The sequence below is a fragment of the Nitratidesulfovibrio termitidis HI1 genome, from assembly GCF_000504305.1.
Lineage (GTDB): Bacteria > Desulfobacterota > Desulfovibrionia > Desulfovibrionales > Desulfovibrionaceae > Cupidesulfovibrio > Cupidesulfovibrio termitidis.
Genome location: NZ_KI632512.1, coordinates 688,417 through 803,759 on the forward strand (window position 1 = coordinate 688,417; position 115,343 = coordinate 803,759).

91 protein-coding genes and 1 pseudogene (2 of these 92 only partly in view) are annotated in these 115,343 nt (G+C 66.9%); 44 read left to right on the forward strand and 48 right to left on the reverse strand.

All coding sequences use genetic code 11. The features are described from left to right. The 16 genes and pseudogenes from DESTE_RS03035 to DESTE_RS03110 form a co-directional block, all read left to right on the forward strand. Positions 1-67 carry the final stretch of an amidohydrolase family protein gene (locus DESTE_RS03035; RefSeq protein ID WP_035064868.1) on the forward strand. The gene continues 1,256 nt to the left of window position 1, outside the view, so only the last 67 of its 1,323 coding nucleotides appear in the window; its start codon lies off the left edge, out of view; it ends in the stop codon at positions 65-67. Between the two features lie 161 nt (positions 68-228). After that, a complete protein-coding gene (locus DESTE_RS03040) occupies positions 229-504 on the forward strand; it encodes a PxxKW family cysteine-rich protein (RefSeq protein ID WP_035064871.1) in 276 nt (91 codons plus the stop codon). A gap of 174 nt (positions 505-678) precedes the next feature. Beyond that, positions 679-1,908, forward strand: coding sequence for a M20 family metallo-hydrolase (locus DESTE_RS03045; protein WP_035064874.1), 1,230 nt, complete (start codon positions 679-681; stop codon positions 1,906-1,908). Positions 1,909-1,975: 67 nt separating this feature from the next. Then, positions 1,976-3,877: a tRNA uridine-5-carboxymethylaminomethyl(34) synthesis enzyme MnmG gene (gene mnmG / locus DESTE_RS03050; protein WP_156925408.1), complete on the forward strand. Its 1,902-nt coding sequence runs from the start codon at positions 1,976-1,978 to the stop codon at positions 3,875-3,877. Positions 3,878-4,190: 313 nt separating this feature from the next. Continuing rightward, on the forward strand, positions 4,191-5,585 hold the full coding sequence (locus DESTE_RS03055; protein ID WP_035064881.1) for a hypothetical protein: 1,395 nt from the start codon (positions 4,191-4,193) through the stop codon (positions 5,583-5,585). Between the two features lie 252 nt (positions 5,586-5,837). After that, on the forward strand, positions 5,838-6,659 hold the full coding sequence (locus DESTE_RS03060; protein ID WP_035064885.1) for a hemolysin family protein: 822 nt from the start codon (positions 5,838-5,840) through the stop codon (positions 6,657-6,659). A 244-nt stretch (positions 6,660-6,903) separates the two neighbouring features. Further along, positions 6,904-8,469, forward strand: a complete 1,566-nt coding sequence (gene lnt, locus DESTE_RS03065) for an apolipoprotein N-acyltransferase (protein ID WP_035064887.1) — start codon at positions 6,904-6,906, stop codon at positions 8,467-8,469. A gap of 45 nt (positions 8,470-8,514) precedes the next feature. After that, a protein-coding gene (prfB, locus tag DESTE_RS03070; RefSeq protein WP_156925246.1) for a peptide chain release factor 2 occupies positions 8,515-9,646 on the forward strand; the annotation gives its coding sequence in 2 pieces (ribosomal slippage) (positions 8,515-8,589 and positions 8,591-9,646; 1,131 coding nt in all). 7 nt (positions 9,647-9,653) lie between these two features. Continuing rightward, on the forward strand, positions 9,654-10,607 hold the full coding sequence (locus DESTE_RS03075) for a GGDEF domain-containing protein (protein ID WP_245590710.1): 954 nt from the start codon (positions 9,654-9,656) through the stop codon (positions 10,605-10,607). A gap of 90 nt (positions 10,608-10,697) precedes the next feature. After that, on the forward strand, positions 10,698-11,516 hold the full coding sequence (locus tag DESTE_RS03080) for a MinD/ParA family protein (protein WP_035064890.1): 819 nt from the start codon (positions 10,698-10,700) through the stop codon (positions 11,514-11,516). A gap of 80 nt (positions 11,517-11,596) precedes the next feature. Beyond that, on the forward strand, positions 11,597-12,040 hold the full coding sequence (locus tag DESTE_RS18525) for an HU family DNA-binding protein (RefSeq protein WP_281172041.1): 444 nt from the start codon (positions 11,597-11,599) through the stop codon (positions 12,038-12,040). 240 nt (positions 12,041-12,280) lie between these two features. Next, positions 12,281-12,661 (forward strand): hypothetical protein, encoded by a 381-nt coding sequence (locus DESTE_RS03090; protein ID WP_156925248.1) that lies wholly within the window; start codon positions 12,281-12,283, stop codon positions 12,659-12,661. A 12-nt stretch (positions 12,662-12,673) separates the two neighbouring features. Further along, positions 12,674-13,420, forward strand: a pseudogene (locus DESTE_RS03095) (UshA-like (seleno)protein family 2); the annotation flags it as partial. Positions 13,421-13,472: 52 nt separating this feature from the next. Beyond that, positions 13,473-14,321, forward strand: a complete 849-nt coding sequence (gene dapF / locus DESTE_RS03100; protein ID WP_035064902.1) for a diaminopimelate epimerase — start codon at positions 13,473-13,475, stop codon at positions 14,319-14,321. 141 nt (positions 14,322-14,462) lie between these two features. Further along, positions 14,463-15,341: a 4-hydroxy-tetrahydrodipicolinate synthase gene (gene dapA, locus DESTE_RS03105; RefSeq protein WP_035064904.1), complete on the forward strand. Its 879-nt coding sequence runs from the start codon at positions 14,463-14,465 to the stop codon at positions 15,339-15,341. Between the two features lie 507 nt (positions 15,342-15,848). Further along, entirely contained in the window at positions 15,849-18,158 is a 2,310-nt protein-coding gene (locus DESTE_RS03110) for a methyl-accepting chemotaxis protein (protein ID WP_035064905.1), read from the forward strand. Positions 18,159-18,627: 469 nt separating this feature from the next. Here DESTE_RS03110 and DESTE_RS03115 read toward each other — a convergent pair whose 3' ends face one another. From DESTE_RS03115 to DESTE_RS03140, 6 genes are all read right to left on the reverse strand, one after another. Next, positions 18,628-19,362: a cyclase family protein gene (locus DESTE_RS03115; RefSeq protein WP_035064907.1), complete on the reverse strand. Its 735-nt coding sequence runs from the start codon at positions 19,360-19,362 to the stop codon at positions 18,628-18,630. Next, positions 19,347-20,855, reverse strand: a complete 1,509-nt coding sequence (locus tag DESTE_RS03120) for an aspartate ammonia-lyase (protein WP_084559324.1) — start codon at positions 20,853-20,855, stop codon at positions 19,347-19,349. Before DESTE_RS03120 ends, DESTE_RS03115 begins: the two co-directional genes overlap by 16 nt. Positions 20,856-21,048: 193 nt before the next feature. Beyond that, a complete protein-coding gene (locus DESTE_RS03125; RefSeq protein ID WP_035064909.1) occupies positions 21,049-21,648 on the reverse strand; it encodes a peptidylprolyl isomerase in 600 nt (199 codons plus the stop codon). A 207-nt stretch (positions 21,649-21,855) separates the two neighbouring features. Continuing rightward, complete coding sequence (gene clpB, locus DESTE_RS03130; RefSeq protein ID WP_035064911.1) at positions 21,856-24,444, reverse strand: ATP-dependent chaperone ClpB; 2,589 nt, start codon at positions 24,442-24,444, stop codon at positions 21,856-21,858. Positions 24,445-24,614: 170 nt separating this feature from the next. Further along, a complete protein-coding gene (locus tag DESTE_RS03135) occupies positions 24,615-24,965 on the reverse strand; it encodes a chaperone modulator CbpM (protein ID WP_156925249.1) in 351 nt (116 codons plus the stop codon). A gap of 66 nt (positions 24,966-25,031) precedes the next feature. After that, positions 25,032-26,006, reverse strand: a complete 975-nt coding sequence (locus DESTE_RS03140) for a DnaJ C-terminal domain-containing protein (protein ID WP_035064914.1) — start codon at positions 26,004-26,006, stop codon at positions 25,032-25,034. 300 nt (positions 26,007-26,306) lie between these two features. Here DESTE_RS03140 and DESTE_RS03145 point away from each other — a divergent pair, with 300 nt between their 5' ends. Next, on the forward strand, positions 26,307-27,440 hold the full coding sequence (locus tag DESTE_RS03145; protein WP_051384274.1) for a polysaccharide deacetylase family protein: 1,134 nt from the start codon (positions 26,307-26,309) through the stop codon (positions 27,438-27,440). A gap of 193 nt (positions 27,441-27,633) precedes the next feature. On the opposite strand, the gene DESTE_RS03150 is transcribed toward DESTE_RS03145, so the two are convergent. From DESTE_RS03150 to DESTE_RS03160, 3 genes are all read right to left on the reverse strand, one after another. Continuing rightward, a complete protein-coding gene (locus DESTE_RS03150; protein ID WP_035064917.1) occupies positions 27,634-28,659 on the reverse strand; it encodes a threonine aldolase family protein in 1,026 nt (341 codons plus the stop codon). A gap of 123 nt (positions 28,660-28,782) precedes the next feature. Next, complete coding sequence (locus DESTE_RS03155) at positions 28,783-29,976, reverse strand: glycosyltransferase family 4 protein (RefSeq protein ID WP_051384563.1); 1,194 nt, start codon at positions 29,974-29,976, stop codon at positions 28,783-28,785. Positions 29,977-30,305: 329 nt separating this feature from the next. Continuing rightward, positions 30,306-30,923 carry a hypothetical protein gene (locus tag DESTE_RS03160; protein ID WP_035064920.1) on the reverse strand — a complete coding sequence of 206 codons (618 nt, stop codon included), beginning with the start codon at positions 30,921-30,923 and terminating at the stop codon, positions 30,306-30,308. Between the two features lie 578 nt (positions 30,924-31,501). Here DESTE_RS03160 and DESTE_RS03165 point away from each other — a divergent pair. Genes DESTE_RS03165 through ybeY form a run of 3 tightly spaced genes read left to right on the forward strand, consistent with a single transcriptional unit; the run spans position 31,502 to position 35,657 of the window. Further along, a complete protein-coding gene (locus DESTE_RS03165; RefSeq protein ID WP_035064923.1) occupies positions 31,502-32,497 on the forward strand; it encodes a PhoH family protein in 996 nt (331 codons plus the stop codon). Then, on the forward strand, positions 32,466-35,084 hold the full coding sequence (locus DESTE_RS03170) for an HD family phosphohydrolase (protein WP_245590711.1): 2,619 nt from the start codon (positions 32,466-32,468) through the stop codon (positions 35,082-35,084). Before DESTE_RS03165 ends, DESTE_RS03170 begins: the two co-directional genes overlap by 32 nt. 6 nt (positions 35,085-35,090) lie before the next feature. Next, entirely contained in the window at positions 35,091-35,657 is a 567-nt protein-coding gene (ybeY, locus tag DESTE_RS03175; RefSeq protein ID WP_035064928.1) for an rRNA maturation RNase YbeY, read from the forward strand. Between the two features lie 213 nt (positions 35,658-35,870). Here the strand turns inward: ybeY and gatB are convergent, their stop codons facing one another. The 4 genes from gatB to DESTE_RS03195 all read right to left on the reverse strand — a co-directional run bounded on the left by gatB (position 35,871) and on the right by DESTE_RS03195 (position 40,989). Then, positions 35,871-37,301 (reverse strand): Asp-tRNA(Asn)/Glu-tRNA(Gln) amidotransferase subunit GatB, encoded by a 1,431-nt coding sequence (gatB, locus tag DESTE_RS03180; protein ID WP_035064932.1) that lies wholly within the window; start codon positions 37,299-37,301, stop codon positions 35,871-35,873. A 245-nt stretch (positions 37,302-37,546) separates the two neighbouring features. Next, on the reverse strand, positions 37,547-38,224 hold the full coding sequence (locus tag DESTE_RS03185; protein WP_035064935.1) for a DUF4254 domain-containing protein: 678 nt from the start codon (positions 38,222-38,224) through the stop codon (positions 37,547-37,549). A gap of 20 nt (positions 38,225-38,244) precedes the next feature. Continuing rightward, positions 38,245-39,990 carry an ARMT1-like domain-containing protein gene (locus tag DESTE_RS03190; RefSeq protein ID WP_035064937.1) on the reverse strand — a complete coding sequence of 582 codons (1,746 nt, stop codon included), beginning with the start codon at positions 39,988-39,990 and terminating at the stop codon, positions 38,245-38,247. 147 nt (positions 39,991-40,137) lie between these two features. Then, positions 40,138-40,989: an NAD(+)/NADH kinase gene (locus tag DESTE_RS03195; protein ID WP_035064940.1), complete on the reverse strand. Its 852-nt coding sequence runs from the start codon at positions 40,987-40,989 to the stop codon at positions 40,138-40,140. A gap of 246 nt (positions 40,990-41,235) precedes the next feature. On the opposite strand from DESTE_RS03195, the gene DESTE_RS03200 reads away from it, so the two are divergent. From DESTE_RS03200 to hemC, 3 genes are all read left to right on the forward strand, one after another. After that, the gene (locus tag DESTE_RS03200; RefSeq protein WP_035064942.1) at positions 41,236-41,862 is read left to right on the forward strand and encodes a D-sedoheptulose 7-phosphate isomerase; all 627 of its coding nucleotides are present in this window, start codon (positions 41,236-41,238) and stop codon (positions 41,860-41,862) included. A gap of 153 nt (positions 41,863-42,015) precedes the next feature. Beyond that, positions 42,016-42,252, forward strand: coding sequence for an FmdB family zinc ribbon protein (locus tag DESTE_RS03205; RefSeq protein ID WP_035064944.1), 237 nt, complete (start codon positions 42,016-42,018; stop codon positions 42,250-42,252). A 43-nt stretch (positions 42,253-42,295) separates the two neighbouring features. Next, positions 42,296-43,249, forward strand: a complete 954-nt coding sequence (gene hemC / locus DESTE_RS03210) for a hydroxymethylbilane synthase (protein WP_035064947.1) — start codon at positions 42,296-42,298, stop codon at positions 43,247-43,249. A 125-nt stretch (positions 43,250-43,374) separates the two neighbouring features. On the opposite strand, the gene DESTE_RS03215 is transcribed toward hemC, so the two are convergent. From DESTE_RS03215 to DESTE_RS03235, 5 genes are all read right to left on the reverse strand, one after another. Continuing rightward, positions 43,375-45,153 (reverse strand): methyl-accepting chemotaxis protein, encoded by a 1,779-nt coding sequence (locus DESTE_RS03215; protein WP_035064950.1) that lies wholly within the window; start codon positions 45,151-45,153, stop codon positions 43,375-43,377. A 118-nt stretch (positions 45,154-45,271) separates the two neighbouring features. After that, positions 45,272-46,267, reverse strand: coding sequence for a helix-turn-helix domain-containing protein (locus DESTE_RS03220; protein ID WP_198015309.1), 996 nt, complete (start codon positions 46,265-46,267; stop codon positions 45,272-45,274). A 923-nt stretch (positions 46,268-47,190) separates the two neighbouring features. Next, entirely contained in the window at positions 47,191-48,372 is a 1,182-nt protein-coding gene (locus DESTE_RS03225) for a lipid A deacylase LpxR family protein (RefSeq protein ID WP_035064957.1), read from the reverse strand. Then, entirely contained in the window at positions 48,369-49,169 is an 801-nt protein-coding gene (locus tag DESTE_RS03230) for a TIGR04282 family arsenosugar biosynthesis glycosyltransferase (protein ID WP_035064962.1), read from the reverse strand. The genes DESTE_RS03225 and DESTE_RS03230 overlap by 4 nt, the downstream gene beginning before the upstream one ends. Next, on the reverse strand, positions 49,166-50,251 hold the full coding sequence (locus DESTE_RS03235; RefSeq protein ID WP_051384275.1) for a TIGR04283 family arsenosugar biosynthesis glycosyltransferase: 1,086 nt from the start codon (positions 50,249-50,251) through the stop codon (positions 49,166-49,168). Before DESTE_RS03235 ends, DESTE_RS03230 begins: the two co-directional genes overlap by 4 nt. A 397-nt stretch (positions 50,252-50,648) precedes the next feature. On the opposite strand from DESTE_RS03235, the gene DESTE_RS03240 reads away from it, so the two are divergent. Further along, positions 50,649-53,084 (forward strand): Lon protease family protein, encoded by a 2,436-nt coding sequence (locus DESTE_RS03240; protein ID WP_035064965.1) that lies wholly within the window; start codon positions 50,649-50,651, stop codon positions 53,082-53,084. A gap of 209 nt (positions 53,085-53,293) precedes the next feature. On the opposite strand, the gene DESTE_RS03245 is transcribed toward DESTE_RS03240, so the two are convergent. Further along, positions 53,294-53,482, reverse strand: a complete 189-nt coding sequence (locus DESTE_RS03245) for a hypothetical protein (RefSeq protein ID WP_035064968.1) — start codon at positions 53,480-53,482, stop codon at positions 53,294-53,296. Positions 53,483-53,721: 239 nt separating this feature from the next. Between DESTE_RS03245 and DESTE_RS03250 the strand changes: the two genes are divergently transcribed. Further along, on the forward strand, positions 53,722-54,873 hold the full coding sequence (locus DESTE_RS03250; protein ID WP_035064972.1) for an MFS transporter: 1,152 nt from the start codon (positions 53,722-53,724) through the stop codon (positions 54,871-54,873). A 452-nt stretch (positions 54,874-55,325) separates the two neighbouring features. Continuing rightward, on the forward strand, positions 55,326-56,540 hold the full coding sequence (locus DESTE_RS03255; protein ID WP_035064975.1) for a DUF362 domain-containing protein: 1,215 nt from the start codon (positions 55,326-55,328) through the stop codon (positions 56,538-56,540). Positions 56,541-56,685: 145 nt separating this feature from the next. Here the strand turns inward: DESTE_RS03255 and DESTE_RS03260 are convergent, their stop codons facing one another. From DESTE_RS03260 to DESTE_RS03285, 6 genes are all read right to left on the reverse strand, one after another. Continuing rightward, entirely contained in the window at positions 56,686-57,210 is a 525-nt protein-coding gene (locus DESTE_RS03260) for a type 1 glutamine amidotransferase domain-containing protein (RefSeq protein WP_035064978.1), read from the reverse strand. A gap of 241 nt (positions 57,211-57,451) precedes the next feature. Then, complete coding sequence (gene phnE, locus DESTE_RS03265; protein WP_035064980.1) at positions 57,452-58,246, reverse strand: phosphonate ABC transporter, permease protein PhnE; 795 nt, start codon at positions 58,244-58,246, stop codon at positions 57,452-57,454. Further along, the gene (gene phnE / locus DESTE_RS03270) at positions 58,243-59,031 is read right to left on the reverse strand and encodes a phosphonate ABC transporter, permease protein PhnE (RefSeq protein WP_035064982.1); all 789 of its coding nucleotides are present in this window, start codon (positions 59,029-59,031) and stop codon (positions 58,243-58,245) included. Before phnE (DESTE_RS03270) ends, phnE (DESTE_RS03265) begins: the two co-directional genes overlap by 4 nt. Next, on the reverse strand, positions 59,028-59,840 hold the full coding sequence (gene phnC, locus DESTE_RS03275) for a phosphonate ABC transporter ATP-binding protein (RefSeq protein ID WP_035064985.1): 813 nt from the start codon (positions 59,838-59,840) through the stop codon (positions 59,028-59,030). The genes phnE (DESTE_RS03270) and phnC overlap by 4 nt, the downstream gene beginning before the upstream one ends. A 231-nt stretch (positions 59,841-60,071) precedes the next feature. Next, entirely contained in the window at positions 60,072-61,145 is a 1,074-nt protein-coding gene (gene phnD / locus DESTE_RS03280) for a phosphate/phosphite/phosphonate ABC transporter substrate-binding protein (protein WP_035064988.1), read from the reverse strand. A gap of 253 nt (positions 61,146-61,398) precedes the next feature. Then, positions 61,399-62,166 carry an HAD-IIA family hydrolase gene (locus tag DESTE_RS03285; RefSeq protein WP_035064991.1) on the reverse strand — a complete coding sequence of 256 codons (768 nt, stop codon included), beginning with the start codon at positions 62,164-62,166 and terminating at the stop codon, positions 61,399-61,401. A 521-nt stretch (positions 62,167-62,687) separates the two neighbouring features. Here DESTE_RS03285 and DESTE_RS03290 point away from each other — a divergent pair. The 7 genes from DESTE_RS03290 to DESTE_RS03320 all read left to right on the forward strand — a co-directional run bounded on the left by DESTE_RS03290 (position 62,688) and on the right by DESTE_RS03320 (position 69,300). Then, positions 62,688-64,685, forward strand: coding sequence for a DAK2 domain-containing protein (locus tag DESTE_RS03290; RefSeq protein ID WP_245590712.1), 1,998 nt, complete (start codon positions 62,688-62,690; stop codon positions 64,683-64,685). A 378-nt stretch (positions 64,686-65,063) separates the two neighbouring features. Next, on the forward strand, positions 65,064-65,297 hold the full coding sequence (locus tag DESTE_RS03295; RefSeq protein ID WP_035064993.1) for a hypothetical protein: 234 nt from the start codon (positions 65,064-65,066) through the stop codon (positions 65,295-65,297). A 497-nt stretch (positions 65,298-65,794) separates the two neighbouring features. After that, positions 65,795-66,121: a 4Fe-4S dicluster domain-containing protein gene (locus DESTE_RS03300; protein WP_035064996.1), complete on the forward strand. Its 327-nt coding sequence runs from the start codon at positions 65,795-65,797 to the stop codon at positions 66,119-66,121. 4 nt (positions 66,122-66,125) lie between these two features. Then, positions 66,126-67,274 (forward strand): 2-oxoacid:acceptor oxidoreductase subunit alpha, encoded by a 1,149-nt coding sequence (locus DESTE_RS03305; protein ID WP_035064999.1) that lies wholly within the window; start codon positions 66,126-66,128, stop codon positions 67,272-67,274. Positions 67,275-67,281: 7 nt separating this feature from the next. Next, complete coding sequence (locus DESTE_RS03310; RefSeq protein ID WP_035065002.1) at positions 67,282-68,115, forward strand: 2-oxoacid:ferredoxin oxidoreductase subunit beta; 834 nt, start codon at positions 67,282-67,284, stop codon at positions 68,113-68,115. Continuing rightward, positions 68,112-68,735: a 2-oxoacid:acceptor oxidoreductase family protein gene (locus tag DESTE_RS03315; protein WP_035065005.1), complete on the forward strand. Its 624-nt coding sequence runs from the start codon at positions 68,112-68,114 to the stop codon at positions 68,733-68,735. Before DESTE_RS03310 ends, DESTE_RS03315 begins: the two co-directional genes overlap by 4 nt. Before the next feature lie 268 nt (positions 68,736-69,003). Next, positions 69,004-69,300 (forward strand): hypothetical protein, encoded by a 297-nt coding sequence (locus DESTE_RS03320; RefSeq protein WP_035065008.1) that lies wholly within the window; start codon positions 69,004-69,006, stop codon positions 69,298-69,300. A gap of 206 nt (positions 69,301-69,506) precedes the next feature. On the opposite strand, the gene DESTE_RS03325 is transcribed toward DESTE_RS03320, so the two are convergent. Genes DESTE_RS03325 through DESTE_RS03340 form a run of 4 tightly spaced genes read right to left on the reverse strand, consistent with a single transcriptional unit; the run spans position 69,507 to position 74,274 of the window. Beyond that, the gene (locus DESTE_RS03325) at positions 69,507-71,090 is read right to left on the reverse strand and encodes a sigma-54-dependent Fis family transcriptional regulator (RefSeq protein ID WP_035065012.1); all 1,584 of its coding nucleotides are present in this window, start codon (positions 71,088-71,090) and stop codon (positions 69,507-69,509) included. A gap of 4 nt (positions 71,091-71,094) precedes the next feature. Beyond that, entirely contained in the window at positions 71,095-71,700 is a 606-nt protein-coding gene (locus DESTE_RS03330) for an indolepyruvate oxidoreductase subunit beta (protein ID WP_035065016.1), read from the reverse strand. Then, positions 71,697-73,574, reverse strand: coding sequence for an indolepyruvate ferredoxin oxidoreductase subunit alpha (gene iorA / locus DESTE_RS03335; RefSeq protein ID WP_051384276.1), 1,878 nt, complete (start codon positions 73,572-73,574; stop codon positions 71,697-71,699). The genes DESTE_RS03330 and iorA overlap by 4 nt, the downstream gene beginning before the upstream one ends. Before the next feature lie 4 nt (positions 73,575-73,578). Continuing rightward, a complete protein-coding gene (locus tag DESTE_RS03340) occupies positions 73,579-74,274 on the reverse strand; it encodes a tetratricopeptide repeat protein (RefSeq protein WP_035065020.1) in 696 nt (231 codons plus the stop codon). A 412-nt stretch (positions 74,275-74,686) separates the two neighbouring features. Between DESTE_RS03340 and DESTE_RS03345 the strand changes: the two genes are divergently transcribed. The 3 genes from DESTE_RS03345 to DESTE_RS03355 all read left to right on the forward strand — a co-directional run bounded on the left by DESTE_RS03345 (position 74,687) and on the right by DESTE_RS03355 (position 77,823). Beyond that, on the forward strand, positions 74,687-75,988 hold the full coding sequence (locus DESTE_RS03345; protein ID WP_051384277.1) for a glutamate-5-semialdehyde dehydrogenase: 1,302 nt from the start codon (positions 74,687-74,689) through the stop codon (positions 75,986-75,988). Positions 75,989-76,144: 156 nt separating this feature from the next. Next, on the forward strand, positions 76,145-77,017 hold the full coding sequence (locus DESTE_RS03350) for a nicotinate-nicotinamide nucleotide adenylyltransferase (RefSeq protein WP_035065023.1): 873 nt from the start codon (positions 76,145-76,147) through the stop codon (positions 77,015-77,017). Continuing rightward, entirely contained in the window at positions 77,008-77,823 is an 816-nt protein-coding gene (locus DESTE_RS03355) for a tetratricopeptide repeat protein (RefSeq protein WP_035065026.1), read from the forward strand. Before DESTE_RS03350 ends, DESTE_RS03355 begins: the two co-directional genes overlap by 10 nt. A 195-nt stretch (positions 77,824-78,018) precedes the next feature. Here DESTE_RS03355 and DESTE_RS03360 read toward each other — a convergent pair whose 3' ends face one another. Beyond that, the gene (locus DESTE_RS03360; RefSeq protein ID WP_156925251.1) at positions 78,019-79,197 is read right to left on the reverse strand and encodes a glycosyltransferase family 9 protein; all 1,179 of its coding nucleotides are present in this window, start codon (positions 79,195-79,197) and stop codon (positions 78,019-78,021) included. A gap of 339 nt (positions 79,198-79,536) precedes the next feature. Here DESTE_RS03360 and DESTE_RS03365 point away from each other — a divergent pair, with 339 nt between their 5' ends. Continuing rightward, on the forward strand, positions 79,537-82,263 hold the full coding sequence (locus DESTE_RS03365; protein ID WP_035065029.1) for a PAS domain S-box protein: 2,727 nt from the start codon (positions 79,537-79,539) through the stop codon (positions 82,261-82,263). Positions 82,264-82,718: 455 nt separating this feature from the next. Then, complete coding sequence (locus tag DESTE_RS03370; protein WP_035065032.1) at positions 82,719-85,229, forward strand: GGDEF domain-containing protein; 2,511 nt, start codon at positions 82,719-82,721, stop codon at positions 85,227-85,229. 231 nt (positions 85,230-85,460) lie between these two features. On the opposite strand, the gene DESTE_RS03375 is transcribed toward DESTE_RS03370, so the two are convergent. Beyond that, positions 85,461-87,104, reverse strand: a complete 1,644-nt coding sequence (locus DESTE_RS03375) for an L-lactate permease (RefSeq protein WP_035065035.1) — start codon at positions 87,102-87,104, stop codon at positions 85,461-85,463. A gap of 225 nt (positions 87,105-87,329) precedes the next feature. On the opposite strand from DESTE_RS03375, the gene DESTE_RS03380 reads away from it, so the two are divergent. Then, positions 87,330-88,436, forward strand: a complete 1,107-nt coding sequence (locus tag DESTE_RS03380; RefSeq protein WP_035065038.1) for a LysR family transcriptional regulator — start codon at positions 87,330-87,332, stop codon at positions 88,434-88,436. Here the strand turns inward: DESTE_RS03380 and DESTE_RS03385 are convergent, their stop codons facing one another. From DESTE_RS03385 to DESTE_RS03400, 4 genes are all read right to left on the reverse strand, one after another. Then, the gene (locus DESTE_RS03385) at positions 88,437-90,842 is read right to left on the reverse strand and encodes a chemotaxis protein CheA (RefSeq protein WP_035065040.1); all 2,406 of its coding nucleotides are present in this window, start codon (positions 90,840-90,842) and stop codon (positions 88,437-88,439) included. Beyond that, the gene (locus DESTE_RS03390) at positions 90,839-91,654 is read right to left on the reverse strand and encodes a chemotaxis protein CheW (protein ID WP_245590713.1); all 816 of its coding nucleotides are present in this window, start codon (positions 91,652-91,654) and stop codon (positions 90,839-90,841) included. Before DESTE_RS03390 ends, DESTE_RS03385 begins: the two co-directional genes overlap by 4 nt. Positions 91,655-91,761: 107 nt before the next feature. Beyond that, a complete protein-coding gene (locus DESTE_RS03395; protein ID WP_035065046.1) occupies positions 91,762-93,945 on the reverse strand; it encodes a methyl-accepting chemotaxis protein in 2,184 nt (727 codons plus the stop codon). Between the two features lie 596 nt (positions 93,946-94,541). After that, entirely contained in the window at positions 94,542-95,066 is a 525-nt protein-coding gene (locus DESTE_RS03400; protein ID WP_035065049.1) for an RrF2 family transcriptional regulator, read from the reverse strand. 753 nt (positions 95,067-95,819) lie between these two features. Between DESTE_RS03400 and DESTE_RS03405 the strand changes: the two genes are divergently transcribed. The 4 genes from DESTE_RS03405 (at position 95,820) to DESTE_RS03420 (ending at position 98,827) form a co-directional block, all read left to right on the forward strand. Next, positions 95,820-96,386: an RrF2 family transcriptional regulator gene (locus tag DESTE_RS03405; RefSeq protein WP_035065052.1), complete on the forward strand. Its 567-nt coding sequence runs from the start codon at positions 95,820-95,822 to the stop codon at positions 96,384-96,386. An 18-nt stretch (positions 96,387-96,404) separates the two neighbouring features. Continuing rightward, on the forward strand, positions 96,405-97,646 hold the full coding sequence (gene sqr / locus DESTE_RS03410) for a type III sulfide quinone reductase, selenoprotein subtype (RefSeq protein ID WP_035065055.1): 1,242 nt from the start codon (positions 96,405-96,407) through the stop codon (positions 97,644-97,646). A 13-nt stretch (positions 97,647-97,659) separates the two neighbouring features. After that, positions 97,660-98,361 carry a helical membrane plugin domain-containing protein gene (locus DESTE_RS03415; RefSeq protein WP_035065059.1) on the forward strand — a complete coding sequence of 234 codons (702 nt, stop codon included), beginning with the start codon at positions 97,660-97,662 and terminating at the stop codon, positions 98,359-98,361. Positions 98,362-98,440: 79 nt separating this feature from the next. Continuing rightward, positions 98,441-98,827 (forward strand): response regulator, encoded by a 387-nt coding sequence (locus DESTE_RS03420; protein WP_035065062.1) that lies wholly within the window; start codon positions 98,441-98,443, stop codon positions 98,825-98,827. 450 nt (positions 98,828-99,277) lie between these two features. Here the strand turns inward: DESTE_RS03420 and DESTE_RS03425 are convergent, their stop codons facing one another. The 5 genes from DESTE_RS03425 to DESTE_RS03445 all read right to left on the reverse strand — a co-directional run bounded on the left by DESTE_RS03425 (position 99,278) and on the right by DESTE_RS03445 (position 105,380). Continuing rightward, a complete protein-coding gene (locus DESTE_RS03425) occupies positions 99,278-99,964 on the reverse strand; it encodes a tetratricopeptide repeat protein (RefSeq protein ID WP_035065065.1) in 687 nt (228 codons plus the stop codon). A 656-nt stretch (positions 99,965-100,620) separates the two neighbouring features. Continuing rightward, positions 100,621-101,796, reverse strand: a complete 1,176-nt coding sequence (locus DESTE_RS03430; RefSeq protein WP_035065068.1) for an ABC transporter permease — start codon at positions 101,794-101,796, stop codon at positions 100,621-100,623. 272 nt (positions 101,797-102,068) lie between these two features. Then, positions 102,069-103,220 (reverse strand): ABC transporter permease, encoded by a 1,152-nt coding sequence (locus DESTE_RS03435; protein ID WP_035065070.1) that lies wholly within the window; start codon positions 103,218-103,220, stop codon positions 102,069-102,071. Continuing rightward, positions 103,207-104,013, reverse strand: coding sequence for an ABC transporter ATP-binding protein (locus DESTE_RS03440; protein WP_084559326.1), 807 nt, complete (start codon positions 104,011-104,013; stop codon positions 103,207-103,209). Before DESTE_RS03440 ends, DESTE_RS03435 begins: the two co-directional genes overlap by 14 nt. Further along, a complete protein-coding gene (locus tag DESTE_RS03445) occupies positions 104,010-105,380 on the reverse strand; it encodes an efflux RND transporter periplasmic adaptor subunit (protein ID WP_051384278.1) in 1,371 nt (456 codons plus the stop codon). The genes DESTE_RS03440 and DESTE_RS03445 overlap by 4 nt, the downstream gene beginning before the upstream one ends. 447 nt (positions 105,381-105,827) lie before the next feature. On the opposite strand from DESTE_RS03445, the gene DESTE_RS03450 reads away from it, so the two are divergent. After that, on the forward strand, positions 105,828-106,061 hold the full coding sequence (locus DESTE_RS03450; RefSeq protein ID WP_035065072.1) for a hypothetical protein: 234 nt from the start codon (positions 105,828-105,830) through the stop codon (positions 106,059-106,061). A 153-nt stretch (positions 106,062-106,214) separates the two neighbouring features. Here the strand turns inward: DESTE_RS03450 and DESTE_RS03455 are convergent, their stop codons facing one another. From DESTE_RS03455 to DESTE_RS18610, 8 genes are all read right to left on the reverse strand, one after another. Further along, positions 106,215-107,114, reverse strand: coding sequence for a histidine phosphatase family protein (locus DESTE_RS03455; protein WP_035065075.1), 900 nt, complete (start codon positions 107,112-107,114; stop codon positions 106,215-106,217). Continuing rightward, positions 107,111-108,574 (reverse strand): DVU_1551 family NTP transferase, encoded by a 1,464-nt coding sequence (locus tag DESTE_RS03460; protein ID WP_245590714.1) that lies wholly within the window; start codon positions 108,572-108,574, stop codon positions 107,111-107,113. Before DESTE_RS03460 ends, DESTE_RS03455 begins: the two co-directional genes overlap by 4 nt. Positions 108,575-108,746: 172 nt before the next feature. Further along, positions 108,747-109,835 carry an XdhC family aldehyde oxidoreductase maturation factor gene (locus DESTE_RS03465; RefSeq protein WP_051384280.1) on the reverse strand — a complete coding sequence of 363 codons (1,089 nt, stop codon included), beginning with the start codon at positions 109,833-109,835 and terminating at the stop codon, positions 108,747-108,749. Beyond that, the gene (locus DESTE_RS03470) at positions 109,832-111,079 is read right to left on the reverse strand and encodes a DVU_1553 family AMP-dependent CoA ligase (RefSeq protein WP_051384281.1); all 1,248 of its coding nucleotides are present in this window, start codon (positions 111,077-111,079) and stop codon (positions 109,832-109,834) included. Before DESTE_RS03470 ends, DESTE_RS03465 begins: the two co-directional genes overlap by 4 nt. Beyond that, on the reverse strand, positions 111,076-112,710 hold the full coding sequence (gene trsS / locus DESTE_RS03475; protein ID WP_051384282.1) for a radical SAM (seleno)protein TrsS: 1,635 nt from the start codon (positions 112,708-112,710) through the stop codon (positions 111,076-111,078). Before trsS ends, DESTE_RS03470 begins: the two co-directional genes overlap by 4 nt. 74 nt (positions 112,711-112,784) lie before the next feature. Then, complete coding sequence (locus DESTE_RS03480) at positions 112,785-113,264, reverse strand: DVU_1555 family C-GCAxxG-C-C protein (RefSeq protein WP_035065077.1); 480 nt, start codon at positions 113,262-113,264, stop codon at positions 112,785-112,787. Continuing rightward, positions 113,261-114,217: a DVU_1556 family methyltransferase gene (trsM, locus tag DESTE_RS03485; RefSeq protein ID WP_051384283.1), complete on the reverse strand. Its 957-nt coding sequence runs from the start codon at positions 114,215-114,217 to the stop codon at positions 113,261-113,263. Before trsM ends, DESTE_RS03480 begins: the two co-directional genes overlap by 4 nt. Then, positions 114,214-115,343 carry the 3' end of a pyridine nucleotide-disulfide oxidoreductase/dicluster-binding protein gene (locus tag DESTE_RS18610; protein WP_035065080.1) on the reverse strand. The gene runs 1,609 nt beyond the window's last position, so only the last 1,130 of its 2,739 coding nucleotides appear in the window; its start codon lies beyond the right edge, outside the window; it ends in the stop codon at positions 114,214-114,216. Before DESTE_RS18610 ends, trsM begins: the two co-directional genes overlap by 4 nt.

Below are 115,343 nucleotides of genomic sequence, written 5' to 3' on the forward strand. Positions count from 1 at the left end.
CTACCCCGCCCTGGTGGCCCAGATGCGCGACGTGCGCCGCTGGGTGCTGGACAAGCTGGGCAGGTAGCCTGCCTTTTCGGGCGCGGGAAGGTTTACTTCTGCCGTATGCATGATTGATTTTGGTTTACTTGTGGCCGCCTTTTTTATTGACAACCGGGCCAAACTGTATAATTGGAACCTGCTTTCTGAAAGAACAAACGCGCTTCGCGCGCGACGGAGGATTTCGAGATGAGCGCAACGAGCAACGTCCTTGCTGGTGCCACCAAGACGGCCGACGGCGTGGTGATGAACGGCATCACCCTCCAGCCCATCGTCGAACAGTGCGAAGGCTGTGAACGCATTCGCCTTTTCGAAGAAGAAAAGTTCTGCGGCAGCTACCCCATGCCCGAACGCAAGTGGGCGGGCGGCAAGTGCAACTTCGCCACGCACATCAAGACGCAGGCCGCTGCCGCCGCCAAGGTCAACCCCCTCAAGGCGTCCAAGCGCGCTGCCAAGGGCCGTTAGCCTCCATACCGACTGCACGGGAAAGGGCGCGGGCAACCTCGCCCTTTCTTTTTTTCTCCGCCGCGCGCCAGCCAAGGCCATGCCCGGCGGGGTTCCCTTCTGACTCCTGACTCGGCGGCCGGGCCGCTCCATGCGGTTGCGGGCGCCACGCGCCACGCGCACGGGGTTTGCCGCATGCCGCACCGCATCATTTCCGCCCTTGACGCCCGCCGCGACGCCGTCATCGAACTGCAACGCGAACTGACCAGCCGCCCGGCCCTGGGTCCGGAAAGCGGCGGCGAAGGCGAGCGCGCAAAGGCCGACTGGCTGCTTGACCACCTGCGCGCCATCGGCGTGACCGACATCGAGCAGATCAACGCCCCCGACTCCCGCGTGCCCTGCGGACATCGCCCCAACATCATCGCCCGCGTGCCCGGCGCATCTCCCCGCACCGTCTGGGTGCTGGCCCACATGGACGTGGTGCCCCCCGGCGACCCCACCCTGTGGGACGGCGACCCGTGGACCCTGCGCGTGGACGGCGACGTACTGTACGGACGCGGCGTGGAGGACAACCAGCAGGCCATCGTCTCCGGCCTTCTGGTGGCGCGCGAACTGCTGGAGCAGGGCGTCACCCCGCCCCTGTCGCTGGGCCTGGCCTTCGTGGCCGACGAAGAAACCGGCAACGCGCGCGGCATGGCCCACGTGGCTGCCGTGCGGCCCGACCTGTTCCGGCCCGACGACCTCATCGTGGTGCCCGACTTCGGCGACAGCGACGGCACCATGATAGAGGTGGCGGAAAAGAGCATGCTCTGGCTGCGCGTTGCCGTTACCGGCAGGCAGTGTCACGCCTCCACCCCCGATGAAGGGGTGAACTCCCTTTCCGCAGCCGCCGCGCTCATCCTGCGCATCCGCCATCTGAACGAACGCTTCCCCGACGCGGATCCGCTGTTCAATCCGGCCACCTCCACCTTCGTGCCCACCAAGAAAGAAGCCAACGTGCCCAACGTGAACACCGTGCCCGGATCGGACGTGTTCTACGTGGATTGCCGCGTGCTGCCCCGCTACGATCTGGACGAGGTCGTGACCGCGATGCGCGGGCTGGCCGACGAGGTGGAGCGGGAGCATGGCGTGACCATCGCCATCTCGCAGGTGCTGCGCGAACAGGCCGCCCCGCCCACCAGCCCGGACGCGGAAGTGGTCACCCGGCTGCGCGCGGCCATCAGGGACGTGTACGGCGTCACCGCCCGTCCGGCTGGCATCGGCGGGGGCACCGTGGCCGCCATCGTGCGGCGCATGGGCCTTTCCGCCGCCGTATGGTCCAAGCTGGTGCCCAACGCCCACGTGCCCAACGAGGCCACGCGCGTGTCGTGCAACATCGGCGACGCCAAGGTCATCGCCACCATGCTGTTCGAGGGCGGCAAGTAGCCGGATGTCCGGCACCGCCCAACCCATCGCACCCCACACCACGGTATCGCACATGTCCGCACCTCTCATGCCGCGCAAGGCCCCGTTTCCCGCCCTTTTCGACTGCATCGTGGTCGGTGCCGGGCATGCCGGGTGCGAGGCGGCCATGGCCAGCGCGCGGCTGGGGCATCCCACCCTGCTGCTGACCAGCAACGCCGACCGCATCGGCCACCTGTCGTGCAACCCGGCCATAGGCGGGCTTGCCAAGGGGCACATGGTCAAGGAAATCGACGCGCTGGGCGGCATGATGGGCCTGTGGGCCGACGAGGCGGGCATCCAGTTCCGCACCCTGAACGTCAGCAAGGGCCCCGCCGTGCGGGCCACCCGCGCCCAGATCGACCGCGACGCCTACCTGCACGCGGTGCGGCGCGACGTGTTCGCGCAGGACAACCTGTGGGTCTGGCAGGACACGGCGGAAGCAATACTGGCCGAACAGGGCCGCGCAGCAGGGGTGCGCACCGGCCTTGGGCAGGAATTTCGCGCCCGCACGGTGCTGCTGACCACCGGCACCTTCCTGTGCGGGCTGATCCACGTGGGGCTCACCAACTTTCCCGGCGGCAGGCTGGGCGATGCCCCGGCTGTCGGGCTTTCCGCCTCGCTGCGCGCCCACGGGCTGGAACTGGGCAGGTTGAAGACAGGCACCACCCCGCGCCTGCTGCGGGCCAGCATCGACTTTGCGGTCATGGAAGAGCAGCCCGGCGACGAACCGCCGCGCCCGTTCAGTTTTCGCGGCCCCGGCGTGCGCCTGCCGCAGGTGCCCTGCCACATGACCTGGACCAACGAGCGCACCCACGCGGCCATCCGCGCGGGCTTCGACCGTTCGCCCATGTTCACCGGCGTCATCACCGGCACCGGGGCGCGCTACTGCCCGTCCATCGAGGACAAGGTGGCCCGCTTCCCCGACCGCGAACGGCACCAGATTTTCGTCGAGCCGGAAGGCCTGTCCAGCCCGGAATGCTACCCCAACGGCATTCCCACCAGCCTGCCGCTGGACGTGCAGAAAGCCATGATCGCCACCGTTCCGGGGCTGGAAAACGCCCAGATCGTGCGCCCCGGCTACGCCATCGAATACGACTACGCCGACCCCATCCAGTTGCACCCCACGCTGGAAACCAAGACGCTGCCGGGCCTGTACCTGGCCGGGCAGATCAACGGCACGTCCGGCTATGAAGAAGCGGCGGCGCAGGGCCTGTGGGCCGCGCTGAACGCCTCGTGCGCGCTGCGCGGGCTGCCGCCGTTCCTGCCGGGGCGCGATGCCGCTTACATGGCCGTGCTGGTGGACGACCTGGTCACCAAGGGCACGCGCGAGCCGTACCGCATGTTCACCTCTCGCGCGGAGCATCGCCTGCTGCTGCGCGAGAACAACGCCGACGCCCGGCTGACCCCCATGGGCCGCGACCTGGGCCTTGTGGACGACGACCACTGGGCCGTGTTCCGCGCCCGCCACGACGCGCTGGCCGAACTCATGACGCAACTGGAGCAGCGCCGGGTAACCCCAGACGCGGCCACCCGCGCCGTCTTCACCGACCTGGGCGAGGCCGTGCCCACCCGCGCGGTGTCGCTGGCCGAGTTGCTGCGCCGCCCCACCATGTCGCTGGAGCGGCTGCGCGCCTTCTGGCCCGAAGCCACGGACCACGCGCCGGAAGTGCGTGAAGAGGCGGAAACCATCATCCGCTACTCCGGCTATCTGGCCCGGCAGGAAGAACTGGTGGAGCGCGCCGCCCGGCAGGAATCCCAGCCCCTGCCAGAAGGCCTGGACTACGCGGCGGTGGCGGGGCTTACCCGCGAGATCGTGGAAAAGCTGACTCGCGTCCAGCCGCGCACCATGGGGCAGGCCGCACGCATTTCCGGGGTGACCCCGGCGGCGCTGACCTGCATCGAAATCCATCTGCGCAAGCTGGAACGCAGCCAGGCCGGTCCAACTGCATAAACTGTCCGGCTGCATAAAATGTCCGGCTGCATAAACTGTCCGGCAGCATGACTGTCTGACCGGACAAGGCGGTTCCGCCACTTCCGCCACCTTCGCAAGTCCGGGCACCCCGGCCAGACCGGCAGACTCCGTCAGCCCCGCCCCTACGAGGGCCTTCCCGCGCCCACGCGCCTCCACGTCATCCTCCAGGCTCTAACGCCCACCCTGTTGCGGCAGAGGTCGTTTGGCGCTACCGTTCAAAGAGCGTCCGTCCGGCTTCGCACCCAGCCTGCCGCGCGTCCTTCGGCGTACCTCAACAGTCCGGGGCACCATCATGAGCAGCGCCGCACCGTTCCCGTGGGACTTCTGCCTCTCCGGCCTCGTCGCCTTTGCCCGCCATGGCGCGGACAGTCTTTCCCTTCTCCTGCCTCCCGGGGCCGCCAGCTTTCTGGCCGATATTTCGCGCCACTTCGGCGACTACCAGGCAGATTTCACGCTGGTGCGCGAATTCGTGCTCATCGTGGCCGCCGTGGCAGCCCTGCTGGCCGTCATATTGCTGGTGGGCGGGCTGCGCCAGCGCCGCGAGCGTTACACTCCCGAAGGCTGGGTCAACGACCCGCAGGTGATCCGCGAACTGTTCGACGCCGCCATCCTGCAACGGGGCCGCTTCGAAATGCAGTTCCACGGCCCCACGGGGCGTCGCTCCACGTACTGCACCGCCGTTTCCATCGGGCGATCCGCGCTGACTCTGGAATGCTCGCTGCTGCGCACCGTGCCGGAATCATGGAAGGGACGCGAGGTGGACTGCTACTTCCGCACGCAGCAAAAGCGCATGCAGGTGTACTATCAGTTCACCTCGGTGATCACCGGCGCGCACCGCGCCCCTTCCGCCGACCGCACTGCCCCGCGCGGTCCGCACGCCACCGCCGACGCGGTATGGCTGGTGGACCTGGCCCTGCCGGAAAAGCTGGAACGGCGACAGAAGCGCGCCTTCCTGCGGCTGGACGTGCCGCGCCATCTGGTGCTGGGCCTGGCCGCATGGCCCATGGGCGCCGACACCCCGCCCCCCGCCGATGGCCGCCGCCTGGGCACGCCGCTGCTCGCCCTTCCCGACGCCACCAGCCTGAACAGCTTCACCGCGCACGGCACGCCGTGCCCGATCGATGCGCCACCTGCCTCCCCCGCCCCTGATGCCAGCCGTGTCCCCGATCGTGCCACTGCTTCCGGAGAACCTGCGCCATCCGCCTCCGGTGGCGGCAACGACACGCCGCCAATCCCGGCCTGCTCAGAATCGCCCCCCCTCGACGACATCGTTGCCCCGCTCTTTCCGGACGTCAGCCGAGCCCTGCCCGTGGCCCTGCTGAATCTTTCCGGCGGCGGGCTGCGCCTGCTGCTGCCACGCGCCACGGCCCGTTCCGCCGCTTCAAGGGGCATGAACATGGACATCGGCGGCCGCCTGACCGCCCTGCTGGAACTGTACGATCCCCAGCACGACCGCAGCCTGGGCTTCTGGCTGCAATGCCGCATCCAGAACCGCTTCGTGGCCTTCGAGACACGCGACGTGGAACTGGGCGTCCAGGTGCTGGCCTGGGGAGAACCCCACGACAACGCCCCATACCTGGTCGGCTGGAAACCCCTGTCCGACGAGGGCGAGGTGGAACCGCTGGGCAACTGGGTGATTCGCCGCCACCTTGAGCTTTACAGGGAAAGCGGGAGCGATGTAGTGTGAGCGCGAACCGCAAGCGCCCGTACCCGCTGGATACCCCGGCCTGACTCGCGCATGCCCTGCCCGGCCCGGTCCCCGATCTGTCCGTATCCGCCCAAGCCGGTCCGGAGCAGTTCGAACCAGTCTGCCACAGGGGCACGCAGGCATGCAGGCCCCGGCCAGCCGGGTACACCCGCGCGACGGCACCCCCGCCAGCCGCCGGTGGCGACTACCGCCCCGCCCCACGGCGACGTCACGACAACACAGGAGCCCCCCTTGGACGGAGAATCGGGCAGTCCCATCTGGTCGCGCATCACGCGGCTGTTCCAGAACCGCACCGGCGACTCGGTGGAACAAGCCATCATCGAAGCCCGCGAAGACGGCGAACTGGACGCCGAAGAAGGCTCGATGCTGCTGAACATCCTGAGCCTTGACGACACGCAGGTTCAGGACATCATGACCCCCCGCACGGACATCGACTGCGTCGAGGTGGACAACTCCCTCGGAGAGGTCATCGAGCGCATCGTCGCCTCCGGGCATTCCCGCATCCCCATCTACCGCGACAACCGCGACAACATCGTGGGCGTGGTCTACGCCAAGGATCTCTTGCGCTGCTTCGTCGACCCCACCGGGTGCGCAACCCCGGTGGCCGAACTGATGCGCGAACCGTACTTCGTGCCGGAGACCAAGAACGTCTACGAACTGCTCCAGGAGTTCCGCAGCCGCAAGAACCACATGGCCATCGTGCTCGACGAGTACGGCGGCACCTCCGGCCTTGTGACCATCGAGGACGTGCTGGAACTCATCGTGGGCGACATCGAGGACGAGCACGACGCCCCGCGCGACGAGGACATCGTGGTCCTGGACGGCGAGAACTACCAGCTTTCCGGGCGCGCCCTGCTGGAAGACCTGGAAGAACTGGGCATCAGCCTGGATTCGGACGAGGTGGACACCATCGGCGGCTACCTCAGCATGCTGGCGGGCCACGTGCCCCAGGCGGGTGAAACGTTCGACCTGGTCGGACGCCGCTTCGAGGTTGCCGAGGCCGACGCCAAGCAGATCCGCACCGTGCGCGTGGGGCCGCTGGACGCAGCCTGACCGCCGCCGGGCTGGGAGCCTGATACGCTGCAGGATGCCTGTCCTGCAGACTACAGGTCCAGCCAGCCACATGGCCGCCCGGCAAGCTGTCCGGCCAGTTGACCGCCGGGCGGCAGAACCTCGCGGCAGGACCTCGCGGCAGGATCGGGCATGCCGCCTTACCATGCGCCCGCCCGGCAAGCGCAACGCATCCGTAACCGCGCCGCGCTTGACTTTTCCGCCACCGGGGGTTTCACCTCCTTGCATGCGCAACACACTCTGCATCCTTCTCGGCGCCGTCGGGTTGTGGCTCGGCTTTCCCAACCCGCTGATCCAACTGCCGCTGCTCGCACTCGCCTACCCCCTCGCCCTCCTGCTGCTGGGCCTTGGCGCTTCGGGCCGCTGGTCCGCCTTTCGTCTGGGCTGGCTTACCGGCATCGTCGGCGCTTCGGCCTGCCTGTACTGGCTGGCCCTGCCCGTGCACGAATACGGCCAGTTGCCCTGGGTGCTGGCCGTGCCCTGCGCCGTGGCCATCGGCGCTTACGTGGGTCTGTACGGCGGGCTGTTCTGCCTGCTGGTTAACCTGACGCGCGACCGGCTGGGGCCGTTCCGGCGCGGGCTGTTCCTGGGCTGCGCCTGGCTGCTGCTGGAAGTGCTGCGCGGCGTGTTCCTGACCGGGTTCCCCTGGCTTACCCTGTCCGCCGCCTTCGTCCCATGGCCCGTGGCCATCCAGGGCGTTGCGCTGGTGGGCGCTTACGGCCTGTCCGGCCTGCTGGTGGCCGTGGTGTGCTGGGCCACGGGGGCCATCGCCCCGGAATGCGGCCCCCGCTGCCCCGGCCTGCGACGGTCCGTTTCCCCGGCGTCCCTGGCCCAGACCCTGGCCTGCGCGCTGGGGGCCTCGCTGGTGGCCTTCGGTCTGGTGGGGCATGGCGCCTATATCCTGTCGCGCGGCCTGCCCAGGGATGGCGAATCGTTCCGGGTGGCGCTGGTGCAGGGCAACATCGACCAGGACCAGAAGTGGGAACCCGCCTTCCAGCGGTCCACGGTGGACCGCTATCTTGCCCTGAGCAAGGACGCCGCCACCGCCGGGCACCCGGACCTGATCGTATGGCCCGAAACGGCCATGCCCTTCTACTTTCAGGAGCACAAGGAATTCGGCCCGGCCATCCGCGCCTTTGCCGCCGCCAGCCGCACCCCGGTGCTGGTGGGCACGCCGGGCTACGTCAACGCGCCGGTGAAGCGGGGCTTTTTGCTGTACAACCGGGCCATGCTGGTGGACGAAAACGGCGGCGACGCCGGACACTACGACAAGGAACACCTTGTCCCCTTCGGCGAATACGCCCCCCCCGGCCTGGACATGCCCTTTCTGGAAACCCTGATGCAGGGCGTGGGCGACTTCACTCCTGGCGCCTCCGTGGCGCCGTTGCGCCTTGGCAATCTTGCGCTGGGCATACTCATTTGCTATGAAACTATTTTTCCGGAACTGGCCCAGCAGCGCGTGGCCGACGGCGCCAGCGTGCTGGTGAACATCAGCAACGACGCGTGGTTCGGCACCACATCGGCCCCGGAACAGCACCTGCAACTGTCGGTACTGCGGGCCGTGGAACAGGGCCGCTACGTGCTGCGCGGCACCAATACCGGCATTTCCGCCATCATCGACCCGCACGGGCGCATCGCAGAGCGCGGCGGCCTGTTCCGGGCAGAGGTGATTGGCGGCATGGCCACGGCACGCACGGAGACCACCGTGTTCCACCGGGTGCAGCACCTGGTGTGGCCCGTGGCCCTGGCGCTTGCCGCCCTGGCGCTGGTGTGGCCCAGACGCCGTTCATAGAACACTCCCCACGCACAACCCCGCAAAGACAGACATACCATCCATATGCTTCAGCTTGCCGAATTGCGCGCGCGCAGCGCCGCCCTCATCGACCAGTACGCCTCCCTCTGGGGGCGTCTTTGACCTTGCGGGCAACCGCAACCGCCTCGACGAGATCGAGCGCCAGCTTTCCAGCCCCGACGCCTGGAACAACCCCGAAAAACTCACCCCGGTCCTGCAGGAAAAAAGCCAGCTCGAAGGCGAGATAACGCGCCTGGAGCGGCTGGAAACCTGCCGCCGCGACGTCACCGAATGGCTGACCCTGGCCGAGGAAGAAGAAGCGGCGGGCGAACCGGGGCAAGAAGCCCTGGAATCGCTGGCCGAACAGGTGACGGTGCTGGAAAACCTGCTGCAGGAGACGGAGATGAACATGCTCCTCTCCGGCAAGGAAGACCGCATGCCCGCCATCGTGGAAATCCACCCCGGCGCTGGCGGCACCGAAGCCCAGGACTGGGCCGAAATGCTGGTGCGCATGTACCTGCGCTGGGCCGACACCCACGACATGAAGGCCGAATACCTGGACTACCTGGCGGGTGACGAGGCAGGCGTGAAAAGCGTCACCCTGCGCATGTCCGGGGCCAATGCCTACGGTCTGCTGAAGGGCGAAAAGGGGATTCACCGGCTCATCCGCATTTCGCCGTTCGATTCGTCCGGCCGTCGGCACACCTCGTTCGCCTCGGTGGACGTGATCCCCGACGTGGGCCAGGAAATCACCGTGGACATGAAGGAAACGGACCTGCGCATCGATATCTTCCGTTCCAGCGGCCCCGGCGGCCAGAGCGTGAACACCACCAGTTCCGCCGTGCGCATCACCCACCTGCCCACGGGCATTTCCGCCCAGTGCCAGAACGAAAAGTCGCAGCACAGCAACCGCGACACGGCCATGCAGATCCTGCGCGCCCGGCTGTACGAACTGGAACTGCGCAAGCTGGAAGAAGAAAAAAAGGCCCAGTACGCGGGCAAGGACGCCATCGGTTTCGGCAGCCAGATCCGCACCTACACGCTGCAACCGTACCGCCTTGTGAAGGACCACCGCACCAATACGGAAATTGGCGACGTCGAGGCCGTGCTGGACGGCCGCATCGATCAGCTCCTGCGGGACTATCTGCTGTACCTCCATGGCCAGAAAACCAATTGACGCTGCCATGACCGGCTGGACCGGCGGGACCGACGTGACCGGTGTGACCGGCGGGACCGACCACCCCGAACCGGTCGTCCCTTCCGCAGAAGCGGGAACCCCGGGCGATTCCGCCCAACTGCTGGGCGAACTCGACGCCCTGCGCCGCGCGCTGGCCGAAGAAGCCGCGCGAGCCGCTTCCGCCAATCCGGATCAGCCGGTCGACGCCCCCGCCGACGGCCCCCTGCTGGCCGTGGCCCGACTGTTTCCGGGCATGACCCGGCACCGCTGGCTGACCCTGGCCGAAGAACACGGCCTGCGCGAATGGTTCGCCATTGACCTGGACAAGAGCACCAACTTCAACCTGCGCGAACTGCAAAAGGCCGTGGAAGAACTGGCCCACCAGCGCGATCACGACCCCCTCACCGGCCTGATGAACCGCCGGGCCTTCCTGCGCCAGGTAGAACTGGAACTGCAGCGGGTACACCGGGGCGGCACCGAGATATGCCTTGCCATGCTGGACCTGGACGACTTCAAGCGGGTCAACGACACATGGGGGCACGCCTGCGGTGATCTGGTGCTGCGCCGCCTGGCCGACCTGCTGCGCGACGCCACCCGCGCCTACGACGTGGCGGCCCGCATCGGCGGCGAGGAATTCGTGCTGCTGCTGCCGGGCGCATCGCCCATGCGTGCCCAGGCCCTGCTGGAGCGGCTGTTGCAGGACCTGCGCGACGAATCCTTCGAATGTCGTGGCGAAACCTTTCGGAGCAGCTTTTCGGCGGGCATCGCCGGGTGCAAGGGCGCCACGGTGTGCCAGGCGGAAGAACTGCTGGACCGGGCAGACAAGGCCCTGTACGAGGCCAAGGCCTCCGGCAAGGCCCGCGTGCGGGTGCACCGGCTGCCGGGCGTGCCCGACTACGACCGCTCGACCATGGTGCAGTCGGACGAGAAGCAGTTTCTTTTTTCAGGAAATGATGACTAGCCGGGGCTGATGCCCCGCGCCGCCAGGCCGCCACGGCCCCGGCGCCGATCATCTCCCCACGGCCCACCGGGCCTGATGCACGGACGAAACATGACGCAGAACACCACACTCAGCGTTTCCATACTCAGCGGCAAGGGGGGCGTGGGCAAGACCAACATCGCCCTCAACCTCGGCTATTGCCTGTACCGCGGCGGGCACCCCCTGCTGCTCATGGACTGCGACCTCGGGCTGGCCAACCTGGACGTCCTGCTGGGCATTGCCCCGGACAAGAACATGCAGGACCTTCTGGACAGCGACGCCGCACCGCGTGACGTCGCCGTGCCCATCGAGCAGGGCGGCTTCGATTTTCTGCCCGCCGCATCGGGCGTGCCCGAACTGGTGGAAATGGACGGCGACATGCGCGCCCTGCTGGTGCGCAAGCTGGAGCCGCTGTTCGCGCAGTACGACTTCCTGTTTCTGGACCTTGGCGCGGGGATCAATCCCACGGTGCTGGCCTTCGCGGCCATGACCCAGTTGCGCGTCGTCATCGTGACGCCGGAACCCACCTCGCTCACCGACAGCTATGCGCTGATGAAGGTGCTTTCCACCCAGCACGGGGTGCGCGACTTCTTCGTCATCGTCAACCAGGCGGAATCGCGCAAGGAAGAGACCCAGACCTTCGAGCGGCTGGCCGCCGCCTGCCGCAAGTTTCTGGACATCGAACCGCAATTTCTGGGCGGCGTGCGCCTGGACAAGGCCCTGCCGGACGCGGTGCGCAAGCAGAAGCCGCTGATGCGCGTTTCCCCGCAATCGCCTGCCGCGCAAGACCTTTTTTCCATCGCCGTCAAGCTGCAACGCATGCGTGCCGCCCTGCTGCCCGAACTGGCAGACAGGCACCCGCTGCGCGCACTTTCGGAAGAGGCATATTAACCCCTTGAAACCTTGACCATCTTCGGCCATAGTGCGTCCATCGTCTTTGGATTTGCCACGGAACCCCACCCTACCCCCCCATGGAAGGGTGGAAGGGCTGTTCCGGCAAGGCTTCAGCGCATCCGGCGGCAGGCTCCACGCCACGCACCGAAAGTTACAGGCCGCGTCGGCCACGTCGGCCACGTCGGCCACGTCATCCGGGGCGAAACGAGCCGCCCCCACCGCACCGCCGCATCACGGAGGATTCCATGAACAAGAGCGAACTCATCAAGACGCTGTCCGACGAGACGAACATCCCCATCGAGGAAGCCGCCATGGTCGTGAACACCTTCGTGGACAACATGAAGGAAGCGCTGGCCGATGGCGACCGCGTGGAAATTCGCGGTTTCGGCAGCTTCAAGGTCAAGGACTACGGCGGCTATTCCGGTCGCAACCCCAAGACCGGCGACATGGTCGTCGTCCAGCCCAAACGCCTGCCCTTCTTCCGCGCCGGGAAGGAACTGAAAGAATTCCTCAACGACTAGGCGATGCCCTCGCAGTCATCGCCTGACGGCACGGCGGCACGGGCTCTCCGTGCCGCCGCCCCGACGCTTCGCCCGCATCCGACCCCTCTTTTCCGTTTCACCCAGCCGCGCCCGCACGGGTTCGCGGCATGGTTGTGCCGTTGCCTGCTGCACGTGGCGCTGTGCGCCATGCTTGCCGCGTGTGCCGCGCCCGGACCGCACGGACAGTCTGGCCTATCTGGCACGGCCAGCGATGCTGCCGTGGCACCGGCACAGGATGCAACACCCGCCACACCGTCACGCGAAGTGGCCAGTGACGCGGCACCTGCCGCACCCGCCATGGCGCGCGACGGCCTGCCCTCTGGTCTGCCCTTTGCCTCTGCCGGGGAACCCCGCGTGCACATGCCCGCGCCAGCGGCTCCGTCAGCCGTCGAAACCGCTCCTGTTGCCGCTGCGCGCGGACTGGCGGATTTCGCCCTGGTGGGTACGCAGGGGCAGGATGGACGGAACGGACTGGACGGGGCGGACGCCACGGCGGCACAGGGCGATTTGGGAGGCTTCGGCGACGGGTCCGGCAGGCCGGTACTGCGCATCCTGTACAACGCCAGCACCAAGGGAACGCTGCACCCCTGCCCCTCCTGAGGGGGCGGCACCTCTGGTGGGCTTGCCCGGCGGGCAGGCATGTTCAAGCAGTGGCGCGGGCAGGACAACATTCCGACCCTGGTGTTGACCGGCCCCGACGAATTTGCACCCGACGCAGGCGAAGATGCGGCTGGCCGCCTGGCAGCCATGACGCGCAAGGCCTACGACCTGCTGCGCGTGGACGATGGCTACCTGTCCGCCGCTGCCGCCGCCTGGTTCCGCGACAATGCAGGCGGCATGCCTGCGGGTTTCCGGGAGATGGGCGGCGAACCCGCCCCCCGCCTGCATCAGGTGGCCGGGCGCACGGTTGCCGTGGTCTTTCTGCCCGCGTTGCCCAAGCCGTGGGAAGACCCCACCCCCGCCATGGCCGCGCAGGCGGTGCAGGCCGGGCTGGCCGCACGCGCACGGGCCGACCTGGTCATCGGCGTGGCCGGATGGGGAGGCCTTGGCGAGCGGCGCTACCTGGCGGAGCTTGGGCAGGCCTTCCACATCCTGCTTGGCGGTGGCATCGGCACCGGTTTCGACGGGGTCGTGGACGGCGCGGCACCTTCGCTGCTATGGTCCCGGCCAGACATGCAGGGCAGAAGCGTCAACGTGGTGGACGTACTGGCCTGGCCCCGACGCGTACAAGGTTTTTCGCAGCCCCGGCACTGGATCGTGGGCCTGGATATTTCCGTCCGGCAGGTTCCCCTGAAGGACGCCGTGGAGCCGGATCCTGCCGTCGAGGCGGTCGTCGGCACGGTTCCCGCCGCCAGGTAGGCAGCGCAACGCGCGCCCGCCCCGGCCCCGGCCAACACAAGGAGCACGCAGCATGAGCGGCAAGGCACGCACCGTACCCATCCACAAGCTGCATGGGTGCGGCAACGACTTCGTATTCATCGACAACCGGGCGCTCGGCCTGCCCGTCGCGGCCATGCCCGACTGGGCCCGCTCCGTGTGCCGCCGCGCCTTCGGCGTGGGCGCCGACGGCCTCGTCTTTCTGGACGCAACGCCGAAAGACCGCGAAGGCGACTATATCTGGCACTTCTACAACGCCGACGGCTCGCGCGCCGAAATGTGCGGCAACGCTTCGCGCTGCGCCGCGCTGCTGGCCGTGGAACTGGGTTTTGCCGGGCCGAAGCACGTCTTCGGCACCGATGCCGGGCTCATCCGCGCCGAGGCCGACGTGGCCGCCGGCATGGCCAAGGTGGAACTGACCCCGCCCCGCGACCTGGCCCTGGGCATAGAACTGGACCTTGGCGAGGGCCGCGACATGGTGCACTTCGTGAACACCGGCGTGCCCCATGCCGTGGTGTTCAAACGCGACGCCTCGGCCGTGGACGTGCGCACCCTGGGCGTCGCGCTGCGCCGCCACGCGCACTTCGCGCCCGCGGGCACCAACGCCAACTTCGCGCAGGTCATCGACCGCAGGAACATTCACCTGCGCACCTTCGAACGCGGCGTGGAGGACGAAACCTACGCCTGCGGCACGGGGGCGGCGGCGGGCGCGTTCATCGCGCATGCGCTGGGGCTTACGGAGTCCACGGTGAATGTCAGGAGCTCCGGCGGCGAGATCCTGGGCATATCCATTGAAGGCGGCTCGGTGTTCCTTTCCGGCAAGGCCGTGCGCGTTTTCTCCGGCGAGATGTTCCTGGAAGGGCTGGGGCTGGCCCTGGCGTAACGCACCCGGCCCGCCGGGCCCCCTTGCCGTTGCCGCCCGCTGCCGCATGTTCAGGCCGTGCGACACAGGCAGGAGCGGCGGCCCCACGGGCATGGCGTGTCGAAGGCCGGGGCAGCAGGTACCCGGCCCAAAGGAGGCAACATGCAGTTTCAAGGCGCTTTCACCGCTCTCGTCACGCCGTTCCGCAACGGCGAGGTGGACGAGGAACGCTATCGCGCGCTGGTCGAATGGCAGATCGAACAGGGCATCAACGGCCTTGTCCCCTGCGGCACCACCGGTGAATCGGCAACGCTCACCCACCAGGAGCACAAGGACGTCATCCGCATCTGCGTCGAGCAGGTCAAGGGCCGCGTGCCCGTACTGGCGGGCGCCGGTTCCAACAACACCCGCGAGGCGGTGGAGCTTACCCGCTACGCCAAGCAGGCCGGGGCCGACGGCGCGCTGCTGATCACCCCCTACTACAACAAGCCCACCCAGGAAGGACTGTACCAGCACTTCAAGGCCATTGCCGCCGAAGTGCCCATGCCCTTCGTCGTGTACAACGTGCCCAGCCGCACCGGCACCAACCTGTGCCCGGAAACCCTGGCCCGCATGAAGCGCGACATTCCCGAGGTCGTCGGGGTCAAGGAAGCCACCGGCAACCTGATCCAGGTCTCGGAAATCATCGAATACTGCGGCGCCGACTTCCAGGTGCTGTCGGGCGACGACTTCACGGTGCTGCCCCTGCTGGCCGTGGGCGGCTGCGGGGTCATCTCGGTGAGCTCCAACGTGGTGCCCGCCAAGATGTCCGAACTGTGCCGCGCCTTCTTCGAGGGCGACCTGACCACCGCGCGTCGGGTGCACTACGAGATCGCGTCCATCAACCGCGCCATGTTCCTGGAAACCAATCCCATCCCGGTCAAGACGGCCCTGTCCATGATGGGCAGGCTTGAACTGGAACTGCGCCTGCCCATGGTGCCGTTGCAGCCCGCCAACCAGTCGCGGCTGCGCGACATCCTGTCGGCGGCGGGCATCGTCTAGCCGCCGGGCGCCAGGACCGGCAACGGTCCGCAGGCGAAGCATCACGCCATACCACGGGGGGGCGCCGCACGGCGTCCCCCCGTTCGTTTGCCCCCCCCCTCCCCCGCCCGAACCCAACGCGCCTCTTTTTTCAGCCTTGCCCGCCATCAGGTCCGCACCTTCAAACGGTGACGTCCCCGTCCCTGTTCCGCAATCCCCCCGCCCTGTCCCGCGCCTGGACAGACGCACCGCAACAAGCCGCCGCCGTTCACGAAACCCCGTCCTCTTCCGACGCATGGCCGGAGGGTGTCTCCGTCTCGCGTCCGGCGCTCCGCCTGTGACGGGCGCAAAACCCCTTGGCAGCGGTCGCTCTTCCGGCTAGCCTGTGGCATGGGGCCCCATGCGGCGAGTACCGGCATACAGGCTCGTCTCGCCTTTCAACGTATCCCGCATGCCCGGCGTGCCTAAACAACCGTCGAAATGTGTCGATAAGCCCCGCAAGAGATACACTGTTCCCGGGAGTACCGCATGCGTTTCAAGAGCATCTCCACGCAGATCACCGTCCTTACCGGCGGGCTGGTCATCTTCTTCATGTGCGCGTTCGTGTTCATTGCGTCCAAAACCGCTTACGACGGGACGTTGCGCAGTGAAACCGCCAACATGGCCCAGGTGGGACAGCAGATCGAGAAGGTGGCGGAAGACTTCGTGACCGGCAACCTCACCGCCGTGCGCGGGCTGACCCAGCAGAAGGCGCTGGCCAGCGGGGTGCTGTACGGCAGCGCAAGCCTGGTCATGAAGGACCAGTTGCAGCAGACCCTGAAGGGCAATCCGCATTACGCCGCCATCCATGCGTTCGACGCCACGGGCAAGGTGCTCTACGGCTATACCGAGGACGGGCAGGACATTTCCGGCAAGCCGCTGGGCATGCCCGACGTGCTCGCCGCCGTCAGCGTGGGCAAGGAGTTCATCGGCACCACGCCGTTCAAGGGGGCCAAGGGCGATGTGCTGTTCACCGTCGCGGCCCCGGTGCTGAACGTCATGGGGCAGTCGGGCGGGGGCATCGCCATCACCCTCGACTGGACCAGCTTCAGCGCCCGCTTCATCGAAAGCGTGAAATTCGGCCAGCATGGCTACCCCTTCGTGCTTGACGGCAGCGGCCGGTTCCTCTCGCATCCCAACAAGGAACTGCTGCTCAGCGATGCAAGCCAGCACGACTTCGCACGCGTGGTCCTGGCGCAGCAGACCGCCCAGATGGAATACCCCTGGGAGGGCAAGCTGAAGATACTGGTCAGCCGCACCATGCCCATAACAGGCTGGAAAATATGTTCATCTGCCTATGAGGACGATCTGGCCGGCGTGGCGCGCCAGCAACGCCTGCTCCTGGCCATCATGGGGCTGGTGGCCATGGTGGCCATGACCGGCTCCATCGTGCTGCTGACCCGCCGGGTGATCCTGTCCCCCATGAACCGCATCCGCCAGTTTGCCGGACAGGTGGCCCAGGGCGACCTGCGCGCCGTCATGGACGGCGCGTACCGCTATGAACTGGACGACCTGGCCCGCTCCATCCAATCCATGGTGGCCGACCTGAAGGAAAAGCTGGGGTTCTCGCAGAGCGTGCTTGAAGCCATGGTGGTGCCCGTGCTGATCGTGGACCGCGAGGAACGCACGGTGTTCACCAACAAGGCCTGCATGGACATGCTGGAAATCGACACCGACCCCAAGGCGCAATACGGTCGCACCCTGGCCGAGGTGTTCTACAACGAACCCGGCCGCAAGACCGCCGTGGGCCGGGCCATGAACGAAAAGACCAGCATCAAGAACCTTGAGGTGGTCATTGCCGGGCACAAGGGCGGCAAGGTGGACGTGCTGGCCAACGTCACCTACCTGCAGGACCTGGACGGCAACGTCATAGGGGGTTTCTGCCTGTACATCGACACCACCGAGATGAAGCGCCAGGCCGCCATCATCGCCGAGCAGAACGAGCGCATCGCCCGGGCCTCGGCAGAGGCGGACGACGTGGCCTCGCAACTGGCTACCGCCTCGGAAGAGCTTTCGGCGCAGATCGAACAGTCCGCGCGCGGCTCGGACATCCAGCGTGAACGCACCGCCGAGGCCGCCACCGCCATGGAAGAAATGAACGCCAGCGTGCTGGAAGTGGCCCGCAATGCAGGCGGCGCCGCCGAAATGGCCGAAAAGGCCAAGGCCCGCGCCCAGGAAGGGGCCGAGGTGGTGGACGGCTCGGTGCGCACCATCCAGCATGCCCATGATCTGGCATCGCACCTCAAGGCCGACATGGCCGAACTGGGCACCCAGGCCCAGGGCATCGGCCAGATCATGAACGTCATTGCCGACATCGCCGACCAGACCAACCTGCTGGCGCTGAACGCCGCCATCGAGGCGGCCCGGGCCGGGGACGCCGGGCGCGGCTTTGCCGTGGTGGCCGACGAGGTGCGCAAGCTGGCCGAAAAGACCATGACCGCCACCAACGAGGTGGGCAGCGCCATCCGGGGCATTCAGGAAAGCGCGCGCAAGAACATCGACAATACCGAAAAGGCCACCGCCGCCATTGAAGAAGGCACGGGCATGGCCCGCCGTTCCGGCGACGTGTTGCGCGAGATAGTGGGCCTTGTGGAAAGCACCGCCGATCAGGTGCGGTCCATCGCCACGGCGTCCGAGCAGCAGTCCGCCGCCAGCGAGGAAATCAACCGCTCCACCGACGAGATTACCCGCATCGCCGCCGAAACGGCGGAAGCCATGCGCCACTCGGCGCAGGCGGTGGAAGACGTCTCGCGGCTGGCGTCGGACCTGAAGCGGGTCATTGGCGACATGCGCAGCTGACGCTGCGTGGGGCGACATGCGCAGCTAGGGACTGTCTCCAAATTGTCTTTTCGCCCGTTGGCTGACCGACCCGAAGGGCGCGAAGCGTGCCCGTTGGGCGAGCTTGTGAGCCCTACGGGCATCGTGCGCAACGCGGTCAAACTTCGCCTGCCATGGCTTTGCTGTCCTCATCCGTAAGACTCGCAAGCTCGTCTAACGGCTGAGGCTCGGTCGAATACGATAAGAGTATGCGTTGCGGTCGCCATCCGTAAGGCTCGCAAGCTCGCCTAACGGCTGCCGCACTCCCTCATGGCAGGCTAGTTTTCCTTGCCAACGAACGAAAATCCTAATTTGGGAGACAACCCCTAAAAAACGCAGGGGCACTGCACCATCTCGACGCTTCGCAGACACCGCAAACATACAGGGGGAAGAACCATGAGGTTCCTCCCCCTTCGTCATGCTGTTGCAAACGGGCGCACCCCCGCTCGACTTATGAAATGAACGCCGTAACGGCCACCGGCGCACCGGTGCCGCCGCACAACCCCAGCGGGGCCAACAGCACGTGAGCCCCGGTGGCGGGCAGTCCGTCCAGCGCGGCCAGGCATTCCACCACCACGGCCCCGGCGGCCAAGGCCATGCGGTTGCACAAAAACTCCGCGTCGTCCGGGGCGTCCACCCCGTGGGTGTCGATGCCGATACCCGCCGCCCCCCGCTCATGCACCAGCAGGTGCACCGCATCGGTCGTGAACGAAGGGAACACCATGGGCGACGCATCCCCCGGTCCGGCGCGCAGCGCGCCCCACTGTACTCCCATGAACCGGTCAGGGTCGGACCACAGGCGGTGCCAGCCGGTGTTGCACACGAACAGGCAGCCGCGCGGAACCCGGCCATGGGTGGCCTCCCAGGCCCGCACCTCGTCCGGGGTGCAGCGCGCGCCGGGGTCCGTCGCCGCCCTGCCGCGCAGGTCCAGCACGGCCAAGGGCAGCAGCAGCGGCCACGGTGCAGCAGTGCGCACGTCCGCGCCGCCGGGCAGGAAGGACAACGGCGCGTTGACGTGGGTGCCGCTGTGCTCGCCCATGGCAAAGACCCGCAGGTCGTAGCCGTCCTCTTCGCGGCTGGCCACATCCAGAAAGGTCACCGGCGGGTCGCCGGGCCAGCGCGGCATGCCGCTGCCGATGGGATGGGCAAGGTCCGCCAGGCGGGTGAACGTCAGGCCACGGGGCATGCGTCCCCTCCGTCTCCCCCATCAGGCCCATTCGGCCCATTCGGCCCGCCGCCCTGCTCCGCCGCTTTCTGCCGCCGGTCACCATTGCGGTGGCCGCGCACGTCACGCGGGCCGAGCATCTTGGCCGGGTCCATCAGGTCGTCGTAGTCCTCCGGCCGCATCAGTTCCCGCTCCACCAGCAGGTCGCGCGGGGTACGCCCGGTGGCGCGGGCGTCCTTCACCACGGTGGCCGCCGCCTCGTACCCGATGACCGGGGCCAGCGCGGTGACCATGCCCAGCGAGCCGTGCAGCAGTTCCAGGCAACGTTCGCGGTTGGCGGTGATGCCCTCCACGCAGCGCACCCGCAGGATGCGCGCCGCCCGCGTCAGTATTTCCAGCGACTGGAACAGGTTGCAGGCCATGATGGGGCCGAACACGTTCAGTTCCAGTTGCCCCGCCTCTGCCGCCAGGGTCACCGTAAGGTCGTTGCCGATGACCTGCTGGCAGACCTGGTTGACCAGTTCCGGGATTACCGGGTTGACCTTGCCGGGCATGATGCTGGACCCCGGCTGTACGGCGGGCAGGGATATTTCGCCAAGCCCCGTGAACGGCCCGGACGATAGCAGCCGCAGGTCGTTGCATATCTTGGAAAGCTTCACCGCCACACGTTTCAGCAGCCCGGACAGGGTGACGTAGGCCCCGGCGTCGCTGGTGGCCTCCACCAGGTTGGGCGAAAGCGAGAGCGGCAGCCCGGTGATGTCCGCCAACCGGCAGCAGACCAGCGGCGCGTAGCCGGGCACGGTGTTGATGCCGGTGCCCACGGCGGTTGCGCCGATGTTCACCTCGCACAGCAGGCGGGCCACCTCTGCCAGGCGTTCGGTATCCTCGCCCACGGTCACCCCGTAGGCCGCGAATTCCGCGCCCAAGGTAATGGGCACGGCATCCTGCAACTGGGTGCGGGCCATCTTGATGACGTCGGCAAAGGCCTCGCCCTTGGCGTGAAAGGCGTCGCGCAGTTCGCGCAGGGCGGCTTCCAGGTCGCGCGCGTACCACACCAGCGCGATGCGGAACGCCGTGGGGTACACGTCGTTGGTGGACTGCGAGAGGTTGACGTGGTTCAGCGGGCTGACCACGCCGTATTCGCCGCGCGCCCGGCCCATCAGTTCCAGCGCGCGGTTGGCGATGACCTCGTTGGCGTTCATGTTCACCGAGGTGCCCGCCCCGCCCTGGATGACGTCCACCACGAACTGCTCGTCAAAGCGGCCCTCGCGCACTTCGCGGCAGGCCTGCACGATGGCCTGCCCCACGTCGCCGTCCAGCAGGCCCAGCTCCATGTTGGCCAGGGCTGCGGCCTTCTTCACCGATGCCAGCGCCTGCACGAAGCGCGGGTGGCGGCCGATGGTCTGCCCGGTAACGTCGAAATTCTCCAGCGCCCGCAAGGTCTGCACGCCGTAGTAGGCGTGGGCGGGCACCTTGCGTTCGCCAAGGCTGTCGCGCTCGATGCGGTATTCCATGACGGTTGTTGTCCTTGCTGTCGGAGTGTCGCGATTGTGTCATGGCGGCCCCTGTACCGGCCACGCACGATTGCAGCATACCATCCTTGTAGCCGCCCGCCTATGGGCTACGCCGCCACGCAAAAGCGCCCCGCCACCCGGATGGGTGCGGGGCGCTGGTGATGCGTCGTTTCCGTCGTGCCGTGAATCGGGGCTACTTCGCCGCCGGGGGCATCACGATGGCCTTCTTGATGACCACGGGGGTGGTGGGCACGTTCTCGAACGAACCCACGGTGGCGGTGCGCACCGCCTTGATCTTGTCCACCACGTCGGTGCCTTCGATCACCTTGCCGAACACGGCGTAGCCCCAGCCCTGCATGGTGGGCGCGCGGTGGTCGAGGAAGGCGTTGTCCTTCACGTTGATGAAGAACTGGGCGGTGGCGGAATGCGGGGCCATGGTACGGGCCATGGCCAGGGTGTACTTTTCGTTGCGGAGGCCGTTGTTGGCCTCGTTCTCGACCGGTTCGCGGGTGGGCTTTTCGTGCATCTTCTCGTCGTAGCCGCCACCCTGGATCATGAAGCCGTCGATGACGCGGTGGAAGATGGTGCCGTCGTAGTGGCCCGCCGCGACGTATTCGCGAAAGTTGGCAGCGGTCTTGGGAGCCTTTTCGTCATCCAGTTCGACGACGATGTCGCCCATGCTCGTTTCCAGCTTGATCACCGTGTGTCCCCTCTGTGCCGAAGCCGCCATGGCGGTTCCGTGACCTGCGAACGCGAAAAGGGCCGTAAGCGCGGCCAGCAGCAACCAACGCATGTTCTGCTCCGGGAATGTGAAAGTTGGATGGGCAAACAGCCCGTGCTGGTGCCATTATCAGAAGCGCCACCGCAGGGCAATCGGCATGGCATACCAATGGGCGGCGGGGGCAGACGATAAATACACCTATTGAAAAGTTTGGGAGGGGTGGGGGCCGGGGGAGGGGACACCCTTTCCAAAGGGTGCCCCTCCCCCGATTCCTTCTCCTTATTCAAACGTCAGCTTGTCCAGCCTGACCCCGATGGTCACGTGCTGCCCGTCCTTGAGGTCGCCTGCGATCAGGCGGCGGGCCAGCGGGGTTTCCACGTTGGTCTGCAGGTAGCGCCGCAGGGGCCGCGCGCCGTACACCGGGTCGTAGGCGGATTCCGCGATGAAGTCGCGCGCCGCGTCGGAAAGGTCCACGGTGATCTTGCGTTCGGCCAGGCGCGCCCGCAGCCTGCCCAGCAGCAGTTCCACGATGCGCCCGATCTGCTCGGGCAGCAACGGGCGGAACATGACGATCTCGTCCACCCGGTTCAGGAATTCCGGCCGGAAGTGGCGGCGCATCTCGTCCATCACCTTGTCGCGCACGCCGGAGCGGAACTCGCCCTCGTCGGTGATGCCGTCCAGCAGGTGCGACGACCCGATGTTGGACGTCATGATGATGATGGTGTTCTTGAAGTCCACGGTACGGCCATGGCTGTCGGTAAGCCGCCCGTCGTCCAGAATTTGCAGCAGCACGTTGAACACGTCGGCGTGGGCCTTTTCAATCTCGTCGAACAGCACCACGCTGTACGGCTTGCGGCGCACCGCCTCGGTCAGCTGACCGCCCTCGTCATAGCCCACGTAGCCGGGGGGCGCCCCGATAAGCCGGGCCACCGCGTGCTTCTCCATGTATTCGCTCATGTCGATGCGCACGATGTTGTCCTCGCTGTCGAACAGCGATTCCGCCAGCGTCTTGCACAGCTCGGTCTTGCCCACGCCCGTGGGGCCAAGGAAGATGAACGACCCGATGGGCCGCCCGGGGTCGGACAGCCCGGCCCGTGCGCGCAGCACGGCCTCGGCCACGGCCTGCACGGCCTCGTCCTGACCCACCACGCGCTCGTGCAGCACGTCGCCCAGACGCAGCAGCTTCTCGCGCTCCGATTCCAGCAGCCGGGTAACGGGAATGCCTGTCCAGCGGGCCACGATCTCGGCCACGTCGTCAGGGCGCACCTCTTCCTTCAGCAGGCGGTTCTCATCGTCGCCGCGTTCGGCGTCGCCCAGCTTGCGCTCAAGCTCCAGCAGCTTGGAATATTTCAGTTCCGCCGCGCGGTTGAGGTCGTAGTTGCGTTCCGCCTCGTCGATGGCAAGGCGGGTGCGTTCGATTTCTTCCTTGATGGAGCGCACGGCGTCGATGGAGCCCTTTTCGCGCTCCCACTGGGCCAGCAGGGTGGCCTGGCTGGCGCGCAGGTCGGCCAGTTCGTTCTCCAGCTTTTCCAGCCGCTCGCGCGAGGCGGCGTCCGTCTCGCGGCGCAGGGCCTCGCGCTCGATCTCGAGTTGCATGACCTTGCGGTTCACCTCGTCCAGTTCGGCGGGCAGCGAGTCGATTTCAGTACGGATAAGCGCCGCCGCCTCGTCGATGAGGTCGATGGCCTTGTCCGGCAACTGGCGGTCGGTGATGTAGCGGTGTGACAGGGTCACCGCCTCCACGATGGCCGAATCGCTGATGCGCACGCCGTGGTGCACCTCGAACCGTTCGCGCAGGCCGCGCAGGATGGAGATGGTGTCCTCCACCGTGGGCTCGTCCACCACTACGGGCTGGAAGCGGCGTTCCAGCGCCGGATCCTTTTCGATGTACTTGCGGTACTCGTCCAGCGTGGTCGCGCCGATGCAGTGCAATTCGCCGCGCGCCAGCATGGGTTTGAGCAGGTTGCCGGCGTCCATGGCTCCGTCGGACTTGCCCGCACCCACGATGGTGTGCAGTTCGTCGATGAACATGACGATGCGGCCCTCGGCCTTTTCCACTTCCTTCAGCACGGCCTTCAGCCGTTCCTCGAACTCGCCCCGGTACTTGGCCCCGGCGATAAGCGCGCCCATGTCCAGCGCAAACAGGCTGCGGTTCTTCAGGCCTTCCGGTACGTCGCCCTTCAGGATGCGGTGGGCCAGGCCCTCGACGATGGCCGTCTTGCCCACGCCCGCCTCGCCGATGAGCACGGGGTTGTTCTTGGTGCGCCGCGACAGGATGCGCACCACGCGGCGGATTTCCGCATCGCGCCCGATGACCGGGTCCAGCTTGCCCTTGCGGGCCTCTTCCACCAGGTCGCGCCCGTACTTCTGGAGCGCCTCGTAGGTGTCCTCCGGATTGGGCGAGGTAACGCGCTGCGCGCCGCGCACGTCTTCCAGCACGGCCAGCAGTTTGTCCTGCGTCAGCCCGAATTCGCGGGCCACCCGGCCCATCTCGGTGGAGGCGGGTTCTTCCAGAAAGGCGCAGATCAGGTGCTCGACGCTGACGTACTCGTCCTTGAGCCGCTTGGCGAAGTCCTGCGCGCGCACCAGGGCCTGGTTCAGGCGCTGGGTAACGTATATCTGCCCCTGGGCAGCGCCGGGGCCGCTGACTGCCGGGCGCTTCTGCAAGGCAGCCTCAAGGGCGGCGGCAAAGGCATCGGGCTTGTAGCCCGCCCGTTCCAGCAGGCGCGGCACCAGCCCCTGTTCCTGACGGACAAGGGCCAGCGCGGCGTGCTCCACGTCCACCTGCTGGTGCCCGAGGCGCACGGCGGTGGACTGGGCCTCTGCGATGGCCTGCTGCGATTTTTCGGTAAACTTGTTGATGTCCATGGCGTTTGTTCCCCCTTGCCCGGCGGGCCGGGACGCGAGCTTCTATGTGCCGGGGCGGCGGCCAGCTTCACCGGACTGGATGCCGGGAGCGGCGCGCCCGTGGCGGAAAATCTGATGCTGCCCGGTGCGGATGCTCCGCTGCCGGGCCGCGCAATCATCTGGTCATGGCGCTACCGCTGGGCCTCAAGCTCGCGCACCCTGCGTTCCAGCCGGTCGATGCGGTCCAGCAGGTCCACCACGATGGAGCCGCCCAGGCTGTTGAGTTCGAAGTCGGCGCAGATGCGTTCCAGCTTGCGGGTGCGGTACACGTCCATCCGGCGGAACAGGTAGCCTTCGCCCGCCGTGCGGCGCGGCTCCAGCCAGCCCAGTTCGATCAGTTCGCCCAGGCGGCTGGGGTGCACGCCGGACACCTGAAGGAACTCCGCCCAGGCGATGAATTCCGAACGAATGGGCAGTTCGCCGCCCTGCGCAAGGTCGTGCCCGCGCTCATGACCAGGGTCGTTGCCGTCATCGGGGTACATGTGCTGTCGCCTCCGGATGCAAGTCGTGTCGGCGGATGTCCGTGCCGGTTGCGGTCGTCTTGCCTGCTAGTCGCGCGCCCGAAACGCCGAGGTCCGGGCCAGTTCTTCCCACAGTTCCCGTTCACGCGGGGTGGCTTCCGCAGGCGTGCGGATGCCGATGCGCACATACTGGTCGCCGCGCGCCGCGCCTGTTCCCAGCCCCTTGCCGCGCAGCCGCAGCTTGCGCCCGCTGCACGCGCCGGGGGCCACGGTAACGTCCACCTCGCCGTCCAGCGTGGGCACGCGCACTGTTGCGCCAAGGGCCGCTTCCCACGGGGCCAGTTGCAGGTCGTAGATCACGTTGTCGCCATCCAGGGTAAACTGCGGATGCGGGGCCACGCGCACCTTCAGGTACAGGTCGCCCGCCGGGCCGCCGCCCATGCCGGGGTCGCCCTGCCCCGCAAGCCGGATGCGCCCGCCTTCGCGCACGCCGGAGGGAATGTTCACCTCCAGCGTCTTGCTGCCGCCGTTCGCCTCGCGCAGGGTCACGGCCTTGCGCCCGCCCCGGTAGGCTTCTTCGAGCGTCAGCGAAAATTCGGCCTCCACGTCGCGGCCACGCCGCTGCCGGGCCGAAAAGTTGCCGAACGGGTCCGGCCCGAAGCCGCCCTGTCCGCCCGGACCTCCCGGACCGCCCTGACCGCGCGCCCGCCCACCGCCACCACCGAATAGCGTCTCGAAGAAGTCGCTGAACCCCGCACCTTCAAAGCCGCGCCCGCCGCCAAAGTCGAAACGCACGTTCTCGAAGCCGGGCGCGCCCTGAAACTGTTGTCCGTGCTGCCAGTTAGGCCCAAGTTGATCGTAGAGCCGACGCTTCTCGTCGTCCTTGAGCACCTCGTAGGCTTCGTTGATTTCCTTGAAGCGGTCTTCCGCGTTCTTGTCGCCGGGGTTCAGGTCCGGGTGATACTTGCGGGCAAGCTTCTTGTACGCCTTCGAGATGTCGTCGCGCGGGGAGGAACGCTCCACGCCCAGCAATTTGTAATAGTCCTTGTATTCGACTGCCATCTCGTATAGCTCTCCTTTAGCGTCGATGAGGCTGCAAACCTGCTGCCATTGTAGGATAATCCGACGCGCCCCGGTGTCAAGCGGCTTGCGTCAAAAGACCGACGGACAATGCGCCCAACCCGTTGCCGCGCGCCCTTCCGTACGCCCGACCGGGCCGCCCCGCATGCCGTCTGCCATGCCGCCGCATGGTCCCATCCCCCTCGACGACCGCAGCCCGCTGCGCTACAAACGCCAAACGGGACCGCGTTTCCACGGCCCCGCCCTTTCATACCCCCAAACCGGCCCCGCCACCGTCACCGCATGTCCGCATCCCGCCCCGCCGTATCCGCTGGCCTGAAGAGCCTGCCCGTGCTGATGTACCACTACGTCAGCCGCAGAAAGAATTCCATCGCCGTCCATCCCGACACCTTCGAGGCCCACTGCCAAGCCATGCGCCGCGCCGGGTGGACCGGCATCGGTCTGGCCGAGGCCGAGGCCTATCTGCTGGGCGAAGCGCCCCTGCCGCCGCGCAGCGCGCTGATCACCTTTGACGACGGGTTTCTGGACAACTACGTCTACGCCTGGCCCATTCTGAAAAAGTACGGGCACAAGGGCGTCATCTTTGCCGTGGCGGGCAAACTGGAACAGGGCACGCCCCGCCCCACCCTGGACGACGTGCGCGCGGGCCGCATCCGCGAAGACGACCTGCCCCGCGTGGATGCCCCCTACGTACGGCATGAACTGGGCTTTGACGAGCGCAAGGACCTGTTCTGCAACTGGGACGAGGCGCGGCTGATGGAGGCTGACGGCACCATGGCCGTGGCCGCCCATTCCCACTGGCACCACGCCGTGTTCGCCAAGCCGGAGTTCAAGGGCTTTCACGCCCCCGGCCACCGCTCGCGCACCTTCGACCGGGTGGATTTTGCCGTGCCGTGGGGGCTGCCCGCCTTTCCCCAGCGCCCCGCCCTGCTGCGCCGCGCCTTCGTGCCCGACCCGCAACTGGTGGAGGCCATCCGTGTCCTGGTTCCCCAGGACAAGGCCGGGGCCTACGCCTTTTTCCAGGATTCCGGCAAGGTGCGTGAACTTGAAGTATTGGTTGAAGCCTGCGCTGCCACGCCACCCGGCCTTGGCGCGTATGAATCCGACGCCGACCGCACCGCCCGCATGACGCGCGAACTGTCTGCCTGCGCCGCCACCCTTGCCGATGAACTGGGCCACCCCGTGCGCTCGCTGTGCTGGCCGTGGGGTGCGTACTGCGACGAAGCCCGCGACATCGCACGGACCCTTGGCTTTTCCGTGTTCTTCGCCACCACCATGGGGCCCAACCCGCCCGGCTGCGCCGCCCACGTCCACCGCTTCAAGGCCAAGGACAAACCCGCGTCGTGGTTGCTGCTGCGCCTGTTCCTGTACTCGCGCCCCTGGCTGGCCGGGCTGTACGCGAAGATGCGGTTGTAGAAAAATCAATGCGGGGGAAGAAACCTTTTGGAAAAGGTTTCTTCCCCCGCACCCCCAACTTCCCAAACTTTTCAAATGGTGGGATTCCAGATCGCCAAGCGTTGCCCCACAAATGGGGGGTACAGGGGGCATGGCCCCCTGTCCGCCGGAGGCATATAAAACCCCTCCAGTTGTAGGATTCCTTGGACTTTACCTACCCCAGCGCCTTCACGGCGTCGGTGAATTCCCGCACGTCTTCCTCGGTGGTGTCGAAGCTGGTCATCCAGCGCACCTCGTGCAGCACCGGGTCCCATTCGTAGAAATAGAAATCCTGCTGCAACTTCGCGATGTGTTCGGGCGAAAGGCGCGCGAACACCGCGTTGGCCTCCACGGGCCGGGTGATGGTGACGTGCGGCAGGCCGCGCAGGCTGTCGGCCATCAGGCGGGCCATGTCGTTGGCGTTGCGGGCGTTTTCCAGCCACAGGCCGTCGTGCAGCATTTCGATGAACTGCGCGGCGATGAAGCGCATCTTGGAAATGAGCTGCATGCCCTGCTTGCGGATGAAGTTGAATTCGCGCGACAGTTCCGGATTGAAGAAGATCACCGCCTCGCCGAACATCATGCCGTTCTTGGTGCCGCCAAAGGACAGCACGTCCACGCCCGCGTCGCGGGTAAGGGCAGCCAGGCTCACGTCCAGCGCCGCCGCCGCATTGGCCAGCCGTGCGCCGTCCATGTGCAGCAGCATGCCGTTGGCATGGGCAAAGTCGGCCAGGGCGCGGACTTGCGCCGGGGAATACACGGTGCCCAGTTCCGTGGACTGGGTGATGGAAATGACCCGCGGCTGGCTGTGGTGGAAGTTGCCGATCATGTGCAGCAGCGGCACCACGTCCATGACCCGGATGCGCCCGTCGTGCGAGGGGATGACCTGGAGCTTCGACCCGGTCACCGATTCCGGCGCGCCGCATTCGTCCACATTGATGTGGGCCACGTCCGCGCAGACCACGGAATGCCACGGACGGGTCACGGCACGCAGCCCCAGCACGTTGGCCGCCGTGCCCAGAAACACGAAGTACATGTCGATGTCCGGCCCGAAGTGTTGGGCGAACACCTCTTTCGCCTGCTCGGTGTACGGGTCCTGCCCGTAGGGGCGGGCCTGCCCGGCGTTGGCGCGCTCCATGGCGGCGAGAATGCGCGGGTGCACGCCCGAGGTGTTGTCGCTGGCGAAACTCTTGAGGCTCACTGGTGTGTCTCCTGCTGTGGATAGTGCGCTGCGGGCCGATTGGTGTGGCCCGTTCGTTGTGCGTGGTCCGGCGCGGGTACGCCGCCGGAGTGAAGGAAATGTTGGGCAGAAATGCGCGGACTGTCAGCCCCTGCCCGTGCCGCCGGAGGTGTCCGGCTCATTCAGGTGGCAACTGCCCTGCCATACATTGCGGCACACGGCCTTGTAGACATCAAGGGTGCGATTCAGGAAATCGGCCCGGTGCAGGCCTTCGATGCGCAGCCCGCAGGCATCGCGCAGTATTTCCAGCCAAGGCGGGCTGTCCATGGCATGGGCGATGGCCCCGGCCATGGTGGCGATGTCGCCCGGCGCAACCAGCGCCCCGTGGGGCAGCAGATCGGGCATGACGCCCACGGTAGTGGACACCAGCGGCCTGTTGCAGGCCATGATCTCCAGCGCGGCGCGGGCGATGGTTTCGGACCACAGAGAGGCCACCACGCCAAGGTCCATGGCCGAAATGCACGCGGCCACGTCCGGCCGTTTGCCGGTGATGACCGAAATGTCCTCGATGCCCGCCTCGCGCAGCCAGCCGCGCACCGTGGCCTCGGGCGTGGCCGAATCGAACCCGGCCAGCATCAGCCGCAGGCGCGGGCGCGGCGAACCGTCCCAGCGACCCGCGCGCAGGCCCGCCACGGTTTCGATCAGTTCGCGCTGGCCCTTCACCGCGTCGAACCGGCCCAGCAGCCCCACCACGAAGTCGTCATCCGTCCAGCCGTATTCGGCACGCACGCGGGCACGGCCCGCCGCGTCAAAGCGGAACACGGATTCGTCCACCCCGCCGAGTATGGTATGTACCCGGTCGGCGGGCACGCCCATTTCATTGACGAAGTGCTCGGCCATTACCGAATTGGTGGCAATGACCGCATCGGCCACACTGGTGTGCAGGAACAGGTTGGGCCAGTTGCCCTTGGGCAGGCGCTGGTCGCCGCGCGTGCGCACCAGCCCGAAGCGGTGCGGCCCGCGCGCGTGCAGCGCCTTCAACAGGCCCCACAGCACGAACGATTCGCCCCGGTGGCAGTTGACCACATGGGGGCGGAAATCGCGCACCATGCGGTGCAGCGCACCGTACAGGCCCGCAAGGGTGAAGGGATTGGCGGCGTTCAGGGGCAGGGGGATGGGGTCCAGACCCCAGGCGCGGGCGCGCTCGAAGGATTCGGTGCCCGCAAGCCCCAGCACCAGGGTTTCGTGCCCGGCCTCGCGCAGCAGACGGGCCAGCATCATGCCGTACCATGCCGTGGCGTTGAACCAGCGCACGTTGACCACCTGGATGGTGCGCAGCGGCGTGCCGTCCGCAGTCGTGGAAGACGGCGGCGACGGGGTCGTCTGGACCATCTGGGGCATGCCGCTGCTGGCGACGGACAGGGCGGAAGTGGTGTCGGGATCGGGCGCGTTCACGGGCACGTCATGCCGCAATCGCCCGGCAATGACAACCCCCGGCAATACCGCGCCCCGTCTGGCCCGTTGCGGGGTGCGCCGGTTGCGGAGTGCGCCGGTTGCGGGGCGTGCCGGGGAGCCAGCGTGGAATGGTCGGGGATTTTCCGTATCGGACGGAGGCAAGGCCGCCGATGGCAGCCCCGCCAAGGCGCGACAGCCACAGCCCCCGTTAGCTATACCCGGGCACGCAACCCGGTAAGAAAGGTGGCCTGATCGGCGGTGTAGTCCATGATCTGCGACGAGGCGCCGTCCTCGCTCCACCAGGCGCTCATGGCTTCCATCTGCAGGCGGGTCTTGATGTCCTGCGCGGAATACCCTTCCGCCTTGCGGGCCTTCTCGAGGTTGGACAGGGTCTGGATCTTCTGGAACTGCTTGACCATGTCCGGGTTGTCCTTGAAGTACTTCTCGATCTTGGCCTTGTCGGGGCTGTCGGTAATCACCGAAACGCCACCGGTCTTCTCGTCGGTCACCACGCGGAACTCCACGTCCTTGTCCACGCCCAGCTTGGTCAGGTCCTCGCGCACCTTGGCGGAAAATTCCTCCTCCAGCTGCTTGCGATACTCTTCCACCGCGCTGAAGGTCAGCTTGCCGCTGGCGTTGGGTGAAATTTCCTGAAGCACGCTGGAAAGCTGGGACAGATAATCCAGCGAAAGTCCGGTCACCGTGTTTCCGGACGAGGAAGACGAACTGCCCGACGTCGAAGAGGACGACGAACTGGTGCTGCTGTCGGTATACGAGGAAAGGTCGATGCCGTAGGTTCCGTAGCTGCCGTAGATGGACGAGATGGACATGCTGCCTCCGGGCGGACGATTTTGCCGGGTTCCGCCTTTACATTGCTTAATGCATCGCCCATGCCAGCGCGGGCTCACTCGCCTTGCGGAGCCCTCCCATAAGTGCCCCCCCCCTGACGTGCCCCCCCCTGACGTGCCCCCCCCGACGTGCCTCCCCTGACGTGCCCCACTTCACACTCTCCCCAAAGTATACTGCTGACGGGTTCTCTCCTTGTCGGTCCACCTGTCCGGGCACCTGCGGGCGGCCTCGCATGCCGCCGCCGACGCGGCGCGCAGTCCGCCACCGTGCATACATGCACCACCACATACCGATGCCCCTGTGCGGGGCAAAACCATTGGACGCCACGGCGGAAACGGGCTATCGGGGCGGTAACGGACATTCGCGCGGCCAGTCTCTGCCCCCTCGCCATTCGGGCTTTCTGCCGCGCTTCCGCACGCCGGGCACGTTTCCATCACGCCCGGACGGAGCCACGGCCGCTCCCGTGCCGCGCGTTGCATGCGCCCGGCAACCGGATCGGCCCGCAGCGCGTTTGCCGCACCGCCGCAACGCGCTCCGCCCACCGCAACCCACGAGACACATGTCGCAATCCACCACCGCCGCCACGCTGGAATTCGACGACGCCGTACTGGCCAACCAGCTGTTCGGCGCGCACAACGCCAACCTTTCCCTGATCGCGGAAAAGTCGGGCGCACGCCTGGACACGCGCGGAACAACCGTCACCGTGGACGCGGAAGACCCCCGCGTGCGCGAAACGGTGCTGAACCTGCTGGCACAGTTGTATGGCCTGCTGAAGTCGGGCCACCCCGTGTACCCGCGCGACATGGCCTATGCCTACGGCATGCTCGACCGCGATCCCTCCGCCGACCTGCGGCGCATCTTCCGCGATGCGGTGTTCGTGGTTTCTCCCCGCAAGACCATCACCCCGAAAACCCTCAGCCAGCGCGACTACGTGGCCGCCCTGCGCGAAAACGACATGGTCTTCGCCGTGGGTCCGGCGGGCACGGGCAAGACCTATCTTGCCGTGGCCGTGGCCCTTTCCATGCTGCTGGCCAAGAAGGTGAAGCGCATCATCCTTACCCGGCCCGCCGTGGAGGCGGGAGAAAAGCTGGGCTTCCTGCCCGGCGACCTGGTGGAAAAGGTGAATCCCTACCTGCGCCCGCTGTACGATGCCCTGCACGACATGCAGGACTTCCAGAAGGTGGCCGACATGCTGGAAACGGGCATCATCGAGATTGCGCCGCTGGCCTTCATGCGGGGCCGCACCCTGAACGATGCCTTCATCATCCTGGACGAGGCGCAGAACACCACCCAGGAACAGATGAAGATGTTCCTCACCCGCCTGGGCTTCGGCTCGCGCGCGGTGATCACCGGCGACATCACCCAGATAGACCTGCCCGCATCGGGCAAGGCCGACGCGCTGTCGCGTTCCGGCCTGGTGCACGCCCTGCGCGTGCTTGAAGGCGTCAAGGGAATCCGCTCCATCCGCTTTCACGAAGACGACGTGATCCGCCACCCCCTGGTGGGCAGGATCGTGCAGGCCTATGAACGCCACGAAACAGCAGACTCCCGCTAGACACAAGGCCCTCAGCGCCGCATCGGTGGTCGCGCCCTTCCGCTGGCTGGCGCGCCACCAGGCCGGACCGGGGCTGTTCTTCTTCTGCCTGACCATGATCGCCCTGGCCGTGCTGGCGGGCGCCAATCTTTCGCCCTCCGTGCGGCTGTACGTGGCCGGTGAAATCGCCTCGCAAGAGGTCACCGCCGACCGCGATCTGCTGGTGGAGGACGTGCAGGGCACCCGCGCCCGGCGCGAGCAGGTGGCCCAACTGCAACCTGCCGTGTTCGACCTGAGCCGCGACCCCATAACCACCCTGCGCCAGCGGGTGCACGACATCTTCCTGGCCGTGAACCACGCCGACCCGGCGGAACAGGAACAGCTGCGCTGGCAGCTGGCCGAGGCTCTGGGCACGGAAATCACCGAGCGTACCATCGGCATTCTGGCCAGCGAGGAATTGCAGACCCTCGTGACCACCCGCGCCCTGCCGTGGGTGGAATCGCGCCTGACGGAAGGCGTTTCCGCCGATGCGCGCATCGTGCTCCAGTTCAAGGGCGGCGTGCTGCTGCGCGACCTTGCCACCGGCAGCGAAACCCTGCGCACCGACCTGCAGAACCTGCACGACCTGCGGTCCGTTGTTTCCGAACTGAGCCAGAACCTGAAGAACGAGACCAAGGCCTCGCTGGCCGTGCGCCGCACCACCGTGCTGCTGCTGTCGCCGCTGCTCTCGCCCACCCTGACCCTGAACCGCGAGGCCACCGACGCCCGCGTGGCGGAAATGACCGCCGCCGTGGAACCGGTGTTCTACCGCATCCAGAAGGGCGAGGTGGTGGTGCGCCAGGGCGAGCGGGTAAGCCGCGAGCACCAGCTGAAATTGCAGGCCCTGTGGGCGCGCAAGGGCGAAAAGGTGCACCTGGCCACGGTGGCCGGGGTGCTGCTTACCTCGCTGCTGCTGGGCGCGGGCATGCTGTTTTCGCCCAGCGGGCGCATGGGTTCCGCCGTGCGCCAGAAGGACCTGTTCTTCGTGGCGCTGCTGCTGCTGGTGTTCGCGCTGATGTCCAAGGGGCTGACCCTGCTGGGCCAGCGGGTGCTGGAACAGGGCGCGTCGCTGACGCCGGAAGTGCTGGCCTTCGCCTTTCCCGTGGCCGGGGCGGCGGGCCTTGCCGCGCTGATCTTTTCTGCCCGGCGCTATTGCGTCACCGGGTTGTTGCTGGCCTTCTTCTGCACCGTGCTGGCGGGCGGCGGGCTGCCCCTGTTCATGTTCTATTTCCTGGGCGCCATGTGGAACACCTGGCTGGTCACCCGCGCGCAAACCCGCCAGGACGTGGTCTGGAGCATGCTGCCGTTGTGCGCGGGCCAGTTGCTGATCTGGCTGGGCGCCACGGCCCTGGGCGGCCACGTGGACCCGGCGTCCATGGCGTGGGGAGTGCTGGCGGTTGCGGTCAACGCCATGCTCTCGCTGCTGCTGCTGTTCGCGCTGTCGCCCATCATCGAGCTGTGCCTGGGCTACACCACGCGCTTCCGGCTGATGGAGCTGATGAATCTGGAACAGCCGCTATTGCAGGACCTGATGGTGGCCGTGCCCGGCACCTACCACCATTCGCTCATCGTTTCGAACATGGTGGAGGCCGGGGCCAAGGCCATCGGGGCCAACAGCCTGCTGTGCAAGGTGGCCGCGCTGTACCACGACATCGGCAAGCTGAGCCGCCCGGAATACTTCATTGAAAACCAGTTCGGCGGGCGCAACAAGCACGACAAGCTGGCCCCGTCCATGAGCGCGCTGATTCTCACCTCGCACGTCAAGAAGGGCGCGGAACTGGCCCAGCAGCATCGCCTGGGGCAAGAGATCGTGGACATCATCGGCCAGCACCACGGCACGCGGGTGATCCGCTACTTCTACCAGAAGGCCGTGAACCAGGGCGAAAACCCGCGCGAGCAGGACTACCAGTACCCCGGCCCGCGCCCCCAGACGCGCGAGGCGGCCATCGTCATGCTGGCCGACGCCGTGGAGGCATCCAGCCGGACCCTGGTGGAACCCACCCCGGCGCGCATCAAGGGGCACATCGACACCATCGTCAAGGGCATCTTTGCCGAAGGGCAGCTTGACGAATCGGAACTGACCTTCAAGGACCTGCACAAGCTGGGCGAGAACTTTCACCGCATCCTCACCGGGCTGTTCCACCAGCGCATCGGCTACCCGGACGCTACCAGGCCCGGCCAGCCGGACCGCAGCCCGGACCGCGATGCGGCGAAGTGCGGCGAAAAGGGCGCGGAAAAGTGCCCGGAAAAAAACGGGGACAAGGGCGGCAAGGCCGTTGAGCAGGCCGACGGGAATGGCGACGCACCGTGCCAGGCATGTCCGCCCCCCTGCCCCGACACCTCGGCCACTGCGCCTTGCCCGGCCTGCCCGACCTGTGCCGAACCGCAGCCCCCCATGCCCTGCTGCTACGGCACGCTGGACGGCGGCAACGGCGACGGCCCGCAGGTCCCGGGGGCGTCGATGCCCGCCACTGAACAGCAAGACACTCCGGCGGTTGGCCCGGCAGCGGCAACACCCGCGTCACCGGCGGCATCCCCTGCCGCCACCAAGACCGGCAAGCCCGTCTAGGCAACCATGCTGGTGTTGCGCCGCGCCCCCGGCATGGGATGGATGCTGCCCCTGGCCCCCGGCGAATTGCGTGCGGTATTCGCGGTCATGCAGGAGGCCACGGGCCTTGCCGGATGCACCGTGGAACTGGACCTAGTGGGCGACGAGGAAATCGCCCGCCTGAATGCCGCGCACCTTGGCTGCACCGGCCCCACCAACATCCTGTCCTTTCCCGCCGAGGACGGCGCGCCAGTGCCGTCCGTTCTGCCGGAAAACGGCGCGCCAGTGCCGTCCGTTCTGCCGGAAAACGGTGGGCCCGAAGACCGGGATGACGCCGCTGAGGCATGGCCCGACGCCCGTCCGGGCGATGGACCGGACGAAGGCGGCCCCTGCCACCTTGGCTGGCTGGTGCTGTCGCTGGATACCTGGCGGCGCGAATGCCAGCTGTACGGGCAGGAGCCGGTGGAACACGCCCTGCGCCTGCTGGCGCACGGCCTTGGTCACCTTGCCGGATACGACCATGGCCCGGAAATGGACGCGTTCACCGACGCCGCGCAGGACGCCGGGCTGGCCGTAGCGGCCGCACGGGACTAGCCGCTTCCTTCCGCCTTCCTCCCCTCTGTCCCCTCTGCCCCTTCCGCCCGTCCGCTTGCCCGCTTTCCGCCCATCCGCGTTCGGTCTGTCCGCCTGTCTCGAAAAATGAAAATGAAGCGGGGCGGAGGAACTCTGTCGGTTCTTCCGCCCCCGCGTTGCGTTCGGCGTCTGCATCCCATCTTCATGCCGGACCGTGCCCGGCATGGCCCCGAGCTACCCCAGTTTCTTCTGCAGCAACTCCGTGACCAGGGCCGGGTTGGCCTTGCCCTTGGTCTTGCGCATGATCTGCCCCATGAAGAAGCTGATCAGCTTGGTCTTGCCGCCCTTGTAGGCTTCCACTTCCGCCGGGTTTTCGGCAATGGCCTCGTCCACGGCGGTCTCGATGGCAGAGGTGTCGGAAATCTGCACCAGACCGCGTTCCTTCACGAAGGTTTCGGGCATGGCGCCGGTTTCCACCAGTTCGCCGAAGATGTCGTTGGCTATCTTGGCGCTGATCAGCCCGGCCTCGACAATGTGCACCAGTTCGCCCAGCGCTTCGGGCCGCATGGCGATGGCGTCCACGGTCACGGCGCGCTGGTTCAGTTCGCGCAGCAGCGCGCCCTGCATCAGGTTGGCCACCTTCTTGGGCTGGCCGCAGGCCGCCGTGGCCGCCTCGAAGAAGTCGGCCAGCGCCCTGTCTGCGGTCAGCACGTCCGCGTCCTGATCGGACAGGCCGTGCTGCTCCATGAGCCGGGCACGGCGGGCCTGCGGCAGTTCCGGCAGGTCGGCACGCCAGCGGGCCAGATCGTCTTCCGCGATGCGCACGGGCATCAGGTCCGGGTCGGGGAAATAGCGGTAGTCGTGGGCTTCTTCCTTGCCGCGCATGGACACGGTGACGTTCTTCACCGCGTCGTACAGGCGGGTTTCCTGCACCACTGCGTCGCCATCCTCCAGCACGTCCTGCTGGCGGGCGATTTCGTACTCGATGGCCCGCTGCACGTTGCGGAACGAGTTCAGGTTCTTCAGTTCAGCGCGGGTGCCGAATTCCTGCTGCCCCCTGGGCCGGATGGACACGTTGGCGTCACAGCGGAAGCTGCCTTCCTCCATGTTGCCGTCGCAGATGCCCAGGTACACCACGATGGCGTGCAGGGCCTTCAGGTAGGCCACAGCCTCCTCGGCGCTGCGCATGTCCGGCTCGCTGACGATCTCGATGAGCGGCACGCCCGAGCGGTTCAGGTCCACGTAGCTGGCGTTGTCGCCCGCCGAGTGGATGTTCTTGCCCGCGTCGTCTTCCATGTGGATGCGCGTGATGCCGATGCGGCGCGTCTGGCCGTTCACCGTGATGTACAGGTGGCCATGCTCGCAGATGGGCGTTTCGAACTGCGAAATCTGGTAGCCCTTGGGCAGGTCCGGATAGAAGTAGTTCTTGCGCGCGAACACCGAGACGGGGTTCACCGTGCAGTTCACGGCCATGCCCATGCGCGCGGCGTATTCCACGGCGCGGGCGTTGGGCACCGGCAGCACGCCGGGCATGCCGGAGCACACCTCGCACACGTTGGTGTTGGGGGCCGCACCGAACGCGGTGGAGCAGGAACAGAACAGCTTGGACCGCGTGCGCAACTGGGCGTGCACTTCCAGCCCGATGACGGCTTCATACAAGGCCATGACGAATCTCCTGAACTACTTGTCTGCTACGGCGTTCGTACCGGAGGGCTGGGTTGGTACGATTTTTACGCCTCCGGCGGGCAGGGGACTACGCCCCCTGCACCCCCATATTGTCCCATTCCCCTTGCACCCAGCCAAGTTCGGAACTTACCCAAATAAAAAGTTTGGGAGGTTGGGGGTCCGGGGGAAGGAACCTTTTCCAAAAGGTTCCTTCCCCCGATTATTCTCTCTTCAACTCCACCTGCCTACCCCTTCACGTTCTTGTACAACTCGGGGTTGAGACTGGGATCGTTGTACATCTTGAACTGGTAATAGGCCTTGGGCTGCTTGCGGCCATCCAGGAACTCCGCGGTCAGGTCCAGCACGGCCTGGGCCAGGTCGGCGCGTTGCTCGCGCAGCACGGCCAGCCTGGCGGCGCAGCGTTCGCGATGGTCGGGCGCGGCGTCGGCGCGTTCAGCCTGCTCTTCCATATGGAAGATCTTCAGGCTGAGAATGGACAGCCGGTCCACGGCCATGCCCAGCGACTCGGTGTTATGGCGCGAGCGCTGGCCGGGGGCAGGCGCGGGCAGATGCGGGCGCAGCAGCGCCACCACACAGGCGTCCACCTTTTCCATGTAGTCGTTGCGGCGCTGGTTCAGGCCGTCGATGGTGCGCTTGCAGTCCGCAATGACATCCGTGCCCACGTCGGTGCGGCGGGCGGTGTCTTCCACGTGCCACAGACGGAAGTTCATCAGGTGCTGGGCCAGCACCAGCCGGTGCAGCAACGCGGCGTCGGCCACCACGTCTGCGGCTTCCGTGGCGTCCGTTGCAACGGGCGCGGGTTCGTGCGCCGGGGGCTCGGCCACGTGCCACTCGGCGGTGGCGCGGTGCTGGGCGTCGAAACAATCCGTGAGCAGCGTCGCCACGGCATGAAGGGTCTGCATCATGTATCCTTGAGGCTGGGTTATCCGCTGATGCCCACGTCGAAGTACTTGCCCACGCCGTATTCGCGGCGGCGGAAGAAGTTGTCCGGCAGCGGGCCGATGATCTGGAGTTCGCGGTGCTTCTTCTGCATGTCGAGGGCGATCTGCATTTCCTTGGTGCAGCCGGTGGAGTAGGTGGAATCCTTGCCCGACCACACCGAGGGCACCTTGCGTTCCTGCAACGCGAAGCTCGTCTCTATATCCTCAACGGTCTGGAAACGCCAGACGTCGATGAGCCCGCTGCGCTGGACCCGCTCCCACATGAACATCAGGTCGTCGCCGTCCATGCCTTCCTCGAAGTGCTCGGCGGGGTTGATGATGAAGGTGGTGTCCAGTTTCTCGCGCAGGTGCCGGACAAAGGTATCCACGACATTGATGGCGGTCTTGGTCTGGCCGGGAATGGAGCCGATGATGCAGCTGTAGAACATCACCGCCTTGCCCTGCTGGCGCGCCTCGCGCATGGCCTCGATGATCTCGTCGGCCTTGCCGGTCAGGTCCTTTTCGGTGAACTTGCGCACCCCGGTCGCGCGGGGCTTGCAGGTGATGTGGCACTGCCCGTCGTCGTCGCACCAGAAGCACACGATGTCACGGGTGAACTGGTGGCTGGTGCGCAGAAAGGTATGGTCGGCGCGCCAGCCCTTGGCCATGACCACGTCGCATTCCTTCCAGGCGCGGGCAAAGGTGACGCTGGCGCGGTACAGGTTCAGCCGCTCGCGCGTGCCGTCCGAGATGACCACGAAGCGATGTTCGCGCAGGTGGCGCAGCAGTTCGTTCTTGGTCACCCTGTCGTCGTGCAGGACGAAGGCGGATTCCATCTCCTCCTTCAGCACCGGGTCGGACTCCGCGTCCCAGATCATGGGGGCGTAGAAGAAAAAGCCTTCCTTCAGGGCCAGCACCACCTGGTGCCCCATGCGCAGCAGCACGCGGATGACGGCCAGGTCGAACATGACCCCGCCGTCACCGTCGCACAGGTACAGGATCTTCTTGCGCGGCTCGGTTTCCGGCCCGAATAGCAGGCGCAACTGGGCGGAAGGTTCACCCACCGACTCCAGGGCCTGTTCCACCTCCAGCGGCGAGGGCGGACATTCCAGCCAGCGGCGACCGCGCATGGCCACATGCAGCAGCCGGACAAGTTCCGTAAGGTCCAGTTCCCAACGCATGTCCACGATGTCGCGGTTCGGGTCCAGCCGCGCGGGGGGGCGGCGCAGCAACCGCTGCAACGCCGGGTCCTGCAACAGGGTGCGGGCCTTGCGGTTGGCGGCCTGCTTGCGACCTGTCCACGGATCTTCCTGCCCGGACTGGGTAAGCACGATGCTGGTCAGGCGCTTGACCACCCGGGAAGGAATGGCGGTGTGCTGGCTGATGTGCAGGCGGAAGCGGTGGCGGCAGTACTGCATGATGCGCCGCTTGACCTGCTTTTCGATGTGCGTGGCGCTGCGCACCAGGCGCATGATGATGCGCCACGCGCGGTTGTACTGCTCCTGCAACGCGCGGGGCGTGTCCTGCGCGGTGAGCAGGCGAAAGGTGTCGTCCGAACAGGGCACGTAGACCTGATCGTCGGCCAGGGCCACCATGAAGCGCAACTGCTCCGGCGTGGCGATGAGCGTGGGGTTCATGAGGTGTTCGAGATTGTTCTCGGTCATGAAGTTGTAGATCCACGCGTCGAAATAGGGGTCCTTGCGCAGGCGGATGTCCCTGACGGCGTCGAACTCGGGCAGCTTTCGCATGGCGACCTCGTATCGGCGGGCCGGGTGGCACGGCGGGGCGGCCCCCCGGCAAAGGGCCGTCGCGGAGACGGAATGGACGGGCCAGCGGGGCGACCGGAATGCGCGGATGGTCTGCGCACGGGACGGACACGGCCCGTGGGACCGGAGCTAGGACTGGTCCTTGATGAACCCCTTGGCCTTCAGCTTGCGGTAGTACGAAAGTTCCTCGATGGTGGCGAACAGCATGCCGCCGGGCGCGCGCTCCACGTGCACCACGTCGCCCGCGTGCAGGGCGTAGCCTTCCTGCCCGTCCTGGGTCAGGTAGACGTCGGTGGTGCGCTCGCGCACCGCCACCGAAAGGCGGGCCTCGCCGGGCAGCACCAGCGGCAGCAGGTTGTTCAGGAACGGGCAGATGGGCGTCACGGTGTACACGTCCAGTTGCGGGTGCACCAGCGGCCCCCGCGCGGACACGGAATAGCCGGTGGCCCCGGTGGGGGTGGAGACAATCAGCCCGTCGGCGCGCAGTTCACCCAGCCGCTCGGCCCCCACCCGCAGGTCCAGGTTGATGACCCGCGCGAGAATGCCGCGATTGATGACCACGTCGTTCACCGCACCGCCGGAATGCACCGTGGCCCCGTCGCGCTCCACGCGGAAGGACAGGGCCAGCCGTTCCTGCACGGTGACGCCGCCGGACAGCAGGCGCTCCAGGCTGGATTCCCAGCGGGTGGCGGCCACCTCTGCCAGAAAGCCCACCTTGCCCAGGTTCACGCCCAGCAGCGGCACCCCCGAGCCCAACAGTCGCCGGGCCACGCCAAGGATGGTGCCATCGCCGCCCAGCACCAGGGCCAGGCTGCATTCCTGCCCGGCCACGGCCAGCGACACGGCATCGCCCGTGTTCTCCACCACGCGCGCCGAAAGACCGCGCGCGGCCAGCCAGGCGCGCATGCGTTCGCCAAGGGCCTCCGCCTCGCGGTGGCCCGACTTGGTGACGATGAGAATGGAACGAAGCACGGTGTGCATGGAGTGTTCCTAGTGGAAAGCGCCCGCGCCTTCAAGAAATAACCGCAGGGGCGGCACCCGGGACGGAAGGCGGCACGCCGACACGACAGGCAGCGCCGTCGCCTGCCACATGCGCTGGGCGCCCGCACAGTCGCCGCCCCGGCCGCGCCCCACGGTTGTCACGCCCGGCCATTTGGTATACTGCCGAGTGGTTCCGCAACATCCACGGGCTGGCCGCACGGCCGCCGCAGAGGTATCCACCGCTCCATGACCGACAACGCCCGCCAGATCGTGCTCGAGCACGCCGCCGAAGGCGCAAGGCTTCGTGAACGCTATTTCCAGCAGAACGCCGACCGCGTGGTGGAGCTGGCCCTCCAGATGGCCCTCACCCTGGCCCGTGGCCGCAAGATCATGTTCTGCGGCAACGGCGGCAGCGCCGCCGACGCCCAGCACCTGGCCGCCGAATTCGTCAACCGCTTCATGATGGAGCGCCCCCCCCTGCCCGCGCTGGCCTTGACCACCGACAGCTCGATACTTACCGCCATAGGCAACGACTACGGCTTCGAGCAGGTCTTCCAGAAGCAGGTGCAGGCGCTGGGCCAGCCCGGCGACATGCTGGTGGGCATTTCCACGTCCGGCAACAGCCCCAACGTGGTGCTGGCCCTGAAGGCCGCGCGCGAAAAAGGCGTTGTCACGGTAGGCATGACCGGCAGAGGCGGCGGCGAAATGGCCGCGCTGTGCGATTACCTGCTGGACGTTTGCGACCGGCGCACCCCGCTGGTGCAGGAAATCCACATCACCGTGGGCCACCTGCTGTGCCAGTTGACCGACCATTTCCTGTTCGAGAACGTGCTGGCCCTGCAACCGTACCTGGAAGGCAAAACGCCGGAATAGGCGTCCTTCACGGTCCGCGCCAGCACGCCGGATCATATTCCGCACCGCGCCGCACGCCCGCACGCCTGGCGACACGCCATGCGAAACATGGGGGCCATGTCACGAGACGCGGCGGGGCAGCCTTTCGCACCGCCTTTGGAGGAGACACGCATCATGCCCATCTTTGAATACGAATGCACCGCCTGCGGCAAGAAGTTCGAGGAACTCGTCTTCGGCGACGACCTGCCCCCCTGCCCGGCCTGCGGTTCCGCCCGTACCGAAAAGCAGCTGTCCTGCGCCTGCTTCAAGATGCCCGCGCCCTCGCGCGTGGGGCAGACCGTGACCTTCCCCAAGTCCAGCCGTGGCGGCTGTTCCGGGTGTTCGGGCGGCAACTGCTCCACCTGCGGTTAATGCTGCACGCCTACGACATCATCCTCTCACCGCGCGCAACTACATGAAGAAACTCGTTATCGCCACCCGTGGCAGCAAGCTGGCCCTGTGGCAGGCCGAACACGTCAAATCCTGCATCGAAGGTCGGCATCCCGGCGTTTCGGTGGATCTGCTGGTCCTGAAGACCCGGGGGGACATCATCCTCGACGTGCCGCTGGCCAAGGTGGGCGGCAAGGGCCTGTTCGTGAAGGAAATCGAGGAAGCCCTGCTGGATGGCCGGGCCGACCTGGCCGTGCACAGCATGAAGGACGTGCCCATGGAACTGCCGGAGGGGCTGGTGCTGGGCATCATTCCCGAACGCGAGGAACCGTCCGATTCCTTCCTGTCCGTGCATCACGATTCGCTGGCCGCCCTGCCCCACGGGGCCACCGTGGGCACCAGCAGCCTGCGCCGCCAGTCGCAGTTGCTGGCCCTGCGCCCGGACCTGAACGTGGTCTCCCTGCGCGGCAACGTGGATACCCGGTTGCGCAAGCTTTCCGAGGGCCAGTTCGACGCCATCATCATGGCCACCGCTGGCATGAAGCGCCTTGGCCTTTCCGCGCCCAAGAGCGAAGTGCTGGGGCCGCCCGCCTTCCTGCCCGCCGTGGGCCAGGGCGCGCTGGGCATCGAATTCCGGGGCGACCGGACCGACCTGCACGAGCTGATGGCCTTCATGGAACACACCCCCACCCGCATCCGCGTGGAAGCCGAACGCGGTTTTCTTGCCGGGTTGCAGGGCGGTTGTCAGGTACCCATCGCCGGGCACGCCGTGATGACCGGCAGCGACACCTTTGCCCTGGAAGGCCTGGTGGCCGACCTGACCGGCGCGCGGGTGATCCGCCGTACCATGAACGGCGCCAGCGCCCCCGACGGCGCGCAGGCCCGCCAGATCGGTCTGGACCTTGCTGCCCGGATGGTGGCCGACGGCGCCGGGGAAATCCTGGCCGAGGTGTACGGCAGCGGAGCGGCGGCAAACTAGCCCGTTCAGTCCCGGCACCCGGCCCTTGCACGCCGGTGCGATCCGGCTTTCGATTGCAACACATCGGGCCGCCCCTCCTGCACGGAAGGGCGGCCCGTTTTCATTCACTCCGCGCTTGCGCGAGGCTACGCCGCCTTCATCTCTTCCACCAGACGCTTCAGCACCTGGGCCTGCTCCGCCAGGGCGGACACGGCCCGCGCCGATTCACGCATGGCCTGCGCCGTCTCGCCGGAAATGGTGCTGACCTGCTCCACGGCGTGGTTGATTTCCTCGCTGGCCGACGACTGCTGCTCCGACGCCGTGGCGATGGAGCGCACCTGGTCGCTGGCCGTTTCCACCAACCGCACGATCTCGTCCAGCGCCTCGCCCGACTGGCGCACCAGTTGGGTGGATTCCTCGATGCCCTGCACCGAGCGGTCCACGTTCTCCATGTTCTTGCGGGTGCCCTGCTGCACTCCCCGGATGGCGTCGCCCACCTGCACGGTGGCCTGCATGGTCTTTTCGGCCAGCTTGCGCACCTCGTCCGCCACCACGGCAAAGCCGCGCCCGGCATCACCGGCCCGGGCCGCCTCGATGGCTGCGTTCAGCGCCAGCAGGTTGGTCTGGTCGGCAATGTCGCTGATCACGTTCATGATCGCCCCTATGGACTCGGCCTGACGGCCCAGGTCTTCCATGTCGGCCTTGAGGTCCAGCGACTGCCGCCGCACGCCATCGATGGTGCCCACCACCTTCTCCACCAGCGCGGCGCCGTGGGCCGCCTTGGCCCGGGCCGAATCGGAAACCTCCGCCGTGTCGCCGGCGTTACGGGCCACCTCCAGCACGCTGGCGTTCATTTCCTCCATGGCCGTGGCCGTCTCGGAAACACGCCTGGCCTGCTCCTCTGCGCCCCGGTCGGCCTGTTCGATCTGGGCGGACAATTCTTCGGATGCGGACGACACCACCTCCACCGCGCCCTCCACCTGTGCGGCGGCCTGCAACATGCCCTCGCGCTTGGCGTTTTCCGCCTGCTTGCGGGCCTCTTCCGCCTCGCGCATGGCGGCCAGGGCTTCCTGCTCCTTGCGGGCCGCCTGTTCGCTCTTGTCCTCGGCCTCGGCGATCTTGGCCTTCAGGGTGTCCACCATCACCCGCAGGGCGTCGGCCAGCCTGCCTATCTCGTCGCGTCCTTGCACGGCAAGGTTCGCGTTCAGGTTGCCTCCTGCCACCAACTGCGCGAACGACACCGCCCCACCCAGCGGGCGGGTGATGGACCGCAAGATGAGAACGCCGAGCAGCAGTGACAGCAACGGCGCTCCCACGGCCAGGGCGATGGCGGTGTTGTGCGCCGTGCGCGCTTCCGCCGCGCTCAGGCTCCGCGCGGCGCGCGCCTCTGCCCGCACGGCCTCCTGCACCGCCGCGGCGGCCTCGGCCAGCCGCAGGTTGGCCTGCACGCCCTTGCTGGTGACAAGTTCCGCAGCCCGGTCCATGCGGGCCTTGTCCGCTATGTCCCGCTCCCATTCCTGAATGGCGGCCATTATTTCGTCGTTGGTGGCGCGCACGGAATCCAGCGTGGCGACGAAGGCCGACCACTTTTCCTGCACGGCGGGCGAATGGTGCAGCTTGTCCATCTCGCCGCGCGACCTGGCGATCACCTCGCGCGCGAGGCGGATGTCCTCCCGCTGGCGGTCACGGTCGGCCCGCGACAGCCGTTCCATCATCAGGGTGCGCTGGGCCACCACTATGCCGCGCATGGCCAGTTCTATGCTTCCGGTATGGGCCACGGCGGGCAGCATTTCCTCGTTGGAACGACGCAGGCTTTCACTGGCGTTTTCGATGGCCAGATACCCCGATCCGGCAGTGATCAACGTGAGCAGGGAAACAAAAATGAATCCTGCTATCAGCCTGATACCGACACTGAAATTGTTCATGAAACCCCCGGCTTGCTGATTGTGATGGAACTGCGGAAGATCCGCTTCCGATCCGAATTCGACCCTGATTCGATCCAGTTCAGGACGTATTGGCACTGCACAAGGACAGGTATGAACATCAATGCGATAGCACGATGATGTACGAAAACGCCTCCATTTCGTCCCACGGAAAGAACGCATGGGCCGACATGGCCAGCTTGCCAAGGATGCGCTCGTACTGCAGGCGGTTTTCGTGCGTCCCCGCACTCCGCCGTGCCAGACGCTCGAAAACGATGCAGGGCGCGTGGCTGTCCGGCACGCCAGTCGTGCCGCCGCACCTGCGGGCGTGTCGAAAGCGGTCCGCGGTGCTGGCCCGTGCCTCCTTTCGCAACGGCTCCTGCTCGTGGCTGTCGAAGGCCACCATGTCGAAGCCGTCCACCACCCGCACCCATGCGCCCATGGCATGGTGCATGCGGCACAGCATGGAAACCATGGTGCCCAGCTTGCCTGTCACCACGCGCCGTGAACGGTAGACACAGGCAACGCCATCTTCCGTCCCGCACCGCCCCAGGTACACCCGCAGGCTGCGCACCCCGGCTGTGGTGACGACACCGCTCCGCAGGTCGATGTCGCAAAACGGCAGTTCGCATGTGGACAGCTGTGTAGCCATGCGGTCCTGGGCCATCCGCGAAACGATCCACCCCTCGCCCGACATGGCGCCCACCAGGCCGCGCAGCAGGTCCGCCCCATCGACATAGGGAATGTTCCAGTGCGGATGCCCGGCCCCGGCACTGGCAAGTGCCGAGGCGCCATCGCCCTCCCCGTCCGGCTTGTCGCGCATGACACAACGAATGAACATGGTGAACGCCTCGCGGTGATCGTAAATGGCTTCACGCAGCTTTTCGGGCACGATACCCGCCACCGCGAGCATGAAATACCTGTCCACCCCCAGCAGGTCGGCAAGCAGCATCAGCCGTTCCGGCTTCAGGCAGACATCGTCGCCGCGTTCAATGCGGCTGAGGTAGGAATGGTGTACCCCCAACCGGTCGGCCAATTGGCGGATGGACAGCGGCTTGCCGCCAACGGTTCGCTCCAGGCGTGCCTCTCTGACGAGTTTCCCTAATAACCTGCCCATCTCGCCTACTTTTTTGTCTATAATATTGTAGCCAGTCCAAGGCGGGCAATCACTGTTATAAATCATGGTGTGACAAAAACGGCAGCCCGATGCGGGCCGGGCCATACGGCGAAAAATGGAGGAGAAGATATTTTCGACTGACAAAACACAACACATGAAAAGCACATAGTAATAATTTCAGATGCCCTTCATAACCATCAAAAAACGTTCGACCAACTACACCGATGCAACATATGTGTAAATGAACGCACTGCACTGAACAAAAGATCATCACATGAACATTAGTATCGACTGTTTTTATTAGATATATTCATCGCTGCATAACACTTAAATATCTGCATACAATACTCTTTAATGAAAAAAATAACAGTATTGCACCATTAATATAACAGCATATCAACACAATTAACATCTACACACATCCCACTACCACTTCGCATACAGTATTCACGCAGGGCAACGATCGCCAACAAAGAAAAGGGGCGTTCCCTGCGGAACGCCCCTCAGACTGCTGACAAACCCAAATTCTTGCGGGGGAGGGACCCTTTTGCGGCAGCCGCAGGCGAGTCCCGAGCCGTACGGATGGCGTCCGCAAAGCGTGAAAAGGATATCCTCCCCCGCACCCCCGCTTTGCTGTCTTTATCCGTAATGCTCGAAGGCTCGCATAACGGCTAAAGCTCCCCCCAAAACTTTCATTTGTGTTTCCTGGGCATTATGAAAGCACAAAACAGGGGGTTCCAAGGGGAGGCAGCCGCGTTGCGATCGCCATCCGTAAGGCTCGCAAGCTCGCCTGACGGCTGCCGTCCTTGGCCGCCGGAGGCGTACAAAAACATACTTTGTCAACAATCTTGGGGCGTTCCCTGAGGAACGCCCCTCTGTATGCCATGCTGCGGCGTGGCCCCGTTGCGATCCCCTGCCTGCGACTAAAAGGAAACCCCCACGGTCAGCGAGCCGAAGTGCTGCCCGCGTTCCTGCCCCACGAATTCCTCGGTACGGTAAACGTGGGTATAGGTAATACGCACCCCTTCGATGATCACCGCCAGCCCACCGGACAGGTCGGCCACGAAGTACTTCTTTTCCACGTCGTGGCTGTCGCGAAAGGTGTTGCCGTCCAGAAAGATGTTGCGGCCCACGGCCCGTCCGTCGGCCCCGGCGAACAGGTACCAGCCCCAGCTCTCGCGCACGCGCGGGTCGGCGTCGTCTGTCGGGGCCTCGATGCCGCCCCCGGGCCGGATCAGCGAGGTCTCGAAGTCGCCCGGCAGGTTCCAGCCAAAGCGCACCTCACCCCCCATGTTGGCCTGGGTCAGCACGTTGCCCGCCGTGGCCCCCACGCGGGGCAGCACGTCCCAGCCGAAGCCGCGCCCGGTGGATGACGGGTTCAGCCGCCAGTTGCGCTGCCAGGTCAGCATCAGGCCCGGCTCGTCGTGCAACTGGTTGTCCCAGCCCTTGGCCGTGGGAATGTTGCGCATTTCATGCACTTCGTTCTGGGCCGTTTCTCCCCGCGCCGATGGCCCCACAATGCCCCCGGTGAACTGCAGGGTGTCCATGCGGTCGCCCTTCTTGGCGTGCAGGCCGATGGCCCCGTACAAAAAGCCCGCGTAGGGCCTGTCGCCGGGAATGTACTCCCTGACCTGGGTATCGGACGGCGTGTAGATGGCCTGCCCGAAGGCCACGCTGACGTTGTACTGGGCGTCGGGGTCGCCCGCGAAGGGCAGCCGCTCGATGAGGTTGTCCAGCATGTCGGGCAGCATTTCGTCGTCGGCAAGGGTCTTGAGGTCGGGCGAGACGAACCGGGCCTGCACCGCGTTGGTGTAGTACTGGTCGGTTCCTCCGAACAGGTCGTTTTCGAAGTAGATGACCAGCGTGCTGAAGGCCTTGGCCTTTTTCGGCTCTTCCGCCTCGGTGGCGGCAACGGTTTCCTGCGCCTCTTCCGCTGCTGCACCTTCGCCACCGGATGATGCGAACATATCCCCGTCGAATGGCGAGGAAGAAGGCGCAGCATCGGCGGCCAGCACGACTTGGGGAACGCACAGGGGGGCGCACGGCAGCAGGGCCAGCAGGGCCCCACACAATGCCGCGCGCATCAGGGGTGCAACAGGATTCATTTTGCGGATTCCGTTTCCCGTGCCCAGACGGGCAGTTCCATGTCGTACTGGCGGATCAGCGCATCGTGCTCGCGCATGGCGGCGTAGGACGACGATCTGCGGAACGAGCTGTTGCGGTTGGTGCGGTACAGCACGTTGAGATCCCACATGGTGTCCACGTCGTTCCATTCCGGCAGGCGCACCACGTCCAGCCGGGCGGCCTCCAGTCGCTCCATGGTGGCGGCATACACCGACGTGCCGCTCCACTCCACGCCTTCGAACACGCCGGGCAGAAACCGGTCGCGCCGAAAGCCTATCAGGTAATACCCCCCATCGAAGGCCGGGCCGATGACCGCGTCATGCAGGTCCAGGTCATCCAGGGCCTTCTGCGCCAGTTCGTGCGGAAAGTCCGGAATGTCGCTGCCCAGCACCACCACCCGCTCGTACCCGGCGGCGTAGGCATCGGCAAGGGCCGTGCGCATGCGCGCGCCCAGGTCGTCGCCCCGCTGGGGCAGATAGGCATGCTGCGGCCCCAGCCAGGCCTTGTACGCTGCCAGCGCGGCCTGCGCATCTGGCGCGCCCTGCTCATCTGGCGTGACCTGCTCATCTGGCGTGACCGGCGCACTGCGGGGCACGGCGCCCGTGTCGCAACAGATACGCAGGTCGGCCTTTACCTGAACCAGTTCGGCCAGCATGTCCTGCACGAAATGGCGGTACATGGCGGCGGCGGCTTCCGCGCCCATGACGGAGGCAAGGCGCGTCTTCACCGCGCCCGGTTCCGGATACTTGACGAAAAAGAGTACGCAGGTGTCGCTCATGATGCTCCTTTGCGGGCGCGGTACCAACGCGCCAGTATCTGCGCCGGAACCCCCAGCGCGTACAGCAGCCGAAGACAGACGTTGCGCAGGGTGCAGCGCACGGCCCCCTCGTCGCGCCAGCGCCGGGCCGACGTGACGGCCCGCAGGTCCAGCAGGGCCAGCGGCTGATCAGCGCGATGCCGACAATGCTGGCGATGCTGACGGCGCAGGCGGCGCATGATTTCCACATCTTCCATCAGCGGCAGGTCGGGGTAACCGCCCAGGGAACGGAACACCCCGGCCCGGAAGAACTGGGCCTGGTCGCCGTAGGGAGTGCGGGTGAGCCGGTTGCGCAGGTTGCCCAGCGTCTCCACCACCCGGAACCACGCCCCCGGCGCGTCGATGGACAGGGTGAAGGCCCCGGCGCCGGGAACGCCGTCGGCAGCGCAGGAAGCGGCATCGTCGGCGTACCGCGCTTCGCCCCCACCAGCGCCGCCAGTTCCCCCAACACCCAACGCCCGCAGCACGGCGGGAAAGGCCCCGTCCGGCAAACGCGTATCCGCGTGCAGGAACAGCAGCACCTGCCCACGGGCCACGGCGGCCCCGGCATTCATCTGCCGGGCGCGGCCACGCGGTGCGGCCACGGCGCGCACGGGCAGCCCCGTGCCGGAAAATTCTTCGGCGGCCAAAGCGGTCACCAGATGGCTCGTCGGGGCCAAGTCTGCTGCAACCAGACCGGTTGCAGCCCGCCACGCATCCCTGCCCAGTGCCGTCTTCAGGGCCGCCAGCGTGTCGCCTTCCGGCGCGCCGTCGGCCACCACCAGTTCCACCGTCCCCGGCGGCAGTTCACCGGCCAATGCGCGCACATGCCCGACCAGCGCCGCGATGCGGGGGGCCTCGTGCAGCACCGGCACCACCACGGACAGCAGCACGGGCAGCGGTTCTTCGGGCTCCGGGCCGTGCCCCCCAGTCTCCGGTCCGCCCCAATCCGGTCCGCCCTGGTCCGGTCGGCTCTGGCCCGGTTCGCAATATCCCGCCGTGCGCAACGTTGCGCCGTCCGGTTCGGCCCCGGCGTACGGTTCCGTGAGTTGGGCTGCACTCATGGTGTGGATGATAGCCGTTCCCGCCCCGGCTGACAAACCCCGAGCGGCTCCGGACGGCAGGCGGCACGCGGCATACGCATCCCGACCCGCCCCTCCCGACACCTTCTCATCACGCCCCGTTGCACGTCCCGCATCGCTGCGGCACACCATCGCCATACCACATGGCGTCTGATCTCGCCTATTGGCCGCCCGCCGGGCGCCTGACGCCTGTCCCGCACCCCGGGCCATGGTCTGCGCACTTGCCCCGCCCTGCGGGGCGTGACAAGCGCGGGGCAACACGCTAGGCTAAGAAACCCGGCCCCTCGCGCCGGTGCGGCCCCGGATTTTCCGCCGGAGCCGGGCAACCCGCCGGACCCTCGGCCCGGCCTTTTCACTCTGTCTGCCGCGCAGGAGCATCATGACCAAGGTTTCCCCGCTGCCCGCCGCCCGTCTTCGCGCCACGCTCGACCCTGCCCGCATCCAGTGGGAGACCAGCGACGCCATTCCGCGCCCGCCGCGCAACGGCATGCGCCGCACCCCCCAGCCCCGCGTGTTGCAGGCGCTGGAACTGGCCCTGCACATCCGCGACGGCGGCTACAACGTCTACCTTTCGGGCGAGGCCAATCTTGGCCGCACCTACATGCTGCGCGAATACCTTGCGCCGCGCGCCCGCAAGATGGATACCCCGCCGGACCTCGTCCACGTCTACAATTTCGAGGACCCGGACAAGCCGCGCCTCATCGCGCTGCCCGCCGGGCAGGGGCGCAAGCTGCGCACCGCGCTCACCCAGGCCCTGACCAAGGCCCGCAAGGAAGCGCCCAGCCGCTTCGAGCATGACGCCTTCGTGCGCAAGCGCACCCTGCTGCTGGACAAATTCCAGACCCAGCGCAGCAAGCTGTTCAAGGAAATGGACACCGTGGCCGGGGGCGAAGGCTTCAACCTGGACATGGACGATTCCGGCAGCCTGACCCTGTACCCCATCGTGGAGGGCAAGCGGCTCAGCGAGGACGAGTACGAAAAGCTCGACGCCACGCTGCGCAAGAGCCTGAAGCTGAAGGGCGACCGGCTGCTGCAGGCCATGACCGGTCTGATGCGCAAGCTGACCCGCGCCGAGCAGGACTTCGTGGAGGACGAGCGCACCCTGGAAAAGGAAGTGGTGCGCGAGGTGCTGGACCAGTTCCTGACGCCGCTGGCGGAAAAGTTCGCCAAGACCTGCCCGTGCGACGAATTGAAGCGCTACTTCGCGGACATGCGCGAGGACATCCTGGACAACATCGAAGGCTTCGTGCAGCGCGACATGCCCACCCACATGCCGCAGCAGCAGCCGGATCTGGGCCCGCCGCCGGAAGACACGTCGTTCCGCTACGACATCAACGTGTTCGTGGACAACAGCGAAACCCACGGCGCACCCATCGTGGTGGACGATCACCCCACCCCGTCCAACCTGCTGGGGTGCATCGAGCGCGAATCGGAAATGGGCGCGCTGGTGACGGACTTCACCCTGGTCAAGGCCGGGTCTTTGCAAAAGGCCAACGGCGGCTTTCTGGTGCTGCACATGGAGGACATCCTGTCCTACCCCAACGCCTGGGAAGGCCTGCTGCGCGCCCTGCGTTCCGGCCTGGCCCGCATAGAGGACGCGGGCGACGGTCAGGAATCCACCAAGACCAAGGGCATAGAGCCGGAACCGCTGCGCCTTGACCTGAAGGTGGTGCTGGTGGGCACCGAGGAAATGTACGAGACGCTGCTGGTCAACGACGACCGCTTCCCCAAGCTGTTCAAGATCAAGGCGCACCTGACCGAAGCCGCCGAGCGCAACGCCGACGGCGTGAAGGTGTACCTGGCGCGCATTGCCCGGATCATCGACGAGGCCAAGCTGCTGCCCTTCGACCGCGACGCCATGGCGGGCCTGGTGGACTACGGCTCGCGCATCATAGAGGACCAGCGCAAGCTGTCGCTGAAGTTCCCGGTGCTGCGCGAACTGATGATCGAGGCATCCGCCCTGGCCTCCATGAAGGGCAGCGCGCTGGTGGACCGCACCACCCTGCACGACGCCATGGTGGCGCGCACCTACCGCGCCAACCTGGTCGAACAGCATTACATGGATGAATACGACCGCGAATTGATCAAGGTGCGCACCAGCGGCAGCGAAGTGGGCCGGGTGAACGGCCTGTCGGTGACCTGGTACGGCGACTTCGAGTTCGGCCTGCCGCACCAGATATCCTGTACCGTGGGTGTGGGGCACGGCGGCATCATCGACCTTGAACGAGAGGCCGAGCTTGGCGGGCCCATCCACACCAAGGCCATGATGATCCTGAAAAGCTACCTGGTCAGCCAGTTTGCCCGCACCAAGCCGCTGGTGATGACCGGCAGTCTGTGCTTCGAACAGAGCTACGCGGGCATCGAGGGCGATTCCGCATCCGGTGCGGAACTGGCGGCGCTGCTTTCGGCCATTGCCGACGTGCCCATCCGGCTTTCGCTGGCGTTTACCGGCGCTGTCAGTCAGTCCGGCCAGATCATGGCCGTGGGCGGCGTGACCCGCAAGGTGGAAGGGTTCTTCGAGGTATGCAGCCGCCACGGGCTGACCGGCGAACAGGGCGTGATCCTGCCCAAGGACAACATAGCCCACCTGATGCTGAAGCAGGAAGTGGTAGCCGCCGTGAACGAAGGGCGCTTTTCGATCTGGCCGGTTGCACACATCACCGAAGCCATGGAACTGCTTACCGGCATGGCCGCCGGGCGCATGCGCGCCGATTCCACCTTTACCCCCGGCACCCTGTACGACAAGGTGGACCGCCGCCTGGCTGAACTGGGACGCCTTGCCAAGGACGCCTTCAAGCACAAGCGCAAGCGCTAGGCCGCGTACCAACCAGAGTCTCCAACGCACGAAGCCCCGGCATCAGCAGATGCCGGGGCTTCGCTACAAGCGGCCAACGCCGCAGGAGCAGGAAATATCGGACGAAAGTGCGCTGGCCGGGTATGCCAAGCGGCGCACCACAATCCGTGGAATGGCGGTGCGCCAGGCAACACGGCACGCCGGATCAGTGCCGTCCGGCTCCCACGGGCTTACTTCTTCTCGCCGCCCTTGCAGGCGCGCGCCAACATTTCGCCGGGCAGCAGAATGTCTTCACCGCAGTTCGGGCACTTTACCCGAATGCGGGCCGCCTCTGAAGAGGGCAGCTTCTTGCGCATCATGAATACCTTATGACAGTAAGGGCAGCGAACCCTCAAGCCTTCCTGATCGTCCGGCGGCATCAACTTCTCCCTTGCGTATGCAGGACGCGGTTGGCCCCCCGCTGACCAGCACACGCCCCACGCCCAAAGCGGGGGCAACATGCCGACTCCCCCTACTTCCTATCCGGTAACCGGCATCGATGCAACAATAGCGGCAGGATGCAGAAAGGTTGCGCCTCTCGCTGCACGGCTGCGTGCCTTGACCTTGCCGGGTGGAGGGGCGTAGAACCCGCCGACATTCTACCTCTCACGGAATCCCCATGCACCCGCTGCTGCGCGACAGAAATCTGCACACCATCTTCGGCATCACCCTCACGGTGATCATGGGCGTTTCCAGCGTCATGCCCGCACTGCCGCTGATGGCGCGCGAGCTGGGCATTCCGTTGGCCTCTGTGGGGCTGGTGCTGACGGCGTTCACCCTGCCGGGCATCGTGCTGGCCCCGGTGGCGGGCGTACTGGCAGACCGGCTGGGCCGCAAGCGCGTGCTGCTGCCCGCCATGGCCCTGTTCATTCTGGGGGGCACGGCCTGCTTCTTCGCACGTGATCTTTCCACCCTGCTGGCCTGCCGCTTCGTGCAGGGGTTTGGCGCGGCCCCGCTGGGCGTGCTGTACACCACCCTCATCGGGGACCTGTACGAGGACAACGACCGGGTGCGGGCCATGGGCTACAACGCCGGAGTACTCAGCCTGGGCACGGCCATCTTCCCGGCTCTGGGCGGCCTGCTGGCCGAATTCGGCTGGAACGTGCCCTTCCTGCTGCCGCTGGCCGTGCTGCCGCTGATGCTGGCCGCCGCCCGGCTGCGCCTGCCTGCCTCGCGCGCCACGCAGTCCCTGGGGGAATATTTCCGCTCCACCCTGCGCATTGCGCTATCGCCCCGTGCACTGGTGCTGTTCGGGCTTTCCCTGCTTACCTTCGTTCTGCTGTACGGCCCCATGGTCACCTTCTTTCCGGTGCTGGCGGATACCCGTTTTCACGCCGGGCCTTCGCGCATCGGCGCCATCTTCGCCGTGTCCTCGCTGGGCACGGCCATGATCGCCTCGCAGTTGGGACGCCTGTCGGAAAGATTTCCCGCCCGGCGGCTGATAATGCTCAGCCATGTCTTCTACGCCGCCGCCATGCTGCTTCTGCCGCTGATGCCCGGCCTGTGGTGGCTGCTGGGACCGGTGCTGTGCTTCGGGATGGCCCAGGGGCTGAACCTGCCCAACCTGTCCACCATGATGACCTCGCTGGCCCCCACCCAGCAGCGCGCCGCCATCATGGCCGTCAACGGCACCCTGCTGCGCCTGGGTCAGACCCTGGCCCCGCTGCTGTTCGGCCTGCTGTATGCCGGGGGCGACCTGCCCGCCGTGTTCGTGGGCGGGGCCGCCGTCAGTTGCCTGATGCTGGCGCTGGCTGCGTGGCGGCTGCATTAGGCCGTCATCCACCTGCCGAAGTCGCCAGACGGCACAAGGGCCTTGCGGACACCATCCGCAAGGCCCTTGTGCGTTCCCCCTGTCCCCCTTTTCGCGGGCATGCCGCGCCGGGCCGCAACGGCCCGCACCCCATGCAGGCGCGCATGAGAGGAATGAGCAAAAGAAAGGTGGAATCGTATCTTTCGCAGCCAGCCAGCATGGGGTAATGAACAGGGGTGAAACGCTATGCCCCGACAGGACCCGAGCCTGCCGGACAGGGAACACCCCGTGCGGCATGTACTGCCTTACGGCAGCGGCATGACAACTGCGGCATACCTTGCCAATCATGGAGGCACACGACGATGAGCGAAACGGCAAAACCCAGAAAGGCGCACGCATCTCCGGCAGCGGGAAAGAAGGAACGGCCCGCGCGCGGGCAACGCGCCGCCTGCGACTGCGCGAAAGATACTGCAATGACGGAAACCGGCGCGGAGCCGTCAAAGGTCTACTTCACCGACATGCGGTGCAGGATCGGCACCAGCCTGCTCGACAAGCTGGACAAGCTCATGCTGGCGGCAGGCGTGGAGCAGATCAATTTCCAGAACGCCTTCGTGGCCATCAAGATCCACTTCGGCGAGCCGGGCAACCTTGCCTTTCTGCGCCCCAACTTCGCCAAGACCGTTGCGGACAGGGTGAAGAAGCTGGGCGGCATGCCCTTTCTCACCGACGCCAACACGCTGTACGTGGGCCGACGCAACAACGCCCTGCTGCATATGGAGGCCGCCTACGAAAATGGCTTCACCCCGCTTTCGACCGGCTGCCACGTGGTCATCGCGGATGGCCTGAAGGGCGCCGACGAGGTGGAAGTGCCCATCGAAGGCGGCGTGCACCTGAAAACCGCAAAAATCGGACGGGCCATCATGGATGCCGACGTCTTCATTTCCCTGAACCACTTCAAGGGGCATGAACTGACCGGCTTCGGCGGGGCCATCAAGAACATCGGCATGGGCAGCGGCAGCCGGGCCGGCAAGATGATCATGCACAACAACGGCAAGCCGCGCGTTGCCCACGACAAGTGCGTGGGCTGCCGCACCTGCGCCCGGTACTGTAATCAGGAAGCCATCACCTTCAACGAGGAAAAGAAGGCGTCCATCAACCACGAACTGTGCGTGGGCTGCGGGCGGTGCATCGCCACCTGCAACTTCGACGCGATCGACACGCCGTGGCAAGGCAGCAGCGACGACGTGAACATCCGGATGGTGGAATACGCCAAGGCCGTGCTGGACGGACGCCCCAACTTCCACATCAGCGTGGTCAACCACGTCTCGCCCAACTGTGACTGCCACGGTGAAAACGACGCCGCCATCATTCCGGACATCGGCATCTTTGCCAGCTTCGACCCGGTGGCGCTGGACAAGGCCTGCATTGACGCGGTCAACGCCGCACCGGTCATTCCCGGGTCTGTGCTGGGCGACAGGGTCGGCAAGCCGCTGGCGGGCAAGCAAGAAGAGGGCTGCGACTGTGCCGATCATGCAGGACATGCCGGACAGACAGGGCAGGCAGGGCATACTGGACGGCACGACCACTTCCACGTTGTCCACCCCAGTACCAACTGGCGGAGTCAGATCGAACATGCCGAGGCCCTGGGGCTTGGCAGCGGAACCTACGAACTGGTGACCATCAAGTAGGCACGGGCACGCGGCAGCATGCTGCCTGCATGAAAAGATGGAGGGGAGGGACCAGCAGGTCCCTCCCCTTTTGCGTCGCATTGGCACCGCATGGCTCGGAGCCGGTTTTTCGACCGGACAGTCCGGGGCTGGCCGTCCGCCACTGTTATCCGGCTGCCAGTTCGATGATGGCCTTGCAGAACGCGGGCAGGTCGTCGGGTTTGCGGCTGCTGACCTGGTTGCGGTCCACCACCACCTCGGCGTTTTCCCAGATGGCCCCGGCGTTGATCAGGTCGTCCTTGATGCCGGGGGTGGAGGTGCAGCGGAAGCCGCGCATGATGCCCGCAGAAATGGGAATCCACCCGGCGTGGCAGATGTGGGCCACCACCTTGCCCGCCTCGTGCATGCGGCGGGTCAGTTCCAGCACCTTGGGGTCGCGGCGCAGCTTGTCAGGGGCAAAACCGCCGCTGATGACCAGCAGGTCGAAGCTGATGTCCTCCATGTCGGCGATGGATGCATCGGCCTTGCAGGGGTAGCCGTTCTTGCCCGTATAGGTACGGCCCTTCTCCGGCCCGGCCACCACCACCTCGGCGCCCTCTTCTATCAGGCGCAGCTTGGGGTACCACAGCTCCAGGTCTTCATACACGTCGTCCACGAACATGAGGACGCGCTTTCCCTTCAGACGTTGCATGGGGTTCCTCCCGCCCTGCTTTGGCAGGGCAATCGATGTGCCGTAAAAGAAAGGGGCGGCTTTCGCCGCCCCGTGAACATCGCGCTGCGCCTCTTAAGGGGCTGTCTCCAAATTAGGGTTTTTGTTCGTTGGCAAGGAAAACGAGCTTGGCATGAGGGAGTATACTCTTATCGTATTCGACCGACATGCCAAGCGTAGTTTGACGAAGCCAACGGGCAAAAGGACAATTTGGTGACAGTCCCTAAATGATGCGCTTGCGAATATGAGTGACGAACACCTCCGCGATGACCACCACCGCGAAGATGCATGTCAGTATAAGCGCTACGCGGTCCCAATGGAACAGGTTGAGCGCTTCGTCGAGAGCCATGCCGATGCCCCCCGCGCCCACCAGCCCGATGACCGAGGATTCGCGCACGTTGATGTCCCAGCGAAACAGGGCAATGCCCCAGAACGCCGGAGACACCTGCGGCCAGTACCCTTTCAGGAACACGCTGATCCACGGCGCGCCGGCGGCGCGCAACGCCTCGATGGGGCCGGGGGCGGATTCTTCCAGCGCCTCGCCGAACAGCTTGCCCACAAAGCCGATGGACCGCACGGCGATGGTCACGGTGCCCGCCAGCGTGCCGGGGCCGAACACCGCCACGAACAGCAGCGCCCAGACCAGCGTGTTGACCGAACGGGACGAAACCAGAATGAACGTGGCCAGCCAGTTCAGCGCGGGCACGCGGCACACGTTGCTGGCCGCCATGATGCCAACGGGTATGGCGATACCCAGGGTAAGGATGGTGCCCACCGTGGCGATGTGCAGGGTTTCCACCAGCACGGCGTGCACGCCATGCTCGTAGTAAGCGAAGTCCACGGGCCACATGCGCTTGAACAGGTCGGCCACCTGCTCCGGTGCGTCCATGAGGAATTCGGGAATGATCTCGACAGTGCGGAACGACCATGCCAGCAGGATGCCCGCCACGAGAAAGACCACGAAACGCGCCATGCGCTCTGCCGGGGTAAAGCGTTCCCAGGTACGCGTAGCGCTCATTGGAACACCCCCTTCACCCGCACCGCCACGTATTCCGACACCATGATCAGCGCGATGATGGCGATGAGGATGGCGCACACGAAGCCGTAGTCGAAACGCTGGAAGGCCGCGGCCAGCGTACCGCCGATGCCGCCCGCGCCCACGATGCCGACCATGGTGGAGTTACGCAGGTTGGCATCCACCTGGTAGGTGGAAAAGCCGATGAACCGGTTCAGCACCTGCGGCAGCACCGCAAAGGCCAGCAGCGACATGAACGGCGCACCCGCCGCGCGGGCAGCTTCCACCGGCTTCAGCGAGATTTCCTCGATGGCCTCGGCGAACAGCTTGGCCACAAAGCCGATGGACGCGAAGATCAGCGTCAGGATGCCCGCCAGCGGGCCGAAGCCCACCGCCTTCACGAACAGGATGGCGAATATCACCGGATGGAAGGACCGGCACACGGCGATGAAGGCGCGCGCGGGCCAGGTCAGCCAGTCGGGCATCAGGTTGCGCGAGGCGCACAGGCCCACCGGCAGCGACAGCAGCACCCCGAAGAACGAGGCGATGAGCGCGATCTGCAACGACTCCATCAGGTTGTCGAGCAGCAACTTCCACCGCGCGAACTTGGGCGGAAACATGGCCCCCAGAAAGCGCGAGCCGTTGTCCAGGCCCGCCAGCAGGCGGTCCCAGGAAATGTCCAGGATGGACAGGGCATACAGACAGTAGAGCACGGCCAGCAGATAGCCGAACCGGGCCCACCAGTTGACCGCGAAGGGTGCGGGACGGGTGACGGTTGCAGCGCTCATGCCAGCCAGTCCTCGCCGCCGTAGATGAGCTTGAGGTGCTCGTCGGTCAGGCCCTCGGGCGGTCCGTCAAAGACCACGTCGCCCTTGGACATGCCGATGATCCTGTCCGCAAAGCGGCGGCCCAGGGTCACGTCGTGAATGTTCACCAGCACGGGGATGTCGTTGACGGCGGCAACCTCGCGCAAAAGTTCCATGATCTCGACGGACGTCTTGGGGTCCAGCGACGAGGTGGGTTCATCCGCCAGCAGGATGTGCGGCTGCTGCATCACCGCGCGGGCAATGCCCACGCGCTGGCGCTGGCCGCCGGAAAGTTCGTCGGCGCGGGCGCGGGCGAATTCGGTCAGCCCCACCATGTCCAGCAGGTCGTAGGCGCGCTCGATGTCCTGCTGCGGAAACTTGCGCAGCCAGGCGCGCCACGGCGCTATGTAGCCCAAGCGACCGCAGAGCACGTTTTCCATCACCGACAGGCGCTCCACCAGGTTGTATTCCTGGAACACCATGCCGATGCGGCGGCGCGCCGCGCGCAGGTCGGACCCGCGCAGCGTGCAGATGTCCTGCCCGCTGACCAGAATGCGGCCGGAGGTGGGTTCGATGAGCCGGTTGATGCAACGCAGCAGCGTGCTCTTGCCAGTACCGGACGGGCCGATGATGGCGGTGGTGCACTGCCCGGCCACGGTCAGGCTGATGTTCTTGAGCACGGGCTTGCCGCGCAGGTATTCCTTGCTCAGGTTCTCGACGACGAGCGACTTGTCGCCCGCGCTGCACGCGGGACGACGGGAGGTGGAAGCAGAGTCTGTTGCCTTGTGCACTTGCTGATTCCCGGAGCTGCGGGTGAAGGACGCGCCACGACGCCCGGGGGCGTCCGGCCTGCGGGCGTGGTGCGTCCTGCGGACGGCGTGCCGGGTCGGCATCCTGCGCCTGGCTGTCGGGCAGCCCGGCGGGGCGGAGAAGGCACGCGGTTTCGAAAGCCTGGCACGGGGCTACCGTGCCGCAAGCAAAAGCGGCGGGCGCCGGATATGCCGGTACCCGCCGCCTGTATGTTACTGCTTCTTGGCTTCGGCTTCTTTCTTCTTGGCCTCGGCTTCCTTCTTCTTGGCGGCCTCGGCGGCTTCCTTCTCGGCGATCTGTTGCAGGCCGCCCTGATTGAAGGTTTCGCCGTTGGCTTCCGCGATCTCGCGGATGATCGCCCAGTCCTTCTGGTAGGTAACCGGGAAGAACCGGTCGGCCCCGCCGAAGGTCTTCTGCATTTCAGGCGTGAAGCGATATTCGTTGAAGGCATCGACGATCTTCTTCACCAGGTCGGGGTTCAGGTCATGGGCATACCCGAACGAAGAGGTGGGAAACACGTCGCTCTGCCAGATGATGCGGTAGTCGGCTTCATTGATGCGCCCGGCCTGGGCCATGCGCTTGAACACGTCGCCCGCCACGGGAGCGGCATCATAGTCGCCGTAGCCCACGCCCAGGATGGACTGGTCATGCTTGCCCGAATAGACCACGGTGTAGTCCTTTTCGGGGGTGATGCCCAGCTTGGGGAAGATGGCGCGCGGGGCCAGGTTGCCCGAGTTGGAAGAGGCGGAGGTGTGGGCCACCTTCTTGCCCTTCAGGTCGGCCAGCTTCTGGATGGGGCTGTCCTTGCGCACGATGAGCAGCAGGCGGTAGCCCTGAAAGCCTTCAGCATCGCCCTTGACGGCGATGGGCACGTAGCCCGCCAGGTTGACGGCGTAGCAGGTGGGGCCGGTGGAGAAGCCGGCGATGTGCAGGCGGCCGGAGCGCATGGCTTCCACTTCTGCGGCGTTGGACTGCACGGTGTAGTAGATGACCTTCTTGCCGGTCTTCTTTTCCAGGTAGGCCTGGAAGTCGGCAAAGGCGTCCTTGTAGACGGCGGGGTCCTCGACCGGAGTGTAGGTGAACACCAGCGTGCTCGGATCCTTCCACTTGCCCTTGTCCTTGGGGGTATCGGCCACCAGATCCTTGTTGTCGTCGCAGAACATGGCGTCCAGGGCGCCCCTGTTGGTGCACTCGTCGGCGGCTTTGGCAAGGGTTGCGGACATGGCGCACAGCCCCAGGGCCAGCACCATCGGGGTGAGCAGCAGATGCATCCACTTCTTGGTCATTGCCTTCTCCTCGGTTTGCGTTGGGATAATCAGCCCGGCTGCGACGCCTCACCCTTGTTGCCGAAACGTCGCAAAATCACCACATTATACACCATGGCGGCATATTCGCAAAGCATTTCCCCGCAGCGAAAACGCCTGCGGGAAAAAAGCCTGAGCATCGGCAAATTGCCAGAACAGAACGCGGCGCGGCAAGTGACGTTCCTGTTACAGGGCGCATCGCCAGGCATACGCAGAGGACGGAGACACCCCCGGATCAGCACCCGCCAAGGTCATCCACTACAAGGGCAGGCTGACGCGCAAGTCCTGCAAGATCCTCGCGCCGGGTTTCTCCGCTGAGCACGAGTATGAAGTCCATCCCGGCGTTTTCCGCCAGCAGCTTGTCGGTATAGATGCGGTCGCCCACCATGGCCATTTCGTGGGGCTGGTAGCGCTGGAGCAATGAGCGCAGCAGGATGGTGTTGGGCTTGCCGAACACGATGTCGGGGGTGCGCCCGGTAGCCGCCTCGTACAGGGCCATGAAGCTGCCCGCATCGGGCAGCGGGCCTTGCGGCGAAGGGCACACCTTGTCGGCATGGGTTGCCAGAAAGGCCACCTCGGGCCGTTGCAGCAGCAGGCACGACTCCGTGAGCTTGCGATAGGTGAGTTCCGTATCGTAGCCCAGCAGCACGGCCTGGCAGTCGTCCCCGGCGGTAAACGTGATGTCGGGCATGCGTTCGCGCAGGAAGGCGATGAAGTTGGCGTTGCCCACCGGGTAGACCCGGGTGATGGACTGCTCGCGCAGGTGGTCCACCAGCGGCAGCAGCGGCGAAAGCATGCGGTCGAGCCCGATGTGGATGCCCATGCCCGCCAGCTTTGCCGTGTAGTCGGCCAGGTTCTTCGACGTGTTGTTGGTCAGGAACTGGATGTCGCGCACCCCGAGGTTGCGGCGGATGAAGTCCACCGTGCCGGGAATGGGCCGGTCGCCCAGGTACACCGTGCCGTCCAGATCGAAGATGATGCAGCGCTTCTGGTCGAGATTCATGAAATTTCCCATGTGGTATGGAGACGCGATGCGTTGATGAAGAATGTTGGCCGCTGACGGGGTGCCCCTCCCCACACGCGGACGGATCGAAGCCGCGCACGACTGAACGCAATGGAACGAACCGGCCGGAATCCACAAACGGACAAGGCCGCCGGGCGGCAGCACGAAAGCACCGCACGTTCCCGGCAGCATGTCGCATGGCAGGCCTGTCGCGTCAACGCCGAGGGACAGGTTCCGTGCTTCCCTGGCCCCGCAAATCTGGCGCAGGCCAGAAAGAATGGCTGCGTTTCCATTTTATTGCGCATTGTTACAACAATGTTGCAGTGGCACGGCAAGTCCATTATAGCTAACGCGCCGCTGGGAGCTGGCATGCCGCAAGGCCGCTGCCCGGCCGCATGCTCCGCGCCTTTGCGGCGTGGTTTTGCCACCGCCCGGCCTTGCTTCATTCCATATATTTGCCCCGTCAGGAGCGACCCCACTTGCAGGAAAGGCAGACTCCGTCCCCGGCCCCGTCCCGGACCATGACCCCGACTTCGGTCCAGACATCGGCCCAGCCCCCGGCACAACCTCAGGCCGGTTCCGCCCCCGAAGGCCAGGCCCAGCCCTCGCGCATCCGCTATCTCGACGGCATCCGCTTCCGCCGGGTGGTGCGCGCCGCCGCGCGCCGTCTCATCGAAAAGCACGGCCATCTCAATGCCATCAACGTGTTCCCCGTGCCGGACGGCGACACGGGCAGCAACATGGCGGGCACCATGAAATCCATCGTGGCCTCCACCTCGGCCACGCCGGAAAGTTCCATCGGCCGCATGAGTTCCATCGTGGCCGAATCGGCGCTGATGGGCGCGCGGGGCAATTCCGGGGTCATCCTGGCCCAGTTTCTGGCCGGGTTTTCCGAAGGGGTGAAGGATCTTTCGCGCGTCAGCCCGCGCGACTTCGCCGAGGCCGCATCGCTGGCCGCGCGCCGCGCCGTGGAGGCCATCGCCCACCCCAAGGAAGGCACCATCCTCACGGTCATCCGCGACTGGGCCGAGCACCTGCGAGAAAACTGCCATTCCTACAAGGATTTTCACCACCTGCTTCACGATTCGCTGGACCGTGCCCGCCAGTCCGTGCAGGAAACGCGCGAAAAGCTGGCCGCGCTCAAGGCCGCCGACGTTGTCGACGCCGGGGGCCTTGGCTTCGTGTATCTGCTTGAAGGCATTGCCGAATTCACCGAACGCGGCACCATCAACCGGCGGAGCCACGCCGGGGATACGGACGCGCCCGGCGAGGGCGGGGCGCATGACGGCGCGGAAAGGGCGGGCGGTGACGACGCCTGCGGCGCCGACAACGCCACCTTGGGCGAGGCCCAGGAGCGGGTTGCCGTGGAGGAGCTGACCTACGGCTATTGCACCGAATGCCTGATCCGCAGTAAAATGGCCAGCCCCATCGACCGCGACGAATTGCGCGTGCGGCTGGAAGAGTTGGGCGACTCCATCGTGGTGGCGGGCGCCGGGGCGGTAACCCGCGTCCACGTGCATACCGACACGCCGGACACGGTGTTCGCCATCGCCGCGGAGTACGGCGAAGTTTCGCACCACAAGGCGGAAGACATGCTGCGCCAGCACCGCGACCTGCTGGCTGCCGTGGCGGGGGGGCAACCCCAGGCCGCGCCCGCTCCGACGGGCACCGCCGTGGTCACCGATTCCACCTGCGACCTGCCGCGCGAACTGCTGGACCAGTACGCCATCCGCACCGTGCCCCTGCGCCTGTTTCTGGACGATGAGGAGTACGTGGACAAGGTCAGCATCTCGGCGGACGAGTTCAACCGTCGCCTGCCCTCGTCCCGCTCCGCGCGCACCTCGCAGCCCGCGCCCGCCGATTTCCGCACTGTGTACGAAGAGGTGCTACGCACCCATGCGCAAGTGGCCTCTCTGCACGTGACGGCCATGTACAGCGGCACCCACCAGTCCGCCGCCACCGTGGCGCGCATGGTTTCGCCCCACATCGCCGCCGTGGACTGCCGCACCCTGACCGTGGGCCTTGGCCTGGTGGTGCTGGAGGCGGCCCGCCGCGCACAGGCGGGCATGGACGCCGCGGAGGTGGCCCGACTGGCCGCGCGCGACGCCGACAACCTGCACGTGTACGTTTCCATGGACACCCTGGACTTTGCCGTGCGTGGTGGCCGCATGAGCCGGGGCACCGGCATGGTGGCCAAGCTGCTGCACATCAAGCCGGTGCTGTGCTTCGACCCGCGCAAGGGCGGCAAGGTGGACGTGGCGGCCAAGGGCATCGGCCCGCGCCGGGCCGGGGAAAAGCTGTTCGCCCTGCTCGGGCAGGCGCTGGCCGCCCTCGACAACCCGCGCTTTGCCATTGCCCATGTGGGCGCGCCGGACACCGCCGCCCGCTACGCCAGGGAACTGGAAGCCCGCTTCGGCGTGGCTCCGCTGTACGTGGTGCCCGCATCGCCGGTGCTGGGCTGCCACAGCGGCCCCGGGGCCTGCGCCGTGACCCTGCTGGGCGATCCCAAAGACGGATAACGACGCCAGACGCGCCCGATGCATCGGCGCGCGCCAGGTCACGTCGTCACTTCGTCACTTCATCACGACGTCATTACGGCATTACCGCCAGGCGGGGGCAATCAGGCTCCACGCCCCTGCCGCACGCATGTCCGTCGGATAATCATCCCCCCGGCACGGCTTTTCACGGTCGTGCCCTTGCCAGACGCCCGCCTTGCGGCTATCTGTCAGGGTATGGAAGGCAGCGGATGGGCACACCCGGCCCGCCGTCAGCCTGCATCACAGGCAGCCACGGACCGGCAGCCCCGAACAGGCGACATGACGCCGTCCCCACCCGCATTCCGGATGATAGCGGGGGACGCTCATGCGCCACGGCCTTCGTGCCAGAGGGGGTGCGCCATGGCGTACATCTATTCCGACATTTCCACCTTTTCCGGTCGCAAGATGCTGGAAATGGTGCTTGGGCAGCAGGAGCGTGCGGGCATGCGCCTTCAGGTGACGGACGAAATCATCGCCCTGTACATGCGTTCGTTGCAGGTGGCGGAGCAGTACCCCACCAAGATCATGACCGCATCGCAACGCGGCGTTGCCCCGGAAGTGATCCGGGGGCTGATAGCAAGCTGGTCCATCTGACGGCGCGCGGGCAATATGTATCCTGCGGCTTCCTTCGGCTGATTCATGACCTACACGGCGGCTCCTGCGGGAGCCGCCGTTTCTTGTGCCGTCGCCCATATCCGTCGTACCTGCGGGAACTACGCCAGCACGGCGCTGCCTCCCCCTGCGCCGTATTTCGCGCCGGTTGCGTTGCCCGGCCCCCGTCCCGTTTCCGTCCGTTCACGGCTGGGCATGTCGGCCCTGATCGGGACGAATCTGACGGTACACGGCGCCTCTGCGGCATCACCGCCGCATTGACAGCTTGCGCACGCCAAGCCCCCGGCATCTTCCATTGTTTGCACAACCGTGCGACTTGTCGAATTTTCCTTGCCGTGACCCGTGGTTGCGTTTATTGATGGCCCAAACGCGCGCAGGGGCGGCACTCTTGCCGCTCGCATCATCCCGGCCCACGCGGCCCGGCCACCACGGAACGGACGCCCTGCTCCGTTGCACCCAAAGCCACCACTGGTGTGCCCATGTCAAAGAAGCAAAAAGGTCAGACCCGCGTCTGCGTCTACCCCGACTGGTGCAAGGGCTGCGGCCTGTGCGTGGCCTTCTGCCCCGCCAAGGTGCTTGTGCTGAACACCTTCGGCAAGGCCGAGGTTGCCCACGAGGACGAGTGCATCAATTGCGGGTTCTGCGAACTGCACTGTCCGGACTTCGCCATCGCCATCAAGCCGCGCACCCGCAACGGTGCAGGCCAGCCGGACCCCCGCAGCGGATGGAGCGACCCCGAATCCGAGCATGGCCGCGCCTCGCCCCCGGTGCGCACGGCCGAACCGAACCCCAACCCCGAAGAGTGACGCCATGTCGGTGCAACGCAAGAAACGCAAGAGACGCGAACTGTTCGCGCTCGGCAACGAAGCGGTGGCCGAGGGCGCACTGCTGGCCGGGTGCTCGTTCTATGCAGGCTACCCCATCACCCCGTCCACAGAGATCATGGAGGTCATGGCCAACCGCCTGCCCCTGATCGAAGACGGCGTGTTCATCCAGATGGAAGACGAAATCGCCAGCATGGGCGCCGCCATCGGCGCATCGCTGGCGGGCCGCAAGGCCATGACGGCCACCTCCGGCCCCGGCTTTGCCCTGATGCAGGAGCACATCGGCTACGCCTGCATGGTCGAGGCCCCGCTGGTGGTGGTCAACGTCATGCGCGGCGGCCCCAGCACCGGCCTGCCCACCAGCCCGGCCCAGGCCGACGTGCAGATGGCCCGCTGGGGCACCCACGGCGACCACCCCATCATCGTGCTGTCCGCATCCAACGTGCAGGAATGCCTGGAGATGACCGTGACGGCCTTCAACTTTGCCGAAAAATACCGCACCCCGGTCATCCTGCTGCTGGACGAGGTGACGGCCCACACCCGCGAAAAGATCACCGTGCCCGACCCGGACGAGGTGGAAATCCTTTCCCGCGTGGAGCCCACGGTGCCGCCGGAATGGTTCAAGCCCTATGCCGACACGGCGCGCGGCGTGCCCGCCATGGCGCCCATCGGCTCCGGCTACCGCACCCATGTCACCGGGCTGACCCACGATGTCATGGGCTACCCCACCCAGCGCCCCGATGAAGTGAAGGACGCCATGCTGCGCCTGTTCCGCAAGATCGACCAGTATTACGGCGACATCCAGATGGCCGACGAATACATGATGGACGACGCGGAAGTGGCCGTGGTGGCCTACGGCAGCGTGGCGCGTTCCGCCCACCTGGCCGTGGAACAGGCCCGCGAACGCGGGGCCAAGGCCGGGCTGCTCACCCTGAAGACGCTGTTCCCCTTCCCCCGCCCGGCGGTGGAAAAGCTGACCCACCGCTGCCATACCGTGGTGGTGCCCGAAATGAACATGGGGCAGATGTCGCGCGAGGTGAAGCGCGTCAACAATGGCCGCACCAAGGTGCGCACCATCAACCGGGTGGACGGGCAGATCATCACGCCCTCCGAAATCCTGAAAGCCATACTGTAGGTGGGCCATGGCGGACGTTACCCAACTCATCCACGACTACCTGCGCCATAACAAGAAGTTCCCCCACGTGTTCTGCGCGGGCTGCGGCCACGGCATCGTGCTCGGTTCGCTGATCCGCAGCGTGCACGCACTGGGCCTGCCCAAGGACGACGTGGTGCTGGTGGCGGGCATCGGCTGTTCCGGCCGCATGGCCGTGTACGTCGATTTCAACACCGTACACACCACCCATGGCCGGGCGCTTACCTTCGCCACCGGCATCAAGATGGCCAACCCCAAGCTGAAGGTCATCTGCGTCATGGGCGATGGCGACGCCATGTCCATCGGCGGTAACCACCTCATCCACGCCGCGCGGCGCAACATCGGCGTTACCGCGCTGATCCTGAACAACCAGATCTACGGCATGACCGGCGGCCAGTGTTCATCCGCCACGCCGCAGGGCGACATTTCCATGACCACGCCCTTCGGATCGCTGGAAAAATCCTTCGACATCGTGGACATGTGCAAGTCTGCGGGCGCCAGCTACGTGGCGCGGGGCACCTCGTTCCATGCCATCCAGCTGGACCGGCTGATCAGCTCGGCCATCATGCATCCCGGCTTTGCGATGGTGGAAGTGTTCAGCCCCTGCCCCACCCAGTACGGGCGCAAGAACAAGTTCCGCAATGCCGTGGACATGTACAAGTGGCTGAAGTCCAACACGGTGAAGGTGGAAACCCTGAAGGAGCCGGATCGCAAACCCGCTGACGGGCGCATCCCCATCGGGGTGTTCCGCGACGTGGAAGAACCAGGCCTTGAGGAACGCTACTTCGAGCTGCAACGCAAACTCATGGGGCAGAACCGATGAAGGCGCCGCAACCCATAGACCGTTTCGAAATCCGTCTTTCGGGCCTTGGCGGGCAGGGGCTGATAACCCTGGGCCGCCTGCTGGGCTCGGCGCTGGCGCTGGGCCACGGCTACTACGTCACCCAGACCCAGAGCTATGGCCCCGAGGCGCGCGGCGGCTCCAGCCGTGCCGACGTGGTTGTCAGTTCGCGCCCCATCAGTTACCCCAAGACCGAAAACTTGGACCTGCTGGTTGCGCTCAGCCCCGAGGCGTGCAACAGCTACTACCGCCTGCTCAAGAAGACCGGCATCCTGCTGGTGGACACCACCCTGGTCAAGCACGCGCCCACCAACGTGTACCTGGGCCTGCCGTTCACCCAGATGGCCAAGGAGCAGATCGGCAACCCCATGACCATCAACACCATGGTCATGGGCGCGGTGACGCACCTTCTGCCCTATGCCGACCCGAGGGTGATGCGCAAGAGCATGGAAGCCAACCTGCCCGCCAAGATCCGCGAGGTGAACGTCAAGGCCTTTGCCCTGGGGCTGAAGCAGGCCCAGCGCCACTTTGGCGATGCGGGCGGCATCTGGGCGGCGGCGGAGGAGAATGGGGCGCACGCCGAGGACGACATCATAGTCTAGGGGGCGCGCCCGTCCTTTTGCCCCCTGTCGGTGTCAGGCTTCGTTCGCCGCTCCGGTCACGCACCAAAGAGTGCGCTCCCATCGCGGTGAACTCGCCTTCCTTGACAGGGAACAAAAATCCTGGGCGCGCCAAAAATGTGAGCGCTTTGCCTTCGTTGCCGGAGAATGAAATTCGCGCCTCGCGAATGAACACAAAGGGCGTTAATACAGAAAGCCCGGATATGAACAACGCATTTCCGCCCCTCGCCGGGCGCAGACGGACCAGACCATGAGCACGACCATTGAAGAATTGACGGTGAATTACGAGGAAGACGGCCAGCTTGTAGTCAAGGAACTGGACAAGTCCGTGCTTTCCAAGGGAGCATGGACCACCATCCTGTTCCGTTACCAGCAGTGGGACGCGAAAACCGAAGACTACGGCGCGGACAAGTACGTGGTGAAACGCTACAAGAAGATGAACGGCGAATACCGCGCCCAGTCCAAGTTCAACATTTCCAGCGCCGACCAGGCCCGCAAGATCATCGAAACCTTGCAGGGCTGGCTGGGCGAAGACCCCACGGCGTAACGCCACGGACGGGAATACTCGAACGCATCCGGGCACAACGGGCGGGACCGCGCGATACATCGCACGGCCCCGCCCGTTTTCCTTGTGGCGCAGGTCGCTCCCGAAGGCTGCTTGCCCCGCCGCGCGCCCTGCCCCAAAAGCAAACGACCGGCCCCCGTTGCCGGAAGCCGGTCGCATCAATGCGTGCGTCAGCCGGGCGGCGTCGCCTACTTCATGCCGCGTGCCTTGGCCACGGCAAACTTCTTGGCGTCTATGCCGTACTTCTTCACCTTGTAGTTGACGATGCGGTAGCTCACGCGCAGGTCGCGCGCGGCCTGCAACATGTTGCCGCGCGCCTTCTTCAGCGCGTCCACCAGCAGTTCCTGTTCGAACTTGGCCACCGCCTCGCAGAACGAGAGGTTGGTGTCCGTGGCGGTGGATTCCGCCGTCTGCAACGAGGGCGGCAGGTGGTAGGTGCGGATGACCTGCTCGTCGCACACCAGCACCGCGCGTTCGATGCAGTTCTTCAGTTCGCGGATGTTGCCGGGCCAATGGTACTGCGTCAGCAGGTCGATGGCCGGGGTGGAGATGCGCTTGATGCTGCGCGAATACTCCTCGGAGTAGATGCGCAGAAAGTGTTCCGCCAGCGGCAGGATGTCCTCACGCCGCTCGCGCAGCGGGGGAATGAAGATGGGGAACACGTTGATGCGGTAGTACAGGTCCTCGCGGAACAGCCCCCGCTCCACAAGCTCTTCCAGCGGCTGGTGGGTGGCGCAGATCAGGCGCACATCCACGGTGATGGTCTGTTCGCTGCCCAGGCGCTGGATTTCCTGTTCCTGGATGGCGCGCAGCACCTTGGCCTGGGCGTTGGGCGACAGTTCGCCCACTTCGTCCAGGAACAGGGTGCCCTTGTTGGCCAGTTCGAACAGACCCTTCTTGGTGTGCACCGCCCCGGTGAACGCGCCCTTCTGGTAGCCGAACAGTTCGCTTTCCACCAGTTCGGAGGGCAGCGCCGCGCAGTTCAGCTTGATCAGGGGCATTTCGCGTCGGGGACTTGCCTGATGGATGGCTTCCGCCAGCAGTTCCTTGCCGGTGCCCGATTCGCCGCGCAGCAGCGCCGTGGCGCGGCTGGGGCCAACCTGGGCGGCCTGGTTCAGCACCAGACGCATGGCCTTGGAGGCGGCAACCACGTTGGACGGGGTGAACCCGATGTCGTTGCTGTCGCCCACGATGAGGCCCTGGGTCATCAGGTGCTTCTGGCGGGCCATTTCCTCCTGCAGGTACGAGGCGTGGTTGGCGATCATGCCCGCCACCACCTCCAGGAACCGGCAGTGCGATTCCAGCTGCGGCATGGGCACCGAGGGGGTGTCCACGCTGAGGGTGCCGATGACCTCGCGGCCCTGCCGGGGTTCGTCCGCGGGGCCAAGCACCGGCACGCAGATGAAGGCCAGGTTTTCCTGCTCCTCGTCCGAGCGCCCAAAGGCCTTGTTCAGGAACGCCGGGTGGTCCTTGATGCGCGGCACGATGACCGGCTGGCCCGTGGAGAACACCTGACCCGTCACGCCCACGCCCGGCTCGTATTCCACATGGTCCGCCTTGGTGGGCGTCTGCGACAGGCTGAGCTTGAGGGTGCGGGTCTCCGGATCGAAGATGACGATGTGCGGCCGCTGGAAGTCATGGTTTTCAGCCAGCGTGCGGAGCAGCGACTTCAGGGTGGACTGAAACGGTCGCTGCGGCCCCATGTCGGACACGATCTTCTGGAGCGTGCCGAGATAGGGTTGAAGGCGCTTGTCGTCGGTGATGGTGGTCATGCGGTCAGCTCGCGGAGGCTACGGCCCGAACACCCAGTTCGACCGCCCTCAGGTTCATGTCCATGAGTTTGGGGGCAAGATGAGTGCGGATGGCGGCTTCCAGCGCATCCGGGCCAAAGGGCAGCAGCCCCGAGGCGCAGGCCGCGCCCAGCAGCACGCTGTTGCCCGCCTGCACCGACCCGGCCTGAAGGCCCAGGGTGCGGCACGGCAGGAACCACGACTTCGCGGCGCAGCCTTCCACCTTGGCGCGAATGCGCTCCATCTCCGGATAGGCTTCGCGTCCGGTGGAAACACCCACCGGCGGCAGCGGCTCGGTGTTGGACAGCACGCTGCCCCCGGCGGCCAGATGGGTCATGCCGCGCAGGGTTTCCAGCGGTTCGAAGCCAAGGATCAGGTCCGCCTCGCCATGGCCGATCTTGGGGCTTTTCCAGCCGCCGAGCAGAATGGTGGATTCCACCACCCCGCCGCGCTGGGCCATGCCGTGGATTTCGCCGGAGGTCACCTCCAGCCCCTGGTCCAGGGCGGTGCGGGCCAGCAGCGTGGTGGCGGTCAGGGTGCCCTGCCCGCCCACGCCGGTAAGGTAGATGCGGATGCGTGCGGGGGTGCTCATGCGTCGCTCCTCTTGCGGGCCTTGATGGTGTCCGCAACCTGCAGACAGACCATACAGCCGCCGCAGAGGTTCTCGTCCACGTGGATGCCGGTGTCGTCGCGGAAGAAGGCGGGGCAGGCCAGGTGTTCCAGGCAGTCGGCCACGGAAGGGCTCTGTTCGGCCACGTAGGCCACCTGGTTGCGCGGCTTCTTCAGGGTGCGCCGGGCGTAGAGCACGCACGGTTCCTCGGCGATGATCACGCGCACGCCGGAGCGTTCCTTCATTTCCGCCAGGGCCTTCATGGTGGACTTGACGTTGAAGGGCCGCACCCTGGCCACGTCGGCCACGCCGCAGCCGCGCACCACGGCCTCTATGTCCAGGTGCACGCAGGCGTTGCCCAGCACGTCCTGGAGCACACCGGGGTTGGGCTGGTGGCCGGTCATGGCCGTGGTGCCGTTGTCCAGCACCACCACGATCAGGTCATGCTTGTTGAACACCGCATTGACCAGCCCGGTGATGCCGGAATGAAAGAAGGTGGAATCGCCGATGAAGGCCAGCGTGGGCTTGCCCGAGGCCGTGGCAAAGCCGGACCCCGCGGATACCGACGAGCCCATGCAGAACAGGAAGTCGGCCATGCGCAGGGGCGGCAGCAGCCCCAGCGTGTAGCAGCCGATGTCGCTGGAGTACACGGCGTCATCGCCGAACACCTTGCGCACGGCATAGTACAGCGCGCGGTGCGAGCAGCCGGGGCACAGGTTCGGCGGGCGCACGGGCAGGGCCGTTTCCGGATCGCAGGCAATCGGCAGCCGGGCGGTTTCGCCCAGCAGGTCGGCCAGGGCCTGGGTGACGGTCTGGGTGGAGTATTCGCCGTAGATGGTCAGCGCGCCGCCCTTGCCGCTGACGGCAACGGGCAGGCCCTTGCGCTGCACCAGGGCGCGCACGTCGTTTTCCAGCAGGGGTTCCAGTTCCTCCAGCACCAGCACGGCGTCGCACTGGGACAGGAAGTCGGCCAGCAGGTCTTCCGGCAGGGGCCAGGTCATGCCCAGGTCCAGCACCTTCACCCGGTCGGACCAGCCCGTCTCGTGCAGGGCGTCGGACAGGTAGGCGCGGCTGATGCCGCTGGCGATGACGCCAAAGCGCCCATCGCCGCGCACGGTGTTCCAGGGCGAATGTTCGGCCTTTTCCCGTGCCATGCCCAGATGCTTGACCAGTTCGGCGTGGCGCACCCGGGCCACGGCGGGCACGGGCACGAAGCGCCGGGGGTTGCGCTCGAAGGGCACCACGGGCGCGGGCTGGCCCAGCGGGCCGAATTCCACGGCGCCGCGCAGGTGGTTGACGCGGGTGGTGGTGCGCAGCAGCACGGGCTGTTCAAGCTCGCGCGCCAGCAGCAGCGCGTCGCGCGTCATGTCCTTGGCTTCCTGCGCGGTGGCGGGCTCGAAGCACGGCATGCCCGCAAAACGGGCATAGGTGCGGTTGTCTTGCTCGTTCTGGCTGGCGTGGCAGCCGGGGTCGTCGGCGGAAAGCAGCACCAGGCCGCCGGGCAGGCCGGTATAGGTCATGGTCAGCAGCGGGTCGGCGGCCACGTTGACGCCGACATGCTTCATGGTGACCAGGGTCATGGCCCCGGCCAGGGCGGCACCCGCCCCCACTTCCATGGCCACCTTCTCGTTCACCGAATATTCCACACGGTAGCGGCCACCGCCGCCGATGCGGCGAAAGGTGTCGGGCACTTCGGAAGACGGGGTGCCCGGATAGCAGGCCACCAGGTTGACGCCCGCCTCCAGCGCGCCGCGCACGATGGCCTCGTTGCCCAGCAGCAGACGCCGCGCGCCCGGCTCGTCGGCCAACAGGGGATTCACCGGGCGGGCGCCCGGGGTCGCAGTGGGTTCGCTCATGGGCTTACGCGCCCCCCTTCTGCATGCGGGCCTTCAGCGCTTCGGCGCGGTTCTTGAAATAGTCCTTGTTGCCTGCGGACTCGGAGGCCATCAGCTGCTCGTAGGCGGCCACGGCACGGTCCAGCTTGCCCGCACGTTCCGCCACGACGGCCAGTTGACCGCGCACGGCATTGCGCGAAATCTCGCTGACCGAATTTTCCAGCCCTTCCAGCACGGCCAGGGCCTCGGCGTCCTTGCCCGCCTGCGACAGGGCCTGCGCGCGCCCGATGCGGGCCACCACGCCGGTGGCGCCATCGACCGCGGCCAGACGTTCCCAGGCCGAGGCGGCCTTGTCGTAGTCCTTCATTTCCATGGCGGCGGCGGCAAGGTCCAGCAGCGCGGCGTAGCGCACGTCCGACGGCGCCTTGGCCAGGAATGCTTCCAGAGCCTGCACGCGATCCGCGCCAGCCTTGGTCACGGAGATCACGCCCAGTTCGGCCTGTGCCTCACGCGCCTTTTCAGCGGCCCACCAGCGGTAGCCAGAGCCAGCACCGGCGGCCAGCACCAGCACGCCGAGACCGGCGGCGATGTAGCGGACATTGTCCAGCACGAAGCGCAGCAGCGGCGCGGCTTCGCCAGACACCTCGCCTTGCAGCGGCTGGGGAATTTCGGGTTGCTGCTGGGCGCGCGGCAGACCTTTGCGGATTGTCTTCTCCGACATGCGAATTGCTCCTTGGAATGCGGCGCAAGGGCCGCTTTGTGGCTGGAAATCGCAAAGCCCGATTCTTTTACGTGCCCATTACAGAAATGTCAAAAGGATTCGGGGCGAAAGCCGTTTTCTCGCAGCCCGTCTGGGCTTGCAGGTTTTGACAAGGCTATTTGCCGGGCCGCCCGCATGCTGGCGACATTGGCCGACGCCCGGTGCAAATCATGCAAACCTGTTTGCGCGATGTGGCTGGTTTCGCGATTCGGCGCGCGTCCGCGCCCCCTTCGCGCAGCCACGCGACACGCTGGCTTCTCCTCCGGACCCGAAGGCATTCAGTTGCCTTGCCGGGGGGCTGCGGCTATAGCAATGTTTCGCAACCTTCACGCCGTTCCGCCACCACACGGAACGCCAGAGCGCCGGAGCCGCCATGAGCACGCAGAACACCATCACCGCCCCGGATGCCACCAGGGACGACATCGTCCAGTTGGTCGAATCCATGGGAAAGCGCGCCAAGGCCGCCGCCCGCAAGCTGGCCGCCGCGGCCCCCGCCACCAAGATCGACGCCCTGCTGCGCCTGGCCGGGCTGCTGGAATCGCGCGAGTCCGACATCCTGGCCGCCAACGCGCGCGACCTGGCCGCCGCCCAGGCGGCGGGCATGGACGCCCCGCGCATGGACCGCCTGCGCCTTACCCCGCGCATCATGGCCGAAATGGCCGCCGCCTGCCGCCACGTGGCGGGCCTGCCCGACCCGGTGGGCGCGGTGGAAACCCAGTGGCAGCGCCCCAACGGCCTGCTGGTGGGGCGCATGCGCATTCCGCTCGGCGTCATTGCCATCATCTACGAATCGCGCCCCAACGTGACCATCGACTCCGCCATCCTGTGCCTGAAGGCAGGCAACGCGGTGATCCTGCGCGGCGGGTCCGAGGCTATTCATTCCAACCTGGCCCTGGCCGGGCTCATCGCCGAGGCCATGGCCGCCTCGGGACTGCCCGCCGATGCGGTGCAGGTGGTCTCGCGCACCGACCGTGCCGCCGTGGGCGCGCTGTGCGCACTGGAGCAGTACATCGACGTGATCATTCCGCGCGGGGGCGAAACGCTTATCCGCGCCGTGGTGCAGCAGGCCACCATGCCCGTGCTGAAGCACTACAAGGGCGTGTGTCACGCCTACGTGGATGCGGGCGCGGACCTGGACCAGGCCGTGGAGATCGTCTTCAACGGCAAGGTGCAGCGCCCCGGCGTGTGCAACGCGCTGGAATGCCTGCTGGTGCACAAGGACGAGGCCGCCGCCCTGCTGCCCGCCGTGGCCGCCCGTCTGGCGCCTGCCGGGGTGACCTTCCGCGCGTGCCCGGCTTCGCTGCCGCTGCTGGGCGATGCCGCAACCGCCGCCGCGCCGGAAGACTACGGCATGGAATTCCACGACCTGATTCTGGCCGTGCGCGTGGTGGACGACATGGACGAGGCACTGGCCCACATTGCCGCGCACGGGTCCAACCACACCGAAATCATCTGCACCCGCGACCACGGACGGGCCATGCGCTTCCTGCGCGAGGCCGACGCCTCCATGGTGGCGGTGAACGCCTCCACCCGCTTCAACGACGGCGGGCAACTGGGCCTTGGCGCCGAGATCGGCATCAGCACGTCCAAGCTGCATTCCTACGGCCCCATGGGCGTGCAGGAACTGACCACCACCAAGTTCGTGGTGTTCGGCGCGGGCCAGGTACGGGAGTAGCGGGAACAGCGGGAAGGCGGACGTAGCGGAAACACGGAGCTGGCGCGGCTACCCGCCGCGCCGGTATCGCCTGCGTGGTCCGTAAGCGATTGCTGCACGAACGGCCACGGGAAGCATCACGGGACCGGAAGGAACCAAGGGGACGGCGAAAGGTTCATGCAGCGCATCGGCATACTCGGCGGCAGTTTCAACCCGGTGCATGCGGGGCATCTGCGTCTGGCCATCGAAGTGGCCGAGGCGCTGCGGCCCGAGCGCATCGACCTTGTCCCGTGCGCAGTGCCCCCCCACAAGGAAGCCCACGACCTGCTTCCCTTCGGCCTGCGCCTGTCCCTGCTGCACGCCGCCGTGCGGCCCTTTGCCGCCCTGTCCGTGAACGCGCTGGAAGGCGGGCGCAGCGGCCCCTCGTACACCTGGGATACCCTGCACGCCTACCGCGCCGCCGAACCGGACGCCACGCCGTTCTTCATCCTGGGCGGCGAGGACTTCGAAATGCTGCCCCACTGGCGCCGGGGGGTGGAATTGCCGCGCATCGCCGACTTCGTGGTGGTGCCCCGCGCGGGCAGCGGTCCGGAAGCCTTCCGCGCTGCCCTGGCCGCCCACTGGCCGGATGCCGTTCCGCTGCCGCCCTGCCCTCCGGATCCGGCACGTCCGGAGCACCTGGCGCATCCGGCGCACCTGACACATCCGGCACACGTGGCGCATCCGGCCCCTCTGCCCCTGCAGGACACGCCGGGCATGGAACGCCACCTGCTGCCCGGCGGACCCTACGGAGATACTACCCTCACCTTCCTGCCCCTGCCCCGGCTGGACATCAGCGCATCCCTGCTGCGCGACAAATGGCTGCGCGGCGCGGACATCCGCCTGCTGGTTCCCGACGACGTGGACACCCTGCTGCGCGCCCACGTTGACGAGGTGCGCCGATGCTGGGCGCACGCCGCCCCGGATACCCTTGCCACGCCCGCGCCGCACGGCTCCGGATCGCACGGTTCCGGCTCCCACTGTTCCGACAAGGACACCCCATGCGAATGACCGCCCCCAAGGCCGTGCGCGACAACATCGCGCGGTCCCGCGCCTACCTGGCGCGCGGCTACCTGACGCGCGCCCTGGAGGCCATGGAAAAGGCCTTGCACGCGTACGAAGGCACCCTGCTCATCGGGCAGGCGCGCTTTGAAACGGAAGTGCACATCCATGAATTCGTCAACGATCTCAACAGAAATCACGTCATCCACAAGTTTTTCGAAAAGCGCAAGGTGCTTTCCGGCCCGTATGTGGCCTACGCGCCCGGCGACGAACTGCCCCTGGCCGAGCGCCTGGAATCCATCCGGCACGCCATGCTGGAGGATGAACGCGCCCGCGCCGCCGAGCAGGCTCAGAAAATACTGATGCGCAAGATGGAACTGACCGGCAATGGTCAGGCCCGACTGGACTCGGGCGACCTGCCGCGCGGGCGGGCCCTGTTGCGCCGGGTGGCCGACGAATGGGGGCACGAGCCGGGGGTGCTCAGCGATATCGGACAGCGATTCCTGCGGGCCCGGCTGTTCTACGAAGCGGCGGAACTGTTCGAAACGGCGCTGGAACGCTTTGCCGGCGAGGCGCAGGCGTACTCCGGCGCGGTGGCCGCGTATCTGGAATTGCGCGAATACCCCAAGGCGGAAATCGTGTATCTGCGCGCGTTGCGCCAGTTCGGCTCGCACCCGCGCACCATGCTGAACCTGGCCAAACTGTACATGGAGTGGCGCAAGCGCGACAAGGCCTACGAATACGCCAACCGCGCGTGGCAGGCCGATCCTTCGCTGACCGAAGCGCGGGAACTGCTGTCCCGCCTTTCGCGCTGACCGAAACGCGTCCTTTCCCGGTTCTCCCCCCTGTCGCGCCGATGAAAAAAGGCGGGCGGCGCAGCACGCCATCCCGCCAACTCTCCATCCGCTACATGCCGCAGACGTCCGGCCACTCCAGCCCGCCGCCTGCTCCTTCACGAACGCCGCTGCCGGACCCGGCACCAACCGAATCCGATATCAAAGGGCCTTCGATCAGCGGTGCTTCGCTTCCTTGCCCCCCGCAGCCATGGCGTCCCCCGCCACCTGCCGCACCGCCGCAAACACCGCCTCGGGCGTAATGCCCGTCATGCAGCGCCCGGAATGGGCACAGCGCCTGCTGCCATGCAGCGAACAGGGGCGGCAGGCATCGCCGGTTTCCAATACCACGTCGCTCGGGCCTTGCGGGTAGAAGCCCCATTCGCGGGTGGTGGGGCCGAACAGCGCCACCACCGGGGTGCCCACCCCGGCGGCCAGATGCATGGGCCCGGAATCGCCTGTCACCAGCACATCGGCGGCAGCCAGCAGCGCGCAGGTTTCGCGCAGGTCCGTGCGGTCGGTAAAGTCCGCCGCCAGCCCGCCTGCACGCCGGGTCTGCTCGGCAAGACCGGACATGGGGCCGGATATGGGGCCCGATATGAGGCCGGACGCGCCCTGTCCACCGGACCGACCAACAACAAACCACCCATACCCGGCGGCGGAAAGTCGTCCGGCCAGTTCCCGCCAGGCTTCGGGCAACCAGGCCTTGTCCGGGTGCGTGGAATAGGGATGCAGGGCCACCAGCGGACGGGCCGGGGCGGAGGCTTCGCCCAATGCGCCATCCGGCGCACCCGCGTGCATTCCGCCCGCCTCCCCGCCGGGGGCCAGTCCCGCCTCGCGCAGCAGGGTCAGCCCGCGGCCGCGCTCCGCGTCGTCCAGCAAAATGCGGGGCAACAGGTCGGCGCGGGGCGGCGGCGCGTCCTCCACGGCCAGGGCATAGCGCTGCGTCACGTTGCAGGCGCGCAACCGCTCGCGGAACACCCGCCCGCCGGAGCGCAAAAACACACGCCGTTCCAGCGAAAACTTGGGGTAACGGCGCACCGGGCCGGGCCACAGCAGGCCCAGCAGCCGTGAACGCAGGGTGCCATGCAGATCCAGCAGGCCTGCTCCGGGCAGTGATGCCGCCAGCCTGCGCACGAAACCGGGCAACGCGGCAGGACGCAGGTCGCGCGGGTCCACCGTGACCACCCGGTCCACGGCGGGGTGGTTGCGGAATACCGGAGCCCACTGCAGCCGTGTCAGCACCACGAAGCGCCAGCCACGGACACGGTGCAGCCACAGCAGCACGCCCGTGGTCAGCACCACGTCGCCCAGCGCGCTCAGGCGCACCACCAGCCATGTCTTGGGCAGGGCCATCCGTTCTCCGCCGTGTCTCGGCGTGGTTGCAGGTTTGCTGAATTGCGGATAGAGCGCTCACCGCAGGACACGGGAGTGTTGTCGCCGTTTCCTTCGTGCCGCATTTCAGGTAGGCATAAAGATTGTGTCACCCCTTTGGCAAAACCGGGGGGCGATGCGGCACAGCACTACCAGCAGCGGCACGGAAAGAAAAGCGCCGCGTTCCGACGCCTGCCGCACTCCGGGCACTCCTTGCGGCAGAAGCATGCCATGGCGCCTTTATCACGGCACACTGCATTGCGCGGTGCTAGATTGATGGCCCACGCCGCCACACGGCCAGACCCATCCCCCAGGCACTCCATGAACGCCATCCACCCCCACGCCCTTTCCTCGCTGCTGCGCAGCCCGGCCGCACGGCGCCTGTGGTTGCTGCTGATACTGGCGTGCGGGGTGTTCACCCTGTTCCTGCTGCACGCGGTGCACACCTTCTGGGAAACGGCGGAAACGTACCGCCGCAACCACCTGCGTGAAATGGTGCTGCTGGCCCGCAACCAGGTGCAACCGGTGCTGGACGAACTGGCCGCAGGCGCCTACGGCCGCGACCATGCCCTGGTGCTGGTGCGCGAGCGGGTGCGCACCATGATCTTCAACGATACCCGCGGCCCCAACTACATCTTCATGAGCGGCTACGACGGCACCGTGCTGGTCCAGCCCTACGAACGCCAGATGGAAGGCAGCAGCGGCCTTGGCCTGCGCGACGCAAACGGCGTGCCCATCATCGCCGAACTCATCAGGACCGCGCAGGCAAACCCCAACGGCGGGTATTTCTCGTACGACTACACGCCGCCCGGCGGCAGCGCGCCGGAAGAAAAACTGTCGTTCGTGCTGCCCATCCCGGAACTGGCCTGCTACATCGGCACCGGCTCGTACCTTGGCGACGTGCACGCGGGGGAACGTCGCTACATCCTGGCCACGGCGGCCCTGGCCGTGACCGTATTCGCGCTGCTGGGGCTTACCTTCGTCACCGCGCTGGGTGCCCTTGCCCGGCGTGGCGCGGAACTGGAACGCGAGGTGGAAGAACGCACGGCCACCGAACAGCGGCTGGCGGCGGCGGAACTGAAGTACCGGTCCATCTTCCACAACGCGCAGGAAGGCATCGCGGTCATCCAGGACGGGCTGCTGCACTTCGTCAACCCGCGCATCGGCGAAATACTGCGCCGCCCCACGCAGGAACTGGTGGGCACCCCGTTCGTCGACCACCTGCACCCCGCCGACCGTCCCGTGGCCACGGACAGGTACATGCGCCGCCTGAACGGCGAATCGCTGGGCACCTACCCGCCGGTGCGCATCTGCGTGCCCGATGGCGAACGCTGGGTGTTCGGCACCGGTGTGCTGCTGGAATGGGACGGCCGCCCGGCGGTGCTGGTGATGCTGACCGACATCACCGACCTGAAGGAGGCCGAACAGGCCCTGCACGCGCGCGAACAGCAGTTCCGCGCGGTGCTCACCCAGGCCCCCTTCGCCATGGCCCTGCTGCACCCGGACGGCACCCTGCGCGAAGCCAATGCCGAATGGCTGGCCCTGCACGGCCTTGCGGAGACCACGGGCAATCCCTCCGTGTACACCCTGGACCAGGACCGCTACGTGCTGCACGCCCGGCTGCACGGGCTGGCCAAGGCGGCCCTTGCGGGTGAACCCATCGTCACCGAGCCGCTGGAATTTTCGTCCGCCGTCACACCAGACGGCCAGACCCGCTGGATGGCCCTGCGCCTGTACCCCGTGGCTGGTGCTCCGGGCACGCCCGATGCCGTGGCCTTCATCCTGCACGACCTGACGGTGCTCATGGAGTCGGAACGCGAGCGCCAGGCGCTGCTGGCCGACCTTTCGCGCGCCAACCGTGCCCTGTCCCGCGCCCAGCGCCATCTGAAGGGAGTGCTGGACGCCATGCCCTCGGCCATCGTGGTGGCCGACGCCGCCGACCGGGTGGTGCTGTGGAATCCGGCGGCGGAACGGCGCTTCGGCGTTGCGGCCCCGTCCGCCCATGGTCGCCCGCTGACGGAAATCGCCCCGGAGCTGGCCCGCCATCTGCCCCGGCTGCACGCCGCGCGGCGTAGCGGCATGGCCACGCCGCCGGAACGGGTGGTCACCCCCATGGAGCTTCCGGCGGGCGCCCTGCCCGGCACCCCGCCCGCAGAATCCCGCCGGGTGGAGGACGTCACCGCCATTCCGTTGGAAACCGGCGAGGAAATGTGGGGCATCCTGCGCCTGGACGACGTGAGCGAGCGCGCCGCCATGGAAGACCTGATGGTGCAGGCCGAAAAGATGGCCTCCGTGGGCGGCCTTGCCGCGGGCATGGCCCACGAGATCAACAACCCCCTGGGGGGCATCCTGCAGGGGGTGCAGAACCTGCGCCGCCGTCTGCTGGACGATCTGCCCGCCAACCGAGCCGCGGCTGAGCGACAGGGCGTGGACTTCAGCCGCATCGCCGACTACGTCGAAGCCCGCCGCATCGGCGGGCTGCTGGACGGCATCCGCGAATCGGGCGAGCGTGCGGCGCGCATCGTGGCCAACATGCTCACCTTCAGCCGCCGCAGCGATCCTTCGCGGGTGCCGGTACAGATCAACGACCTGCTGGAACGCACCCTTGAGCTGGCCGTCACCGATTACAGCCTGGCCCGCAACTACGATTTCAAGCGCATTGCCGTGGTGCGCCGCTACGACCCGCAACTGCCGCGGGTGCGCTGTTCCGCCAGCGAGATGGAGCAGGTGTTCCTGAACCTGTTCAAGAACGCGGCCCAGGCCCTTTCGCTGCGCGACGACGGGCCGCCGCCGGTGCTGACGGTGACCACGGCGGTGGAGGCGGCGCACCTGCGCATCGAGGTGGCCGACAACGGCCCCGGCATGTCTCCAGAGTTGCGCCGCCGGGCCTTCGAGCCGTTCTTCACCACGCGCGAGGCAGGCGCGGGCACGGGACTGGGCCTGTCCGTGGCCTACTTCATCGTGGTCACCAACCACAAGGGCACCATCACCATCGAAGAAGCGCCCGAAGGTGGCGCCGTGTTCGTGGTGCGCCTGCCCCTGGCCTGATGCCACCCCGATGCGAGCATGACGCGGGCATGATGCGGGCATGATGCGGGCATGATGCGGGCATGACGCGGGCATGATGCCGCAGTGATGCCGCCCTGATACCCCAGTGCTGGCGAACCGGACCAGCCCCTTCCGCCAGCACGCCGCGCCATTCCTGCCCAACGGCCGGTCCGCGCGATGCCCCAGAACCCTTCGGACCCCTTCCTTTCCCCATTCCCCCCGGTCTTCCTTCATGCAGCCCCGGCCCGCGCCGGGGCTTCTGCAAATCGTCACCTGTCCGTCACCGCCGTCACCGGCCTCTTCATGCTAACTACCCGCCGAGAGAAGTACCGACGCCGCGCGGCGTCACGCAAGCGTCACCGCGCCTTCAAGGGCAAACGACCAGCGGACGACACACTCACCGTTCCGCGTCGGATTGTGCCCGGCAACGTGTCCGACAGTATCCGGGGGGATACATGCACCATACCTGGCTGGAGCCATTTCTGGAAATGCTGGGCCGCAGACGAGACGACCCCGCCCATTCACTGCACCCGGCGCACCCCGACGGCCTTTCACCGGACGCCCTTTCACCGGGCGGGCAGAACGCAGCGAGCACGTCGCCGGCCTTCACGCGGCTCGACGTTCCCACCCCTCTCTCCAACGCCGCCCAAAATGTCACGCCTGCTTCCGCATCCGGCGCGCCGACAGCCCTTCCCGCCGCCTCCGAAACCACGCACCACGCGCATTCCGCCCATGCCACGGACGCCTCGGTGCGCGACATGGTGGCCCGGCACGAGGCCCTGCACATGCTGCTGGTGCGCATGGTGGACCATGTGCTGGTGCGCGACCTGTACGGAGAGGAGATCACGGCGGGCATCGAATCCCTGCTGGTGGAAGGGCTGTGGGATGCAGTTCCCGGCCTGAGCGGCCAGCCCGCCTCGGCGCATCACCTGCTGCCGCTGGAATCCGGCGAATTCCTGGTGTTCTGGCCGGAACCGGCCACCCGCCCCCAGCGCCTGGCCGACGCCGCCTTCACCATGAAGCTGAAATTGCAGCACCACCTGAAGGATTCGGTGCTGCGCTGGACCGGGCGCGAGGTGAACATCGGCGTGGGCTGCGCCACCTACCGCCGCCGCCCCGGCGCGGAGCCGCGCCAGGAATTCTTTCAGGCCGTGCGCGAGGCGCGTACCATGGCCCGCAAGGAACTGGACCTGTCCGACCTGCGCCTTGCGCGCGACTTCAAGGCCGTATTGCAGGACAATGCCATCCGCACACTGTACCAGCCCATCGTGCGCTTTCCCACCGGGCGGATCATGGCCTGGGAAGCCCTGAGCCGTGGCCCGGTGGACACGCCCTTCCACTCGCCCATGATGCTGTTCGACATCGCGGAGGAGTTGGGCATGCTCTTTGCGCTGGAACGCATCTGCCGCGAGCGGGCCATCGCCTGCGCGGGCACCCTGGCCCCGGACCAGAAGCTGTTCCTGAACATCCACCCGCGCACCCTCACCGACCCCGGCTTCACCCCCGGCAGCACGCTGGAGGCGGTGCGGGCCATGGGCCTGACGTCTGAAAACATCGTCTTCGAGATCACCGAGCGGCATTCCATCCGCGATTTCGGCGTGTTCTACAAGACGCTGTCGCACTACCGGGGGCAGGGGTTCAAGGTGGCCATCGACGACGCGGGCACCGGCTATTCCGGCCTGGCCACCATCGCCGAGCTGAAGCCCGACTTCATCAAGATCGACATGTCGCTCATCCGCAACATCAACCGCGACCCGGTGCGCCGCGCGCTGATGGAAACCCTGGTCAGCTTTGCCGAAAAGATCGGCTCGCGGGTCATCGCGGAGGGCATCGAAACCCGCGAGGAAGCCGCCACCCTGATGGCCATCGGCGCGCACTACGGCCAGGGTTACTATCTGGGCAGGCCCGACTACCCCAAGCAGGAAACCCACGTGGACATCGGCGAACTGCGCCCCACGGCGCAATTGCCCAGCGTGGGCAGCCTTGCCTGCTCCATGCCGGTGGGCGAACTCGCCGAACCGGCCCACACCGTGCCCCCCACCACTCTGGCGGGCGAGGTCCGCAAGCTGTTCGAGACGTCCGATCCGTTGACCAGCATCGCCGTGACGGATGAACGCGGCAAGCCGCTGGGGCTGATCATGGATTACCATCTCAACCGGCAGCTTTCGGCACAGTACGGGGTGGCGCTGTACTTCAAGCGACCGGTGTCCGCCGTCATGGACACCAAGCCGCTGGTGATGGAAGAAACCACCCCCGTGGAAGACGCCGCCCGCCTTGCCATGTCGCGCAGCCGGTTGCAGGCGTACGACGACATCATGATCACCCGCGCCGGGCTGCTGACGGGCATCGTCTCGGTGCAGCGGCTGCTGCACAAGCTGGCCCAGGTGCAGGTGGAACTGGCCAAGGGCACCAACCCGCTCACCGGCCTGCCGGGCAACGTGGCGCTGGAAAAGGAACTGGAAACCCGCTTGGCCGGGGGGCAGCCCTTTTCACTGCTGTACGCGGACCTGGACAACTTCAAGAGCTACAACGACACCTACGGCTTCAAGAACGGCGACCGGATCATCCTGCTGCTGGCCAAGGTGCTGTCGTGGGCGGTGCAGCGGCACGGGGCCAAGGGCGACTACGTGGCGCACATCGGCGGCGACGACTTCGTGTGCATCACCTCGCCCCGGCATGCCGAGCGGGTGTGCCGGGCGGCCACGCGCTGCTTCGGGCGGCTGGTGCGCGGCTGCTACTGCGGGGAAGACGTCGTGCGCGGCTGGATTACCGCGCGCGGGCGCGACGGCATGGAGCGGCGCTTTCCGTTCGTGTCCGTATCGCTGGCGGTGCTGGACTGCCACGAACGCAGCAACCTGCACGAGATCGGCGAGCGGGCCGCCCACGTGAAGCATCTGGCCAAGGCCATTCCCGGCAACGCCTATGTGCTGGAATGCGGCGTGTGCCAGATGCGCGCCCTGCACTGAGTTCACGCGGCAGCCATGCTCCGCATACGACGGCCCACATACGACGGCCCCCCCACGGTGCAACGCGGGGGGGCTTGTCCGTCCGGCGGGTGCACGCGGGCACGGAGCCCACAGGAGGAGCGCACGGCTCCGTGCTTTCGGACGTATGTGGCGCCGCCGTCATGCCGGGCGCACCCGGCATGACGGACGGTGGATATGTTTTCTGTGCCCTTTCGGGGGCTGTTTCCCGAATTAAGGCAACATCCATCCGATGACGTACGCCTGCAGGGTCACCAGCACGCAGATCACCAGGGTCATGGCGATGCTGTGCCCAAGGGCGAAGCGGAACAGCGCCCCTTCCTGGCCCACGGTGTGGGTGGAGGCCGTGGCCACCGAGATGGACTGCGGCGAGATCATCTTGCCGGTCACCCCGCCGGTGGCGTTGGCGGCCACGGTCAGGTACGGATCCACGCCCACGGCGCGGGCCGTGGCCTGCTGCATGCTGCCGAACAGCGCGTTGGACGACGTGTTGGAACCGGTCAGGAATACGCCCAGCCAGCCCATGATGGGCGCAAAGAACGGGAACAGCGCGCCGGTGTGGGTAAAGGCGATGCCCAGGGTCGAGCTCATGCCAGAGTAGTTCATGAGTTGCGCAAGCCCGAGGATGAGCATGATGGTCAGCACCGGGAAGCGCAGCTGGTAGCAGGTGCGCCAGAAGCAGCCGATGGCCCGCTTCATGCCGTAGCCGGTGCCGGACCGGGACATGACGGGCACGGACAGCAGGCCCGCCAGCAGGATGGCGGTGCCCCCGGCCGACAGCAGGTTCAAGGTGTACTTGGCCGCATAGGGGGCATCCTTGGCCACGATGGGCGCGGTCTTGGCGATGGCGCCATGCAGGCCCGGCCATTCAATGGCCTGCAAGTACACCTTGTTCAGCCCTGCCTTCACGCCGTCCAGCCCCCAGAAGAACACGAACACCGCCAGGATGGCATACGGCGCCCAGGCGCGCAGTATCTCGCCGGTGGTGTGGTGGGCGCTGGCCGCCGCGCTTTCGGGCTGTTCGTCGGCAAAGTGCCAGGTGCTGGCGGGCTTCCAGAAACGCAGCAGCACCAGCAGGCCGATGATGGTCACGATGGCCGCCATGACGTCGGGCAGCGTGGGGCCGTGCAGTTCGGCGAACAGGAACTGCGTGCCGCTGAAGCACACGCTGGCCACCACGATGGCGGGCAGCACCTCCATGGAGCGGCGGAAACCGCACATGACCACGGTCATCCACAGCGGCACCACCAGCGCGAACACCGGCAGCTGCCGCCCCACGTACTGGCTGAGCGTGGCGACATCCAGGCCGCTGACCTGGCTGGCCACGATGACCGGGATGCCCAGCGCCCCGAAGGCCACGGGCGCGGTGTTGGCCACAAGGCAGATGCCCCCGGCGTACACCGGGCTGAAGCCCAGCCCCATCAGCATGGCCGCCGTGATGGCCACCGGCGTGCCGAAGCCCGCCGTGCCTTCCAGAAACGCGCCGAAGGCAAAGGCGATGAACAGCGCCTGCAACCGGCGGTCGTCGGTAAGCCGGGCCAGCGACCCCTTGATGATTTCGAACTCGCCCGATTCCACGGTCATGTTGTACAGCCACACGGCCGTCAGCACGATCCAGATGATCGGGAACAGCCCCATGGCCATGCCGTACAGCGTGGCGTTGACCGCGAGACCCACGGGCATGCCCCACACGGCCACGGCGGCGCACAGCGCACCGGCCAGCCCCAGCGCGGCGGCCATGTGGCCCTTGGCCCGCCGCACGGCCAGCATGTAGAAAAGTATCGCCAGCGGCAGCATGGCCACGCAGGCCGAGGCGGCGATGTTGGAAAACGGATCGTACTGCTGCACCCAGTTCATGAATGCCCCCTGTGGTTTGATGTGCGCGAACGGCCCCGCGCGCACCCTGCGTGCGTCGCGCCGTATGCTGCGTGGCGCGGCCACATTCCCACCCGCCCGCACGATGCCGGGCGGCGGAAACGGCACCGTGACCGCTTGAACCTCGCTGCTTCTGCTGTTAGCCAAGGGGGCAGGCAGTTGTGAAATGAATTGTCTTCATCAACCACATTCGAAAATGGAATAGCCATGCACCTCAGGGTATTGCGCTGCTTTGTCGAGGTGGTCCGCGCGGGCGGGTTTTCCGCCGCCGCACAGGCCGTGTGCGCCACCCAGTCCACGGTCAGCAAGGCCGTGCGCGGGTTGGAAGAGGACTGTGGAGCCATCTTGCTGGAACGCACCCCGGCGGGCGTGACCCTGACGGCGGCGGGAGAGGTGGCCTACCGTCGTGCGCTGGCCATGCTGGCTGAAAAGGAAGCCATGGATGCCGAGATGGACGACCTGCGCAACGTGCGCCGGGGCACGCTGCGCTTCGGCGTGCCCCCGGTGGGCAGCACCCTGCTGTTCGCCCGGCAGTTTGCCGAATATCGCCGCCGCTATCCGGGCGTGCGCATAGAGCTGCGCGAAAAGGGCTGCTATGCGCTGGAAGAGGACGTGCTGCGCGGCGAGCTGGAAATGGCTCTGGCCCTGTTGCCCGTATCCGGTCAGTTCGACGTGTCGCCCCTGTGCGACGAGCCGCTCATGGCCCTGCTGCCGCAGGGGCACCCCATGCAAGACTGCAAGGCCCTGCGTCTGTCCGACCTGAACGGCAGCGCGTTCATCCAGTTCGAGCAGAGTTTTGCGCTCAACGCGCGCATTCGCGAGCGTTGCCTGAAACAGGGGGTGCGCCTGGATGAAACCCTGTGCAGCGGCCAGATACCCTTCATCATCAGTCTGGTGGCCGCCGGGCTTGGCGTGGCGCTGGTGCCGCGCCTGATGCTGACGGAACCGCTGCCCCGGGGCGTCCACCGTGCCCTGCTGGACGACGACGACCTGCGCTGGCGCGCGGTGCTGGCCTGGAGGCAGGGGTACAGCCTGTCCCCGGCGGCGGCGGCATGGCTGGAACTGATGCACGAGATGCCGCCGCACATTGCCTGCGGCATGGACGGCGGCCAGGCGTGGCCAGACAGGCCAGACGGGCCAGACGGGCCAGACGGGCCGGATACGCCAGACAAGCCGTGTGCAGGGCCCGCCACGGCAGCAAGGGGAAAGATTACAAATGAAAACGCCCCGCCGGTCGGGGCGGAGCGGTGTCATGCTGCGGGCGGGATTGGCAGGACTGGCGGGAAGGGCGGGAAGGGCGGGCGCAGACGCTGATCAGCGTTCCTGCATGCCCTGCGCCACGCGCACCAGTTGGGCGGCGTCGAGAATCAGCGATATGCCGCCCTCCGCGTCCACGCTGGACCCGGCAATCCAGGCGGCACGGCGGCAGGGGCCGCCCAGACGCTTGATGACCGCCTGCTCCAGCCCGGCCACGCCATCAACGGCAAAGCCCACCGGCAGGCCATCCACGTTGGCGATGATCACCCGTTCGTAGGCGGGCTGTTCGCCCGGCACGTCCAGGAAGCGGCGCAGGCTGAGGCACGGCACCAGTCGTTCGCGGTACTCGATGAGGCCCAGCGTGGCGGCCTCGCCGTCCACGAAGCGCTCCAGGCACGCCTGCACCTGGGTAAGGGGCAGGATGAACGTCTCGTCGCCCACGCGCACGCGCAGGCCGTCGATGATGGCCAGGGTAAGGGGGATGCGCAGCCGCCAGGCCGTGCCCTCGCCCCGCCGGGTGACCACGTCCACGCTGCCGCGCAGGGAACCCAGGGCCGTGCTGACCACGTCCAGCCCCACCCCGCGCCCGGACAGGTCGGATACGCCGCTGGCCGTGCTGAAGCCGGGCAGAAACAGCAGTTGCAACAGTTCCGCCTCGCCGGGGTCCGCGTCCGGGGCCAGCAGGCCCCGTGCCACGCCCACGGCGCGCAGTTTGTCCAGGTCGATGCCCGCGCCGTCGTCGGACACGGTGATCAGCACCTCGCCCCCGGCATGGGCGGCGGACAGGCGCAGCACGGCCTCGGCGGGCTTGCCCGCCGCCAGCCGAGCCTCTGCCGATTCCACGCCATGATCCATGGCGTTGCGCACCAGATGCAGCAAGGGGTCGCGCAGGTGGTCGATGACGGTCTTGTCCAGTTCCGTCTCGCCGCCCTCGGCCACGAAGCGCACGTCCTTGCCCAGCCGCGCCGCCAGATCGCGCACCAGCCGCCGGAAGGCATGGAAGGTGGCGTCCAGAGGCACCATGCGCACCGACATGGTGCTGTCGCGCAGGGATTCGGTAAGCCGCTCCAGCCCTTCGGCCAGTTCGCGCAGGCGCGGGTCGTCGTGGTCGGTGGCGATGCGCGAAAGGCGCGCCTGCAGGATGACCAGTTCGCCCACGTTGTCCAGCAGGCGATCCACCTTGGCGCTGTCCACGCGCAGGCTGGTGGTGGCGCCTTCGTCGCCGCCGGGGCGCAGGGGGCCCGCCGGGGCGGCATCGTCACCCGCCGGGGGGGAACATTCCGGCACGGACCATGGCGTGGGGGCAACGGCAGACACGGACGATGCGGCCTGCGGCATTGCGGCGGCAGGCATGCCCTCGGGTACCCCCGGAACATCGCCATCGGCCCCACTGATTCCATCGCCCCCGCCCTGCACGCGCACCGCCCGCAGGGCCTCGTCACCCGCACCGGCTGCGGCCAGCAGGCCGACCGCATCGGCAACGCCTCCCTGCGCCGCGATGCGGCACAAAAGTTCCGGCGAAGGCAGCAGCCGCTCCTCGCCCAGGGCCACCACGTCCAGCCCGGCCTCGTCCATCAGCGTGGCGAACGGCTCGCGCACCATGGCCAGCGGGTGTTCCGTGACCAGCACGGCGTCCCAGCGCAGGTGCACCGCTTCCGCGTCCAGCCCGTCCAATGCGGGCACGGTTTCGCAGTGGGGCCAGACATGCAGGGGGCCAAGCCCGTGCAGCCCGTCCAGCAGCCGCGAAGGGTCCAGCCCACGGCGCAGCGCGTCGGGCGACGGAGCATAGTGCAGCCAGTACACCCTGGGTTCGCGGGGGGAGCCGCCGGGAACGGTGGGCGATTCCGGGGCCATGTGCCCGGCTGTGCGTCCGGACGATGCGGGGATGCCACCCGACGAGGTCATGGGGAAATCCCGCAGTGGCGCGGCGGGGGGAGTGTCCGCCAGAAAGGGCACAACCGGGACATCATCGCCCATGGCGCGAGGGAGGGCAGGAAATGCGGGGGGAGAGACGGCGAGCCCGACCCAGCGTGCCGCCAGCGCCCCGATACGGTCCAGCAGGTCGCGTTCGCGCGCGGCAACGCCGTCCGTATCTGCGCCCTGCCTCGCGCTGGCTGACGTAGAGGCTTCTGCTGCAACCGGGGCCTCTGCCCCCTGTTCCAACAGTTCCTGCAAGTGGTCCTTGGCGTCCAGACCAAGGGTCAGCAATTCGGAGGTGGCCGGAACCCCGGCCTTGCGCACGTTGTCGAACAGGTCCTCCACCGCGTGGGTGAAGCGGGCCACGGCGTCAAAGCCGAACATGGCCCCGGTGCCCTTCAGGGTGTGCAGGGCGCGGAACACCCGCGCCATGAGCGCGGCGTCGCCCGGGTGCGATTCCAGTTCCAGTAGCGCTTCCTCGAGGTCGATGAGCAGATCGCGGGCTTCCTCGGTGAACACGCGCCGCGCGGTGCCGCCGGGGTTCATGCGCCACCTCCGCCGAAACGGACGGGGGTGCCCGGCGCGTCATCGGTACGGGCCGCGCGCGAGCGCGACTGCCCGTCGGCGGGCTGGCCATCGGCAAGGGAGCGGGACGGATTCGAGGACTGGGGCAACGCAGAGGCTTGCGGCGGAACCGGCAGCGGCGAGCCCGAAGGCTCCTCGTCGTCGAACAGCCGGTCGGCGTCCAGCAGCAGCACATGCCGCCCCTCGTGGCGGAATATCCCGGCCAGCACGTCGGCGGGCACGGGGGTTCCCATGCGCGGCGGAGGCTCCACGGCTACGGCGTCGATTTCGATGACCTCGCGCACGGCGTCGGCCAGCGCGCCCACCAGGGTGATGCCGCCGCCCGCATCCGGGGGGGCAGGCACCTCGACGATGACGATGCGCGAATGCACGGTGCGCGCAACGTTGCCCATGCCCAGCCGGGTGCGCAGGTCCACCACCGGCACGGCCGCGCCGCGCAGGTTCACCACCCCGCGCACATGCCGCGGCATGCGGGGAATGCGGGTCAGTTCGCCGAAGTCCAGCACTTCGCGCACCACGCCGATATCGAGGGCAAAGCGCTCGTCCCCCAGGGTCAGGGCCAGCAGCCTGCGGGTGGGCACCATGGGGCCAGGCCCCGAAAGCGCAGGGTTTGCCTGACGCACAGGGCTTGCCTGACGGGCCGGACTTGCCTGACGGGCCGAATCTGCCGACCGCGCACCATCACGCAGCACGGCGCCGACAGGCGGCATGTCCGCCGCTTCCCTGCCGCCCGCGTGGTCCTGCGAGGCCTGTCTGTCGTTATCCTGCTGCACGTCGTGGTTCCAGTGCGGGACGCTCGCGCCGAGTCCCGGTCCGAATGTGCGGAGATGGCGCCGCTTCCGGAGCCATTCCGCCAGGTGCATACGTTGCGCCGGACGCGCTAGAAGCGTTCGAAATCCTGGTCGTCCGTGTCGTCCGCATCGTCCGTGAGGTTGATGCGCACCTTGCGCGGGTCGCCGTCCTTCAGCGTGGGCATGGCCGAAGGCTGCGGCCCCGGCACCCGCTGCACCTTGGGAGACATGTCCGTCCCCAGGCGGAAGAAGGCCACGGTACGTTGCAGGTGAGCCGCCTGGGCAGACAGTTCCTCGGACGTGGAGGCCACCTCTTCGGAAGCCGCCGCGTTCTGCTGGATGACCTGGTCGAGCATGTGCAAGGCCTCGTTGACCTGGCTTGCGCCTTCGCGCTGCTCGATGCTGGCGGCGGCGATCTCCTGCACCAGTTCAGAGGTGCGCTCGATGTCCGGCACCAGCTTGCCCAGCAGTTCTCCCGCACGTTCCGAAACTTCCAGGCTGGCCCCGGACAGCCTGTTGATTTCCGCCGCTGCCGCCTGGCTGCGCTCGGCCAGCTTGCGCACTTCCGACGCAACCACGGCAAAGCCACGCCCCTGTTCGCCCGCGCGGGCCGCCTCGATGGCGGCGTTCAGGGCCAGCAGGTCGGTCTGCCGGGCGATTTCCTCGATGATGGAAATCTTGCTGGCGATCTCGCGCATGGCCTTCAGCGTGGCGGCCACAGCCGTGCCCGAATCGCGGGCGTCGTCCGCCGCGCGCACCGCTATGGATTCGGTGGTGCGGGCGTTTTCGGCGTTCTGGGCGATGCGCGCCACCATTTCTTCCATGGAGGCGGAGCACTGCTCCACCGAGGCCGCCTGCTCCGTGGCGCCCTGCGAAAGGGCTTCTGCCGTGGCGCTCAGTTCTTCGCTGCCCGCAGCCACGTTCTCGGCGCCCACCTGCACATCGCGCACGACATCGGACAGCCGCTGCACCATGTTGCCCAGCGAGGCCAGCAGCCGGTCGTTGTCGCCGCGCGGCTCCAGCGACACGCGCAGGTCGCCGGTGGCCAGGGTGGAGGCATTGCGCGAGATGGAACGCTCGACGGAAACCATCTCTCCCAGTGCGCGCATCAGTTCGTCGCGCGGGCCGCGCATGGCCACCTCGATGTCCACGTTGCCCCGGGCCAGTTCGCGGGCCGTTTCCACCACGCGGCGTTCGGCCACAAGCATCTCGCGCATGGCTTGCAGCAGTCTGCCCACTTCGTCGGTACCCTCGGCCTCAACTTCCAGCGAGGTCTCGCCCAGGGCCACGGCCTCGGCCACCGCCGCCGCGCGGGCAATCCCCCCGCGCACCGACTTGCCGATAAGGACGGCGAACAGCAACCCCAAAACCAGCGCACCGCCGGCAACCCCCAGCGATATCACGGACGAGCGGCGCACCGCGTCGCCCATGCGGTCCTGCTGGGCGTCCTTCACCGCAACCACGGTGTTGCGCACGCCCTCGGCCACGTTGGCCATGCCCGACATGCGGCTGTCGCGTTCGTTCTCGTCCTTGACCAGTTGTTCCACCTGTTCGCGGTATGCCCGGGCGCTGGCCAGTACCGTAGAGGCCAACTTCCAGTTCTCTCCGGAGCCCTCGCTGGCGGAAAGTCCGGATGCCGCGGATATGGCCTTGTCCAGCCGCATGCGCGCGCGCGACAGGGAATCCGTATCGCCCCGCCACAGGTAATAGAGCACGTCCACCCGCGACTGGAGGAATTCCGTCTCCAGCGAGACCAGGGTTTGCAGTTCGTCACGCCGGGGCGCCAGCGACGGGTTGGTTTGCACGATGGCGTTCAGGCGGGCGGCATGCAGCCGCTCCACCCCTTCCTGAAGGGCATTGGCGGCCTGCACGGCGTTCTTGATGGTCTGTTCGCGGTGGGTCAGCACTCCGTCCAGTTCCAGGAACTTGCGCCGATAGTCGGCATGCATGGGGCCCAGCACGTCCAGGCCGCCTCCGCGCACCCCGTCTGCCGCAAGGCGCTCGCGCAGCGCGGCGATGCCCTCGGCATCCTTGCCGTGCTGCGCCTCAAAGGCGCGCACGTGCTCACGGCCCCTGCTGAGCAGATAATACAGGATTTCCACCCGTGAATGTTCCATGCCCGCCACCAGGGCCTGCGTGTTGCCCGTCACCTCCGACTGGCGCAGCAGGTGTTGCTGTTGCTGCCAAGAAAAGGCAACCACCCCCGCCACGATGAGCAGCAGCGAGCCAAACCCCAGGCTGAGCTTCATGAACAGACTGCAATTCTTGAGCATCCGGAACCCCCTGGCCCTGTCGAAACCTGTCGAAACCCTGTCGAAAAATTGAACCGGCGTGCGGCATGGCGCACCGGGCCTCTCCCGTACCGTATTTCATCAGGGGCGGCAAACCGCATGAATCGAACCGGGCCACGTATTCAATATACTGTATTATAAGAATATCACCAAGGCGCATGACAAGCGTGAGCAGGCCAACCCCGGCAGATTGTGCCTGCGCACAGTGTTGGCGTCCCGAATTCTTGCAAGAAGCACGCCGAGATAGGCTTTCGACAAGGCATCCGTTCCATGTACGGCACGGACGTGAGGGGAACGGGGATGCATCACCCCAGAAAAAAGGAAGCCGCCGGGGAACCGGCGGCCTAACGCGGGGTGTTCAGCTGGTGAACGGCAATGGCAGGCATGCGTGCAAAAAGAGGCAAATCTGGCGGAGACGCGGGCCGAAACACACCCGCCACCTGACGTGCAGAAACGTAACGATCCGGCAACCCCCTCGGCAGCAATGCCGGACGGCATGCGCACCGGCACATAGAGCGTACCGGCACATCGAGCTTACCGGCATCGCCCCCTTTACTCGGAAGGGAGGGGCGCCGGAATCAGTACAGTTCGGCGGGGCTCGCCGGACGGGCCGCTCGGCGGACGGTGGCACGCTTGGCGGTGGAAGCATCATCGTCCGTCGTGCGACAGACCGCCTCGTCGTGGGGGGAAAGCGGCTGATCGCCCTCCATGAGGGTGGCCAGGGTGGTCTCTTCCAGCGAACGTTCCAGCGCCTGCGACGCGCGCACCCAGGCCGACCTGGTCAGGCAGGAGGCCCGGCGCGCGCAGGCATTGGCATCGCCGGAACAACAGACGGTAAGCTGGATGCCCCCCTCCATCAGACGCACGATCTCGCCCAGGGTGATCTCCTCGGGGGTGCGGGCCAGCATGTGCCCGCCCGAGGCCCCACGGGAACTGCGCGTCAACCCGCCACGCTTCAGGGTCTTGAGGATCTGCTCGATGAACTGGACCGTCACGCCGGTGTGCTGGGACAGCGCCGTGGTGGTCATGGGAGACTCTTCGCCGTGCATGGCCAAAGCAAGAAGGATGCGCGCCGCGTATCGTGTCTTTGCTGCAAGCTTCATGGTGTTGGGTCCCGCGCCCGTCACTCGACGCCGCACCACACGGCACGGCGTCAAAAGAGTGAGCTATTACATAAGTATGGGAAACTTCTTACAGAAAATATCCTCCTTTGTCAATAGGAATTAAAAAAATTCGCTTTCACTGCACATGCCGAAAATCGGCAGAAACGGCAGGATGTTAGTGCCCATTAACATCGCAAAAAACGGAAATGGGTAAATAAAAACAATCAGTTTCACCACAATGACGCAGCGCTCTCATCCGCAGATCAACAATCCACTCCCAAAAACAGAAGCATCCCCTCATTACCAGGCGAAACAATACCAACTTCCGTAGCCCCTGCCCTGCGCGGCATCCACCGCGGACGCCACGCGTCCGCCCTGCCCTCCGCCATCATCCCGCACCGCCGTGCAACGTTCGCGTGCACTTCATGGCCCCACACGGACATGCCTGCCACAGCGTCCGGTGTGGATTGCGCGCATCCAAACGCAGGCAAAACAAGAAATATTTTTCACAACCCAAAAATAGCACTGTTTATTCAACATGTTGAGGAAAACCCCTTTTTTGGAGGGGTGCTTGACACCCAAATTCGGATGGGTTTAATTCATACGAAATTAATCTGATTCGAAAGGATTCGGATTAATGAAAACGAAATCGTATCAATATACATACGAGCAACCCCGGAATCTCCCGGTCAACAGCCCCACCGCGCCACGGCGCGCCGCCCTCGCCCCACCGCACAGGCACTGGAGAACGGCATGAGAATTTCCTCCACGGTGCATTACGCATCCCGGCTGCTGGTCAACCTTGCCCTGCACTGCCCGCAGGACGGCCCCCTTTCCGCGTCCGAACTGGCCGAGCACACGGGCATTTCCGTCAAGTTCATCGAAAAGATCATCCGGCAACTGCGTACGGCGGGCATGGTCCGCAGCGTACGCGGCGCCGCCGGTGGCCACGTGCTGACCATGAACCCCGACGACGTGACCCTGGGTGACGTGCTGCGGGTGGTGGAAGGCGGCGTGCAGCCGCCCAACTGCTGCGTGGGCGCCGACTGCGACGACACCCCCTGCCGCTGCAAGGCCGCCTGGACCAGCGCCGCCAAGGCCCTGGAAGAAACCCTGGACCAGTTCACCCTTACCGACATCATGCACGGCGCCGAGCGCCCCGACGACTGCGCCCACATGGCCAGCGGGGCCGACACGGACGCGCGCCCCGCCCAGCCCAAGCTGAACGGCAACAAGCCGCTGAACACGCCGCGATACGGCAGAACGCCCCGTGCCCTGCGGGGCTGCAATACCCGAATCTGCTCTCACCAAAGCCAATAAGTGAAGGAGTAACCTGGCATGAAGAAACTGCTCATTCTTGGGGCAGGTGCCGGCGGCACCATGCTCGCCACCAAAATGAGGAAAAAGCTCAGCGAGCGTGAATGGGAGATCACGGTCATCGACCGCGACCTCACCCACCATTATCAGCCCGGCTGGCTGTTCATACCCTTCGGCATCGACACCCCCAAGGGTTGCGAGAAGCCCAAGAAGGATTTCATCCCCCGCGGCGTCAACTTCGTGCAGGATACCATCACCAACGTGGATCCGGAAGCGAAGGTGGTTACCTGTGAAGGCGGCAAGTACAGCTACGACTGGGTTGTCATCGCCACCGGCTGCCGCATCGCCCCCGACGAAGTGGAAGGCCTGCTGGACGACTGGCGCGGCAACATCCACGACTTCTACACCCCCGACGGCGCCGCCGCCCTGCTGCCCAAGCTGAAGAACTTCAAGAAGGGCCGCCTCGTCCACCACATCTGCGAAACCCCCATCAAGTGCCCCGTCGCGCCGCTGGAGTTCATCTACCTGGCCGACTGGTACTTCACCAAGATGGGCGTGCGCGACAACATCGAAATCGAACTGGTCACCCCGCTGACCGGCGCGTTCACCAAGCCGGTGGCCGCCAAGATCCTGGGCGAACTGTGCGACAAGAAGAACATCAAGGTCACGCCCAACTTCGTGGTGGACAGCGTTGACGCGGGCAACAAGACCATCGCCTCCGTCACCGGCGACGAGATCAACTACGACCTGCTGGTCACCATTCCCCCGAACATGGGCCAGCAGTTCCTGATCGATTCGGACATCGCCGACCCCATGGGCTTCATGGACACCGACAAAGGCACCCTGAAGTCCAAGAAGTACCCCAACATGTACGTCATCGGCGACACCACCAACGTGCCGACCTCCAAGGCCGGTTCCGTGGCCCACTACGAGGCCGACATCATCGCCGAAAACCTGATGTCCGACATCGACGGCAGCGAGCACTACCACCACTTCGACGGTCACTCCACCTGCTTCATCGTGACCGGTTACGAAAAGGCCTCGCTCATCGACTTCAGCTACGACGTGGAACCGCTGCCCGGCATGTTCCCCTTCCCCGGTGTGGGGCCCTGCGCGCTGCTGGGCGAAAGCCACATCAACTACTGGGGCAAGCTGATGTTCAAGTGGGTCTACTACAGCCTGATGCTGAAGGGTCACGAGTTGCCGTTCGAGCCGAACATGTACCTGCACGGCAAGGACACTTCCCTGATGCGGAAGAAGTAAGCCGGAGGCACCAATGACCAACGAAGAACTCATTCTCCAGCGCCTCGAGGCCATGGAAGAGCGGATCGCCTTCCTGCACGAGCGCGCGATGGGCACCAAGTACTTCATCGAGGAAGTGACGCCCATCGGCAACCACGCCTTCCGCCTGATGGTGGAAGAGCTGCAGGACGTGCATGGCCGCGTGCATCTCGACGACATCTTCGAGCTGCTGCGCCGTGGGCTGCGCAGCGTCCCCAACCTCAACTACTGCCTCGACCAGCTGGAAAACCTCATCGACCTGTGGCGCACCATGCACCCGGCGGTGGCCCCCACCTGGCCCCACATCATCGAGGGGCTGGGCAAGTGGGAGCAGGACGGCGTGTTCGCCAAGCTGTCGGCCCTGAAGGGCGCGGGCGGCAAGGTGCTGGACGCCAACACCCCCGAAGGCATCGAGAAGATGGGCGACGCGCTCGCCTTCATGACCGTGCTGCTGCAAAAGCTGGCCGATCCCAACGTGCAGGTCTTCCTGGCCCGCGCGGTGGACATGCTGGCCAAGCTGGACCTGTCGCAGGCCAAGCCTGTGGGCATGTTCGGCATGGTCGGCGCCCTCGGCTCCAAGGAAGCCAAGGAAGGCCTTGGCGTTGCCATGGAAGTGCTGAAGGCGCTCGGCGCGCTGAAGGGCGACGGCTGCTGCGCCTGCGGCTGCACCGCGAACGCCCCGGCCAAGAACGGCTAACGACATCGAACGGACCCGCCGTTGCCCCCCTCGGCACGGCGGGTCCTTTTTACCCCCCCATCTTGTGAAGGAGTTATCAATGTCCGCGACCAATATGAGTGCCGCCCGCCGCCGCGTGCTCGTCGTCGACAACGACCCGGCCGAGCGCGAACGCCTTGCCGGGCTGCTGACGGCGGAAGGACATGCCGTGCGCACCGCCGCCTCCACGCCCGAGGCGCTTGAGGCCGCCGCCAGCTTCCGCCCCGACGTGATCACCCTTGAAATGGACCTGCCAAGCCCCGGCGGCACGGTGTTCTACGCCCGGCTGCGCCGCAGCCCCGCCCTGCGCGAAACCCCCGTGGTGGTGGTGAGCGGCGTGGGCCCGCGCCCGGCCCGCCTTGCCCGCCGCGTGCCCACCCACCAGAAGCCCGTGGCGACCGCTACCCTGCTGGACACCATCCGCCGGAGCGTTCCGGCGCAAGCGTAGCAACGCGGCAGACACGGCGCGACGGCGGACAATCATCAGCCGCCCACCTGCCGCGTCTTTGCCGCGCGCCACTCCCACGACAGCCCTCCCTGCCTTCCCAGCCTTGTTCTGCCCCTACCCGCGCAGGTGAGCCTTCCTCCTCCCGCTCGCCATCTCCACCGAATCGACCGTTCCGCCGCACTTCGATCCCGGTTCACCTGCGCAATTCGGACCAAATTGGTCAAATTCATACTGCAAACGTAGGATTTGTGCGACCCGCGCATCGTCCCTGCGGAGCGCGGAAGCTCAAAAAGCTGCGGGGCCCCCTGTCTTTCGGCAGGGGGCCCCGCGTGTCGCGTGCTTCGGCCACTGGTGCGGCGCAAGGAGGAGGAAACCGCCGCGCGCGGCCTGAGCCTGGCGGCGCGGCAGCATGGGGGTTGCCGTCCCCGCCGCCGCGCCATCTGCCGCCGGTTACTGGGCCGCACCCTCCGGCAACGGGAAACAACGCAGCCAGCGCGCCGCAAGCTTTTCGGCCCGCGCCACGTCCTTGGCCGCCATCCTGTCGATCAGATCGCGCCGGGCCTCTCCGGCCTTGGCAAAGCCCGCCGTAACGGCCAGGTCGAACCACATGTACGCGCGCACCTCGCTGGCGGGCACGCCCGCACCGTCACGACACATGGTGCCGAGCAGGTGCATGGCCTTGCCGTTGCCCAGGGTGGCCGCGCTGAGGAACAGTTCGCGCGCGACCTTGCGCGAGGTGGCGTCGGTGGCTTCGCCGTGGTAGGCAAGCCCCACGTTGCAGCGGGCCTCTGCGGCCAGCAGGCGCGCCTTGCGCACAAAGTCGCGCTTGGCGGACACCAGTTCCATACCGAACTGCTTGTCGCGGAAGTCCGTGGGCAGGTCGTCGTAGACCGGTTCGCAGTTGTAGCCGCACTTGTCGGCCTTGCGGAACAGTTCCAGCGCCTTGCCGAAATCCTGCGCCACGCCCTTGCCGGTGGCGTGCAGGACGCCGCAGAAGTTGAGGGCCTCGTGATGCTCCGCATTGGCGGCGCGGCCCAGCCACTGGGCGGCCTTGCCGAAGTCCTGCGCAACGCCGTTGCCTTCGTAATACAGCATGCCAAGATTGAACTGGGCGCTTGCGTCGCCCGCCTCAGCCATCGCGAACATCTCCTGAACTTGCATTGGCTTGCCCCTGTGTACTGAAAGGTTGGGAAATCCTGCCCTGGTGCTTTCGTGGCGGCCACGCCCCCGGCGCCATCCGGTTGCGGGTGCCGCGGCGGCAGCACCGCCGGGCCAACTTGGGAAACCTCTTCGCCTTGTTCCGGTAACCGGGCGGCGCGGAGGCATGGTTCCGCGCAGGCCCGGCGTGATCCAGCTTCGACTTTCAGTCACCGGCACGGAGGTGCGGGTGGCAGTCCGCGTGTTCCGTTAATTCCTACCGTGCTGGTATGGGTTATTTCCTACCTAGCTGGTGTGATATTGTCAACGGGACTGCCGAAATTTTCTTCAAAAAATATAGTCTTTGATTACAGCGCAATAAAAAACAGGAGCGCCGGAATCCTTGATTCCGGCGCTTTCGCACGCTTTGCCACCCGACACGGGCTTGCGTTTTCTCACAGCTTGCTGCGGGTCTTCCACCGCTATTGCAACACGTTGAAATCTCAACATCCACATCAGGAATGAAGCATAAATCCTACCAGAATAGGGTGCGATTCCGCGCCACGTCCACATCATGCCGCGCGCAGCGCGATTAACGGGTCAGGCCACGCGCAACGCGATTACCAGATCATGCCGCGCGCAGCGCTACTAACAGATCAGGCCGCGCGCAGCGCGTCTACGATAACCAGCCGCGAAGCCTTGATGGCAGGCAGGATGCCCCCCAGGCAGCCCATGCCCGTCCCGAACAGCAGCGACCACACGGCAATGCGCGGGCTGAGGGTAAAGCTGAACGCCAGTTCCGAGAAGGTCTGGAAGTTCATGGTGGATATGGTCACGAACTGCAGGGTGGAGGCCAGCAGCAGGCCAACGGCCCCGCCGCTGCCGCCCAGCAGCAGCGATTCCAGCAGAAAGGCCCGCAAGATGTCCCGCCGCTGAAACCCGATGGCCCGCAGGGTGCCTATCTCGCGCACCCGGCTGGCCACGGCGGCGTGCATGGTGATCATGGCGCCGATGATGGCCCCCAGCGAAAAGATGGCGGGCAGCATGGTGCCCAGCACGCCCAGGAACTTGGCCATCATTTCCGACTGTTCTTCGTAGAAGCGGGTCTCTCTCTTGCCTTCCAGTTGCAGGCGCGGGTCCGCCGTCAGGCCTGCGCGCAGGCCATCAAGCCCGGCCTGACCGTCCCGTTCATTCATGCGCGCCACCACCACGGAATAGGACGAACGGCGGAAGGCGGCCATCAGCTGATCCACATCACCCCACACTTCCGAGCTGAAACCGGTGGCCCCGGCCTCGAAGATGCCCACAACGGTCCAGTCGCGCAGGCCGAAGCGCAGACTTTCGCCAATGCCCGTGCCGCTGAAGCGCCGGGCAATGCTTTCCCCGGCGATGATTTCCGACGTGCCGAAGCGCGGCATGCGCCCTTCCTTCAGCCGGACCTGCGGGCGCAATTCCAGCGAATGGGGGCCGATGCCCCGGATGACCACGTTGGACGGCTTGGTGGTGCCGCGCTTGTTCAGGGTGATCAGCACCACCAGTTCGCGCGCGGCCAGCGGCCCGCCGTCGGCGGCGCGGGCCACCTGGGGCAGGCTTTCCACCAGCGGGGCCTGGTCGCGGTCCACCGCGCTTTCCATTTCGGACTTGGCCCCCTGCCGCAGCAGCACCACGTTGTCGGGCGATCCGGTAAGCACAAGCGTGGTGCGCAACCCCTCGGACAACATGAGCATGGCCGCGAACACGAACACCACCAGCGCCATGCCCCCCACGGTAAGAACCGTGGTCAGACGGCGCGCCAGCATGTTGCGCAAGCTGTAGGAAAGAAGCGAGGCCATGCCGTTTCCTTTTACCTACCTACGCAGGGGGGGCTAAATGAGGATTTTCGTTCGTTGGCAAGGAAAACAAGCCTGCCATGAAGGAGTGCCTCAGCCGTTATGTGAGTCTTCGAGCATTACGGATGAGGACCGCAACGCGTACTCTTGCTGTATTCGACCGAGCCTTAGCCGTTAGGCGAGCGCGCAGCGCGAGTCTTATGGATAAGGACAGCAAAGCCATGGCAGGTGTAGTTTGACGTAGCCAACGAGCGAAAGGACCATTTAGAAGCCCCCTACCTGCCCAGCACGTCGGCGATGCGCACCCGCCTTGCCCGCCACGCGGGCGCCGCGCCCGCCACCAGCCCCACCACCGCCGCGGCGGCGCCTTGCAGGGCCAGCGTCTCGCCGGACAGCATGAACACCGGGAAATAGTCGCCCAGCACGTTGGAGATGACATGCGTGACCGGCACGGACAGCGCACACCCCGCCGCGCCGCCCAGCAGCGACAGGGCCAGCGCCTCGCCCGTCACCAGCAGGGCCACGTAGCCGCCGCCAAAGCCCAGCGCCTTCAGGGTGGCGAATTCGCCCATGCGCTCGCGGGCGGACATGGCCATGGTGTTGGCCGCCACCGCCATGATGATCACGATGACGATGCCCGACACCAGCCGGATGGCCATGATGATGGCTTCGCTCATGGAGATGAACCCCATCTGGAAGGCCTGCTCCGTTTCGGTCAGGGTTTCCGCCAGCGAATTGCGGAACCGCGCATCGATGTCGCCCGCCACGCGGGCCGCGTTCTCTGCCCGGTCCACCCCGATCATGTAGAAGCCCACCCGGTCGGCGCGGCCGGGCTGATCCACCTTCATCCGTTCGTTCAGGTATTCCCAGTGAAAGAAGGCCTGCGTCTCGTCGGTGTTGGGGAAGCGCCCGGTGTAGATGGCCCGCACCACCACGTTCCAGTCACCGGGGTAGATGGTGCCTTTCAGCGGCACGGTGTCGCCCAGCTTCCAGCCAAAGCGCCTGGCCAGCCGCTGTCCCACGGCCATGCCCTTGCGGTCGCGCAGCAGGGCAGCCTTCTGGTCGTCGGTGATGACGTATTCCGGGTACAGGTCCAGGTAGCTGCGCATGTCCACGGTGAAGTTGGCGAAAAAGTTCTTCTCGTCCACATAGTACGCGCCAAACCAGTTGCCCCACGAAAGATGCGTCACCCCTTCCACCGCGCGGATCTTGCCCGCGTAGGCGATGGGCAGCGGAAACACCAGCGAGATGGCGTTGCGGGTTACCAGCCGGTTGGCCGCCGAGGCGGAAACCCCGACGTACCAGGCCTCCACCGTGGTGCGCAGCAGGCCGAAGGCCATGATGGAAATGGCGATGCCCAGCACCGTCAGCGCATTGCGCAGCGGGTGCCGGGCCAGGTTGCGCAGCACGAACCTAAGCGTGAGCATCGGCCAGTTCGCCCTTTTCCAGCAGCAGCAGGCGGCCCGCCCGTTCCGCCGCGCGGGGGTCGTGGGTGACCATGATGATGGTCTTGCCCATGGTGCGGTTCAGCCCGTCCATGAGGTCCAGGATTTCTCCGGCGGACACGCGATCCAGGTCGCCGGTGGGTTCGTCGGCCACCAGGATGTCCGGGTCGGCCACCAGGGCGCGGGCGATGGCGGTGCGCTGCTGCTGCCCGCCGGAAAGCTGGCCGGGGTAGTGATCCATGCGGTCGGACAGGCCCACCATGGCCAGCGCTGTGCGTGCCCGCTCCCGGCGTTCGCGCCCGGACAGGGGCGTTAACAGAAGCGGCAGTTCCACGTTTTCCAGCGCGTTCAGCACGGGAATGAGGTTGTAGAACTGAAAGATGAACCCTACGCTACGGCTGCGCCAGCGCGCCAGGTCCGCATCGTCCAGGGTGGTGATGTCCGTGTCGCCCACGAAGACGGCCCCCGCGTCCACCCGGTCGATGCCCGCGATGAGGTTGAGCAGCGTGGATTTTCCGGAACCGGACGGCCCCATGAGCGCCAGGAACTCGCCGGGGGCCACGGCCATGTTCACGTTGGTCAGCACCGGCACCACCTGCGCGCCGCGCCGGTAGGCCTTGGACACGCCTTCGAGCAGGATGGGCGGGCTGGCAGTACGCGGGGGCGCAAGGGAGGACGCGGCGCCAGAAGCCGCGCCGGACGCGGCATCCCTGTCCGGCGCACCGCCTTGCGCGGCGGCATGTGGAGGAACGGCGGAATCCTGCGCGCGGCTCATGGCTGCATCCGCACGCGGTCGCCATCGGCCAGATCGGCGGGCGGGTCCGCCACCACCCGGTCGCCAAGGGACAGCCCGGAACCAGCCCCGGCCCCGAAGCCAGCACCGGGTCCGGAATCAGCACCGGGTCCGGAACCAGCACCGGGTCCGGAACCAGCACCGGCCAGCAGTTCCACCGCATCGCCAAGGGCCATGCCGGTGCGCACCGGGGTGCGTACCGCCCTGCCATCGCGCACCACGAACACCACGCGGGCGTCGCCTTCGCCGCGCACGGCGGTGGCGGGCACTGCCGGGCGGGGGCGGCGCTCTTCGTCGGAGGGCAGACGGTCCAGAAAGGCCACGCGGGCGCTCATTTCCGGCAGCACGCGCGGGTCCAGCACGTCGAAGGCCACCTTGACCATGACCGAGGCCTTGCTGCGGTCGGCCGTGGGCACGATGATGTGCACCCGCCCCACGAAGCGTTCGTCCGGCAGGGCATCCAGCGCGATTTCGCAGGGGGCGCCGGGTTTCACCCGGCCCACGCTGGATTCGCTGACGTCCGTTTCCACCAGCAGCGAGCCCATGTCGGCGATGGTCACCACGCTGGCCTTGGCGTTGGCCGCCGCGCCCAGCGGGGTGATGATGTCGCCCACGTCCGCGTTCTTGGTCAGCACCACCGCGTCGAACGGCGCGCGGATGTAGGCGTATTCCAGTTGCGTCTCGGCCTCGCGCCGGGCTGCGGAGGCGGCGGCCAGCCCGTCACGGGCGGCGCGGGCGGCGGCATCGGCCGTGAGGGCGCGGGTTTCGGCGGTGTCCAGGTCCGACCGGGAAATCACGTTTTCCGCCATCAGCTTGCGCATGCGGGCGTGGTTGCGCCTGGCGTCCGTCAGTTCGGCGGCGGCCCGGTCTATGTCGGCCCGCGCGCCGCGCTCGTTGGCCTGTGCGCGCTCCAGCGCGGCGCGGGCGTCATCGCTTTCCAGCCGGGCCAGCACCTGCCCTGCGGTCACCCGGCTGCCTTCCTCCACCCCCAGCCATTCCAGGCGCGAGGTGATCTTGGACGCCACCGACGCCTTGCGCTGCGCGGTGACGTAGCCGCTGGACACCAGCGTGGTCATGGACTGGGTGGGGTACACCCTGGCCACCACGGCAAGGCGCACCTCGCGCTCCGCCGGAAACAGCAGCCGCGCGCCAACGGCCGCGCCAGCCAGCACAACGGCGGCAAGCAGCCACAGCCAGCGCCGACGGGGCGTGCGCCGGGGCGACTGCCAGCCGGTCTTGTCGATGGCCAGTTTGCCAAGGCCGGACTGTGCGGTTCCACCCGATGCGGCGCCGCCGGGCACTGGCGACGCGGCGGAAGAGGACAAAGGCGCGGTAGAGGGAGATGACATGTGAACTCGCAGGCGTCACGGTTCATGAATGAAGGGGCACCCCCGGCGCAACGGCCATCCGGCGTGCTGCAGCGGGCATCGGCACCATACCAGAACGTGCCCCGCGCGCAAACGCATAGTCTGCGTCGCGTGGGTGTGCGTTTCACCGCTTGCCGTTTTCGCCCTTCCCCGCCGCATGTGACATTCATCCGTTACTGTTCCGCAGGATTTGCTACGCATTGTTGCATGGCACGCCGCAAAAAATACGGCACCACTACACGGCAAAGTTGCAGATGAAAATTTCTATGATACTTGACCGGAAAATCGAAAAGGGATAGCAGACAGGACACTCCGGTTCAGCATGCCTGCGGCATGCCGAATCGTACGGCGTTGCCCTACCCCTCAAATACGGGCACTGGACCATGCGCCGACCGGACGACACGACCAACGAAGAGCACAGGTTTGCACATGCCCAGCTTTGAAGCAGACAATCTCACGCTGCACAAGATAAACGTCGCTCCCATGTTTCGCTGCACACGCTGCCACTTCGGCCCGCCGGACACCTCGTGGGCCGGGCAGAAGAACGGCGAGCACCGCCGGGTGCTCATCTGCCGCGCGTGCGGCGCCCGTGCCGTGGCCACCTTCCGCGTGGCGGCGGACAATTCGCGTTGGGAAATCCTGTCCGTGGAGGACATGGACTAGCGGGACGGCGGCCCCGGCGGACATGCCATGGACGCCCGGCGTTTCGCCATCCACCCTGCCTGTCGCACCATCCCGCAGGGCTCGCAAAGTCCGCAGACGGGTGAGGATGGCGCGGCGTGCACCATGCCGCGCCAATAGTGTGGTGCGGGCTGTCTACGGTTGCCAGTCCGGCGACACGACGCTCCATGCCGCTGAAGCCCCGGAACCCGCTGACGTCGGCGCCGTGGCCGCAGCCGTACCGCCCCCTTCGGGGGCGTGGCGGCGCAGACGCACGCAATGCAGATGGCGCACCGGCAGGGTGAGCAGTTCTTCGCGGCCCATGTGGCCCAGCGCGCACAGCACGGAACGGATCAGCCCGGCGTGGCTCACGGCCACGATGACCGGGACATGGCCATGGCTGGCGCCACAGTCCGGAAGGCATTGCTGCCCGGCGGTGGCGTTTTGCCCCTCGGCACCTGCCGTCCCCACGCCCCTGCCCCCATTCCCTGGCCAGCCCCCCGTTCCGGAGCAGTCCCACCACATGGCGGCCAATGCCCGCAACCCGCGTGCGGCCACGTCCGCGCAGCATTCCCCCCCCGGCGGACGAAAGGTCCAGGGTTCGCGCCCGCGGCGCGCGTAGGCGTCGGGCCGGGCTTCCCGCACCTGCATCTGCACCTGTCCTTCCCATTCCCCCAGGTCCATCTCCGCCAGATCGTCCAGAATGGTGAGCGGGATGGCGGCCAGGGACCGCATGCATGACGTGTCCGGAGCATCCGGCGTGTCCGGAACCTCACCCTGCCCCAGCATGAGCCGGGCCGTTTCTCGCGCCCGTTGCAGCGGCGAGGCGTAGGCCCCCACCACGTGCAATCCTGCCAGACGCGGCCGCCACGCTGCCGCCCGCGCGCGGCCTTCCGTGGACAAGGGCACTTCGGTGCGGCCAATGTACCGGCGCGGCCCGTCGCCCATGTCCGTGGCCGCATGGCGGAACAGCAGAATGTCCGGCCCGATGCCCGGCAGGATGTTCGGCAGGGCGGCGGGTGGGGCGCCTGGCACGGGTACTGCCGGAACGGTCATGGGTGGTTCCCGTCGTCTGCGGATTCCCGCACGGGACCACACTCAGGACCGTGCTCAGGACCGTGCCCCGTGGACGCGGGCGACCTGTCCGGCGCGGTGGCGGAGCAGGAAATGGCCAGTCCCGCCCGGGCGGTTTCTCCGGCCTGACTGACACCGCCAGTATCCGGTTCCCACGCAGGCATGCCCACGGACAGGGGATGCAGGATGTCCGCCAGCGGTCGTCCGGCCTCGCGCTCGATGCGCGCGCGCAGGGCCAGCGCCCGGCGCATCCGCCCTTCAATGGCGGCAGCCGCTTCCGGGTCGTGCCGCCATTGGGCCAATTTCTCGCCAAAGCGGCTCTTCACGTCCACCACGGTATGGCAGCGCACCAGTTTGTCCGCGAAATAAACCACTTCCCGCTCGCTCAGGGGCTGGTCGTCGGCAAGGGTGGTATCCCTGTGCGCGCTGACGATGCCCGCCACACCGGAAAAACCCAGTTCGCGCAGCAGCGCGCCCCCGGCGGCCTCGTGGCGGGGCTGGCCCTTGGCGATGTCGTGCAGCAGGGCGGCGGCCTCCGTCAGTGCACTGTCGAGTTCGCTGTCCAGTTCGCTGTCCAGTTCGCCGTCCAGCCGTGCACCCGTGCCGGATGGTCCACCCGGCACGCGGTCCTGCCCGGCCATGGTGCGCGCAGCATTCAACCCATCGGCCAGGCGCACGGCCACGGCGGCCACCCCCTCGGCATGGGTGATGCCGCCGGGCGGAACGGCCCGCACCGCCAGCAGCGTGCGCGCCTCCTGCGGGGTGGGCACGTCGCGGGTGGGCCAGTCGGCGCAGGCCGCGTGGTAATCGTCCGGGGTGTCCATATCGCGCAGGATGAACCTGTCGGGCACGCAGACCTCTTGCAGGGCGTGCGCCCCCAGCCGGTGCAGCGCGCCGCGCAGGCCGCCACCGCCGCCATCGGCCAGAATGATCGGCAATACCGATGCATGCAGCAGCGGCGGATGCCCCCACTGTCCGTCGAACACCGGCATCAACACCCGGTCCGGGTGTGCGGCGGCGTGTTCCAGCAGCAGGCGCACGGTCAGGGGACGCACCAGCGCGGCGTCCACCGGCAGCAGCAAGACGCCTGCCCCACCCCTTCCAGCAGCCCCGCCAAACTCAGCAGTCTCGTCGCCGCGCCCAACCACGGCTCCCAGCCCCGCGCGCACCGAGGAAAACATGCCTCCCTCGCGCCATGCCGGGTTGTGCACCGTGGCCGCGCCCAGCCGCGTGGCCTCCGCCGCCACCTCGTCCGCCCGATGTCCGGTGACCACCAGCACGTCGGACACGCCCGCCTGCCGGAACGTCTCCACGCAACGAGCCAGCACCGAAGCGCCGTGCAGGTCGAGCAGCGGCTTGAAGCCGGGAGCCATCCGCGACGATGCGCCCGCTGCCAGCACCACGCCGACAACGGGGAATGGAGAAAGCGAGGGTACGGTCACGCCGGAAGCAGCGGCCTGAACAGCCTCCCCCCTCCTCGACTGTTCGCCACTTTCGATTACATAGTCAGCATCTATCGAAACCGCCGAATCATTCACCGCTTCAGATGGCATTCCTCGCTCCGTGTCCGTCAACGATCCGGCGCGCCTTACGGCGGCTCAAACCTGCATGGGATCAGGCCTGCATGGGCGGAATAGCGTGGCGCACCCGGCTGGCAGCCCGTGCCTGCACCAGTTCCGCCACGATGCTCACGGCTATTTCCTCGGGCGTTTCCGCCCCGATGTCCAGCCCGATGGGCGAATGCACCCGCTCGATGGCCGCGCGCGGGGTTCCCGCTTCTTCCAGCCTGCGGTACACGGCATCGCGCTTGCGGCGGCTGCCGATCATGCCCACGTAACGGGCCGGGGTGCGCAACGCACTGGCCAGCACCTCGCCATCATTGCGGTGCCCGCGCGTGACGATGACCACGTAGCAGTCCTCGTGCATGCCGAGATCCGCCAGCCAGTCACCGCCGGGGGTGACGCAGCGCACCTCGTCCGCGCCGGGCAACCGATCGGCTTTGGCGAAATCGGGCCGGTCGTCCAGCACGGTGACCCGGAACCCGGCCAGCGAGGCCATCAGGCCCACCTGCCGTCCCACGTGCCCGGCCCCGGCAATGACCACCCGCCCTGGCGAGGCCACCGGGTCGGCCAGCAGGGACAGGCCCCCCGCCTCCACGCACAGCGGCCCGCTGGCCGTGGCCACGGCGTCGCGCAATCCGGCCAGCGCACCGGGGTCCAGCGCCAGGTCTCCGCTGGCGTCCGCCCCCTGCCCTTCGCCCACCAGCAGCAGGCGGCGGCAATCCGGCGCGGCATCGGGCCGCAGTACGTTGACCAGCACGCAGCGCCGCCCCTGCATGGTCAGGCGATCCGTTTCGTGCAGCAACGGCGCCAGTTGCGGACAGGACGCGGCGCGCAACGGTTCCACGTACAGCCGCACCCTGCCCCCGCAGATCATGTCCGACCCGGCGGCCTCGTCGGCGGACAGGTCGAAGGTGAGCAGGCGGGCCAGCCCGTCGCCCAGGGCCGTGCGGCAGGCATCCAGCACGCGGGCTTCCAGAATGCCCCCGCCCACGGTGCCCTCGAAGGATTGGCCGTCGCCGCGCACGAACAGTCGCGCCCCGGCCATGCGCGGGGCGGACCCTTCCGCCGTGACGATGGTGGCCAGCACGGCAACGCCGTCGCGCTCCAGCGCATCGGCCAGTTGTCCAAAGAATTGCGTCATGGTCGTGCCCCCTTGGCAAGGGTAATGATATCCCAGTGGTTTCCGTAACGGCGAATGCGCCCCTGAACCGCCCCCAGTCGCCGCAGCGGGCTGCCGCAACGGCATGGCGGCGGCAGCATGGCCGCCGCATCACCCGTGCGGTAGCGCAGCAGCACCATGGCCTCTGCGGCAAGGGTGGTCACCACCACCTCGCCGGTCTGCCCGTCCGGCAGGGGAACTCCGGTAACCGGATCGACGATCTCCACGAAAATGTCCGCCTCGCGCAGGTGAAAGCCGTGATGGGCGGCGCATTCCACGCCACCGCCGTATCCGGTTTCGGTCATGCCCCAGTGGTCGAATACCTCGCAGCCCAAAGCCGCACGCACCCTGTCCGCCGTTTCCGGCGGGGTGGCCTCCGCGCTCAGCAGGCAGGTGCGCGGGCGTGGTGCCAGTCCGGGGTCTGCCAGCACGGCGTCGGCAAGGGCACGGGCCTGGGTGGGCGTGGCCACGAACACCTGCGCCCCGGTTTGCGCCAGTCGAGCGGCATGTTCCGCCCCGCTGGCCGCCGGGGGCAGCAGCACCGGCTGCATACCCGCGCGGTGCAGGCCACGGTCCAGCAGATCGCCCACGCTGTCGGGCCGCTGGCCGGGCATGAAGATGGCCACCACGTCACCGGGGCGGCACAGGGTGGTCATGCCCACCGCAAAGAAGTCCACGGTGCGTTCGATGTCCGCATCGCTGAAGCGCAGTCGCTTGGGTGCCCCCGTGCTGCCCGATGTCGGCAGAGTGACGATGCGGGCCACGGCGTCGTCGGCCACGCGCAGCAGGGCATCGCCCCCCTCGCGCAGGTCGTCGGGCGTGGTGAAGGGCAGCGCGGGCAGGTCATCCAGCGAAAGGGGGCGGGAATGAGGCCGGGAATGAGAAATACCCAGCCCCGCCAGCCGGGTGCGGTAGAACGGCGCATCCAGGGCGCGGTGTACCGCCTCGCGCAGCAGGTCGCCCTGCCGGGCGCGCACCATGGCCGGTGAAAGCGCAGCAAGGGGGATGGACAGCCGCGCGGCCAGCCACGGGTCCAGCGGCGACCGGGGCGTCTCCTGCCCGGTGGGTGCGAGGCGTGAAGCGCCTACGTGCTCCCCGTGCTCCCCATGTTCCCCATGCTCCCCATGTTCACCATGTTCACCATGTTTCGTGGACACGGCACACGTGGGGCACGGCGCGGGCACGCCATCGTCCGGCAATGCAGGGGCCGCGAATTGCCGGTTCATGCGCCCTCTCCTTCGGCTGAACCGACCGGCCCGCCGCCCGCCGCGCCAGCACCTTCCGGACCTTCGCCACCTCCCGCGCATCCCACGCCGGACGGCGCACCATTGCGATGCAACGGCGTGCCGTCCGCCGATGTCAGGTTCCACGCGCAGAACGGCACCATGCGCCCGTCTGGCGCGGCCACATGGATGCAGCAGCCGCGCAGCCGTTCGGTGTCCAGGGTCCAGGCATCCTGAAAGGCCATGCCGGACACGGTGAAGCGTCGCCCGGCCCGCGCCAGAAAGCGCTCGAAATCGTCACGCGGCGGCGTGGCGGATGTGTTCCCACTCGTGGCGCCCGCGCCAGCAGGCGGACCGGGCGCCTTCCACTGGCGGCGCACGAAGGCCCGCGCCCGCTCCGCTCCCAGTGCGGCGGGGATGGGAGCCGGGGAGATGCCCCCCGTTCTCGTGCCATTCCCGCCAGTCCCGCAGCAGGCCCCGCCCGCCGGTTCCAGCCTGCCGTCCTCGTGGGCCATGAACGTGCCGCTGAAGGAGCACTGGGCATGCTCGCACCCCGGCGGATGCAGGTGGGACAAGGGAATCAGTCCGCCGGTCTGGTCGCGCACCGCGCGCATGACCTCGGGCAGGGTGATGCGGGCTGCCTCGCGCGCGCTGTCCCCTGCACCACCGGGTGCGCCACCAAACGCAACGCCATCAGCACCGCCGGGCGCGCCGAAACCCTCGTACCGGCCAAAGAAGCTCACCGGCTGGAAATGCGCCCCGCGCACCACGGGCACCCGCGCAAGGCCAAAGCGCACGATATCGCCCAGACAATGGTCGTTAACCCCGCGCGCCACGGTGCATACCAGCACCACGCCCAGCCCCGCCGCCGCGCAGGCGTCCACCGCGCGCACCTTGTCCGCGTGCAGGGGCAGGCCGCGCAGCCGCGCGGTGGCCGCGTCGTCCGGGCCGTCGAATTGCAGGAACACGGAATCCAGCCCGGCGGCGGCAAGGCGCGCGGCATAGCCCGCCTCGCGCGCCAGACGCAGGCCGTTGGTGTTCAGTTGCACGAAGGGATAGCCCAGGCCGCGCACGGCGGTGACTAGTTGCGGCAGGTCGTCGCGCAGGGTGGGTTCCCCGCCGGAAAGCTGGATGTTGGCATCGCCCGCTCGCGGGCGCAGCACGGCCAGCCGGGCAACCAGTTCACCGAGTGTGGAATCGTCCTCGCGGCGGGATTCCCGGGCATCACCCTTGTTCCACCCACTCTCCGCGTCCTCACCCTGCCTGCCCGATTGCCCCCCCACTCCTGCTGACGCGAAACACACCGGGCAGCGCAGGTTGCAGCGCTGCGTCACCTCGATCAGCAGGGTGCAGGTGTGCTGGCCATGGTCCGGGCACAGCCCGCAATCATTGGGACAACCGAGTTCGCGCTCCGTGCCGGGACCGCGCCGGGCCGTGGGAATCTTGGGGCGCACCCAACCGGTGAAGGCAGGCTCGCCCCGCCACACCGGTGCGGAAAATTCGCCGTGCTCCGGGCAACGTTTGACCAGCAGCACCGTATCGCCCACGGCCACCCGCTCCGCCGGGGCCGGACCAAGGCACACCGGGCACACGCTGGCGGTGCGGGCCAGCACCCGGCCTTGCGCCGTTGTCATCGCTTCGCCCCCGGCCTGCCCCGCTACGGAGCAGCCGCAATTCACAAGGGAGTTGCCACGCCGGGCCATGCCGCCTAGCCCTCGCGCGGCAGCGTGGGGTCCACGCCGTAAGCCGCCAGCACTTCGAACATCTTGCCGTGCGCTTCCAGCAGCAAGCCGTGGCATTTGCCGAAATCGGGCCGACCGCCACCGCTGTCGCCCAAGATGGCCCCGCACGATATGCCCCCGCTGGCGGCGGTGCGTTCGCGGAACCATTCGGCGAATTCCGTGGTCATGGCCTCCAGCGCATCGTGGGGCTCTTCCCCGTCGTGGCCCTTGGCCAGGCACAGGCCCATGGCCATGCACCCGCCCAGCAGGATGCCGCAGGCGCCTTCTGCCAGACCGAAGCCCCGGCACAGCCCGCCAGCAGCGCGCACCGCGTCCCGTCCGTCGCCCAACCCGTCACCGGACGCATCGCGCCCCTGCACGTCCAGCATCAGCTGGACCATGATCTGGGTACAGCAGTACCCGGCGGCCCCAAGGGCCAGTACCCGTCCGAACGCATCGTCGCTCATGGCGTATCCCCCCGTTGTGCATCATCGTCACGCCGCGCCAGCAGCAGCGCGTAGCCGGGCCGCCCGCCGCCACCGCCACCGCAGCCGAACAGATCCGACAGTTCCGCCCCGGCAAACAGCAGCCTGCCCGCCAGTTCCGCCAGCAGGCGGCTGTGATCCTCGAACGCCAGCACCGTGAACCCGGCTCTGCGCAGCATGCCTTCCATGTCCGCGCGCGGGATGGCCCCGGCGCGGCAGGAAAGGATGCGGGAGTGCGGACCGGAGCGCCGGGGTTCGCTGCCGTCCGTGCAACCGTGCTCACAGCCTTCCTCACAGCCGTCTGGGCCACCGTCTGGGCCACGCCACACGGCAGCCGCGCGGCCCGGACGCACGTACAGGTCGGTCCAGACCAGCACCCCGCCGGGACGCAGCACCCGCGCCAGTTCCGCCAGCACGGTCCCGCGCTGCGGGAACACCGAGAGCACGCATTCGCAAAACACGCCATCCAGGCTGGCGGTGCGCAGCGGCAGACCGGGGGCATGCTGTGCGGATGCCTGCGCGTCCGGCCCGGCATCCGCCTGAATCAGGGGCATCTGGCCATTGCGCATCCGCGCCTCGGCCAGCAGGCTGGCGGAAAGGTCCAGCCCCACCGCCGTCATGCCCCCCTGGCGCAGCAGGGCCACGGTTTCGCCGGGGCCGCAGCCCAGGTCCGCCACCCGCGCGTCATGAGGCAGATCCGCCAATTGCCGCGCCAGTTCCAGCGCGCGCATGGTCAGGGCCAGTCCGCCGGGACGCAGCGTGGCCCCGGCCACCGCGCGCAGGGCCGGGTGCTCCCACGGCCCGCGCAGCGCCTGAGGCTCCCACGGTTCGAGCGGACTGGTGACCGAGCCACCATCACCCGCAGGCGCGGCGACCGCCTTCGGCGCGGGAGGCCCCTCAGGCCCGGAAACATCGACGGCGGACGGCACGCTCACTTGTCCTCCAGCAACTGTTCCACTTCAAGCATCTTGCCCAGCGCCAGGGCCTCGTCCACCAGCACCTGCCCGCAATCCGGACAGGTCAGCAGGCGCACGTTGAAGGTGCTGCCAAGGTAGGTCAGCTCCACCGACAACGGACGCGGCGTGCCGCCGCAGGCGCAGGCCCAGTTGCCGGACGCGGGCAGATAGGCCGGTTCGTGGGGCGATTCCTTCCATCCCCCGGCGGGCGTCCCCTGCGGCAGCACCATGCGGTGGGCATAGGCCTGCCGGATGGCGTAGGCGGGCGCGGCATCGCCCCCTACTCCAGCCTCAGTTCCGTCCCCAGTTCCGCCCCCCGCTGCGCCGCCGGTTCCACTTTCCACGCCGCCGGTCACGGGTTCGTACCCCGCCCAATGCGTGACGCGTACCCGGCGCAGGCAGGCCAGACGCATCCCTGTATCGGTGTTGATAAAATAGCGGCCCGTATGTTCGGCCTCGGCGATTGCACCGCGCAGATCATCATCAAGGATGCGCCGCCGCTCCATCACCTGCCGCATATCCTGCGTGATGCGCAACGCCACGTCCCGCGCGATGTCGTCCGTGGCTCCGGGCGGGGTTTCTCCGTACACCTCACGCAGCAGGTGGTCGCGCAGCCGGGCCCGGTTCTCCTGCCGGGCGGTGATGTGCGGTCCGGGCGCTGCCGGGTCCGGATTGCCGCCGGGCAGCGGCGGCAGCAGCAGGTCCAGCAGGTGACTGGCAGGACTGCCCGCCTCGGCCAGCCGGTCGCGGCACATGGCGCAGTAGGTGACGAAGGGCAGGTCCGAAGCATCGGCCCTGCGCTGGATGACGGTACGGGCAAGATCGGGATCGGCCTCGGCCATCAGGCCGCCGTAGCCACAGCATTCGGTGAGTTGGCCGGTCAGGTCCGGCTCGTGCACCGCCACCCCGCGCGCGGCCAGCAGCCCGCGCACCGTGGCCCGCAAGGGTTCATCCCCGCGGGCGGCACAGGGGTCATGCAGCGTGAGCGCCGCCGGAACGGTCGCCAACTGTCCGCTGACGCCGTACTCCGCCAGCACGACCCACAGCGGGGTCTGGGGCAGGTCGGGCAACAGCGTGCGCAACGTGGTGGCACAGGACGGGCACC

Bases quoted from the DNA above. Each gene is read 5' to 3' on its own strand.
- DESTE_RS03120 (WP_084559324.1), bottom strand. From the start codon at position 20,855: ATGGAATACCGCATCGAGCGCGACAGCCTTGGCGAACGCAAGGTGCCC.
- sqr (WP_035065055.1), top strand. From the start codon at position 96,405: ATGAAGAAACTGCTCATTCTTGGGGCAGGTGCCGGCGGCACCATGCTC.
- DESTE_RS03220 (WP_198015309.1), bottom strand. From the start codon at position 46,267: ATGGGCAGGTTATTAGGGAAACTCGTCAGAGAGGCACGCCTGGAGCGA.
- DESTE_RS03185 (WP_035064935.1), bottom strand. From the start codon at position 38,224: ATGCAGACCCTTCATGCCGTGGCGACGCTGCTCACGGATTGTTTCGAC.
- DESTE_RS03455 (WP_035065075.1), bottom strand. From the start codon at position 107,114: ATGACCGTTCCGGCAGTACCCGTGCCAGGCGCCCCACCCGCCGCCCTG.
- DESTE_RS03075 (WP_245590710.1), top strand. From the start codon at position 9,654: ATGACCGGCTGGACCGGCGGGACCGACGTGACCGGTGTGACCGGCGGG.
- DESTE_RS03350 (WP_035065023.1), top strand. From the start codon at position 76,145: ATGCAGCGCATCGGCATACTCGGCGGCAGTTTCAACCCGGTGCATGCG.
- iorA (WP_051384276.1), bottom strand. From the start codon at position 73,574: ATGAGCGAACCCACTGCGACCCCGGGCGCCCGCCCGGTGAATCCCCTG.
- DESTE_RS03240 (WP_035064965.1), top strand. From the start codon at position 50,649: ATGACCAAGGTTTCCCCGCTGCCCGCCGCCCGTCTTCGCGCCACGCTC.
- DESTE_RS03135 (WP_156925249.1), bottom strand. From the start codon at position 24,965: ATGTACCCCGATGACGGCAACGACCCTGGTCATGAGCGCGGGCACGAC.
- DESTE_RS03255 (WP_035064975.1), top strand. From the start codon at position 55,326: ATGACGGAAACCGGCGCGGAGCCGTCAAAGGTCTACTTCACCGACATG.
- DESTE_RS03250 (WP_035064972.1), top strand. From the start codon at position 53,722: ATGCACCCGCTGCTGCGCGACAGAAATCTGCACACCATCTTCGGCATC.
- DESTE_RS03300 (WP_035064996.1), top strand. From the start codon at position 65,795: ATGTCAAAGAAGCAAAAAGGTCAGACCCGCGTCTGCGTCTACCCCGAC.
- DESTE_RS03400 (WP_035065049.1), bottom strand. From the start codon at position 95,066: ATGAAGCTTGCAGCAAAGACACGATACGCGGCGCGCATCCTTCTTGCT.
- DESTE_RS03325 (WP_035065012.1), bottom strand. From the start codon at position 71,090: ATGACCACCATCACCGACGACAAGCGCCTTCAACCCTATCTCGGCACG.
- DESTE_RS03080 (WP_035064890.1), top strand. From the start codon at position 10,698: ATGACGCAGAACACCACACTCAGCGTTTCCATACTCAGCGGCAAGGGG.
- DESTE_RS03420 (WP_035065062.1), top strand. From the start codon at position 98,441: ATGTCCGCGACCAATATGAGTGCCGCCCGCCGCCGCGTGCTCGTCGTC.
- DESTE_RS03145 (WP_051384274.1), top strand. From the start codon at position 26,307: ATGTCCGCATCCCGCCCCGCCGTATCCGCTGGCCTGAAGAGCCTGCCC.
- DESTE_RS03290 (WP_245590712.1), top strand. From the start codon at position 62,688: ATGACCCCGACTTCGGTCCAGACATCGGCCCAGCCCCCGGCACAACCT.
- phnE (WP_035064982.1), bottom strand. From the start codon at position 59,031: ATGAGCGCTGCAACCGTCACCCGTCCCGCACCCTTCGCGGTCAACTGG.
- phnE (WP_035064980.1), bottom strand. From the start codon at position 58,246: ATGAGCGCTACGCGTACCTGGGAACGCTTTACCCCGGCAGAGCGCATG.
- phnD (WP_035064988.1), bottom strand. From the start codon at position 61,145: ATGACCAAGAAGTGGATGCATCTGCTGCTCACCCCGATGGTGCTGGCC.
- DESTE_RS03140 (WP_035064914.1), bottom strand. From the start codon at position 26,006: ATGGCAGTCGAATACAAGGACTATTACAAATTGCTGGGCGTGGAGCGT.
- DESTE_RS03110 (WP_035064905.1), top strand. From the start codon at position 15,849: ATGCGTTTCAAGAGCATCTCCACGCAGATCACCGTCCTTACCGGCGGG.
- DESTE_RS03355 (WP_035065026.1), top strand. From the start codon at position 77,008: ATGCGAATGACCGCCCCCAAGGCCGTGCGCGACAACATCGCGCGGTCC.
- DESTE_RS03160 (WP_035064920.1), bottom strand. From the start codon at position 30,923: ATGTCCATCTCGTCCATCTACGGCAGCTACGGAACCTACGGCATCGAC.
- DESTE_RS03435 (WP_035065070.1), bottom strand. From the start codon at position 103,220: ATGCTCACGCTTAGGTTCGTGCTGCGCAACCTGGCCCGGCACCCGCTG.
- lnt (WP_035064887.1), top strand. From the start codon at position 6,904: ATGCGCAACACACTCTGCATCCTTCTCGGCGCCGTCGGGTTGTGGCTC.
- DESTE_RS03125 (WP_035064909.1), bottom strand. From the start codon at position 21,648: ATGCGTTGGTTGCTGCTGGCCGCGCTTACGGCCCTTTTCGCGTTCGCA.
- DESTE_RS03395 (WP_035065046.1), bottom strand. From the start codon at position 93,945: ATGCTCAAGAATTGCAGTCTGTTCATGAAGCTCAGCCTGGGGTTTGGC.
- DESTE_RS03285 (WP_035064991.1), bottom strand. From the start codon at position 62,166: ATGAATCTCGACCAGAAGCGCTGCATCATCTTCGATCTGGACGGCACG.
- DESTE_RS03380 (WP_035065038.1), top strand. From the start codon at position 87,330: ATGCACCTCAGGGTATTGCGCTGCTTTGTCGAGGTGGTCCGCGCGGGC.
- DESTE_RS03245 (WP_035064968.1), bottom strand. From the start codon at position 53,482: ATGCCGCCGGACGATCAGGAAGGCTTGAGGGTTCGCTGCCCTTACTGT.
- DESTE_RS03330 (WP_035065016.1), bottom strand. From the start codon at position 71,700: ATGAGCACCCCCGCACGCATCCGCATCTACCTTACCGGCGTGGGCGGG.
- DESTE_RS03480 (WP_035065077.1), bottom strand. From the start codon at position 113,264: ATGAGCGACGATGCGTTCGGACGGGTACTGGCCCTTGGGGCCGCCGGG.
- DESTE_RS03345 (WP_051384277.1), top strand. From the start codon at position 74,687: ATGAGCACGCAGAACACCATCACCGCCCCGGATGCCACCAGGGACGAC.
- DESTE_RS03320 (WP_035065008.1), top strand. From the start codon at position 69,004: ATGAGCACGACCATTGAAGAATTGACGGTGAATTACGAGGAAGACGGC.
- DESTE_RS03465 (WP_051384280.1), bottom strand. From the start codon at position 109,835: ATGACGCAATTCTTTGGACAACTGGCCGATGCGCTGGAGCGCGACGGC.
- DESTE_RS03190 (WP_035064937.1), bottom strand. From the start codon at position 39,990: ATGCGAAAGCTGCCCGAGTTCGACGCCGTCAGGGACATCCGCCTGCGC.
- hemC (WP_035064947.1), top strand. From the start codon at position 42,296: ATGAAGAAACTCGTTATCGCCACCCGTGGCAGCAAGCTGGCCCTGTGG.
- DESTE_RS03425 (WP_035065065.1), bottom strand. From the start codon at position 99,964: ATGGCTGAGGCGGGCGACGCAAGCGCCCAGTTCAATCTTGGCATGCTG.
- clpB (WP_035064911.1), bottom strand. From the start codon at position 24,444: ATGGACATCAACAAGTTTACCGAAAAATCGCAGCAGGCCATCGCAGAG.
- DESTE_RS03165 (WP_035064923.1), top strand. From the start codon at position 31,502: ATGTCGCAATCCACCACCGCCGCCACGCTGGAATTCGACGACGCCGTA.
- dapA (WP_035064904.1), top strand. From the start codon at position 14,463: ATGCAGTTTCAAGGCGCTTTCACCGCTCTCGTCACGCCGTTCCGCAAC.
- DESTE_RS03040 (WP_035064871.1), top strand. From the start codon at position 229: ATGAGCGCAACGAGCAACGTCCTTGCTGGTGCCACCAAGACGGCCGAC.
- DESTE_RS03365 (WP_035065029.1), top strand. From the start codon at position 79,537: ATGAACGCCATCCACCCCCACGCCCTTTCCTCGCTGCTGCGCAGCCCG.
- DESTE_RS03205 (WP_035064944.1), top strand. From the start codon at position 42,016: ATGCCCATCTTTGAATACGAATGCACCGCCTGCGGCAAGAAGTTCGAG.
- DESTE_RS03045 (WP_035064874.1), top strand. From the start codon at position 679: ATGCCGCACCGCATCATTTCCGCCCTTGACGCCCGCCGCGACGCCGTC.
- DESTE_RS03310 (WP_035065002.1), top strand. From the start codon at position 67,282: ATGGCGGACGTTACCCAACTCATCCACGACTACCTGCGCCATAACAAG.
- DESTE_RS03430 (WP_035065068.1), bottom strand. From the start codon at position 101,796: ATGGCCTCGCTTCTTTCCTACAGCTTGCGCAACATGCTGGCGCGCCGT.
- DESTE_RS03225 (WP_035064957.1), bottom strand. From the start codon at position 48,372: ATGAATCCTGTTGCACCCCTGATGCGCGCGGCATTGTGTGGGGCCCTG.
- mnmG (WP_156925408.1), top strand. From the start codon at position 1,976: ATGCCGCGCAAGGCCCCGTTTCCCGCCCTTTTCGACTGCATCGTGGTC.
- DESTE_RS03445 (WP_051384278.1), bottom strand. From the start codon at position 105,380: ATGTCATCTCCCTCTACCGCGCCTTTGTCCTCTTCCGCCGCGTCGCCA.
- DESTE_RS03295 (WP_035064993.1), top strand. From the start codon at position 65,064: ATGGCGTACATCTATTCCGACATTTCCACCTTTTCCGGTCGCAAGATG.
- DESTE_RS03260 (WP_035064978.1), bottom strand. From the start codon at position 57,210: ATGCAACGTCTGAAGGGAAAGCGCGTCCTCATGTTCGTGGACGACGTG.
- DESTE_RS03235 (WP_051384275.1), bottom strand. From the start codon at position 50,251: ATGAGTGCAGCCCAACTCACGGAACCGTACGCCGGGGCCGAACCGGAC.
- DESTE_RS03340 (WP_035065020.1), bottom strand. From the start codon at position 74,274: ATGTCGGAGAAGACAATCCGCAAAGGTCTGCCGCGCGCCCAGCAGCAA.
- DESTE_RS18525 (WP_281172041.1), top strand. From the start codon at position 11,597: ATGGAAGGGTGGAAGGGCTGTTCCGGCAAGGCTTCAGCGCATCCGGCG.
- DESTE_RS03405 (WP_035065052.1), top strand. From the start codon at position 95,820: ATGAGAATTTCCTCCACGGTGCATTACGCATCCCGGCTGCTGGTCAAC.
- ybeY (WP_035064928.1), top strand. From the start codon at position 35,091: ATGCTGGTGTTGCGCCGCGCCCCCGGCATGGGATGGATGCTGCCCCTG.
- gatB (WP_035064932.1), bottom strand. From the start codon at position 37,301: ATGGCCTTGTATGAAGCCGTCATCGGGCTGGAAGTGCACGCCCAGTTG.
- trsS (WP_051384282.1), bottom strand. From the start codon at position 112,710: ATGACAACGGCGCAAGGCCGGGTGCTGGCCCGCACCGCCAGCGTGTGC.
- DESTE_RS03370 (WP_035065032.1), top strand. From the start codon at position 82,719: ATGCACCATACCTGGCTGGAGCCATTTCTGGAAATGCTGGGCCGCAGA.
- DESTE_RS03360 (WP_156925251.1), bottom strand. From the start codon at position 79,197: ATGGCCCTGCCCAAGACATGGCTGGTGGTGCGCCTGAGCGCGCTGGGC.
- DESTE_RS03440 (WP_084559326.1), bottom strand. From the start codon at position 104,013: ATGAGCCGCGCGCAGGATTCCGCCGTTCCTCCACATGCCGCCGCGCAA.
- DESTE_RS03305 (WP_035064999.1), top strand. From the start codon at position 66,126: ATGTCGGTGCAACGCAAGAAACGCAAGAGACGCGAACTGTTCGCGCTC.
- DESTE_RS03450 (WP_035065072.1), top strand. From the start codon at position 105,828: ATGCCCAGCTTTGAAGCAGACAATCTCACGCTGCACAAGATAAACGTC.
- DESTE_RS03375 (WP_035065035.1), bottom strand. From the start codon at position 87,104: ATGAACTGGGTGCAGCAGTACGATCCGTTTTCCAACATCGCCGCCTCG.
- DESTE_RS03200 (WP_035064942.1), top strand. From the start codon at position 41,236: ATGACCGACAACGCCCGCCAGATCGTGCTCGAGCACGCCGCCGAAGGC.
- DESTE_RS03195 (WP_035064940.1), bottom strand. From the start codon at position 40,989: ATGCACACCGTGCTTCGTTCCATTCTCATCGTCACCAAGTCGGGCCAC.
- DESTE_RS03115 (WP_035064907.1), bottom strand. From the start codon at position 19,362: ATGCCCCGTGGCCTGACGTTCACCCGCCTGGCGGACCTTGCCCATCCC.
- DESTE_RS03055 (WP_035064881.1), top strand. From the start codon at position 4,191: ATGAGCAGCGCCGCACCGTTCCCGTGGGACTTCTGCCTCTCCGGCCTC.
- DESTE_RS03170 (WP_245590711.1), top strand. From the start codon at position 32,466: ATGAACGCCACGAAACAGCAGACTCCCGCTAGACACAAGGCCCTCAGC.
- DESTE_RS03470 (WP_051384281.1), bottom strand. From the start codon at position 111,079: ATGAACCGGCAATTCGCGGCCCCTGCATTGCCGGACGATGGCGTGCCC.
- DESTE_RS03415 (WP_035065059.1), top strand. From the start codon at position 97,660: ATGACCAACGAAGAACTCATTCTCCAGCGCCTCGAGGCCATGGAAGAG.
- DESTE_RS03315 (WP_035065005.1), top strand. From the start codon at position 68,112: ATGAAGGCGCCGCAACCCATAGACCGTTTCGAAATCCGTCTTTCGGGC.
- DESTE_RS03385 (WP_035065040.1), bottom strand. From the start codon at position 90,842: ATGAACCCCGGCGGCACCGCGCGGCGCGTGTTCACCGAGGAAGCCCGC.
- DESTE_RS03230 (WP_035064962.1), bottom strand. From the start codon at position 49,169: ATGAGCGACACCTGCGTACTCTTTTTCGTCAAGTATCCGGAACCGGGC.
- dapF (WP_035064902.1), top strand. From the start codon at position 13,473: ATGAGCGGCAAGGCACGCACCGTACCCATCCACAAGCTGCATGGGTGC.
- DESTE_RS03215 (WP_035064950.1), bottom strand. From the start codon at position 45,153: ATGAACAATTTCAGTGTCGGTATCAGGCTGATAGCAGGATTCATTTTT.